Consider the following 113,640-nt stretch of genomic DNA (forward strand, 5'->3'; position numbering starts at 1 on the left):
CGCGCTCGCCTTCGACGCGCCGTGGAAGTCCGCCCAGGAGAAGGCCAACGCGCGCGTGGCGCTGGAACGCTTCCTGAAGTGGCACGTCATGGACCGCGCCGGGCGCGCCCCGGTGGCGAGTGAGCACGACTTCGACGTGACCCTGGAGGCGGGCGACTACGAGGTGCGCATCCGCGGCCAGATGGACCGCGTGGAGGCCGACGGCGACGGCCGCGCCTATGTCGTGGACTTCAAGACCGGCAAGCAGGCGCCCACGTCCTCGGAGGTGGCCCGGCACCCCCAGCTCGCCGTGTACCAGCTCGCCGTCCGCGAGGGCGCCGTCGACGAGGCCTTCGACGGCGTGCGTCCCGAACCGGGCGGCGCCGAGCTCGTCCACCTGCGCCAGGGCGCGCCCAAGCGGGACGGCGGCGAGACCCTGCCCAAGGTGCAGGCACAGGAGTCGCAGGACGGGCCGGAGGGCGAGTGGGTCGGGGACCTGCTGGCCACTGCCGCCGGCAAGGTCCTCGACGAACGGTTCACCCCGACCGCGGGCCAACACTGCGCCCACTGCTCGTTCCGCGCGTCGTGCAGCGCTCGCCCCGAGGGGCGGCACGTCGTGGAGTGAGCGACGGGACGGGTGACCGGGGCGTGCGGCCGGACCGGAGCCACCGCGGCCGGGGGCTGGTGTGACACGTCGCACCACAGGCGCTGACCTGCGCTTCCCCTGCGCCGAGAGGACATCGGGCCCCCGGCTGTCAGTGGCCGCAGCTAGCCTCTCTGACGTGCCCGCCCACATCACCGATCCCGAGCAGCTCAAGGAGCTCCTCGGCATCCCCTTCACCCCCGAGCAGACGGCCTGCATCATCGCGCCGCCCGCGCCGCAGGTGATCGTGGCCGGAGCCGGGTCCGGCAAGACGACGGTGATGGCGGCACGCGTGGTGTGGCTCGTCGGCACCGGCCAGGTCGCCCCGGAGCAGGTCCTCGGGCTCACCTTCACCAACAAGGCCGCCGGCGAACTCGCCGAACGCGTCCGTACGGCCCTGATCAGGGCGGGCGTGACCGACCCGGACGTGATCGACCCGGACCACCCGCCGGGTGAGCCCGCGATCTCGACGTACCACGCCTTCGCGGGCCGCCTCCTGACCGACCACGGTCTGCGCCTCGGGCTGGAGCCGACCTCCCGCCTGCTCGCCGACGCCACCCGCTACCAGCTCGCCGCGAGGGTCCTGCGCGAGGCCCCCGGCCCCTACCCGGCGCTCACCCGGTCCTTCGCCGACCTGGTCAGCGACCTCCTCGCCCTCGACGGCGAACTGGCCGAGCACCTCGTACGCCCCGAAGACCTGCGCGCCTGGGACGCCGGCCTCCTGGACATCCTGGAGGGCGTCCGGCTCAGCAACGCCGACCTGCGCAAGGTCCCCGAAGCCGCCGCCGCCCGCCGTGAACTGGCCGACCTGGTGATCCGCTACCGGGCCGCCAAACGCCGGCAGGACCTGCTCGACTTCGGCGACCAGATCGCCCTGTCCGCGCAGCTCGCCGGACTCCCCGAGGTGGGCCGCGTCCTGCGCGACGACTACCGGGTCGTGCTGCTGGACGAGTACCAGGACACCTCCGTGGCCCAGCGCATCCTCCTGGCAGGCCTGTTCGGCGGCGGCACCGGCCATCCCGTGACCGCCGTGGGCGACCCCTGCCAGGCGATCTACGGCTGGCGCGGCGCCTCCGTCGCCAACCTCGACGACTTCCCCGAACACTTCGCCCACGCGGACGGACGGCCCGCGGTCCGCCAGGCGCTCAGCGAGAACCGCCGCAGCGGCGGCCGCCTCCTCGACCTCGCCAACGGCCTCGCCGAGCCCCTGCGCGCCATGCACGCGGGCGTGGAGGCCCTGCGGCCCGCCCCGGGCGCCGAACGCGACGGAATGGTCCGCTGCGCCCTGTTGCGCACCCACGCCGAGGAGATCGACTGGATCGCCGACTCCGTCGCCCACCTCGTGCGCACCGGCAAGGCGCCCGGTGAGATCGCCGTCCTGTGCCGCACGGCGACCGACTTCGCCGAGATCCAGGGCGCGCTGGTGGCCCGTGACGTTCCCGTGGAGGTCGTCGGACTGTCCGGGCTGCTGCACCTGCCCGAGGTGGCCGACCTGGTCGCCGTCTGCGAAGTCCTCCAGGACCCGGGCGCCAACGCCTCCCTGGTCCGGCTGCTCTCCGGCCCGCGCTGGCGCATCGGCCCGCGCGACCTGGCCCTCCTGGGCCGCCGCGCCCGGCTGCTGGTGAGCCACGCGCGCGTGGAGGGCGACGACGACCCCGACCGGAGGCTCGCCGAGGCCGTCGAGGGGGTCGACCCGTCCGAGGTGATATCGCTCGCGGACGCCCTCGACACCTTCCTGGAGACGCCGCTGGACGGCACCGGGGACGATGACGGGCTGCCCTTCTCGGCGGACGCGCGCGTGCGGTTCGCCCGGCTCGCCACCGAACTGCGCGAGCTGCGCCGAGCCCTGTCCGACCCGCTCATGGACGTCCTGCACCGCGTCCTCGCCGTCACCGGCCTGGAGGTCGAGCTGTCGGCGTCCCCGCACGCCCTGGCGGCCCGCCGCCGCGAGACCCTGTCGAACTTCCTCGACGTCGCCGCGTCTTTCGCCGCGGGCGACGGCGAGGCCACGCTCCTCGCCTTCCTGGGCTTCCTGCGCACCGCCGCGCAGTACGAGAAGGGCCTGGACAACGCGCTGCCCGGCGGCGAGAACACCGTCAAGGTGCTCACCGCGCACAAGTCCAAGGGCCTCGAGTGGGACGTCGTCGCCGTGCCCGGCCTCGTCACCGGCACCTTCCCCAGCGGTCAGGGCCGGGAGAAGTGGACCGCCCAGGGCAAGGTGCTGCCGCACGGCCTGCGCGGCGACGCCGAGACCCTGCCCGACGTCGCCTCCTGGGACGCCCGCGGTCTGAAGGCCTTCCACGAGGCCATGAAGGACCACCAGCACACCGAGGAGCTCCGCCTCGGCTACGTCACCTTCACCCGCCCCCGCTCCCTGCTCCTCGGCTCCGGCCACTGGTGGGGGCCCAGCCAGAAGAAGCCCCGGGGGCCGTCCGACTTCCTCACGGCCCTGTACGAGCACTGCGCGGCCGGACACGGCGAGATCGAGATCTGGGCGGACGAACCGGCGGAGGACGAGCAGAACCCCGCCCTGCACCGGGCGACCGCCGACCAGGTCTGGCCCCTGCCCCTGGACGACGCGGCACTCGCCCGACGCCGGGCCGCCGCCGAGACGGTCCTTGCCCACCTGGACAGACTCGCCCCCCAGGACGACGGTCTCCCCTCCGTTCCCGCCGCCCACGACGACCCGGACTGGCCGCCGCCCCCGGAGGACGACGAGGTAATCCCGGAGGAAGCGGATCCCGGCTGGGCCGGGGACCCCGCCGACTGGGACACGTGGACCACGGACCGCCCCGCCGCCCCGGGGGAGGCCCGCACCGCGCAGGAGAGCCCCACCGCCCCGCAGGACCGCGCCACCGTCCCGCAGGACCGCACCGCCGCCCGGCAGGACCGCACCACCGTCCCGCACCAGGCGCCGCCCCCCGAACAGCCGCGAGGCACCGCACCCGCACCCGTCCCCGCTCGCCTCACGCCGGAGGAGGCCCGCGCCGTCGCCTCCTGGGACCGCGACCTCGACGCGCTCGCAGGAGAGCTCCTGCGCGCCCGCGAGAGCGTCACCGAAGTGCCCCTTCCGGCGTCGCTGACCGCCTCCCAGCTGTTGAGTCTGGCCGCCGACCCGGACGGCTTCGCCCAGGAGCTGGCCCGCCCCATGCCCCGGCCGCCCCAGCCCGCCGCCCGCCGCGGCACGCGATTCCACGCCTGGGTGGAGGCCCGGTTCGAACCGCTGACCCTGCCCCTGCTCGAACCGGAGGAGTTGCCCGGCGGCGACGCCGAGATCGCCGACGACCACGATCTGGAGTTCCTGAAGGACGCCTTCGAGCGCACCGAGTACGCCCGCCGCACACCGTTCCGTGTCGAGGCGCCGTTCCAGCTCTCACTGGCCGGGCGGGTCGTACGCGGCCGCATGGACGCCGTCTACAAGGAGGGCGACGGCGACACGGCGACGTACGAGATCGTCGACTGGAAGACCAACCGCGCCGCCACCGCCGACCCGCTCCAGCTCGCGCTCTACCGCGTCGCCTGGGCCGAACAGCAGGATGTACCGCTCGCCTCGGTGACGGCCGCCTTCCTGTACGTACGCACCGGCGAGGTCGTGCGGCCCGAGGGGCTGCCGGACCGCGCGGCGCTCGAGAAGCTGCTGCTGGCCGAGCCGGTCGGTGACGAACCGCACGACCGGGGTGTCCGCGCGGGCCGATAGGCTCGTAAGCATGAGCCACCCCGTTGACAATGCTGTCAGCGCTGTCCGCACGTACATCGAGCACCACCGCGCCGCCTTCCTCGACGACCTCGTCGAATGGCTGCGCATCCCGTCCGTGTCGGCCCAGCCCGACCACGCGACCGATGTGCGCCGCAGCGCCGACTGGCTCGCCGCCAAGCTGAAGGAGACCGGCTTCCCGACCGCGGAGGTCTGGCCGACCCAGGGCGCCCCCGCGGTGTTCGCCGAGTGGCCCTCCGGGGACCCGCAGGCACCGACGGTCCTCGTCTACGGCCACCACGACGTACAGCCCGCCACCCGCGAGGACGGCTGGAACAGCGACCCCTTCGACCCCGTCGTCCGCGAGAACCGCCTCTACGCGCGCGGGGCGGCCGACGACAAGGGGCAGGTGTTCTTCCACACACTCGGTGTCCGCGCCCACCTCGCCGCCACCGGCCGCACCGCTCCCGCGGTGAACCTCAAACTGCTGATCGAGGGCGAGGAGGAATCCGGCTCCCCGCACTTCCGTGCCCTCGTCGAGGAGCGCGCCGAGCGGCTCACGGCCGACGCGGTCGTCGTCTCCGACACCGGCATGTGGTCCGAGGACACCCCCACCGTCTGCACCGGCATGCGGGGCCTCGCCGAGTGCGAGATCCGGCTGCACGGCCCCGACCAGGACATCCACTCGGGGTCCTTCGGCGGCGCCGTCCCCAACCCGGCCACCGCCGTCGCCCGCCTCGTGGCCGCCCTGCACGACGAGCACGCGCGCGTGGCGATACCCGGCTTCTACGACGGAGTGGCCGACCTCACCGACCGGGAGCGCGAGCTCTTCGCCGAGCTGCCCTTCGACGAGCGGCAGTGGCTGCGCACGGCCAAGTCGTACGCCGCCCACGGTGAAGCCGGACACACCACCCTGGAGCGCATCTGGGCCCGCCCCACCGCCGAGGTCAACGGCATCGGCGGCGGCTACCAGGGCCCCGGCAGCAAGACGATCATTCCGTCGTCCGCCATGGTGAAGCTCTCCTTCCGCCTCGTCGCGGGCCAGGATCCGGACCACGTGGAGAAGGCCGTCCGCGCCTGGGCCGCCGAGCAGGTGCCCGCGGGCATCCGCTGCGAGGTCACCTTCGGCTCCGCCACCCGCCCGTGCCTGACGCCGCTGGACCACCCGGCGCTGCGGTCCGTCGTCCGCGCGATGGGACGGGCCTTCGACAAACCGGTCCGCTTCACCCGCGAGGGCGGCTCAGGACCGGCCGCCGACCTCCAGGAGGTCCTCGGCGCCCCGGTGCTGTTCCTCGGCATCTCCGTCCCGTCCGACGGCTGGCACGCCCCCGACGAGAAGGTGGAACTGGATCTGCTCCTCAAGGGCGTCGAAACCTCCGCCCACCTCTGGGGCGACCTGGGGGAGTACTGGCGTCACGCGCCCTGAGCGCCGGGCACGGTCCGGGGACCGACCGGCATCGCGCGCGGCACACTGGAGAGGCCGCCGCGCACCGCCGAGCCCCCGGACCGGGTCACCACCCGCCGTACGAACCGCTGAAACCGCCTGCCGAACCGAACCGCTCACCGGGGGAGTTGGAAGCACCCGTGACCACCTGGACCGACCACACCGCCGACCGTCCCATCTCGCTCACCGCCCCCAGCGGCATCGACCGCGCCGCCCACCACCGCCTCGACGAGGCCTGGCTCGCGGCGGCGTGGAGTCACCCCTCGACGCGCTGCTTCGTGGTCTCCGGCGGCCAGGTCCTCATCGACGAGACGCCCGACGGGGCCACCGAACTCGTCATGACCCCCTCGTTCGAGGCCCCGCTCACCGAGGCACACCGCTACTTCCTGGGCACCGACGAGGACGGGACCAGCTATTTCGCCCTCCAGAAGGACTCCCTGCCCGGACGCATGGACCAGTCCGCGCGCCCGGCGGGCCTGCGCGAGGCCGGCCTGCTCCTGTCCCCCCGCGACGCCGGGCTGATGGCCCACGCGGTCGCCCTGGAGAACTGGCAGCGCCTGCACCGGTTCTGCTCCCGCTGTGGAGAACGCACCGTCATCGCCGCGGCCGGCCACATCCGCCGATGCCCCGCCTGCGGCGCCGAGCACTACCCGCGCACCGACCCCGCGGTGATCATGGCGGTCACGGACGGTGAGGACCGCATCCTGCTCGGCCGCCAGGTGCACTGGCCCGAGGGCCGCTTCTCGACCCTCGCCGGTTTCGTGGAGCCCGGCGAGTCCATCGAGCAGTCGGTGCGCCGCGAGGTCCAGGAGGAGGTCGGTGTCACCGTCGGCCCGGTCGAGTACGTCGCGAGCCAGCCGTGGCCCTTCCCGTCCAGCCTGATGCTCGGCTTCATGGCCCACGCCACCTCGACCGCGATCAACGTCGACGGCGACGAGATCCACGAGGCCCGCTGGTTCTCCCGCGAGGAGCTGGGCGCCGCCTTCGAGTCCGGCGAGGTCCTGCCGCCCTACGGCATCTCGATCGCGGCCCGCCTCATCGAGCTCTGGTACGGCAGGCCACTGCCGACGCGCGGCGCCTTCTGAGCCACCACGCCGTAGACGCCACGAGAGGGGCGGCCGTCCCCGTCGGGGGAGGGCCGCCCCTCTCGTCGTGCTGTCCGCCGACCGGCTACGCGCCGGGTGGCCTTGTTCCGTTCGGACGCCGAGCGGTGAAGGGCGACGCGGGCTTCACCCTCGAACTCGACCCCGAGTACGGCCCGACGCTGATCGAGATGATCCGGCGCTTCATCGAGAAGCCGAGGTTCTCGGCCGTTGCCGACTGTTGAACGAGCAAGGCGTACCCACCGCTCAGGACATCGCTCGCGTCCGCGCGTCCAGGACGAACGCATGGACGCCGCCGTCCCAGGCGACGCGAACGAAGCCGGCCAAACGATCACGCTCCCAGGCACAGCCCCAGCCGAGGCTGTGCCGCTGAAGCCTTGCACACCAGGCCGTCTGTCCGACCGGATGATCGCACCGTTCGGCATGCAGCTTGCTGAGAGCCGAGGTGTCGACGTCGCCCCGGCACCCATACGTGATTGTCGTGATCCAAACCTAGCTAGCGGGTCAGCGTCTCGAAGCCGACATCTTCGCAGTACTGCACAACGCGGCCCTCCGCCTCGGAATCACCGTTGTTCATCGCTGCCACCGTCGCCTCCGCCAAGGTGCGGCCTCCGCCAACGGTCTCATCCCGGAGCGGTCGCATCGCGAGGAAGGCACCCTGAGCGACGGCCCCGACCTCGTCGTACCCTGACGGTTCCGGCGTGTCCGTGCCCGCGGCGTTCCGCGCCTTCTGCCACGTCCCCAGCTGCGTGCAGTAGTTCTTCCGCTGCGCGGTCAGCCACTGCTCGTCCCCGCCCTCGGACGAGGAACACCCGGCCGTCACCGCCACCAGGGCGAGGACCGGAAGTACCGCCTTAAGCACGCGCACCACGTTGCCCCCGACTGAAACTGAGTCCGCTCGTACCTGTCACCTGCAACTCCCGCAGCAGGATACCCGCGTGGGACCCCTTGGCCGCCGAAGCGGTCGCTAACTCAGCGGCGCAGCGCCCGGCCGTCACCGTCACCCCGCCTCTCACTCCCGGCCGCCGTCAAATCCGCTGAACAACGAACGCGCCGAAGATCGGTAAGTGCTGCCCAAACTCATCGACAACCGCTGTCGCAACAAACGAACGCAGCCACTCCCGACCATCGAGGAGCATGGTCAAGAACCAGAGCTTTCCGGAACAGGAAATCCGTCGGCCGAGGTTTTCTCGACTTGTGGGGAGCCTCACCGAGATGATGCGGATGTTGTGATCATCGAGTTCTCGGCGGTCGACGGCCGGAGCGGAGGCAGCGGCGTGCAGGTATACATCAGCGCTGACATGGAGGGCGTCACCGGATTGGTGGGCGCACAGGATGTCCAGGCCGGAGGGCAGGACTACCAGCACGGTCGGGTCATGATGACCGAGGACGTGAACGCTGCCGTGCGTGGCGCGCTCGCGGCTGGTGCCACGCGGGTTCTGGTGAATGACGCCCACAGCTCCATGCGGAACCTGCTCGCGGATCAGATGCACCCCGAGGCGGAGTTGGTCAGGGGCAAGCCCAAGCGGATGGGCATGCTCGAAGGCCTGGACGGTGACTTCGATGCGGTGCTGTGTGTCGGCTACCACTCACGTGCCGGCGCCCTGGGCGTGCTCAGCCACAGCTACATGGGCCACGAGATCGAGGACATGTGGTTGGACGGCCAGCCCATGGGAGAGATCGGATTCGCGCATGCCACGGCCGCTGCACTGGGGGTGCCCGTGGTGATGCTTTCCGGCGACGACGCGGCCTGCGATGAGGTGACAGCCTGGGACGCGCAGGTCGTCACGGCTCCCGTGAAGTACGCCAGGGATCGCTTCAGCGCTCGCCTGAGGCCTGCGATCGAAGCGCGCAAGGCAATCGAGGAGGCCGCCGCCGAGGGGGTGCGTCGCGCAGAACCTCGCTCAGGGCTGCCCGGCACGGAAGACGCAGCGACCTTGGCGGTGCGGTGGCAGTCGGCCACCGTTGCCAGCCAACTCGAAGCGATTCCCGGAGTCAGCCTGCGAGACTCGCGCACCGTCGAAGTGACCGGGCCTGTTCACCAGCTCTACCGACTCTTTGGTGTCTTCATGCGAGTAGCGGCGTCACTGACCGACCAGCAGCCGTACTGCTGAGGCGGTCGTACGACGACGAGACCCCGCCCATGATCCCTGGGCGGGGTCTCGTATGCCTACTCCCTGGTCAGACGCCGAGCGCCTGCTTCACCTGGGCAAGGCTCGGGTTCGTCATCACGACCTCAGGGCCACCACTGGAGGGAACTACCTGAACGGTGGGCACCGTCTGGTTTCCGCCATTCGCCTTCTCCACGAACGCGGCGGACTCCGGGTCCTGCTCGATGTTGACCTCGGTGTACGCGATGCCCTCGCGGTCCATCTGGCTCTTCAGCCGACGGCAGTAGCCGCACCACGTGGTGCTGTACATCGTCACGGTGCCCGACATGTCTTTCGTGCTCCTTCGGCGACTCGGGGAAGTGGCGGCTCTGGGATGAGGTCGCAGGAGGTGAACGTCCGCGGCGGCGTGAGCATTCCCGTCGCGCGGTGCCACCGCGCGACACCTGTCGCATTGATACGACTATCGGTGCGTGCCTGTGGACAACCGGCTCATCCGTCTCGCGAGACCTGGCAGCATGGCGGTGTGACAGCAGCAACGCACTCCACCCTCTTCCCGCAGGTACCGGAATCGGCCGACGCGGTGCTCGAAGGGCTCGACCCCGAGCAGCGCGAGGTGGCGACCGCCCTGCGCGGCCCGGTGTGCGTGCTGGCGGGAGCCGGTACGGGCAAGACCCGGGCGATCACCCACCGCATCGCCTATGGGGTGCGCGCCGGGATACTCCAGCCCTCCACCGTGCTCGCCGTCACCTTCACCAACCGTGCGGCCGGCGAGATGCGCGGTCGGCTGCGCCAGCTCGGTGCCTCCGGTGTGCAGGCCCGCACCTTCCACTCGGCGGCGCTGCGGCAGCTCCAGTACTTCTGGCCGAAAGCGGTCGGCGGCTCCCTGCCCAGGCTCGTCGACCGCAAGATCCAGCTCGTCGCCGACGCGGCCGCCGCCTGCCGCATCCGCCTCGACCGGGGTGAGCTGCGCGACGTCACCGCGGAGATCGAGTGGTCCAAGGTCACCCAGACGGTGCCCGCCGACTACGCCCCGGCGGCTGCCAAGGCCGGCCGTGCGGCGCCCCGCGACCCGGCGGAGATCGCGCAGCTGTACGCCGCCTACGAGGACCTCAAGCGTGCGCGCTCCGTCATCGACTTCGAGGACGTGCTGCTGCTGACGGTGGCCGTCCTCCAGGACCGGCACGATGTCGCCGAGCAGGTCCGCGCCCAGTACCAGCACTTCGTGGTCGACGAGTACCAGGACGTCAGCCCGCTCCAGCAGCGTCTGCTGGAGCTGTGGCTCGGGGACCGCGACGACCTGTGCGTGGTCGGCGACGCCAGTCAGACGATCTATTCGTTCACGGGAGCAACCCCCGACCATCTGCTCGACTTCCGCGGCCGCCACCCCGGCGCCACCGTCGTCAAGCTGGTCCGCGACTACCGTTCCACTCCCCAGGTCGTCCACCTGGCCAACGGCCTGCTCGCCCAGGCCCGGGGCCGGGCCGCCGATCACCGTCTGGAGCTGGTCTCCCAGCGGCCCGCGGGCTCCGAGCCCGTCTACGCCGAGTACGCCGACGAACCGGCCGAGGCCGAGGGCGCGGCCCGCCGCATCCGCGAGCTCATCGACTCGGGAGTCCCGGCCGCCGAGATCGCGGTCCTGTTCCGTACCAATTCCCAGTCGGAGACCTTTGAGCAGGCGCTCGCCGACGCCGGGGTCCCGTACCAGTTGAGGGGCGCGGAGCGCTTCTTCGACCGGCCCGAGGTGCGCAAGGCCGGCAGTGCCCTGCGGGCCGCCGCACGCTTCGGCGGCAACGACTCCCTCCTCGACGACGTCGTCGACCTGCCGTCGCAGGTGCGCGCCGTGCTGTCCGGGGAGGGCTGGACGACCGAGCCCCCGGCCGGGTCGGGCGCCGTCCGGGAGCGCTGGGAGTCGCTGGCCGCCCTGGTCGGCCTGGCCCAGGACTTCGCCGCCGCCAGAGCGGGAGCCACGCTGAGCGACCTCATCGTGGAACTCGACGAGCGAGCGGGCGCCCAGCACGCCCCGACGGTGCAGGGCGTCACCCTCGCCTCACTGCACTCTGCCAAGGGCCTGGAGTGGGACGTCGTGTTCCTGGTCGGCGTCGCCGAGGGCATGATGCCGATCACCTACGCAAAGACCGACGAACAGATCGAGGAGGAGCGCCGCCTTCTCTACGTCGGTGTCACCCGCGCGCGCGAACGCCTGCACCTGTCCTGGGCGCTGGCCCGGTCCCCCGGCAGTCGGCCGAACCGCAGGCCCAGCCGGTTTCTGAAGGGGCTGCGGCCCGGTTCGGGCACGGCGGGCGGGCAGACGGCCGCCGGCGGAGCCGGGGGCGTGGAGCGCGGGTTCCGCAGCGGCAGTGGTGGTGGCGTCGTGGCCGCCGCGCCGAGACGGGCCCAGCGGACGCCGGCCCGCTGCCGGGTCTGCGGACGCACGCTCACCGACGCCGGTGAGATGAAGCTGATGCGCTGCGAGGGATGCCCGTCGGACATGGACGAGGGCGTCTACGAGCGGTTGCGCGAGTGGCGGGCGGTGCAGGCGGGACGCAGCGGACAGCCCGCGTTCTGCGTCTTCACCGACAAGACCCTGATGGCGATCGCCGAGTCCGTCCCGGAGGACGAGCGGGAGCTGGCCCGGATCCCGGGGGTCGGGATGCGCAAGCTCCATCGCTACGGGGCCGACGTCCTGGCCATCTGCGCAGGCCAGGAAGGTGTGGGGCTTGACGGGGACGACTGATACAAACTCGTCGAAAAAATAGTTTGCGCATGCCCCGGGAATCCCCATAGGTTCTTGGTCACGGGAACAGCGGCCTTCCCGGAGGCCCTGAATCCGTGTTGTACTTGCATATCCGCGGACTGGTTCGTCCCAGTCCCCCGAGACGCCGAGAGGAGGCGAGTCCAGTGATCAGCATCAACAGCAGCTTCATCGTCAGCTCCACCGCCAAAATGACCGATCGCTCGGCCGTCTCCCTGTGCACGCTCGGCGCTTCTCACTCGGGCACCGGTCTGTCCGGCATTCGTGCCGTGCGTCCGGCTGCCGCCACTGCCGCTCCCGCGGGCCTTCCCGTCCGGGAGCGCAATGAGCGACCGACCAAGGCACTGGAAGCAGCAGTAGCGGCACAGGCGCAGGCCTATGCCTTTACCGCGACCGGTGCCGGATTCCGGAAGCAGACGACGCAGCACCACCTGATGTGGGCCTTCCGTGGGCCAGAACCCTGGAGTGATCCAGCCTGATCGCCGATCAGGCCGGCGCCTTCAGGGCCGCGGAACCCCACCCGGGATCCGCGGCCCTTCTGTTTGTCCCCGAACGGGGGCGACAGCACGAAGGAGCCTCGGGACAAGAAAAGAACCCGGTACCAAGCCGCTACCCGGTCAACCGGCCGGAACGAACAGACGAGGAAGACCACCCGTGCAACTCGAAGCGCACGCCCCGTCCGTACCGCCTTCCGACACGATCCCCAAGCCCTGTTCCACGGAGGACTCCACCTTGACCCCGCTCACCGCGCTCACCGCGCTCGACGACGCCATCGAGAACCTCGGCGTACCCGTCCCCTGCCGCTCCTACGACCCGGAGGTCTTCTTCGCCGAGTCGCCCGCGGACGTGGAGTACGCCAAGTCCCTCTGCCGCACCTGCCCGCTGATCGAGGCCTGCCTCGCCGGTGCCAAGGAGCGGCGTGAGCCCTGGGGCGTCTGGGGTGGCGAGCTGTTCGTCCAGGGTGTCGTCGTCGCCCGGAAGCGGCCCCGTGGTCGCCCGCGCAAGAACCCGGTTTCGGCATGAACACCGCAGGAACGATCGACCGCCCCCTCACGTACGACCCCCAGAAGCAGGCCCCGATGAAGCCGTCCACCCACGACATCGCAGGCACCACGCCTGAAGACTTCACCACCAGTGACGCGAAGGACTCGCGTCAGAACAGGACCCGTGAAATGCAACTCATCCCAGAAGCCCTGGCACGTGCGCATATGCACGACCGCCTGCACGAGGCCGAGCAGGAACGCCGGGCGCTGCGCCTGGCGACCGCTCGCCGGATGCAGCGACGGGCGGAGCGCGCCTCGATGCGTGCCCGGCGTGCGCTGGCCATGGCGGTCATGCAGTAACCGACACACCTGAAGCAACGGTCTCCCGTCGGGAGACCGTTGCTCCGCCCGTGGGGGCCGGTCCGTCCGAACGGACCGGCCCCCACGCCGCGTTCGGCTCCGGTGGATCAGTGGATCGGTGGATCAGTGGATCGGTGGACCAGCGGATCGGTGGACCAGCGGATCGGTGGATCAGGCCTCTGCGGCCGTCCCCTCCACCTCGTACACGTCCTCGCCCGTTTCTTCCGATTCTTCGGCTTCCTCGGCCTCGTCCTCGGCGACGAACCCGACCAGCCACTCCTCCAGCTCGTCGCGCAGCCGGACCGTGGCCCCCAGCTGGCAGAGCACACCGATGGTGCTCAGGGTCACGCGGTGGATCAGGAGATACGCCGGCGGCAGGTTGAGCTGCTTGGCCAGCTGGTACGCGGGGGAGCGGGGGTCACCGATGCGGGCTGCCTGGCTCCGCATCCAGCCGCGGGTGAAGGTGAACGCGTCGACCCTGGCCGGCTCGATGATCGGCAGCAGGTAGTCGAGAACGGCGTCGGGGTCCAGCTCTATCGATTCCTTGACGAAGCCCTCCGCGCAGAGCATCTCGTAGACGGCCTCCGCCTCGCCGTCCAGCGTCATGCGCAGGGCCTCGCCGATGGGCTCGGGCAGACCACCCGGAAGGCGGTCGACGGTGCCGAAGTCCAGGACGCCGAGGCGCCAGTCGTCCTCGCCCTGAGGCCCGCCGGGCAGCAGACGGAAGTTGCCGGGGTGCGGGTCGGCGTGCAGGAGCCCGGTGCGCGCGGGACCGGAGAACAGGAAGTGGGCCAGCAGCTGACCCGCCCGGTCGCGCTGCTCCTGCGTGCCGTTCGAGATGATCTCCGACATCGGGATGCCGTCGATCCACTCGGTGATCAGCACCTGTTCGCACTGGTGGACGACGTCCGGCACCACGATGTCCGGGTCGTCGTCGAAGATCTCGGCATGCGTCCGCTGGGCCTGCGCCTCCAGGTCGTAGTCCAGCTCCTCCGAGACCCGGTCCTTCAGCTCTGTGATCAGCGGCTTGATGTCCATGCCGGGGACCAGCGGGCCGAGCAGGCGGGCGAAGCGGCTGAGTTGGTTCAGGTCGGACAGCAGTGCCTCGCCTGCGCCCGGATACTGCACCTTGACCGCCACCTCGCGGCCGTCGTGCCACACCCCCCGGTGCACCTGGCCGATCGAGGCGGCCGCAGCTGGCCTGTCCTCGAACTCCAGGAACAGGTCCGGCCAGTCCTCACCGAGCCGCTCCGCCAGCACGGAGTGCACGGTGCGCGTCGGCATCGGCGGTGCCGCCTCCTGCAGCTTGGTCAGCGCCGCACGATAGGGGCCGGCGACCTCCTCGGGCAGGGCCGACTCGAAGACGGACAGGGCCTGCCCGAACTTCATCGCCCCGCCCTTGAGCTCGCCCAGCACCTTGAACAGCTGCTCCGCGGTGCGCTGCTGAAGCTGCTGGCCGACGATCTCCGCGGACTCGCCGACGATTCGCTTGCCCAGCCCCCAGGTGGCCCGCCCGGCGAAGCCGAGCGGGAGCGCGGCGAGCTTGGCGGTCCGGGTGACCGCCTTGCGCGGAAGATCAGACATGCGCCCTCCAAGTCCCAGCCGGCCGCTCCGGTTCCGCCTCGTGGCGTACTTCCGCTGACGGCCCTTGCCCAGCCATTGTCGCGCGCCACCCCCTGTCCTCGGGGATGTGTTCCTGCTTACCTTTCCGGTCCGCCCCGCAGGGACATGCGGGGTGCGGCAGGACCGGCCGCACCCTCCATCGCAGGGCGGGCAACGAGACCTCCCAGCGTGCCCCGGTGCTGGAGGGCGTCCGGCCGTCCAGGAAGGCGAGCGCCTGGGCAGCCGCGAACCCGGCGACGGTCGTCGCGAGGGCGAGGTCGCACGGCGGTACCCGACGCTGCCGGCCGGAGCGCCACTGTGCCACCAGCCGTGGCCAAGCAGGGTCCCGGTCCGTGCGGTCCGCCTGCAGGCAGCCGGCGCACCCCGTCTCACCGGGCAGGACGAGGGGGCCGACGACACCGGTGCCCTCCACGACACCGGCGTAGAGGTGGGGTGTGCCGGAGGCCATCAGGGATTCCGCGGCGGTGGGGTCGGGCGCGTGCACCGCGACGTCGTCGCGCGGGGCGACGACCACCAGGGAGAGGACCGGGGCGCTCTCCTCCGGAGGTGTCGTGGGGCCTCGGCGGGGAGGCCGGTCGGGGGCGGCCCGGCGCACGAGGCGGCGGGCCGTCTCGTCCCGGCGGTCGCCGACCGACTCGGCGGGCAGGCCGCCCGGAGCGACGTCCCACAGCTCGACGCGCCCGCCGTCGCGCACGTCGATCCCGCCGACGCCCGCACCCGACAGCAGGCCGGCCAGCACCGCGCCCACGCGTCCGGCGCCCCTCACACCCACCCGTAGGGCGCGTCGGGCGGCCAGGTGTCTGATCGCGTCGCCCGGTTCCGAAGTCGTCAGGGACAGCGAGGCCAGGTCGGGGCGGAGCCGGTCGAGGACCTCCTTCTTCGCCCGCAGGGCGTCGGCGTCCGGCCCGCCGCCCCGCGAGTCGTCGAGCAGACCGGCCCGCGCCAGACGCTCCACGACCCGGTCGACATGCCCGTCCGGCAGGTCCATGCGTTGCCCCGCCTCGCGCAGGAGTGCCGGGCCACGGGTGCCGTTGAGCAGCTCAAGGAAGCTGCCCGTCGCCGTGTCCACCGGTGCCAGTGTCAGCGCGTGCGCCGGTGTCATTCCGAACTGCACGGTGTTCAGATCGCGCCAGCCGCGCCTGAGCGCGGGCTTCACCATCGGATGCATGCCAGGTCCCCCGTATGTCTTGCCGTGTGCGTGTGCGTGTGCGTGTGCGTGTGCGCCCGCCGTCGGTCGCGAATCCGCCGGCGAGTGCCAGCATGCCCGGATGCGCGGAGAGGCGTCGAAAGTTGTCCACAGGTGGTGGATATTCGTCGTACGAATCAGCCGCCCGTCTCCCAGGACGAGTGGCGGATCGGCACCGATGCGTCCCGGAGCCGGGACTTCCCCGTGTGCAGCGGGTAACGTCGTGGCGTGTCCGCCGACCCACTGCACCGCGCCGGGGCACCCCCGCGCACACCGACGAATCCACTGCCGAGCGGCCCGGGGACGAGCGCGATCGAGGTGCGCAGAAGCACCCGGCGGCGCCGGACGGTCTCCGCGTACCGGGAGGGCGATCGCACCGTCGTGCTGATCCCCGCCCGGATGTCCGAGGCCGAGGAGCAACGCTGGGTGAGCGTCATGCTGGACAAGCTGGCCGCCCAGGAGAGCAAGCGCGTCCTGGGCGACGCGGAGCTGGCCGAGCGCGCCGAGCGCCTGTCGGGACAGTACTTCGAGGGCCGGGCCCGGCCCACCTCGGTCCGCTGGGTCACCAACCAGAACACCCGCTGGGGCTCGTGCACCCCGTCCGAGGGAAGCATCCGGCTGTCGCACCGCCTCCAGGGCATGCCCGAGTACGTCGTCGACTACGTCCTCCTGCACGAGCTGGCGCACCTGCTGGTCCCCGGGCACGGGCCCCGGTTCTGGCGGCTCCTGGAGGCGTATCCGCGGACCGAGCGCGCCCGGGGCTACCTGGAGGGTGTGGTCGCCGCGGACCGGCTGCCGCACGTGCCCGGGGCCCGCAGCGAGTAGCCCTGGCGCCCCCGACGGGGGTCCGACACGGTCGCGCACGGGTTTCGTACCGGGTCTGTACCGACTTCCTCCGGTGTCGGTGTTTGCCGTTAGCCTGTCGCGACGCACTCACATTCGGATGGGGGACGGTCGTAACGCATGGCCAGGGAATTTCAACGCGGCCACAAGGCCAGGATCAGTGACCTCACCTCGGGCACGGATCTGTACGTAGGTGTGCAGATCTCCGGCCCCGGGCTGAGCTTCGACATCAGCTGCTTCGGTCTCGACGCCGACGAGCGGTTGTCGGACGACCGGTACTTCGTGTTCTTCAACCAACCGAAGACCCCCGAGGAGTCCATCCAGCTCCTGGGTGCGCAGGCGGGTGACACCGAGTCCTTCCGGGTCACCCTCGACAGGATCCCGCAGCAGATCCAGAAGCTGTCCTTCACCGCGACGATCGACGGCGCGGGACAGATGTCGCAGGTGGGGCCCGGGTACGTCCGGATCGTCGCGGGCGGCGAGGAGGTGGCCCGGTACCCGTTCAGCGGTTCGGAGTTCTCCACCGAGCGCGCCGTGATGCTGGGCGACTTCTACCTGAAGGACGTGTGGCGGTTCGCCGCCGTCGGGCAGGGCTTCGACGGCGGTCTCGACGCGCTGCTGAGGAACTTCGGCGGCGAGGTGGCCGAGGACGAGGCGCCCGCCCCGCAGCAGGCGCAGCAGCCGCAGACGGGTGCCGCCCCGGGCTTCGCCCCGCCCGCCCAGGCCGCGGCGCCGCCGGCCTTCGGTGCGCCCGCCGCACCGGCTCCCGCGGCACCCGCGCCGGCACCCGTGCCGCAGCCCGCCCCGCAGGGCTTCGCCCCGCCGCCACCGGCTCCCGCCCCGGCGCCCGGGCCGGACGTGCACGCCGCGCAGACCATCGTCGCGCCCATGAACACACCGCCCGGCGGTGCCCCGGTGCCGCCCCCCGCCCCGGCGCCCGCGCCGTACGGCCAGCCGGGCCAGCCCGGTCAGCAGCCGCCCTACGGCCAGGTCCCCGGCCAGACCGCCCCGCCGCCCCCCGGCTACGGCCAGCCCCAGGCCCCCCAGGCCCCGGCCCCGCCGCCCGGTTACGGGCAGCCGACCGCACCTCCCGGCTACGGGCAGCAGCCCGGCCCGCCCGCGGGCTACGGCCAGCCGACGCCTCCGCCCGGCTACGGCCAACAGCCTCCCCAGGGCATGCCTCAGGGCATGCCCCAGGCCGCGCCCCAGGGTGCCGGTGTGACCGCGGCGCTCCAGCAGTTCCGGGAGACCCCGACCGGCCAGCGCTGGACCCAGCAGAACAAGAAGCTGGTCCGCGTCGACCTCGGCGCGGAGGGCCAGCCCGTCCTCGCCCGGCAGGGCAGCATGGTGCTCTACCAGGGCAAGGTCGACTTCAGCTACAAGGGCGCCGGATTCGCCGGGCGGGTCGTGGGCAACGCGACCGGCCAGGAGATGCAGCTGATGCGCTGCACCGGCAAGGGACAGGTGTTCCTCGCGGAGAACTCCGCGATGCTGCACCCCATCGAGCTCCAGGGCGACGCCGTGTGCGTCTCCGCGGAGAACGTCCTGGCCTTCGACGAGAGCCTCCAGTACGAGGTCCGCCGCATCGAGGGCCACGGCATCCCGGGCGGGGCACTGTTCACCATGCAGTTCCAGGGCACCGGCACGATCGTCGTGAAGACGCGCGGTGTGCCCGTGGTGCTGCCGGTCACGCCCACGACCTTCGCCGACTGCAACGCCGTGGTCGCCTGGTCCGCCGCCGCCCAGGTGGTCGTCTCCAGCCAGGTGCGGATGCGCCGCAACTCCTACGCGGGCGACACGGGCGAAAGCGTCAACCTGCAGTTCCGGGCCGCGCCCGGCAGCTTCGTCGTCGTCCAGCCGTACGAGATCTGAGGGAGAGCCCGACATGAACCAGCCGCTCGCGGGCTACGCTCCCGCTCCTGCCGGCGCCCGCATGGAGAACCACGGCAACCACATGCTGAAGGTCGCCATGCAGACCGGAAACGACCTCCTCGCGCGCGTGGGCTCGATGACCGCCTACGAGGGCTTCGTCCAGTACGAGCCGAACCCGCCGGCCGTCCGCCAGATCGCCAAGGACTGGATGACCGGGGAGGGCGCGCCCCTGATGAAGTGCTCCGGCGACGGGCTGCTCTACCTCGCCGACTACGGTGCCAACGTCGTCGTGATCAACCTCAACGGCGACGGAATCTCCGTCAACGCCACCAACCTGCTCGCCTTCGACGCCCACCTGACGTGGGGCGTGGAGCGGGTCAAGGGCCTGGCGAAATTCGCCGGGCAGGGCCTGTGGAACACGAAGATCTCCGGGCAGGGCTGGGTCGCGCTCACCTCCCGGGGCAAGCCGATCGTGGTCGACTGCGGCGGCGGCGAGGACGAGACCTACGTCGACCCCGACGCGCTCGTGGCCTGGTCCCCGAACCTCAAGGTGAAGGGCAAGCGCAGCTTCAAGGCGCAGTCGCTGATCGGCCGCGGCAGCGGCGAGGCCTTCCAGATGGCCTTCTCCGGTCAGGGCATCGTCGTCGTCCAGCCCAGCGAGGACAGCACCGACCGCCTCCGGGTCCGGGGCTGAGGGGGAGCCAGAACATCATGCAGAGCCCGATTTTCGCCTACAACGACCAGCAGACCCAGGAAGCCTGGAGCCTGCAGAACAAGCACATGCTCCGTGTCGCCCTGACGGGCCACGACGACGTGCTCGCCCGCAAGGGCACGATGGTCGCCTACCAGGGGCTCGTCGAGTTCGACGCCGAGTACCAGAGCAACAACCAGTCGCGCGCGCGTGCACACACCGGCGAGGGACTGGAGCTGATGCGCTGCCACGGGCAGGGCACGGTCTACTTCTCCAACCTCGCCCAGTGCGTCCACGTCGTGGACGTCGACCAGGACGGCCTCACCGTCGACAGCAGCTACGTGCTCGCGATGGACTCGAACCTCCACCACGAGGTCATCGCGGTGGACAGCCTCTACGGCATCTCCGGCTCGGGGAAGTACCAGCTCAACATCACCGGCCGCGGCAAGGTCGCCCTGATGACCTCGGGCTCCCCGCTGTTCATGCAGGTGACACCCGACAAGTACGTCAACTGCGACGCCGACGCGATCGTCGCCTGGTCCACCGGCCTGCGCGTGCAGATGCAGGCCCAGACGCACTCCTCCGGAGTGTGGCGGCGCCGCGGCAACACCGGAGAGGGCTGGGAGCTGAGCTTCATGGGCAGCGGCTTCGCGCTCGTCCAGCCCAGCGAGCTGCTGCCGCCGCAGAACGCCCAGGTCGGGCAGGGCCTCGCCGCGCAGTACGGCATGGGCCAGCACGGAGCCCGCGGCCAGAACCAGGGCAACGTCTGGAGCTGAGCCGCCCGGCTGCCGCTGTCCGGTAAGGGGTGATCGCCGCGGCGGTCACCCCTTACCGGTCACAGGCGATCGCGGGTCGCCTCCAGCAGGCGTACGACCGAGTCGTCGGCCACGTCCGCGACCTCGGCGTACGGGAACCAGCGCAGATCCAGCGACTCGTCGCTGATCGCCTCCACGGCACCCTCCGGGGCCAGGGCCGCGTACTGGACGTCCAGGTGCCAGGCGCAGGGCGTGTGGTGCCGGTCCAGCCGCACGGGGCCACCGGACAGCAGGGTCAGTCTGGCGATGCCCGACTCCTCCGCCCCCTCGCGCAGCGCGGCTCGGGCCAGCGTCTCGTCGACCGGCTCGCAGTGACCGCCCATCTGCAGCCACATGCGCATCTTCTTGTGCAGGGTGAGCAGGACCCGCTCGCGCGAGGGATCGATCACCAAGGCGCTCGCCGTGACGTGCCCGTCCCCGCAGGCCTTCCACATCCCGTCCGGGTGCGTCGCGAGATGGTCCAGGTAGACCTGTCGCAGCTCGTCCTGGCCCTCGTACGCCTTCAGGACCAGCACGGCGTCGTCGTGGAGGCTCACTCGTCGTCGTCGCCCTTGGGCTTGTCCCGGTCGTCGGCCCGGTTCTCGCCCCGGGCGCCCTCGTCCTTCTTCTTCGGATCGGGCTTCCTCAGATCGGGCTTGCCCGCCGCCTCGCCGAGCATCTTGTCCAGCTCGGAGAAGTCGAGCTGCTCCCGGTGCACGAAGCCGTCCGGGTCGTCCAGGTCGGTCGCGGTCGGCAGCATGTCCGGGTGGGCCCACAGCCCGTCCCGGCCGTCGACCCCGTGCGCGTCCGTCAGGGACGCCCACAGGCGGGAGGCGTCGCGCAGCCGGCGCGGACGCAGCTCCAGACCGATCAGCGTCGCGAACGTCTGCTCCGCGGGACCGCCCGAGGCGCGACGGCGGCGCAGCGTCTCGCGCAGCGCGTCGGCGGAGGACAGGCGCGGCTTCGCGGCGGTGTGCACCACCGCGTCCACCCAGCCCTCGACGAGCGCGAGAGCGGTCTCCAGGCGGGCCAGGGCCGCCTTCTGCTCCGGCGTGTCCTCCGGCTGGAACATGCCCTGCTGGAGAGCCTCCTGCAGCTGCTCGGGGTTCTGCGGATCGAACTGGCCGACCACGTCCTCCAGCTTGGCCGTGTCGACCTTGATCCCACGGGCGTAGCCGTCGACGGCACCGAACAGGTGCGAGCGCAGCCACGGCACGTGCGCGAAGAGGCGCTGGTGGGCGGCCTCGCGCAGCGCCAGGTACAGCCGCACCTCCTCCTGCGGCACGCCGAGGTCCTTGCCGAACGACTCGATGTTCGCCGGCAGCAGCGCGGCCTTGCCGGCCGGGCCGAGCGGCAGACCCACGTCGGTCGAGCCGACGACCTCGCCGGCGAGCACGCCGACGGCCTGCCCGATCTGCGTGCCGAACATGGCGCCGCCCATCGACCGCATCATGCCGATCAGCGGGCCGGCCATGGCCTGCATCTCCTCCGGCAGCACGTCGCCCATGGCGTTGCCGACGCGCTCGGCGACCGGGTCGACCAGCTCGCGCCACGTGGGCAGGGTCGCCTCGACCCACTCCGCGCGGCTCCAGGCCACGGCGGTGCCCGCGCCCGAAGGCAGGGCCGTCGCGTCGTCCAGCCACAGGTCGGCCAGGCGCACCGCCTCCTGCACGGCATTGCGCTCGGCGGGACCGACGCTGGCGTCCTTGCGGCCGTCCGGCGTGCCCTGGGAGACCGTCTGGCGGGCGATCTGCTTGGCCATGTCCCAGTTCACCGGGCCGCCCTCGTAGGAGAGCATCTGGCCCAGCTGCTGGAACGCGGCACCCAGGTCGTTGGGGTTCATGGAACCGAACATGGCAGCGAACGGGTTGTCCGCACCGGGGCCGCCCAGGCCTCCGGCTCCGGACATCCCGAAACCGAACGGGTTGGCCGGTCCCTGACCACCGCCGCTCTGCTGGTCCTTCTTCTTGCCCTCGTCGCCGTCGTCCGGCTCCTCCGGCGGAAGGCCGAATCCGAATGGGGTGTCACTCACGGGGTTCCTCGGCTGGTAGGGCCGCCGGTTCTTTCCGGCGGCACGGCTGCCCGACTTCACCACCCAGCGTAGACACCCGAAGCCGATCGGGCCTCGGTGCTTCGCCGACTGACGGCCTGCGGCAGGATGGATGCCACCTGGTACGCACGCGTCGCTCGCGCTCGTACTGAAGACAACCTCTGGAGACGCCCGGTGAGTTCCCCAGATCCGCAGGTTCGCGCAGCGCGAAACCAGTCAACCAGCTCCGCCCGCCCCGGCGCGCGCGGACCCGTCGTCGCGGTCACCGGTGCCGCGTCCGGGGTAGGGGCGCTGCTCACCGCGCGGCTCGCCGCGTCCGACGAGGTCAGACAGGTTGTGGCCATCGACGAGCGGCGCGGCGGCTGCGAGGCGGCGCAGTGGCAGATCCTGGACGTCCGGGACCCCGCCATCGCCGAGAAACTGCGTGGTGCGGACGTTGTGGTGCACCTGGCGCTCGACCTCGACCTGGAGACCGACGCGGCCGCCCGGACGGCTTACAACGTCCGGGGGACACAGACCGTCCTGACCGCCGCGGCGGCGGCCGGCGTGCACAGGGTGGTGCTGTGCACCTCCGCGATGGTCTACGGCGCGCTCCCGGACAACGAGCTGCCGCTGTCCGAGGATGCCGAGCTGCGCGCCACGGCCGAGGCCACGGGCGTCGGGGACCTGCTGGAGATCGAGCGGCTCGCGCGGCGCGCACCCCGGGCGCATCCCGGCCTGAACGTGACCGTGGTGCGGCCCGCCGTGCTGGTCGGCGGCATGGACACCGCGCTGACCAGGTACTTCGAGTCGCCCCGGCTGCTCGTCGTGGCCGGATCGCGGCCCGCCTGGCAGTTCTGCCACGTCGACGACCTGTGCAGTGCCCTGGAGTACGCCGTCCTGGAGAAGGCCGACGGAGAGCTGGCCGTCGGATGCGACGGCTGGCTGGAGCAGGAGGAGGTCGAGGAGCTCAGCGGCATCCGGCGCATGGAGCTGCCCTCCGCGGTCGCGCTCGGCGCCGCGGCCCGGCTGCACCGGATCGGACTGACCCCCTCCCCGGCCGGGGACCTGGCGTACACGATGTACCCCTGGGTCGTCAGCGGCAGCCGCCTGCACGATGCCGGATGGCGTCCGAAACACACGAACGAGGAGGTCCTGGCGGAGCTGCTCGAGGAGGTCTCGGGGCGGCACACGGTCGCCGGCCGGCGCCTCGGGCGCAAGGACGCGACGGCGGCTGGGGCCGCGGGCGCGACGGTGGCGCTGCTCGGCGCGGCCGCGGTGGTGCGTCGTGCGCGCAAGGCCCGGCGCCGCATCTGAGGTGCCTCTCCTTCGCCCAGGACCCCTCGGCGCGACCCCGTGCCTGTAGGAGACTCCAACGCCTCACGCGCGCGTGCCGGGCGATCACGCTATTCCGCGCCGTCCGTGGCGTGGGGCACGATAGAGGTATGGCAACCACGAACGACCACCCCGGTGAGCTGGCCGCGGCCGACCCGGTCAAGCTGATCGGCATCCGGGAGACGCCCCTGTCCGTGGACGAGGTCTTCGGCGCGGTCGGGGACGACGCGTCGGGCGGCACCGCGCTGTTCGTGGGGACCGTGCGCAACCACGACGGGGGCACCGACGTCGACCGGCTCGGGTACTCGTGCCACCCGAACGCCGAGGCGGAGATGCGCCGGATCGCCGAGAAGGTCGTCGCGGAGTACCCCGTACGGGCACTCGCGGCGCTGCACCGTGTGGGTGACCTGGAGGTCGGGGACCTCGCGGTGGTCGTCGCCGTGTCCTGCCCGCACCGGGGCGAGGCCTTCGACGCCTGCCGGAAGCTGATCGACGACCTCAAGCACGAGGTGCCCATCTGGAAGCACCAGACGTTCTCCGACGGCACCGAGGAGTGGGTGGGCGCGTAGTTCCGTGCCCGCACCTCCGGTTGCGTAACCCGCCCCCCGGCGTGAGCGTTGTCACTGCGAATGGTTAATCTGCTGATCAGTCAGTCGCGGACGCTCATGGGGTTGGGAGGTCGGCATGGGAGCGCTTGCCTGGTTGCTGATTCCGCTGGTGGCCGCCGTCGGTGCGGGCCTGTGGGGAAGCTGGGCCAACCGAACCCGCAGGGCACGGAGCGACGGTCCCGAGCTGGACGGGTACGCCCGGTTCCGTGAGGCCATGGAGAAGCCCCGCACGGGTGCCTGACGGCCGCCCCGACGGCCGATTGGCGACCGCCGCCCTGACGGTGTTCCGACAGCCGCGTCCCGTACTGTCGTGCCATGCCACGCCGCACCGCGACGATGCTCGCCTCCACCCTGATGCTGATCGCGCTCCTGTGCGCGGGTGTTTTCATCCCCGTGCCGTACTCGGAGATGTCTCCCGGGCCGACGGTGAACACCCTCGGGGACCACGACGGCGAGCCGGTGCTCCAGATCTCCGGTCACAAGACCTACGAGGCGAGCGGTCATCTGAACATGACCACCGTCCGGGTCACCAGCGCCGAGTACCGGATGAACCTCGTGGAGGCGGTCTACGGCTGGCTGGCGCACGACAACAGCGTGGTGCCGCACGACACCCTCTACCCGGACGGCAAGACCGAGGAAGAGGCCACCCAGGAAAACGCGGAGGAGTTCAGCCAGTCCCAGGAGAGCGCGAAGGTCGCCGCCCTGAAGGCGCTCGACATCCCGGTGAAGTCCTGGGTGGTCGTCTCCGCCGTCGTCAAGGACTCCCCGTCGCAGGGCAGACTGCACGCCGGTGACGTGATCAAGGCCGTGGACGGCACGACCGTCAAGAAGCCCGGGGACGTCGCCGAGCTGGTGACCAAGCACGAGCCGGGGCAGGACACCGTCTTCACGATCGTGCCCGCCAAGGAGCAGGCCGCCGCGGAGAAGGAGGGCCGGACGGCGACGAAGACCCAGAAGGTCACCATCACGACCGAGACCTCCCAAGACGCGGGTGCGAAACGCGCCGTCGTCGGGATCTCCGCCGGAACCGATCACACGTTCCCGTTCGAGGTCGACATCAAGCTGGCCGACGTCGGCGGCCCGAGCGCCGGTCTGATGTTCGCCCTCGGCATCTACGACAAGCTCACCCCCGGTGACCTCACCGGCGGCAAGTTCGTCGCCGGCACCGGGACGATCGACGACAACGGCAAGGTCGGCCCGATCGGCGGCATCGGCATGAAGACCATCGGCGCGCACGACAAGGGCGCCCAGTACTTCCTGACGCCCGCGGACAACTGCGCGGCGGCCGCCGAGGACACCCCCGACGGGCTCACCCTCGTGAAGGTCGACACCATCGACGACGCCCTCGGCGCGCTCGACGACATCCGTTCCGGAAAGACCGCCGACCTGCCGAAGTGCACGGAGGGGTAGCCCCTCCGCACAGCAGTCCCGGCGGCCGGCGGCCGGCGGGCCTACTCCTCGAAGGTCGCGGTCAGCGCCGCGGCCAGACCCGGCACCAGATCGGAACCCGTGAGGACCTCCGTGGCCGCGTCCTTCTCACGCAGCCGCAGGGCCGAGTCACGGCTGCCGTCCCGCAGGACCGCGACCGTCATGCGGACCTCCTGACGGTCCGGGTGCTCCGCCACCCACTGCGCGAGCTTCTTCTCGTTGAGGCCCGAAGGCACCTGGGCCTCGGCCGAGGGCGGCAGCATCAGGCGCTCCACGGCGAGCGCGCAGCCGACCACGGCGTCGGGCCAGGCGATGGTGCCCAGGAACTCGTCGAGCGCCTGGTCCGTTGGAATTTCGTCCTGCTCGATCGGGGTGAGGCCGGAGGTCGCCGGTTCCTCCTGCAGACCGAGCCGGTCCGCGAGCGAGGGCTGGTCGGCCCGCAGCCGTGCGGTGTCGACAAGTGCAAAGAGGCGTGCGGGCTGGTCCCAGCCGAGGCCGGAGACGTACTCGTCGATCTCGAGTACGGCCCGGGTGAGGGGGCTCGCTGCCATGGGGGTGTTGGACATGGTCACAATCCTGCCTCGTTCATGGCCGGAATCGGGAACCGAGTAAACGATGAGTAAGTTGCATAAGTGTGGGCCCACGATCACGGGGGCGCACGGGGGGCCCGCGAACCCGAGGGCCTGACGGATCAACAGCGAACTTCGAGGTGCGCACCTTGGCTTTCCAGATGCCGGACCGCGGCGGAGGCCCCCCGACGGGGCCGCGGATCAGAGTGGGCCGCCCGTCCCGGCGTGTCCGAACCCTGCTGCTGACACTTGGTGTCCTCGCCGTGCTCGCCATGGCGTTCACCATGTTCGCGGGATTCTGGACGGACTGGCTCTGGTACCGGTCGGTCCACTACTCGTCGGTGTTCACGACGACCCTGTGGACCAAGATCGGCCTCTTCTTCGTCTTCGGCCTGCTGATGGCGCTCGCCGTCGGGTTCAACATCTGGTTGGCCCACCGCCTGCGCCCGCCGCTGAGCGCCATGTCGATGGAGCAGCAGAACCTCGACCGGTACCGGATGGGCATCGCCCCGTACAAGAAGTGGCTGCTGCTCGGCATCACCGCCCTGGTCGGCCTGATCGCCGGCGCCTCGGCGTCCGGCCAGTGGCGGACCTGGCTGATGTGGGTCAACGGCGTGCCCTTCGGACAGAAGGACCCCCAGTTCAAGCTGGACGTCTCCTTCTACGCCTTCGACCTGCCCTGGTACCGGTTCCTGCTCGGCTTCGGCTTCGCAGCCGTGATCATCTCGGTGATCGCCGCCGCGCTCACCCACTACCTGTACGGCGGGCTCCGCGTCACCAGCCCGGGCGCGCGCGCCACGGCCGCGGCCACCGGGCACCTCTCGGTGCTCATCGGAGTCTTCGTCGCCCTCAAGGCGGTCGCCTACTGGCTCGACCGGTACGGCCTCGCGGTGAAGTCCAGCGACTTCAAGGCGACCGACAACTGGACGGGCCTCAGGTACGTCGACGCCAACGCCTACCTGCCGGCCAAGACGATCCTCTTCTGCATCGCGGTCATCTGCGCCCTGCTGTTCTTCGCCACCCTGTGGCGGCGCACCTGGCAGCTGCCCGTGATCGGCTTCGGCCTGATGGTGCTCTCCGCGATCCTCATCGGCGGCCTGTACCCGGCGCTGGTCCAGAAGTTCCAGGTCCAGCCGAACGAGCAGGCCAAGGAAGCGCCCTACGTCGAGAAGAACCTCGCGGCCACGCGTGACGCGTACGGCATCGAGGGCACGCAGGTCAGCGAGTACCCGGGCAAGAGCGAGACCAAGGACAAGACCAAGCTCCGTGACGACGCGGACGCCGCGGCGTCCGTCCGGATCATGGACCCGAACATCATCTCGCCGACGTTCCAGCAGCTTCAGCAGATGCGTAACTACTACGCGTTCCCGACCAACCTGGACGTCGATCGCTACGCCAAGGACGGCAAGGACCAGGACACGGTCATCGGCCTGCGCGAGCTGAACCTGGCGGGCATCCCGAAGAAGAACTGGATCAACAACCATTTCCGCTACACCCACGGCTACGGCGTGGTCGCGGCGAAGGGCACCCAGGTCGACTCCGAGGGACGCCCGGTCTTCACCGAGTCCAACCTGCCGTCCGAGGGCGACCTCGGGGATTACGAGCAGCGGGTCTACTACGGCGAGAAGACCACCACCTACTCGATCGTCGGCGGTCCCCAGAAGGAGATCGACTACTCCGACGACACCGGGGAGAAGACGTTCAGCTACAAGGGCGACGGCGGCGTCGACCTGTCCAACCCGATCAACCGGGCGGCGTACGCGGCGGCGTTCAGCGAACCGCAGATCCTCTACTCCGGCGCGATCGGCGACGGTTCGCGGATTCTTTACAACCGCACGCCCAAGGAGCGCGTCGAGGCGGTCGCGCCCTGGCTGACCATCGACGGCGACGCCTATCCGGCGGTGGTGGACGGCCGCATCCAGTGGATCGTCGACGCCTACACGACGACGAACGGCTATCCGTACGCCTCCCGTACGACGCTCGGCGACACCACCGCGGACTCGCTGACCGCCAACAACAACTCGCGCGCGGTGGTGGCCCAGCAGAACCAGGTCAACTACATCCGCAACTCCGTGAAGGCGACCGTCGACGCGTACAGCGGTGACGTGAAGCTCTACCAGTGGGACACCCAGGATCCGATACTGAAGACCTGGATGAAGGCGTTCCCGGACACGGTGCAGGACAAGGGCGAGATCTCCAAGGAGCTGATGGCGCACCTGCGCTATCCGCAGGATCTGTTCAAGGTCCAGCGCGAGCTGCTCACGCGCTACCACGTGAAGGACGCCAACACGTTCCTCAGCGGCAGCGAGGTGTGGCAGGTGCCGGACGACCCGACCAACAAGTCGGGCGACGCGGTACCGCCGTACTACCTGAGCATGAAGATGCCCGACCAGAAGGCCCAGGCGTTCTCGCTGACGACGACGTTCACACCCAACGGGCGTGACAACCTCAGCGCCTTCATGGCGGTCGACGCCGAAGCCGGCACCAGTGACTACGGCAAGATCAGAATCCTGAAACTGCCGACGAGCACGACCGTCGACGGACCCAAACAGGTACAGAGCCAGTTCAACTCCGAACAGGACATCGCCGAGTCCATCAGGCTGCTGAGAGGCGGCGACTCGGAGGTGGAGTACGGCAACCTGCTGACGGTGCCGCTGGACGGCGGACTGCTGTACGTCGAGCCCGTCTACGTCCGCGGTGGCGACCTCAAGTACCCGTTGCTGCGCAAGGTCCTGGTGAGCTACGGGGGCAACACCGCCTTCGAGAACACACTCGACGCGGCCCTCAACAAGGTCTTCGGAGCGCAGGCCGCCGAGACCGAGCAGCCACCGGACGAGGGCGACGACACGACCGAGCCGCCGCCGACGTCCACCAACCCCACGGTCCGGGAAGCGCTGAGCGATGCGCAGAAGGCCTTCGACGCCGGGCAGAAGGCCCTGGAACAGAAGGACTTGGCCGCGTATGCCGAGGCGCAGAAGGACCTGGAGGAGGCACTCCAGCGGGCCGAGGACGCACAGGCCAAGGCGGACCAGAGCGCCGGCGGCAAGAACGGCGACGACAAGAGCAGTGGGGACAAGGCCGGGGGCGACAAGGCCGGTCCGGACGCGACGCCGACCGGTGATGCCGGTGGCGGAGCGGACACCGGCTGACCGTCCGGTCGCGTCGGTCCGGCTGTTCCAGCTGGTCAAAGCCCATCCCGCGCCGTGCTAGGGTTGTGAACACAACGGCGCGGGGTGGAGCAGCTCGGTAGCTCGCTGGGCTCATAACCCAGAGGTCGCAGGTTCAAATCCTGTCCCCGCTACTGAAGTCGTGAGCTGTGTGCGAACGACCATGAAGGCCCGGATTCCCACAAGGAATCCGGGCCTTCGTGATGTGCGAACGCATGTACCGGCGAACGCGACGGCCGCGCCGCCAAGGGGAGTTGGGCAGATCCGTGTTTGACTTGTCTCCCTGTGGGCATGTCGACAAAACGCTGAAGTGACCTCACTGACTGCGGTATACCGGATGTACCGAGGTTGCGGGTGGTGCGACGATGAACGTTATGGGGGACATGGCAAATCTGTTCGGGACAGGGCGTTTTGCGCAGCCGTCCGGTCAGCTTTCCGGTCAGGAGGAGGCCACGGACGAGGCTCAGGAAGCCGCCGACGAGGCCGCCGAGGAGGTGCGTCTGCGACTGGCCGTCGACGGTGGTGACGTGGAGGCGATGAGCGTGCTCGGCGCGATGCTGCTGCGCCGTGGCGACTTCGACGGAGCCGAGTCGCACCTGCGTGCCGCCACCGCGGCCGGCGACCGCGCCGCCGCCAACAACCTCGGCGTCCTGCTGCACCAGCGCGGATACGCCGAGGAGGCCGCCGGCTGGTGGCGCATCGCCGCCGTCGCCGGATCCGCCGCCGCCGCGCACGCGCTGGGCCGGCACTTCCGCGAACGCGGGGACGAGCCCGCCGCCGAGTACTGGCTGCGCCAGTCCGCGGAACAGGGCCATGTACTGGGCGCCTACGCGCTCGCCGACCTGCTGGAGCACCGCGGCGACGACACCGGTTCCGAGCGGTGGATGCGCGCCGCGGCCGAGCGCGGGCACCGGGAAGCGGCGTACCGGCTGGCCCGGACGCTGGACCGGCGGGCCGGGCAGGACGGCGACGACAAGGCCGCCGCACGCACCGCCGACGAGGCCGAGCAGTGGTTCCGGCAGGCCGCCGCGCGCGGTCACCGGCGGGGCGCGCTGCACCTCGGGACGATCCTGGAGAAGCGCGGCGAGCTCAAGGAGGCCGGCCGCTGGTACCTCACGTCCGCCAAGGACGGCGAGGCTCGCGCCGCCTGCGCGCTCGGCTTCCTGCTGCGGGATGCCGGGGACACCGAGAGCGCCGCCGTGTGGTGGCTGCGCGCAGCCCAGGACGGCGACGGCAACGCCGCCAACGCCCTGGGCGCGCTGCACGCCGAGCGCGGCGAGACCCAGACCGCGGAGCGCTGGTACCGGGCCGCGCTGGACGCCGGCGACGACAACGGGGCGTACAACCTCGGGCTGCTCTGTGCCGAGCAGGGGCGCACCACGCAGGCCGAGCAGTGGTACCGGAGGGCCGCGTACGCCGGACACCGGGAGGCGTCCAACGCGCTGGCCATCCTGCTGCTACGGGCCGGGGACGAGAGCGGCGCCGAGCCGTGGTTCTCCAAGGCCGCCGAGGCGGGCAGCGTCGACGCCGCCTTCAACCTCGGAATCCTGCACGCCGGGCGGAGCGAGGAGCGGGCGGCGCTGCGCTGGTACGAGCGGGCCGCCGCCGCCGGACACACCGAGGCGGCGCTCCAGGTCGGGATGGCACGGCTGCGCGGCGGGGACGAGCGCGAGGCGGAGCGGTTCCTGCGCTGTGCGGCGGGGGGCGGCAGCGCGGAGGCCGCGTACCGGCTGGCGACGGTGCTGGACGCGCGCCGGCCGCCGGCGCCCGCGCACGAGCTGGGCGAGCCGGCGCAGGAGAAGTCCGAGTGCGAGGAGTGGTACGAGCGGGCGGCCTCCCAGGGGCACCGGCGGGGCCAGGTGCGGGTCGGGATGCTCGCCGCGGCGCGGGGCGACGTGGTGGAGGCTGCGCGGTGGTACCGCGAGGCGGCCGAGGCCGGGTCCCGCAACGGCGCGTTCAACCTGGGGCTGCTGCTGGCCCGTGAGGGAAGCGAGCCCGAGGCCGTCGTGTGGTGGCGCAGGGCGGCCGACGCCGGGCACGGGCGGGCGGCGCTGCGGCTGGCGCTGGTGTGTGCGCGGCGGGGGGAGCTGGCGGAGGGGCAGCGGTGGGCGGACCTGGCGGTGTCGCTGGGGCCGCGGGAGGTGGGGGAGCGGGCGGCTCGGCTGCGGGACGCGTTGCGGCAGGAGCTGTCGGCGTAGCGCTGCGCTGAGCGTGGGCGCCTTGTGGAGGGGCCCGGGTTTTGGCTCGGCGGGAGTGGGAGACGCGGGCCGGCGCGTACCGGGTGCCTGCCCTCCCAGGTCCCCACCACCCACCCGTGCCGCCTCGGCAGCGCGATGGCCCGCACCCGGGCGGCGACGCACCTAGGGCCGGAATCCCATGGGATTCCGGCCCTAGGCCTTCAGTAGCGGGGACAGGATTTGAACCTGCGACCTCTGGGTTATGAGCCCAGCGAGCTACCGAGCTGCTCCACCCCGCGTCGATGAAGGGAACACTACGTCAACATGAAGACGAGAGGCAAATCCCTGCTCACGCCGCCGCGCAGTTCGGGCAGGTGCCGCGGTACGTCACCTCGACGTCCGACACCGTGAAACCGAAACGCTCCGAGTCGGGGAGGTCGGCCAGCGGGTTGCCGGTCGGGTGCACGTCGCGGATCGCGCCGCACCGCGCGCAGACCAGGTGGTGGTGCGGCCGGTGCGCGTTCGGGTCGTAGCGCTTGGCGCGCTTGTCCGTCGCGACCTCCAGCACCTCGCCGAGCGAGACCAGCTCACCCAGGGTGTTGTAGACCGTCGCCCGGGAGATCTCGGGGAGCTTGTCCACGGCCCGGGTGTGCACCTCGTCGGCCGTCAGGTGGACGTGCTCGCCGTCGAGGACCTCGGCCACGACGCGCCGCTGTGCGGTCATGCGCCAACCGCGCCCGCGCAGCCGTTCCAAAAGGTCACTCATACACATCAGCCTAACAGCAAGGGGGACCAGGTCCCGAATGGGTGTGACTTTGGAGTCCTGCTCGACTTAGACACTGTCCATTGTAGGAACCGGGGCGGCATTGGCCAAGAGGCACGGCTCGGGCGGGCCGGCGACCTGCGCCGGCCCGCACCTCGCTCCGTCTCGTCAGGCGGTCACCGCCGGGGCGTTGTGCGGGGAGCGCGCCGGTGCCCAGCGGCGGATGATGTCGCGCACCGAGACGATCCCGACGGGCTCGCCGCCCTCCAGGACGATGAGGTGGCGGAAGCCGCCGTGCGCCATCGCGCCCGCCGCCTCCTCCACGGTCCAGGTTGGGGCGGCGAAGACGACGTCGGTGGTGGTGTGGCCGTGGGCGCGCTCGGCGTCCGGGTCCTGGCCCCGGCCCACGGAGACGAGGACGTCGCGTTCGGTGAGGATCCCGATGCCGCCGGCGTCGGGGTCGTACACCACCGCCGCGCCGACGTGGCGTGCGGACATCAGGGCGGCGGCCTGGCGGAGTGTGTGGGCGGGACCGATGGTGAGGACGACCGTGCTCATGACTTCGCGGACGAGCATGGGTGGAGCCACCTCCTGCCGGTGATCCATGAGTTCGTTCATGGATTCACAAGTTCACAAGTGGGGGAGCTCTCAGAGTGGCAGGTAAAGCACGGGTCAACAAGGGGGCGCGGAGGGTGAGTCGGCGGGCGCTCAGTAGCGCTGGTTGAGATACCCGAGCAGCTCGTCGTGGAGCCGGCCGTTCGACGCCGCCGCGTTGCCGCTGTGCGGGCCGGGGCGGCCGTCGAGGCCGGTGAAGGTGCCGCCGGCCTCCGTGACGATGATCGCGTTCGCGGCCATGTCCCAGAGGGAGAGCTCCGGTTCGGCACAGATGTCCACCGAGCCCTCGGCGACCATCATGTACGGCCAGAAGTCCCCGTACGCGCGCGTGCGCCACACCTCACGGGTGAGGTCGAGGAAGCCGTCGAGCCGGCCCTGCTCCTCCCAGCCGCTCAGTGAGGAGTACGCGAAGGAGGCGTCGGAGAGCGTGGAGACCTGGGAGACGTGGAGCCGATGGGCTGAGGTCAGGCTGCGGCCGGTGAACGCGCCGTGGTCCTGCACCGCCCACCAGCGGCGGCCGAGGGCAGGTGCCGAGACGAGGCCCACGACGGGCTGGTAGCCGCCCTCCCTGGCCTCCATCAGGGAGATGAGGGTGGCCCAGACGGGGACACCGCGTACGTAGTTCTTGGTGCCGTCGATCGGGTCGATGACCCAGCGCCGCGGGCCGGTGCCCGCCACGCCGAACTCCTCGCCGTGGACCGAGTCGCGGGGGCGGGCGCGGGAGAGGTGGCCGCGGATGAGTTCCTCGGCGGCCTTGTCCGCCTCGCTCACCGGGGTCATGTCCGGCTTCGTCTCGACCTTCAGATCGAGGGCCTTGAAGCGGTCCATCGTCGCGGCGTCGGCGGCGTCGGCGAGTACGTGGGCGAGGCGGAGGTCGTCGAGGTAATCGGGCATGCCGTCACGCTATCTGTCGCGGGCGGGGCGGGGCTACCAGGGGTTTGGCGGGCGTGGCGGGGGCGGGAAGGCGGTGCGGGGGCGCTGCGCCGCGGGCGCGAGGACCCTTGACAGTGCTCCCATACCCGTCAAATCTGGCAGCAAGTCGCTCGGCCCATCCGGCAGCGTTCGCTCGGCCCGAGGGAGGCGAGGGTGCCTGCAGCCCGGGAGTCCCTGCTCGATGCCGCGTACACGGCGCTGGCGCGCAGGCCGTGGTCCGCCGTGCGGATGGTGGACGTGGCGGCTTCAGCCGGGGTGTCCCGGCAGACCCTCTACAACGAGTTCGGCAGCAAGGAGGGGCTCGCCCGGGCGCTCGTGCGGCGGGAGGCCGACGGCTATCTCGCCGGAGTGGAGCGCGCGCTCTCCGGGCCCAGCGACCCGCGCGAACGACTCACCGCCACCGCCGAGTGGATGATGTCGGCGGCCCACGACAACGCGCTGGTGAGGGCCATGCTCACGGGGTGCTGGAGCGAGCGGCTGCCCGCACCGGCCCTGACGGCGGTGCCCTCCTCCTCCGCCGTGCCGGCCCAGCGACGGGCCGACGGTCCGCTGCCCTCGCCCGGCGACTTCGTGGGTCTCGTCCGCGACCGGGCCGTGGCCGTCCTGGGCGGCGCCGGTCCCCTGCCGCCGCCGGACGCCGCCGAACTGGCCCGCTCCTGCGAACTGACCGTGCGCCTCGCCCTGTCCTGCGTCGCCGCGCCGCCCGCCGAGGGCGGGGTGGCGGACCTCGTACGCACCGCCCTGCCGCGCCGGCTGACGGCATGGCTGCCGGCAGTGCCGGCGCCGGACAGGCCCTAGTGTGCGGAGCCCGACAGCTGCAGCCCGATCACGCCGATGATGACGAAGCTGATCGAGACGATCTTCAGGGTCGAGACCAGGTCGCCGAGGAAGATCATGCCGTAGATGGCGGTGCCCGCCGCGCCGATGCCGGTCCACACCGCGTACGCGGGGCCGACGTCGAGCTTCTTCAGAGACATCGTCAGCAGGCCGAAACTGCCCAGCGCGAAGGCGCAGAAGGCGATGGTGGGCCAGAGCCGGGTGAAGCCGTGCGACAGCTTCAGACAGACGGCGAAGCCGGTTTCGAGCACTCCGGCCACTATGACCAGCAGCCACGCCATGTCTTGTCCTCCCGTGGTCCCTACCGTGACCGCTGTGTCGATGCCGATCAGTGGCCTCGTCCGACAACGACTTCGTCCGGCTTTGCTCGGGCTTGGTTCCGGCTTGGTGCGATTATGCACTTACCAACTGCACGGCACGCCAAACAACGCGACGGTCAGTCGCCTTCCTTGCGTTCCCGCGTCGACAGCAGCCGGCGCAGCGAGTACAGCCGGGCCGGGTCGGCGTGCCCCTCGGCGACCCAGGCGTCCAGCGCGCAGTCGGGCTCGTCGTGGCTGCACGCGCGCGGACAGCCCTCCGTGCCGGGCACCAGGTCGGGGAAGGCGTTGATCACCCGGGACGGGTCGATGTGCGCCAGCCCGAACGACCGTACGCCCGGGGTGTCGACGACCCAGCCGCCCTCCGCGGAGGACAGCGGCAGGGCGAGGGCCGAGGTCGTGGTGTGCCGGCCGCGGCCCGTCACCGCGTTCACATGACCCGTCACCCGGCGGCGGTCCTCGGGCACCAGCGTGTTGACCAGGGTCGTCTTGCCGACGCCGGAGTGGCCGACGAAGGCCGTGATCTTCCCGTCCAGGTGCTCGCGCACCAGGTCGGCGGCGGCGCCGTTCTCGAGCTCCTCCCGGCTGGTGACGACGTAGGGGATGTCCAACGCGCCGTACAGCTCGAGGAGTTCGTCCGGCGACGCCAGGTCCGACTTGGTCATCACCAGCAGCGGGGTGAGGCCGCCGTCGAACGCCGCGACCAGACAGCGGTCGATGAGGCGGGGCCGCGGCTCGGGGTCGGCGAGGGCGGTGACGATGGCGAGCTGGTCGGCGTTGGCGACGACCACCCGCTCGTAGGGGTCGTCGTCGTCGGCCGTGCGGCGCAGGACCGAGGTGCGCTCCTCGATGCGGACGATGCGCGCGAGCGTGTCCTTCTTGCCGGTGAGGTCGCCGACCAGGGCCACCCGGTCGCCGACGATCGCCGCCTTGCGGCCCAGTTCGCGGGCCTTCATCGCCATGACGATCCGGTCGTCGACGAGGCAGGTCAGCCGGCCGCGGTCCACGGTGAGGACCAGGCCCTCGGCGGCGTCCTCGTGCTTGGGCCGGATGTGGGTGCGCGGTCGGTTGCCCTTGCGGTTGGGGCGGGAGCGGATGTCGTCCTCGTCGGTGTGCTTGCCGTAGCGGCGCATGGCGATCCGTCCCTACGCCCCGAGCATCCCGGTCCACAGGTCGGGGAAGTCGGGCAGGGTCTTGGCGGTCGTCGCCACGTTCTCGATCTGCACACCCTCGACCGCGAGGCCGAGGACGGCGCCGGCGGTGGCCATGCGGTGGTCCTCGTAGGTGTGGAAGACGCCGCCGTGCAGCCGGCGCGGGCGGATGTGCAGACCGTCGGCGGTCTCGGTGACGTCACCGCCGAGTTCGTTGATCTCCTTGGTGAGTGCGGCCAGCCGGTCCGTCTCGTGCAGCCGCAGGTGGGCCACGCCGCGCAGGGTCGAAGGGGAGTCCGCGAGGGCGGCGACGGCCGCGATGCCCGGGGTCAGCTCGCCGACCTCGCTCAGGTCCACGTCGATGCCGTGGATCGCACCCGATCCGGTGAACACGAGTCCGAAGTCCGTCAGTTCGCAGGAACCGCCCATGTCGGTGAAGATCTCGCGCAGCCGGTCGCCGGGCTGGGTGGTGCGGGACGGCCAGTCCGGGATCACCACCTTGCCGCCGGTCACCAGCGCCGCCGCGAGGAAGGGCTGGGCGTTGGACAGGTCCGGCTCGATGGTCAGGTCCCGGCCGAGCAGTGCGCCCGGGGTGATGCGCCACACGTTCGGCTCGCCGCCGGACTCGGGGGTGTCGACCTGGGCGCCGACCGCGCGCAGCATGTCGACCGTCATGCGGATGTGCGGCATCGAGGGCAGCGCGGAACCGGTGTGGCGCACCTCGACGCCCTGGTTGAAGCGCGGCCCGGACAGCAGCAGGGCGCTGACGAACTGGGAGGAGGAGGACGCGTCGATCTCGACCGGGCCGCCCTCCAGGGCCCCGCCGCCGTGCACGGTCAACGGCAGCGCGCCGCGCCCGTCGTCGTCGACCCGGGCGCCCAGGACGCGCAGCGCGTCGATCACGCCGTGCAGCGGACGCTCGTACGACCGCGGGTCGCCGTCGAAACGGACGGGGCCGTCGGCCAGCGTGGCGACCGGCGGCAGGAAGCGCATGACCGTACCCGCGTTGCCGACGTCGACCGTGGCGGGGCCGCGCAGGCCCGCCGGGATGACCCGCCAGAACTCGCCGGTGCCCTCGGCGCCGACGCCCTCCTCGATCTCGACACCCATCGTGCGCAACGCCTCGGCCATCAGCAGGGTGTCGCGGGAGCGCAGCGGGCGGCGCAGCCAGCCGGGCTCGGAGGCGAGGGCGGCCAGCACCAGGGCGCGGTTGGTGACCGACTTGGATCCGGGCACGTGGACGGTCGCTTCGACGGCTCCGCTCGCATGCGGGGCGGGCCAGAGGGCGGTGTGCGCGGGGTTCACGGTCATGGGGCCCACTTTAATGGCTGAAGACGGTCGGAGATCTTGATCAAAAGCGCCGAAACCTGACCGAAAGCGCAACAGTGCACTTGCCATGCATATATGCGGAGCGTGAGAACGCCAGCGGGGGTCTCACAGCTCCAGCAGCCAGCGCCCCCCGCCGATCAGCGAGCACAGCGACACCGCGTGGAAGAGGAAGAACCACACTCCCGCCGGCGCGTGCGTCAGTCGCGCCAGCTGGTCCGCGTCCGAGTCGCCGGCGCCGCCCCGCGACCGCTTGGCCTGCAGCTCGAAGGCCGGGCGCACCCCGCCGAGCAGCAGGAACCACACCACGGCGTACGCGAACGCCGCCTGCACCTGGGGCCCGGCCAGCCACGACACCAGGACGAACGTGGCGCCGGTGACCACCACCGTCAGCACCCCGTAGGCGTTGCGGACCATCACCAGCAGCGCCACGAGCAGCGCCGTCGCCAGCCACAGCAGCAGGGTGATGCGCCCCGCCGCCAGCAGCGCGGCGCCGCCGAGGCCGAGCAGTGGGGGAGCGGTGTAACCGGCGACCGCGGTGAGGATCATGCCGACGCCGTGCGGTTTGCCCCGGCTGACGGTCAGACCGCTGGTGTCCGAGTGCAGGGTGATCCCGGTCAGGGTGCGGCCGGTCAGCAGGGCCACCAGGCCGTGGCCGCCCTCGTGGGCGATGGTGATCGCGTTGCGCGCCATCCGCCAGGACCCGCGCGTCGCGACGACGGCGAGCGCGGCCACCAGGGTCGCGATCACCACCCACAGGTCGGGGCCGGGCTGGGTGCCGGAGACCTCGTCCCACAGGGAGGTGAGCGAGGCCGATGCGAGGTGGTCCATGTTCGGGGCGGGCTCCTCGTAGTGACGGTCGAGCGGGTACGGCGCGCAGCGCCTCGTTGAGGGGTGGTGGCCGGGAGACGGGCGGGCCTGGCAGTCTGGCACGTATGTGCGGACGGTATGCGGCGAGTCGTCGACCCGAGGATCTCGCGGGAATCTTCGAGATCGAGAAGTGGGAGCCCAAGGAGAGCTTGGAACCCGACTACAACGTGGCCCCCACCAAGGAGGTCTACGCCGTCCTGGACCGTCCCCTGAAAGACGCCGAGGACCCGAAGCCGGTTCGCCAGCTGCGGAAGCTCAAGTGGGGCCTGGTCCCGTCCTGGTCCAAGACTCCCGAGGGCGGCGCCCGGATGATCAACGCCCGCGCGGAGACCGTCCACGAGAAGCCCTCCTACCGTCGCGCCTTCAGCACCCGGCGCTGCATCCTGCCCGCCGACGGCTACTACGAGTGGGTCACCGGCACGCAGGAGCGCGACCTGGAGGTCGAGGGACGCAAGAAGCGGCCCCGCAAGCAGCCGTACTTCGTGACCCCCGCCGACGGCTCCGTGTTCGCCATGGCCGGGCTCTACGAGTTCTGGCGGGACAAGACGCTGCCCGACGACCATCCCCAGGCCTGGTGGGTGACGTGCTCGGTGATCACCACCGAGGCAGAGACCGCGCCGCTCGCGGTCGCCCCGGCCGAGGGCCCGCACGCGCTGGCCGACATCCACCCGCGGATGCCCCTGATGCTGACGCCGGACCGCTGGGGCGACTGGCTCGACCCGGCGCGCACCGACCCCGACGAGCTGACCTCCCTGCTGGCACCCCCGCCCGCCGGGTTGATGCGGGCCTTCCCGGTCTCCACGGCCGTCAGCAACGTCCGCAACAACGGGCCGGAGCTGCTCAAGGAGCTGGAGGCACCCGAAGAGGGCACACTCTTCTGACGTGACGGATGCGACAGAAGTTGTGACAGAGGCGGTCGAGACGGATGCGGGCCCCGCCCGCATCACCTGGCACCGGGCGAAGCGCCCCCGACTCGTCCTCGCCGTGAGCCACGGCGCCGGCGGGGGCATCGAGGCGCGCGACCTGAAGGCACTGGCGGCCGTGCTCCCCGCCCACCGGGTGAGCGTGGCCCTCGTCGAGCAGCCCTGGCGGGTGGCGGGCAGGAAGCTGGCGCCCGCGCCGAAGACCCTGGACACCGGCTGGCGGGGCGTCTGGCCCGCGCTCGCCGCGCCCGGCCTGCCGGTGGTCTCGGGCGGCCGCAGCGCCGGCGCCCGCGTCGCCTGCCGCACGGCCCGCGAACTGGGCGCCCACGCCGTCCTCGCCCTCAGCTTCCCCCTGCACCCGCCGGGCAAGCCGGAGAAGTCCCGCGCCGACGAACTGCTCGGGGCCGGGGTGCCCACCCTGGTTGTCCAGGGCGGCAACGACCCCTTCGGCCGGCCCCAGGAGTTCCCGCAGGCGCCCGGGGAGACCTACGACCTGATCGAGGTGCCGTACGGCGACCACGGCTTCGCCGTGCCCAAGCGGGCGGAGATCGGCCAGGAGAGGGCGCTGGAGCTGATCACCGACGGTGTCCTGAAGTGGACCGGCTCACTCGGCTGAACGCCCGGGAATGCCCGGGAGGCGGCCACTGTTGTGCCGTGCGTATGTTGCTGGGAACCAGCACCGACGCCGTAGGAGAGGAAGTCCGCCGCATGGGTTCAGCCTTCTGCCCGAGCCGCAGCAGCCGGTCCGACCTGGACTGGACGGTGCTGCACGCGGCGAAGACCGCCCCCATTCGGGCGGCGGGCGGACCGGATCGTCGTCTATCCTCCGATTCGAGTGAGACCGGTCTCGGTTTCACGACAACAGCGGAGGAGGTGGGTCCGGTCACTGGGACCGACGCAGGGACCGAACACGGCCAGGCGGAGCAGCCCGAGGGCCGGGGTACGGACGCGGAGTCGACCGCGGAGCGCAGCGCGCGCTTCGAGCGGGACGCGCTGGAGTTCCTCGACCAGATGTACTCGGCCGCGCTGCGCATGACACGTAATCCGGCCGACGCCGAGGACCTGGTGCAGGAGACCTACGCCAAGGCGTACGCGTCCTTCCACCAGTTCCGCGAGGGCACCAACCTCAAGGCGTGGCTGTACCGCATCCTCACCAACACCTTCATCAACTCGTACCGCAAGAAGCAGCGCGAACCCCAGCGCAGCGCGGCCGAGGAGATCGAGGACTGGCAGCTCGCGCGTGCCGAGTCGCACATGTCGACGGGTCTGCGCTCCGCGGAGTCGCAGGCGCTCGACCACCTGCCCGACTCGGACGTGAAGCAGGCGCTCCAGGCGATCCCCGAGGAATTCCGTATCGCCGTGTATTTGGCGGACGTCGAGGGCTTTGCCTACAAGGAGATCGCGGACATCATGGGGACACCCATCGGTACGGTGATGTCCCGACTGCACCGTGGACGCCGTCAGCTGCGCGGCATGCTGGAGGACTACGCCCGCGACCGCGGCCTGGTCCCCGCCGGCGCCGGAGAGTCGAACGAAGCGAAAGGCTCGGGGTCATGAGCTGCGGAGAGCCGCACGAGACGGATTGCAGCGAAATCCTCGATCATCTCTACGAGTTTCTCGACAAAGAGATGCCGGACTCGGACTGCGTGAAGTTCGAGCACCACTTCGAGGAGTGCTCGCCCTGCCTGGAGAAGTACGGGCTGGAGCAGGCCGTGAAGAAGCTGGTCAAGCGGTGCTGCGGACAGGACGACGTGCCGGGTGACCTGCGGGCCAAGGTCATGGGACGGCTGGACCTGATCCGGACCGGGCAGTCCGTGCCCGAACACGACGTCACCGCCGCACCGTCGGCGGCTCCACGGGAGACCTGACCCGGCCTGAGCGTCCCGAGTCGTTCAGAAGTCACTCGTACGTGCTAATCCGCGGGTTATCTGCCCGCGGCCTCCCCGCTGTCGCCCTAGGCTCCGGAGCCTGACAGGCGTGGCCGGGGGAGGGGCTCATGGACGCGGTACCGGCGCGGGCACGTGCGTACGTGACCGTCGTCGCCCTCACCGCCCTGCTCTGCCTGCGGCCGCTGCCCGCGGTGCGCGCGCCCTGGTGGGCCGTGCTGCTGCTGGCGGGGCTGTACGCGGGGTCCGAGATGGTCGCGCGGTCCCGTTTCGTCGGGACCTGCTACCCCGTCCTGCTCGCCGGTGCCTTCCTGCTGCCGCCGCCCGCCGCCGCGCTCGTGGCACTGCCGGGAGCGCTGCTGTCCCCGGGGCCGCGACGCCCCCTCGGCCTGCGCCGCGTGTGGCGGGCCGCACAGCTGACGCTCGCCGTGTGGGCCGCGGCCTGTGTCCACTGGCGGCTCGGGGGCCGGGACGCGGTCGTCGAGCCCGCCTTCCCGTACGTCCTCGTGCCGGCCGGGGCCGCCGTGCTCGCCTTCTGCCTGGTCCTCGCCGTGCTGGACGGCGGGATCCTCACCCTCGCCGACCACGTGCCGCCGAGCCGGGCGTGGCGGGGTCTGCTCTCCCGGTCGCTCGCGCCGATCGCCGTGCACGGGCTCGCCGGGCTGATGATGGCCGTCCTGTGGCGCAGCCCGTACGGTCCGGTGGCCGCCCTGCTCGTGCTGCTGCCGATGTGCGTGGCGTGGTGGGCCTTCGCCCAGTACCACCGTGAGCGGGCCGCGCACCAGGCGACCATCCGGGCCCTGGTGCAGGCCGTCGACATCAAGGACGGCTACACGCGCGGCCACAGTGAACGCGTCGGCCAGGCCTCCATGATGATCGCCCGCGAGCTGGGCATGGACGACGAGCGCGTCGAGACCCTCCGCTTCGCCGGGATCCTGCACGACGTGGGCAAGCTCGGCGTGCCCACCCGGCTGCTGCGCAAGGACGGTCCGCTGACGCCCGAGGAGCGGCGGGTGATCGAACTGCACCCCGAGTACGGGCACGAGATGGTGCGCGGCATCCGCTTCCTGGGAGAGGCCCGCGCCGCGGTCCTCCACCACCACGAACGGCTGGACGGCAGCGGCTATCCCTACGGGCTGGCCGGCGACCGGATCCCCGAGTCGGCCCGGGTGGTGGCCGTCGCCGACGCCTTCGACGCGATGACGTCCACGCGCTCCTACAGCAGGGCCCGGCCCGTCGCGACGGCACTGGCGGAGCTCCAGCGGTGTGCCGGGGGTCAGTTCGACCCGCGGATGGTGCGGGCACTGGTCCAGGCCCTCGGCCGCCACGGCTGGCGCCCGTCCGTGACGGCGGACGGCCCGCCCGCCTTCCCCGCCGGACCGGCACCGGGCCGGGGCGAGGGCGCGCGGGACAGCGTCGGCAGGGGAGCACCGTGACGTCCTCGCAGCCGCCGGCCACGTCCCCGCCACCGGCGGCCGTTCTCCTCGTACCCGGCTGTGCCGGACTCCTCGCGCTCGGATGTCTCGCCTCCGTGCTGGGATCGGGGCCCGCGCAGCGGCCCGTCGCGCTGGCCTTCGGGGGGCTGGTCGTCCTCGGTGAGCTGACCCGGCGGGCCGGTGCCGAAGCCCGGGAGGCAGCGCCGCTCGGGGCCGCGGGCGCGCTGGCGTACGCGCTGCTCGGAGACGTCGCCGGGCAGCCCGCGCACCACGGTGTGGCCCAGACCGTCACCGTCGTGCTCGCCGCCTCGCTGCTCGGCAGCGTGCCCTACGTCGCGCGCGGCAGCGGCCCCGTCCTCGACCACCTGGCGCGGCGCGTGCTCACCGTCGGTTTCGCCGCCGTGTGCTTCCGGCCGCTGTCCAACCAGGGCGTCCTCGACGACTGGAGCGGCCCCGCCTACGCGCTGCTGCTGCTCGGGCTGCTCGCCCTGACCACGCTGTGCGACGCGGTACTCGCCGCGGCACCCGCGCACGCCCGCACCGGCTGGCCCTTCGGGCCACTGCTGCGCGAAGAGCTGCGCGGCATGGGCGGGATCACCTCCGCGGTGTGCGCGACCGGCGCCGTGATGGCGCTCGCGGTCAGCGTCGCGGGACTGTGGGCACTGCCCGTCTTCTCCGTTCCCCTGCTGCTCGCCCAGCTCTCCTACCGCAGATACGCGGCCGTGCGGGCCACCTACCGGCAGACCATCGCCTCCCTGGCCCGCGCCACGGAGATCGCCGGATACACCCCGGCCGGGCACGCCCGCCGCGTCGCCGGACTCGGGGTGGCCGTGGGCCGGGACCTGGGACTGTCGGGGGCCGAGCTGACCGTGCTGGAGTACGCGGCCCTCATGCACGACATCGGCCAGCTGAGCCTGGTCGACCCGGTCCCGTCGGGAGCCACCGCCGGCCTGCCCGTCACCGAACAGCGGCGGATCGCGCTGCTCGGCGGAGCCGTCGTCCGCCAGACCGGCGTCGACGCGGCGGTGGCGGTGGTGGTGGAGCGGCAGGCCGACCCCTGCCGGGAGCAGCCGGTCGCCGCGCGGATCGTACGTGTGGTGAACGCCTACGAGGAGAAGGCGCGGGACGCGGGGCCCGGGGGCGCCTTGACCGCGCTGGAGGAGCTGCGCCTGGCCACCGCGGGCGACTACGCTCCCGAGGTGGTGGAAGCCCTGGCCCGGGTCCTCTCCCGAGGCAGCCTTACCGAGCCCGCGGCTGGGTAACCCATGGGTAATGAGCGCCTCCGCAGCCGTACGTGGTTTGATGCCCAGGAGAGGGTGTCCGGGGGCGCGAAAAGGCACAGCCAGCCCACAGAACGGAACTGGCAGGCGGGAATCGTGAGGATCTTCGGCAAGGCACGGCACCGGCCCTCCGCCTCTTGGCGGCAGGCCACCGACCGCGCGTTCACGCTGATCGGAGACGGTCGCTACGAGGACGCGGGCGCGCTGCTGACACGGGCGGCCGACCTGGAGCCCTGGCTGTCGGAGTCCTGGTTCAACCTGGCGCTGCTGCACAAGTTCCGGCACGACTGGGAGCAGGCGAGGGCGGCCGGTCTGCGGGCCGTCGCGCTGCTCGACCGGGACATCGGCGCCCCCGACTGGTGGAACGTCGGCATCGCCGCGACCGCCCTGCAGGACTGGCCGCTGGCCCGTCGCGCCTGGCAGGCCTACGGGCTGCGCACCCCGGGGAGTGCCACGGACGCGGGTGAGCCGCTCGGCATGGACCTCGGCAGCGCGGCCGTACGGCTGTCCCCGGAGGGCGAGGCCGAGGTGGTGTGGGGGCGGAGGCTCGACCCCGCCCGTGTCGAGGTGCTGTCCATCCCGCTGCCGTCCTCCGGGCGGCGCTGGGGCGAGGTCGTCCTGCACGACGGCGTACCGCACGGGGAGCGCACGACCTCGGCCGGGCACTCCTACCCCGTCTTCGACGAGATCGAGCTGTGGGCGCCCTCGCCGGTGCCCACCTGGGTGGTCCTCCTGGAGGCCGCCACCGAGTCCGACCGCGACGCCCTGGAGCAGCTGGCCGCCGACGCCGGGTTCGCCGCCGAGGACTGGTCGTCCTCCGTCCGGCTGCTGTGCCGGATGTGCTCGGAGTCCCGGATGCCGTCCGACGAGGGCGAGGGCGAGCACCTCGACCCGCACGACCACAGCGAACCCGGACACCCCGGGCCCCTGGGGCACCGCACCGACGGGCAGCTGTGGGTGCCGGAGCGGGAGTGCGGGGTGGCCGCGCCGGCCGGGCTGGTGAAGGGGTTGCTGGACGGGTGGGTCGCGGACAGCCCGGACTCCCGGGACTGGCGGGACCTGGAAGAGGTCTGCTGAGCGGCCCCGTAGTCTTTGCCAGGACACTCCAGCAGCGTCAGCACCACCTTTGGTTGTACGAGGAAGGCATACGTCGGTCATGGCCCAGCAGGACACCGATCAGCAGCACCCGGGCGTGCTCCCCGTGGACGACGAGGGATTCGTCGTCGACAGCCAGGACTGCGAGGAGCGTGAGGCCGACTGGCGCGGGCGCGGCACCTCCCGCCCGATCACGGTGGTCGGCAACCCGGTGCTGCACAAGGAGTGCGAGGACGTCACCGACTTCGGCGAGGAGTTCCAGCAGCTGGTGGCCGACATGTTCGCCAGCCAGCGCACCGCCGAGGGCGTGGGCCTGGCCGCCAACCAGATCGGCGTCTCCAAGAAGGTCTTCGTCTACGACTGCCCCGACGACGAGGGCGTCCGCCACGTCGGCGTGGTCTGCAACCCGAGACTCGTCGAGCTGCCCGCCGACCGCCGTCGCCTGGACGACAGCAACGAGGGCTGCCTGTCCGTGCCGACGGCCTACGCACCGCTGGCCCGCCCCGACTACGCCGAGGTGACCGGGCAGGACGAGAAGGGCAACCCGGTCAAGGTGCGCGGCACGGGCTACTTCGCTCGGTGTTTGCAGCACGAGACGGACCACCTGTACGGGTACCTGTACATCGACCGGCTCTCCAAGCGCGAACGCAAGGACGCGCTGCGGCAGATGGCCGAGAACGAGCCGCGCTACCCCGTGGTCGCGAACGACTGACACCGCCTCACCCGCCCCACATCTCCGTTGCGCACGGCGCCTGTTCGGGTCTTCCCCCGAGCAGGCGCCGTTCGTCTGTGTTCGTCCGCGGAAAGCCGCCACACAACAGGAGAATTCCGGCATCGAGGGGTATCGAGGGGTAGTGAATGAAGCAAATCCGTTCCCAGAACGGTCAGTTGTGGTGCTGAATGGGAAGTGCGGGGATACGCAACGGCGCACGCCCCGCTCAGCGAGAGGGGTGCGCCACCGGCGGCTGAGAGGGGTTTGTTCGTGCATGCTTTCCCACACGGCACCACAGCGACACCGACCGCGATCGCAGTACCGTCATCGCTCCGTCTCCCGGTGATCGAGGCGGCATTTCCCCGGCAACTGCACCCGTATTGGCCGAAGCTCCAGGAGACAACCCGGACCTGGCTGCTCGAAAAGCGGCTCATGCCGGCGAACAAGGTCCAGGAATATGCCGATGGCCTGTGCTACACGGACCTCATGGCGGGGTACTACCTGGGCGCCCCCGACGAGGTCATGCAGGCGATAGCGGACTACAGCGCGTGGTTCTTCGTCTGGGACGACCGCCACGACCGTGACATCGTCCACGGCCGTGGCGGCGCCTGGCGGCGACTGCGCGGCCGGCTGCACACGGCACTCGACTCACCCGGGGACCACCTGCACCACGAGGACACCCTGGTGGCCGGGTTCGCCGACAGTGTGCGGCGGCTGTACGCCTTCCTGCCAGCCACGTGGAACGCCCGGTTCGCCCGGCACTTCCACGCGGTGATCGAGGCGTACGACCGTGAATTCCACAACCGCACGCGCGGAATCGTGCCCGGCGTGGAGGAGTACCTCGAACTGCGCCGGCTCACCTTCGCGCACTGGATCTGGACCGATCTGCTGGAGCCGAGTTCGGGCTGCGAACTCCCCGACGCCGTACGGAACCACCCGGCATATTTCCGGGCGGCGCTGCTGAGTCAGGAATTCGCCGCCTGGTACAACGACCTCTGCTCGCTGCCCAAGGAAATAGCGGGAGACGAGGTCCACAATCTTGGCATCAGTCTCATCACTCACCATTCACTCACCCTGGAAGAAGCCATCGGAGAAGTCCGGCATCGCGTCGAGGAATGCATCACGGAATTCCTCGCCGCGGAGCAGGACGCCTTACGGTTCGCCGACGAACTCGCCGACGGAACCGTACGCGGAAAGGAACTGAGCGGCGCCGTACGGGCCAACGTCGGCAATATGCGGAACTGGTTCAGTTCCGTCTACTGGTTCCACCACGAGTCCGGCCGGTACATGGTCGACAGCTGGGACGACCGGTCCACGCCCCCGTACGTCAACAACGAAGCGGCAGGTGAGAAATGACCGTCGAGTCCGTCAACCCCGAAACCCGCGCACCCGCGGCCCCGGGCGCACCGGAGCTGCGCGAGCCGCCCGTCGCGGGCGGCGGCGTGCCGCTGCTCGGCCACGGCTGGCGGCTGGCCCGTGACCCGCTGGCCTTCATGGCCCAGCTGCGCGACCACGGCGACATCGTGCGCATCAAGCTCGGCCCGAAGACCGTCTACGCGGTCACGAACCCGGAGCTGACCGGCGCCCTCGCCCTGAACCCCGACTACCACATAGCCGGTCCGCTGTGGGAGTCGCTGGAGGGCCTGCTCGGCAAGGAGGGCGTGGCGACCGCCAACGGCCCGCTCCACCGCCGTCAGCGGCGCACCATCCAGCCGGCGTTCCGGCTGGACGCCATCCCCGCCTACGGGCCGATCATGGAGGAGGAGGCGCACGCGCTCACCGAGCGCTGGCAGCCGGGCAAGACCGTCGACGCCACCTCGGAGTCCTTCCGGGTCGCCGTGCGGGTCGCGGCCCGCTGCCTGCTGCGCGGGCAGTACATGGACGAGCGGGCCGAGCGGCTGTGCGTCGCGCTCGCCACCGTCTTCCGTGGCATGTACCGGCGCATGGTGGTCCCGCTCGGACCGCTGTACCGGCTGCCGCTTCCGGCCAACCGCCGATTCAACGACGCGTTGGCCGATCTGCACCTGCTGGTCGACGAGATCATCGCCGAACGCCGCGCATCCGGTCAAAAGCCGGACGATTTGCTCACGGCATTGCTGGAGGCGAAGGACGACAATGGCGACCCGATCGGGGAACAGGAGATCCACGACCAGGTGGTCGCGATACTCACCCCGGGCAGTGAAACCATCGCGTCCACGATCATGTGGTTGCTCCAGGCACTTGCCGACCATCCGGAACATGCCGACCGCATACGCGACGAAGTCGAAGCGGTCACCGGCGGGCGTCCCGTGGCATTCGAGGACGTCCGGAAGCTCACGCACACCGGCAATGTCATCGTGGAGGCCATGCGTTTGCGTCCCGCCGTATGGGTATTGACGCGGCGCGCGGTGGCCGAGAGCGAACTCGGTGGCTATCGCATTCCGGCCGGTGCGGACATCATCTACAGTCCGTACGCAATCCAACGCGATCCGAAGTCGTACGACGACAACCTGGAGTTCGACCCCGACCGGTGGCTCCCGGAACGTGCGGCGAATGTGCCGAAATACGCCATGAAGCCGTTCAGTGCGGGCAAGCGGAAGTGCCCCAGTGACCACTTCTCGATGGCACAGCTCACCCTGATCACGGCCGCGCTCGCCACGAAGTACCGCTTCGAACAGGTGGCGGGCTCGAACGACGCCGTCCGGGTCGGCATCACGCTGCGCCCGCACGACCTGCTGGTCAGGCCCGTGGCCCGGTGACGACCCCGACGGCTCAGGCGGCGGCCTCCGGGCCCCGGAAGGTGCGCCGGTAGGCGTGCGGGGTGGTGCCCAGGGCCCTGGTGAACTGGTGCCTCAGGGCCGCCGCCGTGCCGAAACCGGCGCGCCAGGCGATCGCGTCCATCGTCTCGTCCGTCGCCTCGAGCAGCCGCTGGGCCAGCAGGACGCGCTGGCGCAGGATCCAGCGGTAGGGGGTCGTCCCCGTCTCCTGCTGGAAGCGGCGGGCGAACGTGCGCGGGGACATGTGCGCCCGGACCGCCAACTGCTCGACCGTGACCTCCTCGTCGAGGTGCTGCTCCATCCAGGCCAGCACCTCGCCGACGGTGTCGCAGGAGGAGCGCGGCAGCGGCCGTTCGATGTACTGTGCCTGCCCGCCGTCCCGGTGCGGGGGCACCACCATGCGCCGGGCGATCCGGTTGGCGACCTCCGGACCCTGCTCCTTGCGGACGATGTGCAGGCAGGCGTCGATGCCGGCGGCGGTCCCGGCCGAGGTGATCACCGGGTCCTCGTCGACGTAGAGCACGTCCGGTGCGACCCGGGCCCGCGGGTGCTGCCGGGCCAACTCGGCCGCGTGGTGCCAGTGCACCGCGCACCGCCGCCCGTCCAGCAGACCGGCGGCGCCCAGCACGAAGACGCCGGAGCACACGCTGAGCACGCGTGTGCCCCGGTCCGTCGCCCGGCGCAGGGCGTCCAGCAGCTCGGGCGGGTACTCCCGGCGGACGAAGTCGCTGCCGGCCGGCACCGCGATCAGGTCGGCCTCCTCCAGCCGCTCCAGGCCGTACGGCGTGGAGACGGTCAGCCCGCCGACGTGGGTGCCCAGCGTGGGGCCCTCCGCGGAGACCACCGCGAAGTCGTACCCCGGCAGGCCCTCGTCGCTCCGGTCGATGCCGAAGACCTCGCAGATCACGCCGAGTTCGAAGGGATGCGCACCGTCCAGCAGGACGGCCGCCACGTTCCGCAACATGCCGCCAGTGTGCCTCGCCGGTGGCAGGAAATCGAGGCCTTACGGCAGTCCTGCCACTGCCGGTAAGGAGTCTCCGGCGTGACAGTGGTGTCATGACCGGAAACCAGATCGAAGCCCTTGTCGGAATGCTCGCGACCTTCGGACTCCTCGTCCTCATGATCCTGCCCTCGGTGATCGGCATCGTGCGCGACCGGCGCATCGACCGCCAGATCCGGGAGGCCCGGGACGGCGGGGAGGCCCGGGCCCACCACGGGAAGGAGACCCAGGAGACTCAGAAGTCCTCGGACAGGTCGACCGTGCCCTCCACCGCCACCTGGTACGCCGAGGGGCGCCGCTCGAAGAAGTTGGTCAACTCCTGAACGCCCTGCAGCTCCATGAAGGAGAAGGGGTTCTCGGAGCCGTACACCGGGGCGAAGCCGAGCCGCGTCAGACGCTGGTCGGCCACGCACTCCAGGTACTGCCGCATCGAGTCGGTGTTCATGCCCGGGAGGCCGTCGCCGCACAGGTCGCGCGCGAACTGCAGCTCGGCCTCGACGGCCTCCCGCAGCATGTCGGTGACCTGCTCCCGGAGCTGGTCGTCGAAGAGCTCCGGCTCCTCCTTGCGCACGGTGTCGACGACGTCGAAGGCGAAGGACATGTGCATGGTCTCGTCCCGGAACACCCAGTTGGTGCCGGTGGCCAGGCCGTGCAGCAGCCCGCGGCTGCGGAACCAGTAGACGTAGGCGAAGGCGCCGTAGAAGAACAGGCCCTCGATGCAGGCCGCGAAGCAGATCAGGTTCAGCAGGAAGCGGCGCCGGTCGGACCTCGTCTCCAGCCGGTCGATCGACTCGACCGAGTCCATCCACCGGAAGCAGAACTCGGCCTTCTCCCGGATGGACGGGATGTTCTCCACGGCCGCGAAGGCGGCGGCGCGGTCCTCCGGGTCGGGCAGGTAGGTGTCCAGCAGCGTCAGATAGAACTGGACGTGGACGGCCTCCTCGAAGAGCTGGCGGGACAGGTACAGCCGCGCCTCGGGGGAGTTGATGTGCTTGTAGAGGGTCAGCACCAGGTTGTTCGCGACGATCGAGTCGCCGGTGGCGAAGAAGGCCACAAGGCGGCCGATCAGGTGCTGCTCCATGGGGCTGAGCTTCGCGAGGTCGGCGACGTCCGAGTGGAGGTCGACCTCCTCCACGTGCCAGGTGTTCTTGATGGCGTCCCGGTAGCGCTCGTAGAAGTCCGGGTAGCGCATGGGGCGCAGGGTCAGCTCGAAGCCGGGGTCGAGCAGGTTCTTCGTGGTGGGCTGCGCGGGGGTCTCGGTGGTCATTACTGGCAGGCCTCGCAGGACTCGGGGTTTTCCAGGGAGCAGGCGACCGCTTCGGGGTCCGGGGCGGCCTGCACGGGGACGGCGGTGGCGCGGGCCGCGGCGCGGGCGATCCGGGTCGCCGGACGCGAGCGCAGGTAGTACGTGGTCTTCAGGCCCTGCTTCCAGGCGTACGCGTACATCGAGGAGAGCTTCCCGATGGTCGGCGTCTCCAGGAACAGGTTCAGCGACTGGGCCTGGTCGAGGTACGGGGTGCGGGCGGCGGCCATGTCGATCAGGCCGCGCTGCGGGATCTCCCAGGCGGTGCGGTACAGCGCGCGCACGTCCTCGGGAATCCAGGTGAAGCCCTGCACCGAGCCGTTCGCCTCGCGCAGCGCCTCACGGGTGCGCGCGTCCCACACGCCGAGCCGCTGGAGGTCGTCGACCAGGTACGAGTTGACCTGGAGGAACTCGCCCGACAGCGTCTCGCGCTTGAACAGGTTGGACACCTGCGGCTCGATGCACTCGTAGACACCGGCGATGGAGGCGATGGTCGCCGTCGGCGCGATGGCCAGGAGCAGGGAGTTGCGCAGCCCGGTCGTCGCCATGCGCGCGCGCAGCGCGGCCCAGCGCTCCGGCCAGGCGGGCTCGACGCCGTAGTGGTCCGGGTGCAGCACCCCCTTGGCCGTACGGGTCTTCTCCCAGGCCGGCAGCGGGCCGTTGCGCTCGGCGAGGTCGGCGGAGGTCTCGTACGCGGCGAGCATGATCCGCTCGGCGATACGGGTGGACAGGGCCTTCGCCCCGGGGGAGTCGAAGGGCAGGCGCAGCCGGAAGAAGACGTCCTGCAGGCCCATCGCGCCGAGGCCGACCGGGCGCCAGCGGGCGTTGGAGCGGCCCGCCTGCTCGGTCGGGTAGAAGTTGATGTCGACGACCCGGTCCAGGAAGGTGACGGCGGTGCGGACGGTGGCGTCCAGGCGCTCCCAGTCCATGTCCCCGTGCTCCGTGTCGACGAACGCGCCGAGGTTGACCGAGCCCAGGTTGCAGACCGCCGTCTCCCCGTCGTCGGTGACCTCCAGGATCTCCGTGCAGAGGTTGGAGGAGTGGACGACGTGACCGGGGGTCGCGGTCTGGTTGGCCGTGCGGTTGGCGGTGTCCTTGAAGGTCATCCAGCCGTTGCCGGTCTGCGCGAGGGTGCGCATCATGCGGCCGTACAGCTCCCGGGCGGGCAGCGTCCTGCGGGCGAGCCCCGCCTCCTCCGCCCTGCGGTAGGCGGCGTCGAACTCCTCGCCCCACAGGTCGGTCAGCTCCGGCACGTCGGCGGGGGAGAACAGCGACCAGGTCCCGTCGGCGTCCACGCGGCGCATGAACTCGTCCGGCACCCAGTGCGCGAGGTTCAGGTTGTGCGTACGGCGGGCGTCCTCGCCGGTGTTGTCCCGCAGCTCCAGGAACTCCTCGACGTCCGCGTGCCAGGTCTCCAGGTAGACCGCCGCGGCGCCCTTGCGCCGGCCGCCCTGGTTCACGGCGGCGACCGAGGCGTCCAGCGTCTTCAGGAACGGGACGATGCCGTTGGAGTGCCCGTTGGTGCCGCGGATCAGCGAACCCCGGGCGCGGACGCGGGAGTAGGCGATGCCGATGCCGCCGGCGTGCTTGGACAGGCGGGCCACCTGATGGAGGCGGTCGTAGAGGGAGTCCAGCTCGTCCTTGGGGGAGTCCAGGAGGTAGCAGGACGACATCTGGGCGTGCCGGGTGCCGGAGTTGAAGAGGGTGGGGGAGGAGGGCAGGTAGTCCAGGCGGCTCATCAGGCCGTACAGGGCGGTGACCTCGTCCGCGGCGCGGACCGTGTCGTCCTCGGCGAGCCCGGCGGCGACCCGCAGCAGGAAGTGCTGGGGCGTCTCGACGGCCTTGCGGGTGATCGGGTGGCGGAGCAGGTAGCGGCTGTAGAGCGTACGCAGACCGAAGTAGCCGAAGCGGTCGTCGGCGGCCGGATCCACCAGCGCGTCCAGGCGGTCCGCGTGCAGCCGTACGAAGGCCGCGGTGCGGTCGGCGATCAGGCCCTCGCGGTGACCGGTGGCGACGGAGTCGGTGAAGGTCACGACGCCCTGGGAGGCGGCCTCGGCGCGGATGCCGATGGTCAGCAGGCGGGCGGCCAGCCGGGAGTAGACCGGGTCCTCGGAGATCAGACCGGCGGCCGCCTCGGTGGCCAGCTCGCGCAGCTCGGCCTCGTCGGCGCGGGCGGACCGGCCGCGCAGTGCGGCGGCGGCCACCCGGCCGGGGTCGGCGCCGGGGAGGCCGGCGGTCAGCCCGGTCAGGGTCCGCAGCAGGGCGGCACCGGGTCCGTCGGGTTCCCCGGTCGCCGTCACCGGGGTCGCTGAAGCCGGATCGGCTGGCGCGATGGTCACGTGGAGCACTCCCTCGCTCGGCACGGGGCCTGGCGGAGGGCAGGGGGCTCACGGGCGCGCACGGCGTCCGCGTCCACCGGCCCACTCCACGAGGCCCGGACGACATGGCACCCGGGCCAAGGCGGCCGGGCGCACCGTCGGCAGGTCCTCGGACTGGACAGGCGTGCGCGCACGTGCGAAGACGTACGGATGCACGCAAGTACACCGTTGCGGGACAGTTCCGGATTCGCACCGGATTCCCCTGCGGCGACAGCGAGCATGAGCATACATCTTGTGCCGGGGGGCGCGAGCACCCCCAGATGTTGTGTCCCGGCGGGGTGTTGTGACGGTGTGCGGCGGCCGCGTCAGAGCGTCAGTTCGTAGGTGAGCAGCGTGATGTCGTCCAGCTCCGGCAGCGGATTCCAGTCGCGGTCGGGCGTGCGGACGAAGCCCAGGCGCTCGTAGAGGCGGTGAGCGGTGCGCATGGTGCGCTGGGTCGACAGCACGACGCTCCGACAGCCCTCGACGGCCCGCGCGCGGTCGGCGCAGGCCCGCACGAGGGCCTCGCCCGCCCCGCGACCGCGTGCCTCGCGGGCGACGGCGAGCATGCGTATCTCGGCCTCGCCGGGGCGCGCGATGTCCGCCATGGGGCCGCCGGACGGCACGAAGGTCGCGCCGCCGAGCACCCGGCCGTCGGCCACGGCCACCAGCACCTCGGCGGCCGCCGCGCGCCTGGCCACGTCGCGCAGCTCGTCCAGATAGGAGTCGCTCTCCCCGAAGTCGAGGAGGCCGTCGCGCAGGTAGGCCTGCGCGGTGATCTCGCCGAGGGTGTCGTACTCCTCGGCCGTCGCCCGCCGGATCACGAAGTCCATGACGCCGAGTGTGCCCGACGGGTACGACAACGGGCCGCCGGATTTCTCCGGCGGCCCGCTGAACAGCGCCGCTAGTGCGAGCTGCCCGCCGTGGCCGGCGGCAGTTCCGCCTGGACGCCGGGGTCGCCGGCGTCCGCCGTGTAGTCGGACGGCTTGGTCTCGTCGATGCCGTCGGGCGCCTTGACCGCCCTCAGGACGAAGGTCAGGACCACGGTGACCAGGACGTTCAGCACGAAGGCGGTGAGACCGATGTAGCCGATCTCGCCGATTCCGGGGATCTCGTCGGAGGAGCCGCCGAAGTGCTTCTGCGTCGGCGAGGCCACGCCGTAGGCGGCGACCGTGCCGTAGATCATGCCGACCGCCCAGCCGCCGAGCAGCGCCCAGCGGTGGAACCAGCGCGTGAACAGGCCGCCGACCAGGGCCGGGAAGGTCTGCAGGATCCAGATGCCGCCCAGCAGCTGGAAGTTGATCGCGACGGTCTTGTCCATGCCCAGGACGAAGATCAGCGCGCCCACCTTCACCAGGAGCGACACCAGCTTGGAGACCTTGGTCTCCTGCTGCGGCGTGGCGTCCGGCTTGATGAAGTCCTTGTAGATGTTGCGGGTGAACAGGTTCGCGGCCGCGATCGACATGATCGCCGCCGGGACCAGGGCGCCGATGCCGATCGCCGCGAAGGCCACGCCCGCGAACCAGTCCGGGAACATGTTCTCGAACAGCTGCGGGATCGCCAGCTGGCCGTTGTCCACCTTGACCCCGGCCGCGATCGCCATGAAGCCGAGCAGCGCGAGCAGGCCCAGCATCAGCGAGTACAGCGGCAGGATCGTGGTGTTGCGGCGGATCACCTCACGGCTGCGCGAGGACAGCGTGGCGGTGATCGAGTGCGGGTACATGAAGAGCGCCAGGGCCGAGCCGAGCGCGAGGGTCGCGTACGTCCACTGGCCCCCCGCGTCCGGTACCACCCCGCCCTTGCCCGCCTCGGTGAACTTGTCGCTCGCCGACGCGAAGATGTCGTCGAACCCGCCCAGCTTGATCGGGATGTAGATGATCGCCACCGCGATGACGATGTAGATCAGCGTGTCCTTGACGAACGCGATCAGCGCGGGCGCGCGCAGCCCCGACGAGTACGTGTACGCCGCCAGCACACCGAAGGCGATCAGCAGCGGCAGGTCCTTGACGAACCAGTTGGTGTCCTCGCCGCCGCCGAGGCCCATCACGTCCAGCACGGCCTGGATGCCGACCAGCTGGAGCGCGATGTACGGCATGGTCGCCAGGATGCCGGTGACGGCCACCGCCAGCGACAGGCCCTTGGAGCCGAACCGTCCGCGCACGAAGTCCGAGGTCGTCACGTATCCGTGCTTGTGCGAGACCGACCACAGGCGGGGCAGGAAGGTGAAGATCAGCGGGTAGACCAGGATCGTGTACGGCACCGCGAAGAAGCCGGACGCGCCCGCCGCGTAGATCGCCGCCGGGACGGCCACGAAGGTGTACGCGGTGTACAGGTCGCCGCCCAGCAGGAACCAGGTGACCCAGGTGCCGAACGAGCGGCCGCCGAGGCCCCACTCGTCGAGGCTGTGCTCGTTCTCGGCCCGGCGCCAGCGGGCGGCCAGGAAGCCCATGGCGGTGACGAGGACGAAGAAGAAGATGAAGACGGCGAGTGCGACGCCGTTCACGCCGTCGTTCATCGCGACTCACCACCCTTCGGGGCGGAGGAGGCGGAGGAGGCGGAGGAGTGGGCGGCGCGCCCGCGCTGGTCGCGCTGCCACAGCTTGTACGCGGTCACCGTCAGCAGGGTGGAGATCAGCACCCAGGCCATCTGGTACCAGTAGAAGAACGGGATGCCGATGAAGGCCGGGTCCGTCTTGCTGTACGAACCGACCCACAGCATGGCGACGAACGGTGCGACAAGACAGAGCCCGATGACGACGCGCACCGGCGTCACCACCGGTTCTCTGCTCACTTCTGTGTCTTCTGACATGCGCGGCTCCGTCCCCTCGCTGATCACCTCGTGCAGTGCGCACGAAATGTAGGTGACGGTGTCAAGACAGCGGAAGACCTCGTCCGTATATCGGTCCTCAACCGCAACTTCGCGCCCGCGTGCGGGGGGATATGCCGGGTATGTACTAGTCCTGGGGTCGCTTGAGGCGGGCCACGAACTTGTAGCGGTCGCCCCGGTAGACCGACCGCACCCACTCCACCGGCTGACCGGTGCGGTCCTGCGAGTGCCGGGAGAGCATCAGCATGGGCAGGCCCACGTCGGTGCCGAGCAGGCCGGCCTCGCGCGGGGTGGCCAGGGAGGTCTCGATGGTCTCCTCGGCCTCGGCGAGATGGACGTCGTACACCTCGGCGAGCGCGGTGTAGAGGGACGTGTACTTCACCAGGGAGCGGCGCAGGGCGGGGAAGCGCTTCGCGCTGAGGTGGGTGGTCTCGATCGCCATCGGCTCGCCGTTGGCCATGCGCAGCCGCTCGATGCGCAGCACCCGGCCGCCGGCCGTGATGTCCAGCAGCCCGGCCAGCCGGTCGTCGGCGGTGATGTAGCCGATGTCCAGCAGCTGAGAGGTCGGTTCGAGACCCTGGGCCCGCATGTCCTCGGTGTACGAGGTGAGTTGCAGCGCCTGCGACACCTTGGGCTTGGCGACGAAGGTGCCCTTGCCCTGGATGCGCTCCAGGCGTCCCTCGACGACCAGCTCCTGCAGGGCCTGGCGCACGGTGGTGCGCGAGGTGTCGAACTCGGCGGCCAGGGTGCGCTCCGGCGGGACCGGTGTGCCCGGGGTCTGGGTCCGGGTCATGTCGAGCAGATGCCTCTTCAGACGGTAGTACTTGGGCACGCGCGCGGTACGGACGGTCGCCCCACCCTCGTTCTCCGCACTGCTGACGTCGGTGCTCATGCTCTGCCTTCCCGGCTCCGGGTGCCGAAGCGACCGCTATCCCTGTCGGCCACGGCTCACATCGTGGCACGGCTTCGTGCCGGGATGACCCCCGCACGCTCCGTGATCCCTTCTGTATACCCGCGGGAACACCCTTGGTCTAGTCCATAGCGGGGTCAGCCGTCGCTGGTACGCGCGTTCGGAGTCGTCGCGGCACGTCATTCGGTGGGGGGTGGTACACCCGGTCCCGGTCCGCCCGATCTGTCGCTTGCGCAATGAAAGGTCCCTGCATATCTCGGTCCCATCACGGAGGCAAGGACTGGGTTTGAACACCCTTGACAGGCCTATTGGTCTGGGCCAAGCTCCCCGTACTGGTCTACACCATTGGTCCAGGTCCCGGCCCCATGGGCGGTCCGCGTCGACGAGCAACCGCGGGGAGGCAGGGGGGTTGTGTGGCATCCCTGAGGAGGGTTGGCGTGAAGCGCAAGCTTATAGCCGCGATCGGTATCGCGGGCATGATGGTCTCGATCGCCGCGTGCGGGGGCGACAGCGGTGACGACGACAAGAAGGCCGGGGCCGACGGCTACGCCGGCGAGACGCTCACCGTCTGGGTGATGGACGGCTCCTCGCCCGACGACTGGCAGGCGGACCTCGCCAAGGAGTTCGAGGCGAAGACCAAGGCCAAGGTCAAGTTCGAGATCCAGAAGTGGAACGGCATCCAGCAGAAGCTGACCACCGCCCTCTCCGAGGAGAACCCGCCCGACGTCTTCGAGATCGGCAACACCCAGACCCCGGCCTACGCCAAGACCGGCGGCCTCTCCGACCTGAGCGACCTGAAGGGCGAGATCGGCACCGACTGGTCCGAGTCCCTCAACAAGTCCGCCGTGTTCGACGGCAAGCAGTACGCGGCCCCGTGGTTCGTGGTCAACCGCGTCGTCGTCTACAACAAGAAGATCTGGGCGGACGCGGGTATCAAGGAACTGCCCAAGACCCGCGACGAGTTCTACAACGACCTCAAGACGATCGGCGAGAAGACCGACGCCGAGCCGATCTACCTGCCCGGCCAGAACTGGTACCACTTCGTGGGCCTGGTCATCGGCGAGGGCGGCGAGCTGGTCAAGAAGGACGGCGACAAGTACGTCTCCAACCTGTCCGACCCGAAGGTCGCCGCCGCCACCGAGACCTACAAGAAGTTCCAGGCCCTCTCCAAGGCGCCCAAGGACAAGGACGAGGCCACCCCGCAGCAGGGTGAGATCTTCGCCAAGGGCAAGACCGGCTCCTTCATCGGCATGGGCTGGGAGGGCGCCACCGCGATCGCCACCAACCCGGCGATCGAGAAGGACCTCGGCTACTTCACCATCCCCGGCCCCACGGCGGACAAGCCCGAGGGCGTCTTCCTCGGCGGCTCCAACCTGGCCGTCGCCGCGGGCAGCAAGAAGCAGGACCTGGCCAAGGAGTTCCTGAAGCTCGCGCTCTCCGACAAGTACGAGGGCGGGCTGGCCAAGGCCAACGGCGTCATCCCGAACAAGGAGGCGCTGCAGAGCAACCTGAAGGGCAACGCCGCCGCCGAGGCCGCCGCGCCGGCCGCCGGTACCGGTGACACCACGCCGCTGATCCCGGAGTGGGCCGCCGTCGAGAACGACCCGAACCCGATCAAGACGTACCTGACGGCCGTCATGAAGGGGAAGTCCCCGGCCGAGGCCGCCAAGCAGGTCGAGGGCGAGTTCAACAAGCGCCTGGCGCAGCAGCAGTAGCACCGGGTGAGCCGGGGCGGGGGCTGACACACGACGGCCCCCGCCCCGGCGTCGAGGTGAACAGGTCGAGAAGAGAGAGACCGCGAGCATGACCGTGCAGACCGAACGGCCGCCCTCAGGCCCGTCGGACGTCCGCAAGGCGGACGGTGGGGGAACCGGCGGGCCCAGAGCGAGAGCCGCGTCGCGCGCCGGGGCGCTGGCCCCGTATCTGCTGCTGCTGCCCGCCGCCGCGGCCACCGTGCTGCTGCTCGGCTGGCCGCTGGTGAAGGACGGCCTGCTGTCCTTCCAGAACCTCAACATGGCGCAGCTGATCCAGCACGTCACCGAGTGGACCGGCTTCGACAACTACAAGGAGGTCCTCACCGGCGAGGACTTCTGGCGCGTCACCCTCCGTTCCATCATCTTCACCGCGGTCAACGTCGTCCTCACCATGGTGGTGGGCGGTCTGATCGGACTGCTGCTCGCCCGCCTCGGCAGGCTGATGCGGTTCGTGCTGATGATCGGCCTGGTACTCGCGTGGGCCATGCCCGTGGTCGCCGCGACCACCGTCTACCAGTGGCTCTTCGCCCAGCGCTTCGGCGTCGTCAACTGGGTGCTCGACAAGCTCGGCTGGCACTCCATGGCCGACTTCAGCTGGACCGGCAGCCAGTTCTCGACCTTCTTCGTCGTCACCGTGCTGATCGTCTGGATGTCCGTCCCGTTCGTCGCGATCAACCTGTACGCGGCGACCACCACCATCCCCGACGAGCTGTACGAGGCCGCCGCCCTCGACGGGGCCGGCATGTGGCGCAGCTTCACCTCGGTCACCCTGCCGTTCCTGCGCCCGTTCCTCTACGCGACGACGTTCCTCGAAGTCATCTGGATCTTCAAGGCGTTCGTGCAGGTCTACACGTTCAACGGCGGCGGACCGGACCGTCTCACCGAGATCCTGCCCGTCTACGCCTACATCGAGGGCGTCGGCAACCAGCACTACGGCATGGGCGCGGCGATCGCGGTCCTGACCATCCTGATCCTGCTCGGCCTGACCGCGTACTACCTCAGGATCGTGCTCAAGCAAGAGGAGGACGAGCTGTGAAGCGCTCGCTCTTCGGCCGCGTGTGGCCCAACGTCACGGCCGTCGTCCTGTTCATCGGCCTCGTCTTCCCCGTCTACTGGATGTTCGCCACGGCCTTCAAGCCGACCGGTGACATCATCTCGGAGGACCCGGTCTGGTTCCCGACCGACGTCACCTTCGAGCACTTCAAGACCGCGATCGAGGCCGACCACTTCTGGACGTACGTGAGCAACTCGCTCATCGTCACTGTCTGCGCGGTCGTCTTCTCGCTGGTCATCGCGCTGGCCGGGTCCTTCGCCCTGGCGCGGATGCGGTTCAAGGGGCGGCGGGGCTTCATCGTCGGCTTCATGCTCGCCCAGATGGCGCCCTGGGAAGTCATGGTCATCGCGATCTACATGATCGTGCGCGACGCGTCGATGCTGAACAGCCTGGTGCCGCTCACGCTCTTCTACATGATGATGATCCTGCCCTTCACCATCCTGACACTGCGCGGCTTCGTCGCCGCCGTGCCGAAGGAGCTGGAGGAGTCGGCGATGGTCGACGGCTGCACCCGGGCCCAGGCCTTCCGCCGCGTCATCCTGCCGCTGCTCGCGCCGGGCCTGATGTCCACCTCGATGTTCGGCTTCATCACCGCCTGGAACGAGCTGCCGCTCGTCCTGGTCGTCAACAAGGAGGCGGAGTCCCAGACCCTGCCGCTGTGGCTGACCAGCTTCCAGACCGTCTTCGGCGACAACTGGGGCGCGACCATGGCCGCCTCCTCCCTGTTCGCCATCCCGATCCTGATCCTCTTCGTCTACCTCCAGCGCAAGGCCGTCAGTGGCCTGACCGCCGGCGCCGTGAAGGGATAGCACCACCGATGACGACCCTCGCCAGGGCCACCGACACCCTCACGCGCGACGCGCTCACCGTCCTCCAGCCCGGCTTCGCCGGCACCACCGCCCCCGACTGGCTGCTGCGCCGCATCGGCGAAGGGCTGGCGTCCGTCGCCCTGTTCGGGCGCAACGTCACCTCGCCCGAGCAGGTGGCCGCCCTGACCGCACAGTTGCGCGCCGAGCGCGAGGACCTGCTGGTCGCGATCGACGAGGAGGGCGGCGACGTCACCCGCCTCGAGGTGCGCACCGGCTCCTCCTTCCCCGGCAACCACGCCCTCGGCGCGGTGGACGACGTCGGGCTCACCCGGGCGGTGGCCGCGGAACTGGGCCGCCGGCTCGCCGCCTCGGGCGTCAACTTCAACTGGGCGCCGTCCGCCGACGTGAACTCCAACCCGGACAACCCGGTGATCGGGGTGCGCGCCTTCGGCTCCGACACCGACCTGGTCGCCCGGCACACCGCCGCCTACATCACGGGGATGCAGTCCGCGGGCGTGGCCACCTCCGCCAAGCACTTCCCGGGCCACGGCGACACGGGCATCGACTCCCACCACGCCATGCCGCGCATCGACGTGGGCGCCGACGTGCTGGCCGCACGCGACCTGGTCCCCTTCCGCGCCGCCATCGCCGCCGGCAGCCGCGCGGTGATGAGCGCCCACATCCTGGTCCCGGCCCTGGACCCGGAGCTCCCGGCAACGTTGTCCCGGCGCATCCTGACCGACCTGCTCCGCGGCGAACTGGGCTACGACGGGCTCATCGTCACCGACGGCATCGAGATGAAGGCCATCGCCGGCACCTACGGCATCGAACGCGGCACCGTCATGGCCATCGCCGCCGGTGCCGACGCGATCTGCGTGGGCGGCGGCCTGCACGACGAGGGCACCGTACGGCGGCTGAGCGACGCGCTGGTCGAGGCCGTCCGCGCGGGCGAACTGCCCGAGGAGCGCCTGGCCGACGCCGCCGAACGCGTCCGCTCCCTGTCCCGGTGGGCCGCGGAGAACCGTCCCGCCGACGGGGCTTCGGACGCCGCGGACGGTGACGTGGGCCTGCGCGCGGCCCGCCGCGCGCTGCGCGTCACCGCCGCCGGGGAGTCCGCCCCGCTCACCGAGGCGCCGTACGTCGCCGCGCTCACCCCGGTGGCGAACATCGCGGTCGGCGACGAGACCCCGTGGGGCGTGGCCGCCGAGCTGGGCCGTCTGCTTCCGGGCACGGAGACCGGCAGCTTCAACGGGGCCGACGCCGGCCGCGAGGCACTGGCCGCGGCGGGCTCCCGGCGCATCGTCGCCGTCGTCCGCGACGAGCACCGTCACCCCTGGATGGCGGCGGCCCTCGACGTCCTGCTGGCGGCCCGTCCCGACACGATCGTCGTCGAGATGGGCGTCCCGCGTGCGGAGCCCCGCGGCGCCCTCCACCTGGCCACCCACGGCGCGGCCCGCGTCTGCGGCCGAGCGGCGGCGGAGGCCGTCGCGGGCGTCTGACGAACACCCCGTCGCCACACCGAAGGCGCCGGTCCCTTGGCGGGACCGGCGCCTTCGCGCGCGGACGCTCGCCCGGCGCCGGGTGTTCATCGGGCCCCCGGGCGGGCGTGCCCGGACGAGAGCGCGGCAGACCGTCGCGGGTGCGGGTGCGGGTGCGGGTGCGGACGGTGGGCCGGGTGCGCGGGCGGGTGCGAGTGCGGACGGTGGGCCGGGCGCGCGTGGGTACGACTACGGCGCAGGGTCCCCTTCCGACGGGATCCGGCGCCGTTCGCGCGTGGTGTCCGCTCCGCGGGCGCGGACCGGGAGGGTCAGATGCCCTGCCAGTCCGGCTTGTGGGCGAAGGTGTGCCGGAAGTAGTCGGCGAGCTTCAGCTTGGACGCGGCGGCCTCGTCGACGACGACCGTGGCGTGCGGGTGCAGCTGCAGGGCGGAGGCCGGGCACACGGCCGCGACCGGACCCTCGACGCTCGCGGCGACCGCGTCGGCCTTGCCCTCGCCGGTGGCGAGCAGCACCACGTGCCGCGCCTCCAGGATGGTGCCGATGCCCTGGGTGATCACGTGGTGCGGCACCTGCTCGATGTCACCGTCGAAGAAGCGCGCGTTGTCGACCCGGGTCTGCTCGGTCAGGGTCTTGATCCGCGTCCGCGAGGCGAGCGAGGAACACGGCTCGTTGAAGCCGATGTGCCCGTCGGTGCCGATGCCCAGCAGCTGGAGGTCGACCCCGCCGGTCCCACCCAGCGCCGCGTCATAGGCCTCGCACGCCGCCTGCACGTCCGCGGCCGTACCGTCGGGGCCCATGAACGCGTCCATACCGATGCCCAGTGGTTCGAGCACCTGACGCCGCAGCACCGAGCGGTAGGACTCCGGGTGCTCCGCGGGCAGCCCCACGTACTCGTCGAGCTGGGCGATCCGCGCCCGCGCGGTGTCCACGGCACCCGAGCGCACCTTGGCCGCCAGCGCCTCGTACACGGGCAGCGGCGTCGAACCGGTGGCCACTCCGAGCAGGGCGTCGGGCTTGCGCCGGAGCAGCTGTGCCATGGCTTCGGCTATGAGTTCGCCGCCCGCCTTGGCATCGGGAACGATGACAACTTCCACGCTGGCCTGCCGTTTCGAAGAGAGGACTCACCCGGGGCCCGGGACTGGCTATGTGGTTTAGACCAATCTAACAGAGCGGCACCGCGCGGTCGCGCTGAAACGGTCAGCCGGGTGGCGTTGTTCCGGCCGTGGTGTCAGGTCAGTGAACCTCCCGTGGCGTCCACCCAGCTTCCCGTGACCCAGCGGCCCCCGTGCGAGGCGAGGAACGCGACCACGTCGGCCACCTCGGCCGGCGCCCCCACCCCGCCCAGCGCGGAGAACGCCGCCGCCCGCTCCCAGCCGCCCTCGCTCCCGTGCAGCATCCCGGCCGTGTTGTCCGTGTCGATGATGCCGGGCGCCACCGAGTTCACCGTGATGCCCCGGGTGCCCAGCACCTTGGAGAGGTCGCGGGAGAACACGTCCAGCGCGCCCTTCGTCATCGCGTACGCCATGTTGTCCGGCATCACCGCCGTGCGGGCCAGGCCCGACGAGATGTTGATGACCCGGCCGCCGTCGCGCAGCCGCCCCATGCCGTGCTTGAGGATGAAGAACGGCGCCTTCACATTGACCGTGAAGACCGCGTCGTACTCCGCCTCCCCTATCTCGCCTATGGGGCGGGTGCTGCCGATCCCCGCGTTGTTCACCAGCACGTCCAAACCTTCGACGTGTCTGTCGAACTGCTCCCACAGGGCCTCGGCGGCACCCGGAGCGCCCAGGTCGGCCTTGACCGTGAACGCCGAGCCGCCCCCCGCCTCGATCGCGGCGACCGTCTCCTTCGCCGCCGCCTCGTTCCTCCCGTAGTGCACCGCGACCCGGGCGCCGTCGCGGCCCAGCCGCTCCGCGATGCCACGCCCGATGCCCCTGCTCGCCCCCGTGACGAGTGCCGTCCTGCCCGCAAGCACGCCCATCCCGACGCCCCCTTATTTCGCTAGTGGTCGCTACAGAAATGACAGTACAACGGGGCGGCGACTTTTTTCTAGTGGTCGCTATAAAATGCACTCCATGGTGAGCGGTGAGAAGAGTGAACGGTCCGGGGCGCCTGCGCCGTCGCCCGGTCGAAGGGGCGCGGCCAGGACCCGCGGCCGCCCGCGCTCCTTCGACCGGGCGACGGCACTGGAGGCCGCGTTGCTGGCGTTCTGGGAGCACGGGTACGAGGCCACGTCCGTCTCCGACCTGACGCGGGTCATGGACATCGGGGCTCCGAGCCTCTATGCCGCCTTCGGCGACAAGCGTTCGCTCTTCGAGGAGGTCGTCCAGGTGTACGGGGTGCGGTACGGCTCGTTCGGCGAGCGCGCTCTCGCCGAGGAGCCGACCGCGCGTGCGGGCATAGAGAGGATGCTGCGCGAGGCCGCCGCCGAGTACACGGCCCCCGGCCGGCCGCACGGCTGCCTCGTCATCCACGCGGCCGCCAACTGCTCGACCGCCGAGGTGGAGGAGTCCCTGCGGGAGCGGCGCAACGCGAACATCGCCGCCATCGAGAGCCGGATCGGTGCCGACGTCGACGAGGGCGTACTGCCGCCGGACACGGACGCCGCCGCCCTCGCCCGGTACACCGGCGCGATGATCCAGGGCATGTCCCAGCAGGCGCGCGACGGCGCGAGCCGGGCGGAGCTGGAGGCGCTCGCGGAAATTGCCCTGGCGGTCTGGCCCCGAGGCTGAGCCAACAGGGTTAGGCTTCTGGCGGCTGCCCGGACGGTGGTGCGGTCGGCACGAGTCACCAACAACAAACGACGTCCACCGCATGGACACGGTTAGTGGTCTAGTCCACAATGGTTGCTGAGGAACTGACCGTGTCGCTCACGCAAGGTGATCGTCAGACTTCCGCCCTCCCCGCACAGGAGGGCGGACCGAGGAACCGGCGCTCTCTGCCCTGACTGCTCCGGCTCCTCATCCTTCGGCCGACCGGGACCGCACACCCCACGGCCGATGTTGCTCCGGGCTGCGGTGCCGAGAGGGCTGAGGGTCCCTCTCAGGCGCCGCGGCCCGCGGGTGTTTCCGGGGGTCCGGCCGGCCACGTCGAGGGCGGGGGCGCAGGGGAGAGTGGCTGGTTTCGGGCGCTGTCCGTACCGCCAGGTACGCTCAGCTCCGTGCCCTCCATGAACGAACTCGTACGCCAGCACACCGCGCTCGACGACTCCGACCTCGAGTGGCTCCATCTGCTGGTCTCGGAGTGGCAGCTTCTCTCCGACCTCTCCTTCGCCGACCTGGTCCTGTGGGTTCCCACCCGCGACGGCACCCGCTACGTCTCCGTGGCTCAGATGCGGCCCAACACCGGACCCACCTCGTACCAGGACGACATGGTCGGCCACCTCGTCCCGCGCGGGCGGCGCCCCATGCTGGACGCCGCCCTGGACGAGGGCCGCATCGTGCGCGAGGGCGACCCGGAGTGGCGCGAGGAGGTCCCGGTCCGCGTCGAGTCCATCCCCGTACGCCGCCAGGGACGCGTCCTCGGAGTCATCGCCCGCAACACCAACCTGCTCACGGTGCGCACGCCGAGCCGGCTGGAGCTCACCTACCTGCAGAGCGCCTCCGACCTCGCCCAGATGATCGCGGCCGGCGCCTTCCCGTTCGAGAACCAGCAGGTCGACATGGACGCCTCGCCCCGCGTCGGCGACGGCCTGATCCGGGTGGACGGCGACGGCATCGTCCAGTACGCCTCCCCGAACGCGCTGTCGGCCTACCACCGCATGGGCCTGGCCGCCGACCTGGTGGGGCATCACCTCGGCCGCACCACCGCCGAGCTCGCCCCCTCCCGCGGACCGGTGGACGAGGCGCTCGCCAAGGTGGCCAGCGGCTGGGCGCCGCGCGAGTTCGAGATCGAGGCGCACGACGGCGTGATCCAGTTCCGCGCGATCCCGCTCAAACCCAAGGGCACCCGCATCGGTTCGCTGGTCCTCCTGCGCGACGTGACGGAACTGCGCCGCCGGGAACGCGAATTGATGACCAAGGACGCCACCATCCGGGAGATCCACCACCGGGTGAAGAACAACCTCCAGACGGTGGCGGCCCTGCTGCGCCTGCAGGCCCGGCGCATCGAGTCCGACCGGGGCCGCGAGGCGCTGGAGGAGGCCGTGCGCCGGGTCGGCTCGATCGCGATCGTGCACGAGACGCTCTCCCAGAACCTGGATGAGCGCGTGGAGTTCGACGAGATCGCCGACCGCGTGCTGGCGATGGTGGCGGAGATCTCGCCGGGGAAGGTCACCGGCCGGCGCACCGGACGCTTCGGCATCCTCGACGCCGAGGTCGCCACCCCGCTCTCCATGGTCCTGACCGAGGTGCTGCAGAACGCCCTGGAGCACGGCTTCCGGGACGGCGACACCGGCACGGTCGAGGTCTCCGCGGTGCGCGGCGGTACGACCAAGGAGGCCCGGCTGCTGGTCACCGTCCAGGACGACGGGGTCGGCCTGCCCGAGGACTTCGATCCGCACCGCTCCGGCAACCTCGGCCTGCAGATCGTCCGCACCCTGGTGGAGGGCGAACTGGGCGGCGCCTTCGACATGGTCCAGGCCGCGGAGCGCGGGTGCCGCGTGATCCTCGACATCCCGGTACCCGCAGAGAAGTAGCACGGGAAGCCGCACGAGAGAACGAGGAGCAGCGCGAGCCGAACGGGGGAGCGGAACGGGCGAGGGGAATGGGCGAGGGGAATGGGCGAGGGGAACGGGCGAGGGGAACGGGGGAGGGGCGCCGGAAGCGGGCACAGCAAAAAGCCCCGGACCGGTGAAGGTCCGAGGCCAGTGCTCGTGCGATACATCGTCCGATGCGCATCGGGGGTACTGCGCGCTGCGGCTCGGGAGCGGGGGATGCGTACTCGCTGTACGCGCCGCCAAGCTGAGGCTGTCAGTAGGGGTGGGTTGTCAGGCGGAGGCCTGACGAGCCCGGTTGCGGGCGGCACGGCGCTTCATTGCGCGGCGCTCGTCCTCGCTGAGACCACCCCAGACGCCGGAGTCCTGGCCGGACTCGAGCGCCCACTGCAGGCACTGCTCCATGACGGGGCAGCGACGGCAGACGGCCTTGGCTTCCTCGATCTGCAGCAGCGCGGGACCGGTGTTGCCGATGGGGAAGAAGAGCTCGGGGTCTTCCTCGCGGCAAACGGCGCGGTGACGCCAGTCCATGGCTGCTACCTCTCCTTGGTATTACATGCTGGGATGCTTGTGAATGTGAACGCTTTCACGAATCCCTCAACAAGGGAAGGGCCTACCGCCAGGTTCCCTGGCGTGGTCCTGTGGTTTGAAGAGGGGTTCCGGTGATCTGTGGATGCCGGTCCTGCGGGCTGTCCCGATCGCCAAGAAGAGACTCGCAAACCTCGGCGGCGGATACAACCCCTTCCGGAAAGTTTTTTTTGATTCTTCGGTGTCGACTAGGTCACAGCCGTACTTCCATGGGGTGGATCCTGGTCTAAACGTTCGAGTGAAAGGACTTTCGCCCCTTCTGCTCACACAATCACACGCAGTGCACGGCGTACGCCTGTGAACGTCACGCTGGTCCGCAACCCCAGGTGGTCACCGTCCATCTGAAGGGGCAGGGGCACCTTCGAATGCAAGGTGAAGTCGGTCAGATCGTGCAGGGAGACCGCATGGCGGCCCCGCGGCCCGCGCTCGGGGGACGAAGTGAGCAACTGGGTGCCATACCGGGCAACCGCGGCCGTCGACAGCCGGCTGAGGCCGAACACGTCGAGGGCGGTGTCGAACGACGCCTCGGGAGAGGCGTAGATCGGGCGATTCCCGAGGAACGTCCAGGGGCAGGTGTTCGAAACTATGGACAGGACCAGATCGGTGACCGGGTCCTCGCCCGCACGCTCCAGAGTGATCGTCCCGCTGCGGCGGTGCGGCTCGCCGATGAGCTGACGCACCACCTGGCGGACGTAGAGGGCGTGCGTCGACTTCTTGCCGCGCTCGCGGTGCTGCTCGACACGGCCGACCACGCCGGCGTCGAAGCCCAGACCGGCGTTGAAGGTGAACCACCGGGCCGGAACCGCCTCGTCCTCCGAGCCCGGCGTGCCTGACGCCAGGCCCAGCCCGACGGTCCGCTCGCTGCCCTCGCGCAGGGCGTCCAGGAGGGCTCCGGTGGCCTCCACCGCGTGGTTGGGCAGGCCGAGGGCGCGGGCGAAGACGTTGGTGGAACCGCCCGGGACCACCGCGAGACCGGGCAGGTGGTCCGGGTCGGGGCCCGCGTGCAGCAGACCATTGACGACCTCGTTCACCGTGCCGTCGCCACCGAGGGCCACCACCAGGTCGATGTCGTCGCTCCGTGCCGCCTGCCGGCCGAGGTCGCGCGCGTGGCCGCGGTACTCGGTGGTGACCGCCTCCAGCTTCATCTCGCTCGCGAGCGCGTGGATCAGCACGTCGCGCGTGCGCGCGCTCGTGGTGGTTGCCGCCGGATTGACCACGAGGAGTGCACGCATGGTGTGCAGGGTACCTACTGGGTGGTACTCGGCCCAGACCGAGGTGAGGATGGTCACCGGCGGACGGCACGCGTGATGCGTGGGACACCGCGGAGGACGCGGGTGCGCCGAGGGCTACCCTTTCGGGGTGAGCAGTGAGCAGACCCCCACCCCCGCCTCCGCAGCCGCCGAAGAGGCGGGCCCCCGCCCCGGCCGGCTGACCGCCGCGGCCGCGATCGCCGCACTGGAGGGGCTGGCGCTCGTCGTCGGCGGCGGCTGGATGCTCGTGGAGGGCCTCACCGGACACCCCGACGACCGGACCTCGGCCGTCACCGGCGGAGTCACCCTGATCGTCCTCGCCCTGCTGCCGCTGCTCGCCGCCCGCGGACTGATCGCCCGACGCGGCTGGAGCCGGGGGCCCGCCGTGATCACGCAGATCATGGCGCTGCCCGTCGCCTACAACATGGTGCGGGCCGACAGCCTGGCCATTCCGGCGGGCATCGTGCTCGGTGTCGTGGCCGTCACCGCGCTGGTGCTGCTCGTCAATCCGACGACCACCCAGGCCCTCGGTATCCGGGGGCCCGGCAACGCCGGAAAGCAGCCGTAGGGCGCCAGCGGACCGGCGGCTACTCCTCGACCAGCAGCTTCTCCCGCAGCTGTGCCAGCGTGCGGGCCAGCAGCCGCGACACGTGCATCTGGGAGATGCCGACCTCCTGCGCGATCTGGGACTGGGTCATGTTGCCGAAGAAGCGCAGCAGCAGGATGCGCTTCTCCCGCGGTGGCAGGTCCTCGAGAAGCGGCTTGAGCGACTCCCGGTACTCGACGCCCTCCAGGGCCTCGTCCTCGGCGCCGAGCGTGTCGGCGACCGCCGGGGACTCGTCGTCGGTGTCCGGGACGTCCAGGGACAGCGTGGAGTACGCGTTGGCCGACTCCAGGCCCTCCAGGACCTCCTCCTCCGAGATCGCCAGCTTCTCGGCCAGCTCGTGGACCGTGGGGGAGCGGCCGTGCAGCTGGGACAGCTCCGCCGTGGCCGTCGTCAGGGCCAGCCGCAGCTCCTGGAGCCGGCGCGGGACGCGCACCGCCCAGCCCTTGTCCCGGAAGTGCCGCTTGATCTCGCCGACGACCGTGGGGGTCGCGTACGTGGAGAACTCCACTCCGCGGTCCGGGTCGAAGCGGTCCACCGACTTGATCAGGCCGATGGTGGCGACCTGGGTCAGGTCGTCCAGGGGCTCGCCGCGATTGCGGAAGCGGCGCGCGAGGTGCTCGACCAGCGGCAGGTGCATGCGGACCAGCCGATTGCGCAGCTCCGCGTACTCCGTGCTGTCCTTCGTCAGCGTGCGCAGCTCGGCGAACAGGAGGCGCGCGCCGCTGCGGTCCTGCGGGTCGTGCCGTGTGCCCTGCGTGCCCCGTGCACCCGGCGCGTGGCCCTCGGAGTGTCGCTCGTGCTCGCTCATCGTCCCGCCCGTTGCCCTTTCCCGAGCCCTCGCCTCCGCTCGGACGGGCCGGACCGGGGTCTCCCCGGTCCGCTGCCCGTCGCCCGGAAGGACGGCCTCGGGCGAGGTCTCGTCCTCCGGATGCGGCCGGGCCTGCTCGGGGATGCCGTCGATGCCGTCCGCCGTGCGTCGCGCCTCGTTCGGAGGACGTGTGCCCTCGGCCGGCAGCTCCCGTGTACCGCGCTCTTCGTCCCGCACCGGCCCGTCCCCGTCCCCGTCCCTCACGTCGGCCCGGGTCCCGCGCCGCGCTGTTTGTAGAGGCTGATCGAAACGGTTTTGTCCTCGTCCACGGCGGAGGAGACCTTGCCCGCGAGGGCGGAGAGCACCGTCCAGGCGAAGGTGTCCCGCGACGGCGCGTGGCCGTCCGTGGTCGGGGCCGAGACGGTGACCTCGAGCGAGTCGTCGACGAGGCGGAAGACGCAACTGAGCACCGAGCCGGGCACGGCCTGCTGCAGCAGGATCGCGCAGGCCTCGTCGACTGCGATGCGCAGGTCCTCGATCTCGTCGAGGGTGAAGTCCAAACGAGCTGCGAGGCCGGCCGTCGCCGTACGCAGCACCGACAGGTAGGCACCCGCGGCCGGCAGCCGGACTTCGACGAAGTCCTGGGTCGCGGGCTCGCCTGCGATCTGGGACACCCTCACCTCCAAGGTGGTACAAGCGTTACAGGGCCGAGGGACACCCTCGGGTAACGCGATACGTGGTTCAGCGGTGACGTTATCGCGCTCCGAAGTTTCCTGTCCCCGAGACCCCAACCCCGTGCTGTCACTCATAGTAAACACGCGAACACGCACAGTGGCTAGGGGGTCGGCGGGCCCAAATCGGAAGAGCGCGCGCCGGGTTGACGTACCCAGACGTCAGACGGTCGAACCGTCCCGGGCAGAGGTCACACCAGGACGTGATCGACGAAGCACCAGCGCCAGCTCTCCCCGGGTTCGAAGGTCCGCATCACGGGGTGGCCGCTCTCCTTGTAATGCGCCGTCGCGTGCCGGTTCGGCGAGGAGTCGCAGCAGCCGACATGACCGCAGATGAGACACAGCCTCAGCTGCACCGGGTCCGTGCCCTCGGCCAGACACTCCGGACAGGTCTCGCCGCACGGCTCGGGTTCCGGGTGCGGCAGCGCGTCGGCGTGCGTGCACTGTTTCATGATTGCCAGGTTACGACGGCTGTGCGGATGACCGCGCGGAAAACGAGGGCGGGCGAGGACGATGGACGTGATGCCGCTGCTGTTGCTGGTGGCGGGCAGCGCCGTGGTCGCCGCGGCGGGACGACGCGTACCCGTGCCGGTGCCGCTGCTCCTGGTCGCGGTGGGCCTGGCGGTGAGCTACGTGCCCGGTGTGCCCGACTACACCCTCGACCCGCACATCGTCCTGCCCCTGCTGCTGCCCCCGCTGCTCTACACGGCGGCCACCGACAGCTCCTACCTGGACCTGCGGGCGCAGGCCCGGCCCGTCGCGCTGCTGTCCGTGGGCTACGTCCTGTTCGCCACCTTCGTCGTCGGCTGCGCCGCGTACCTCATCGTGCCGGGGCTGCCGCTGACCGCGGCCCTGGTGCTCGGGGCGGTCGTGGCGCCCCCGGACGCCGTCGCGGCCACCGCGGTCGCCCGCCGCGTGGGGCTGCCCTCCCGGATCACCACGATCCTCCAGGGCGAGTCCCTGGTGAACGACGCCACCGCGATCACCGCCTTCAAGGTGGCGCTCGCCGCCGCCGTCGGCGAGGGGGCGACCTGGGCCGGCGGGATCGGCGAGTTCCTCATCGCGGCGGTGGGCGGCGTCGGCGTCGGGCTGGTCCTGATGGTGCCGCTGCACTGGCTGCGCACCCACCTGACGGAGGCGCTGCTGCAGAACACGCTCTCCCTGCTGATCCCGTTCGTCGCCTACGCGGTCGCCGAGCAGGTGCACGCCTCCGGGGTGCTCGCCGTGGTCGTCGTCGCGCTCTACCTCGGCCACCGCGCGTGGGAGGTCGACTTCGCCACCCGTCTCCAGGAGGAGGCGGTGTGGAAGATGGTCGCGTTCGTCCTGGAGTCGGCCGTGTTCGCCCTCATCGGACTCCAGCTGCCCGTCGTCCTCAAGGGCCTGGGGGAGTACGAGGGGGCCGACGCCGCCTGGTACGCCCTCGCCGTCTTCCTGGTGGTCGCCGTGGCGAGGTTCGTGTGGGTGTACCCGGCGACGTTCCTGCCCCGGCTGTCGGCACGGGTACGCGCGCGCGAGGGCGACCTCTCCTGGAAGGGGCCGTTCGTGATCGGCTGGGCCGGGATGCGGGGCGTGGTCTCCCTGGCCATCGCGTTCTCCATCCCGCTCACCGTGCACGGAGGCGAGCCCTTCCCCGAGCGCAACCTCATCCTGTTCCTCACCTTCACCACGGTCATCGGCACACTGGTCGTCCAGGGCGTCAGCCTGCCGCCGCTGATCCGCCTGCTGGATTTTCCGGCGCACGACGTGCAGGCGGAGACGCTGGCGGAGGCCAACGCCCAGGCGCAGGCCTCGCGGGTCGCGGAACTGCGCCTGGACGACCTGCTCGCCGACGAGCGCAACACCCTGCCGGCGCCGCTCGCCGACCGCCTCCGCATGGTCCTGGAGCGGCGCCGAAACGCCGTCTGGGAACGGCTCGGCCAGGTCAATCCCGTCACCGGCGAAACGGTCGACGACACCTACCGACGGCTCTCCAGGGAGATGATCAGCGCCGAGCGCGAGGTCTTCGTCCGGCTGCGGGACGGCCGCTACATCGACGACGAGATGCTCCGGACCCTGCTGCGCCGGCTGGACCTGGAGGAGGCCGCCGCGTACCGGGAAGCGACCTGAGCGGGCGCAGGGGTGCCCGGGCGGGTCGGGCGGCGGGGGTCCTGATCCGCTCAGGGGAAGGGCCGGCCGGTGACGACCGCCGCCAGGGTCGTCCCCCGCGGGAAGGCGCCCTCCTCGGTGAGGGCGAGCAGGGCGTACAGCATCTTGGCGACATAGACACGCTCCACGGGGAGGCCGTGGCGGTGTTCGAAGTCCTCGGCGAAGGCGTCCAGCCCGGGCGTCGTGCGGGCGTACCCGCCGTGGTGGAAGCGGTCCTCCAGGCTCCAGTCGCCGCGCGGCCCGCCGAACGCGCGCTCCTGGAGCCGCCGTATGTCACTCTCCAGGAAGCCGCCCTTGAGAACGGGTATCCCGAGGGCCCGCCGCCCCCGGCCGAGCCCCGCGGCCAGCCCGGCGAGCGTGCCGCCGGTGCCGCAGGCGACGGCGGCCACGTCGGCGTGCGCGCCCAGCTCCTCGCCCAGCGCGCGGCAGCCGCGGACCGCCTCCGCGTTGCTGCCGCCCTCGGGGACGACGACGGCGCCCTCGGCGCCCACCGCGCGCAGGAGGGCCGTCAGGGTCTCGGGTTCGGACTTGCGCCGGTACGTCGCGCGGTCGACGAAGTGCAGCCGCATCCCGTCGGCGGCGCACCGGGCCAGTGAGGGGTTGAGCGGCAGCCCGGCCAGCTCCTGACCGCGGACCACGCCCACGGTGGGCAGCCCGAGCAGCCGGCCGGCCGCGGCCGCGGCCCGCAGGTGGTTGGAGTAGGCGCCGCCGAACGTGACGACGGTGCGCCCGCGGGCCGTGGCGAGATTCGGCGCCAGCTTGCGCCATTTGTTGCCGACCAGCTCGGGGTGGATCAGATCGTCCCGCTTGAGCAGCAGCCGGACCCCGTGTCGCTCGAACCGTCCGTCGGCCGCCTCGTGCAGCGGAGAGGGCAGACGGGGCCGCAGGGCGGCGAGCTCACGGGTATCGGTGCCGGTCACCCCGTCATTGTCGCGCCACCAAGCGCCCCGGCCACCTCACCCCGGCCGCTCCCGGCTCACGCGACCGCTCTCCCGGGGCACGGCGACCGGTCCCAGAGCATCTCCGCTGGTTCCGCCACCCCGGTCGGTCCGGGTCACTTCAGGCGGTCCCGGATTCGGTCCCGCATCGACGCCATCGTGAATCCGCGCGGGTCCACCTTGCCCGGCTGCCACTCCAGGTGGCCGATGACGGACCGCTCGTTCCAGCCGTGGTGGCGGCACACGGCCGCGGCGGCCCGCTCGATCGCCTCCAGCTGCGCCGCCGGCCAGGGGTCGTCCCCGTCGCCCAGGTTCTCGCACTCGAAGCCGTAGAAGTGCCGGTTGCCGTCGGTGTTCGCCTCGTTGTCCCGGGGCAGCGCCTTCTCCGCGATCACCGCGCGCAGGACGTCGTCGTCGCCGAGGCCGGCGTGGTTGGCCCTGCCGTACCCGACCAGGTGGACCTTGCCGTCCTTGGTGACGACCCCGTGGCACAGCGGGCCCGGCAGACCCTCGTAGCCCTTGCGGCAGATGTCCACCGTCCGCGCGCTGCCCTTGGTGACCGTGTGGTGGATCATCACTCCGTGCACGGGGCCCCACGGGCCCTTGTGGTTGCGGTTGTGGTCCGGCCAGTCGCCGACCTGGACGACGGTGAGGCCCTCCGCCTTCAGTGCCTTGAGGAAACTGCTCGCGGACATGGGTGAGGCCACGGCCGACTCCTTCCCGCTGCGCGACGACCGCCCGACGCGACCGCCTCGTACGGAGCTTGTACCGAAACGGAGCAACTCCTATTACTTGTTCGGTCCGTGTGCGAGTCGTTTCGGACAATCTCATCCCGGCCAGGCGGTGCCGAAGTCGAAACAAGCCCCCATATCTGCCCCGGCCGCGAGTGATCCATTCCCGCTCTTTCGTGTAATAGCACCGGCACGCTCCGTGAGGAAGGCTGGTCCACGCACATCGATGCCGGGCCCAGTCGTCCGGCATGACCGGGAGGGCAATTCCTTATGTCGGTAGGCGAAGAGGTCCGCACCGAGCAGACCAGGCCGCAGCAGAGCCTCGGCACGGCGGCCGCGCGGAACCTGGCCACCACCACCAAGTCCGTTCCTCAGATGCAGGAGATCAGCTCGCGCTGGCTGCTGCGCTCGCTCCCCTGGGTGGACATCCAGGGCGGCACGTACCGGGTCAACCGGCGTCTGACCTTCGCCGTCGGCGACGGCCGCGTGACGTTCGTGAAGACCGGCGACCGCGTCGAGGTCATTCCCGCGGAGCTGGGCGAGCTGCCGGCCCTGCGGTCGTACGAGGACGACGAGGTCCTGTCGGAACTTGCTCAGCGCTGCGAGCAGCGGGAGTTCGGCCCCGGCGAGGTGATCGCCTCGTTCGGCGCGCGGGCGGACGAGGTCTACCTGCTGGCGCACGGCAGGATCGAGAAGATCGGCACCGGTCCCTACGGCGACGACGCGGTGCTCGGCGTCCTCGCCGACGGCGCCTACTTCGGCGACCAGGCCCTCCTCGACGGGGACGCCATCTGGGAGTACAGCGCCCGCACGGTCACCGCCTGCACGGTGCTCGTGCTGCCCCGGCAGGAGGTGGACCAGGTCGCGGAGCGTGCCGACTCCCTGCGCGACCACCTGGAGCAGCAGCGCGCGATCCCGGAGCAGCGCACCAACAGGCACGGTGAGAAGGAGATCGACCTCTCGGCCGGCCACAGCGGCGAGCCGGACATCCCGCACACCTTCGTCGACTACGAGGCCCGGCCCCGTGAGTACGAACTGAGCGTCGCCCAGACCGTGCTGCGCATCCACTCGCGCGTGGCCGACCTGTACAACCAGCCGATGAACCAGACCGAGCAGCAGATCCGCCTGACGGTCGAGGCGCTGAAGGAGCGCCAGGAGCACGAACTCATCAACAACCGCGAGTTCGGCCTGCTGCACAACTGCGAGTACGACCAGCGCATCCAGCCGCACGACGGCGTGCCCGGTCCTGACGACCTCGACGAACTGCTGAGCCGCCGGCGCGGCACCAAGCTGCTCCTCGCCCACCCGCGCGCCATCGCCGCCATCGGCCGCGAGCTCAACAAGCGCGGTCTCGTCCCCGAGACCATCGACGTCGCCGGGAACCGCATCCCGACCTGGCGCGGTGTGCCCATCTACCCGTGCAACAAGATCCCGGTCACCGAAGCCCGTACGTCCTCGATCATCGCGATGCGTACCGGCGAGCAGGACCAGGGCGTCATCGGCCTGCGCGCCACCGGCATCCCGGACGAGATCGAGCCGAGTCTGTCGGTGCGCTTCATGGGGATCAACGAGCAGGCGGTCATCAAGTACCTGGTCACCGCCTACTACTCGGCCGCGGTCCTCGTGCCGGACGCGCTCGGCGTGCTGGAGAACGTCGAGATCGGCCGCTGGCGGTGACGTCGCTGTTTCGAACGCCGTGTTCCCGCCCTCCTGGGCGGGTACACCCCCGAGGTACGGACGGGCCCAGGGGGAAGGTGAGTCCATGACGGAGACCCGGCGCGGCGCCACCGCGACGTGCCGTCCCACGGGGACGCCGGAAAGGCAAGGACCCATCGGCACACAGCGCGAGAAGGAGCCGGCGGAGTCGTCCGACGGACAGGGGCAGGCGGTGGTCGAAGGGCACGAGGCGGCCGTGCTCCTGAGTGAGTCACGAGCGTCGGTCGATCCCGCACTGCGGTCCGCCATCGCGACGCTGCCCGAGTCGATGCGGCGGATCGCGCTCTACCACTTCGGTTGGCAGCACGCGGACGGCACACCCGCGGCAGGCAACGCGGGCAAGGCGATCCGCCCCGCGCTCGTCCTCACCGCGGCCGCCGCGCTCGGCGGCCCGGCGGCCCGCGCGGCGGCGGTCCGGGCCGCGGCGGCGGTGGAACTGGTCCACAACTTCACCCTGCTGCACGACGACGTGATGGACCGCGACGCCACCCGGCGTCACCGGCCGACCGTGTGGACCGTGTTCGGCGACGCCGACGCGATCCTCGCCGGGGACGCACTTCAGGCGCTTGCCCTGCGGCTGCTCGCCGCGGACCCGCATCCGGCGTCCGCCGCGGCGGCCACCCGGCTCGCCGACTGCGTCATGGAGCTGTGCGAGGGCCAGCACGCGGACACGGCGATGGAGCGGCGCCCGCCGGGCGAGGTGACCCTCGACGAGACGCTCGCCATGGCCGAGGCCAAGACGGGTGCCCTGCTGGGCTGCGCCTGTGCCGTCGGCGCGCTGTACGCGGGTGCCGCCACGGATGACGTCGAGGCCCTGGACGCCTTCGGCCGTGAGGCAGGGATGGCCTTCCAGCTCATCGACGACGTCATCGGCATATGGGGCGACCCGCGCCACACCGGCAAGCCGGCACGTGCGGATCTGGCCGCCCGCAAGAAGTCACTGCCGGTGGTCGCCGCCCTCACCTCCGGCACCCCGGCCGCCGCCGAACTGGCCGAGCTGTACACCGGCCCGTACGACGAGGACAAGGAGGACCTGGAGCGCACCGCCCTGGCCGTGGAGCGGGCCGGCGGCCGGGACTGGGCGCAGACCCAGGCGGCCGACCGGATGGCGAGGGCCATGCAGGAGCTGGCGCGTGTCGTGCCCGAGCCGGAAGCGGCCGGCGGCCTGCTCGCGCTGGCCGAGTTCGTGACCCGGCGCAGTACCTGAGCGCCGGCCCGGCCCCCTCGCCCGGCCCGGCGTCGTGGACCGCCGGGCCGGCCACGCAAGACCCCGGAGCCCGTGCAGGGCCGTACGGCACCTGACCGACGTACGGCCGCACCGCCGACGGCTCCGGTCCGGCGGGTCCCGCACTTCCCCACGGTGTGCGGGGCCCGCCTCTCTGTCTCTCCCCATGGGGCTCAGGCCCAGCCGCTAGGCTCAACCGCCGTACGCGCAAGCAGTGTTGAGTCGAAGGGGCGAGGCATGGGTGTGGTGATCCGCACGGCGGGGGAGGGTGACCGGGATCTGGTCGTCCGACTGCTGGACGAGGCCTTCCAGGACGATCCGGTGAGCAGTTGGGTCTTTCCCGGCGCGGAGTACCGTCGCCGGACGCACCATCGGCTCATGGCCGCGTTCGCCGACGCCGTCTTCGCGGACGGACGTGTCGACCTCACCGAGGACGGCGCCGCCTGCGCGCTGTGGCTGCCCGTCCCGGCGGACGAGCACGAGGGCGCCGAGGGCGGCCCCGCCCTGATCCGTGAGGCCGTCGACCCGGAGAACGAGCGCGTGGAGCTGATAGCCCGGCTCACGGACGGGATCCACCCCTCCGGCCGGGCTCACGCGTACCTGTGGATGATCGGCGTGGTCCCGGGGCGGCAGGGCGAGGGCCTGGGCACCGCGCTGATCGAGAGCGTCCTCGACCGCTGCGACCGCGAAGGGCTGCCCGCCTATCTCGAGGCGAGCAGTGCCCGCGGGAAGGCGCTCTACGAACGTCTGGGTTTCGAGTTCACCGGCCGGGCCCTGGATCTGCCGGACGGTCCCCGTATGTGGCCGATGTGGCGCGAGCCGCGGACTCCGTGATCGCGTCATCCCCTCCCCTGACAACTACACATGGAGTACTGTGCCCGTAGTGGTCAACATGAAGGGGAGACCGGTTTGCGCAAACTCACGTACTTCATCGCCTGTTCGATCGACGGCTTCATCGGCGGTCCGGACGGCGACGCGTCGTTCATGATCCCGTTCGTCGACGAGGAGTTCTTCGAGTTCCTGAAGTCGGAGTATCCGGAGACACTGCCGACCCACGGCCGTCGTCCGCTGGGCATCGACGACCTGCCGAACAAGCGGTTCGACACGATCGTGCAGGGACGCGCCAGTTACGACCTGGCCCTCAAGGAGGGCGTCACCAGCCCCTATGCCCACCTGCGCGAATACGTCGCCTCGCGCACGCTCACGGAGTCGCCCGACCCGAACGTCGAGATCATCTCGACGGATCTGGTCGGCAGGGTCCGGGAGCTGAAGGCCGAGGACAGCGCCTTCGGCATCTATCTGTGCGGCGGATCGGCCGTGGCCGGTGAGCTGGTCGATGAGGTGGACGAACTGGTCGTCAAGACCTACCCCCTGGTGCTCGGCACCGGCATGCCGATGTTCGGCTCGGGCTTCGAGGTCTCCGCATTCGCGCCGGACTCGGTGCGGACCTTCGGCAACGGCGTCGTGGTGCGTACATACCACCGCAAGCGCTGAGCGGCCGGCCGCTTTAACCTGGAGGTATGGACAGCGACACGTACGCCTGTCCCGTGTGCGGACAGCCAGTCGAAGCGGTCGTCCGGCGCCACAAGACGCTGGGCATATGGGTACCGGAATGGGCCCCGGGCCCGTGCGGCAACCCGGAGTGCGAGGCGGGTCCCGGGAAGAACGCCAGGGCCCCCGAAGCCGAGGCACGGCCCGGGAGGCCGGAGCACTCCCGGGAGTCGGTCACCGAGAACCCCTGACCACGACAACGCCGAAGGGGCCCGGCCAGGATGGCGCCGGGCCCCTTCGGGCTGCCCTGCGGCCTGCGATGGTGCACCGATCGCCGGCCCCGGGATGCTGACGTCCGTCAGGCCTTCTTGGTCTCCCAGAAGATCTTGTCGATCTGGGCGATGTAGTCCAGGGCCTTCTGGCCGGTCGCCGGGTCCTTCGAGCCCTTGGCGGCCGAGAGGGCCTTGAGGGTGTCGTTGACCAGCTGGTGCAGCTCCGGGTACTTCTCGAAGTGCGGGGGCTTGAAGTAGTCGCTCCACAGCACGGAGACGTGGTGCTTCGCGAGCTCGGCGCGCTGCTCCTTGATGACCGTGGCGCGCGTCTGGAAGTGCGGGTCGTCGTTGCCGGCCATCTTCTCCTGGACGGCCTTCACCGACTCCGCCTCGATGCGGGCCTGGGCAGGGTCGTACACGCCGCAGGGCAGGTCGCAGTGGGCGCTGACCGTGACCTTGGGGGCAAACAGGCGGGAAAGCATGAAGCGTTCCTTCCTCGTGATCGTCTTCTCAGGGGGGACATTACTCCCTGGGAGACCTGATTTCGCGGGTGCCCCCGTGGGCTTAGGACAAAAGTCCGGGGTGAGACTGAGACTGGTGGAGGAAAGACCGGGGAGGTGCCGGGTGATGCCGGAGCAACTGTCGCAGGAGACCGAGCGCTCGAGAGGGGCGTTGCCCTTCGGGCCGGCCGAGGTGACCGGGCCGTCGATGGTGCCCACGCTGCACCACGGGGATGTGCTGCTCGTGCACTGGGGGGCCCGGGTCCGGCCGGGTGACGTGGTCGTGCTGCGGCACCCCTTCCAGCAGGACCTGCTCGTGGTCAAGCGGGCGGCCGAACGGCGCGGGGCCGGCTGGTGGGTGCTCGGGGACAACGCGTTCGCGGGCGGGGACAGCACCGACTACGGGGTGGTCCCGCAGGACCTCGTGCTGGGCCGGGTCCGGTTCCGGTACCGGCCGCCGCGGGCGGGTCAGCGTTCGCCGCTCGCCGTGGTCCGCTGGGCGCTGTCGGCGGTCAGGCCGGTGCTGGCCGACCGGTCCGCCTCCAGGCGCTTGCGGGCGCGGTAGGCCGCCACGTTGGCGCGGGTGGCGCAGCGGTCGGAGCAGTAGCGGCGGGAGCGGTTGGTGGAGGTGTCCAGGTAGGCGTTGCGGCAGGGGGCCGCCTCGCACAGGCCCAGCCGGTCGACCCCGTACTCGGTGAGGTGGAAGGCCAGGCCCATCGCCGCGATGGCCGCGAAACCGGCCGTCGCGTTGGAGGGGTGGTCCGCCAGATGCATGTGCCACAGCGGGCTGCCGTCCTCCGCGCGGTGGTCGTGGCCGGAGATCTGCGGGCTCACCGGGAACTCCAGGAGCAGTGAGTTCAGCAGGTCCACGGCGAGGGTCTCGTCGCCGCCGTCGGCCGCCTCGAAGACCGCGCGCAGCCGCCCCCGGACCGAGCGGAAGCGCGTCACGTCGGCGTCGGACGCGCGCCGGGCCGCCGACTGGTTGGCCCCGAAGAGCTCACGGACGGCCTCCACCGAGGTCAGGGAGTCCTGTCCCCGCGACGGTTCCTCGGTGTTGACGAGACGTACGGCATAGTCCGAGTAATAGGCCAGTTCCACTTGTAGTCCTTACGACGGGGCTCTAGGGTCGTGCCTGCGGTCAGGTAACAGCTGACCGTGCTTCCAGGGTATTACGCGACGCAGTACGGAGGGGCCCGATGACGAACGCGGACACGACCACGGCCACCACGGCGACCACTACGACCACCGGGGCGGGTGCCGACTGGCAGGCCTGGCAGCAGAGCTGGGACCGGCAGCAGGAGTGGTACATGCCGGACCGCGAGGAACGGTTCCGGATCATGCTCGACATGGTCGAGGCGCTCGTCGGCCCCGCGCCGCGCGTGCTGGACCTGGCCTGCGGCACCGGCACCATCACGGCCCGGCTGCTCGACCGCTTCCCGGACGCCACGAGCACCGGCGTGGACCTCGACCCGGCCCTCCTCGCCATCGCCGAGGGCACCTTCGCGGGCGACGAGCGGGTCTCCTTCGTCGCCGCCGACCTCAAGGACCCCGACTGGCCGTCGAAGCTGCCGTACGACGCGTACGACGCCGTGCTGACCGCGACGGCCCTGCACTGGTTCCACGCCGAACCCCTCGCGGATCTCTACGGCCGGGTCGCGGAGCTGGTCCGCGACGGTGGTCTCTTCATGAACGCGGACCACATGATCGACGACACCACGCCCCGGATCAACGCGGCCGAGCGCGCGCAGCGGCACGCGCGGATGGACGCCGCCAAGGGTGAGGGCGCGCTGGACTGGTCCGAGTGGTGGCAGCTCGCCGCCAAGGACCCGGTGCTCGCCGGGCCCACCGCCCGCCGTTTCGAGATCTACGGCGAGCACGCCGACGGCGAGATGCCCTCGGCGGCGTGGCACGCGCGTGTGCTGCGCGAGAAGGGCTTCGGCGAGGCCCGGCCGGTGTGGTGCTCGCCGTCGGACACCCTGCTGCTGGCGCTCAAGTAGGACCACACGCCGAGGGGCGGTACGGATCTCCGTACCGCCCCTCGGCGTGGTCGTGCGGACAATCAGAGGACCTTGGACAGGAACGCCTTCGTCCGGTCGTGCTGCGGATCGGTCAGGACGTCGCGCGGGTTGCCCGACTCGACGACCACGCCGTCGTCCATGAAGACGAGGCTGTCGCCGACCTCGCGGGCGAAGCCCATCTCGTGGGTGACGACGACCATCGTCATGCCGGACTCGGCGAGGTCGCGCATGACGTCGAGGACGTCGCCCACCAGTTCGGGGTCGAGCGCCGAGGTCGGCTCGTCGAACAGCATCAGCTTCGGGTCCATCGCCAGGGCCCGCGCGATGGCCACACGCTGCTGCTGGCCGCCGGAGAGCTGCGAGGGGTAGTTGCCGGCCTTGTCGCCCAGGCCCACGCGCTCCAGAAGCCCGCGCGCGCGTTCCCTGGCCTGGCTCCTGCTCGTGCCCTTGACCTGGACCGGTGCCTCCATGACGTTCTCCACGGCCGTCATGTGCGGGAACAGGTTGAAGCGCTGGAAGACCATGCCGATGTCCCGGCGCTTGAGGGCGACCTCACTGTCCTTCAGCTCGTAGAGCTTGTCACCCTTCTGGCGGTAGCCGACCAGCTCGCCGTCGACGTACAGACGCCCGGCGTTGATCTTCTCCAGGTGGTTGATGCAGCGCAGGAACGTCGACTTGCCGGAGCCGGAGGGGCCGATGAGGCAGAACACCTCGCCCTGCTCGACCTCCAGGTCGATGCCCTTCAGAACCTCGACGGCACCGAAGGACTTGTGGACGCCTTCTGCCCTGACCATGGCGGTCATGCCGCACCTCCGGTCGTGCTGGAGCGGTTCGACAGGGAGAACAGGTTCGCCCTGATCTTCTGCATCGGGGTCGGCGGCAGAGTCCGGCTGGAACCGCGGGCGTAGTGCCGCTCCAGGTAGTACTGCCCGATGCTGAAGAGCGAGGTCAGCAGCAGGTACCAGGCCGCCGCAAGGAACAGCATCTCGGCCGGGGCACCGGACGTCTGGCCGATGTCCTGGGCCGCCCGGAGCAGCTCGGGATACTGCACCACCGAGACCAGCGAGGTCGTCTTCAGCATGTTGATGACCTCGTTGCCCGTCGGCGGCACGATCACGCGCATCGCCTGCGGGACCACGATCCGGCGCAGCGTCTTGGTGTGGCTCATGCCGAGCGCGTGCGCCGCCTCGGTCTGGCCCTCGTCGACCGCGAGCAGACCGGCGCGGCAGATCTCCGCCATGTACGCCGCCTCGTTCAGACCGAGGCCGAGCAGCGCCGTCAGGAACGGCGTCATGAAGTCGGACCACTCGTCGCGGTAGAACGGGCCGAGGTTGATGTACTCGAAGACCAGGCCCAGGTTGAACCAGACGATCAGCTGCACCAGGACCGGCGTGCCGCGGAAGAACCAGATGTAGAACCACGCGATGGACGAGGTCACCGGGTTCTTCGACAACCGCATCACGGCGAGCAGGATGCCGCCGACGATGCCGACCAGCATGGCCAGAAGCGTCAGCAGCAGCGTCTTGCCCATGCCGGACAGGATGCGGTCGTCGAAGAAGTAGTCCGGGATCGCACCCCAGTTGATCTTGCCCTGGGAGAACGCGTACACGACCGCGACCAGCAGCGCGATCGCGACCACCGCGGAGACGTACCGCCCGTAGTGCCGGACCGGGACGGCCTTGATGGCCTCCGGCGGGGTCGGCGGGGTGCCGGCCGGGCCGCCCGCCGTCTTGTCGATGTCAACAGTCACGGATGTTGCCTTTCAGCGCCCGCCGCGCGGTCACTTGCCGCCGTTGACGGCGGCCTCGGTGATGGCGCCTTCCGTGACGCCCCACTTTTCCATGATCTTCTTGTACTCGCCGTTGGCGATCACCGCGTCCAGCGCCGCCTTGAGGGCGTCGCGCAGCTGCGTGTTGTCCTTGGCGACCGCGATGCCGTACGGCGCGGCCTCGACCTGCTCGCCGACGATCTGGAAGTCCTTGCCGCCGCCGGAGGTCTTCACCGCGTAGGCCGCGACCGGGAAGTCGGAGGAACCGGCGTCCGCACCGCCCGCGCGCAGGCGGGTCTGGGCCTGCTGGTCGTTGTCGAAGCGCTCCATGGAGATCTTCTTGCCGGCCGGGCACTTCTCGTTCTCGGCCTTGGCGAGGTCCTCGGAGACCGTGCCGCGCTGGAGCACGAGCTTCTTGCCGCACAGGTCGGACCAGGTCTTGATGCCCTGGTCGTCGCCCTTCTTGGTGTAGATCGAGACACCGGCGGTGAAGTAGTCGACGAAGTCGACACCCTGGCCGACCTTCTTGCCGGTGTCGGCGTCGATGCCCTCCTGGCGGTCCTTGGTGTCGGTCATCGCGGACATGGCGATGTCGTACCGCTTGGAGCGCAGGCCGGTGATCAGGGTGTCGAAGGTGCCGTTCTCGAACTCGAACGTCACACCGAGCTGCTTGCCCAGGGCGTCCGCGAGGTCCGGGTCGATACCGACCGTCTTGCCGGAGTCGTCCTTGAACTCGACGGGCGCGTAGGCGATGTCCGAGCCGACCTTGATGGTGCCCTTGTCGCGGATCGACTGCGGCAGCTTGTCGGCCAGCGGAGCACCGCTGGAGGACTGGTTGTCGCTGCTGCCGGAGTCGCCGTTCTCGGTCTGGTCACCGCATCCGGTGAGCAGCAGGGCGCCGGCGACCGCGATCGCACCGACCGCTGCTAGCCGGGAGTGCGCGGCGGTCGTACGACGGGTGGAGCGTGCGGTCATGGTGGTTCCTCCGGCGGATGAGGGAGTAGCCGATGGGGACGGTGGAGTTCCGGTGGGACGGACGCCGGCCGGGGGCCGGACGGCGCCGCGGGTCGTCGCGAGCACACACCTTCGAGTGCCGCGACCTCGTGCGATTACGGCATCTTGCCATTCGGACTCGGCCATTCAGGGGGGACGCCATGTCAAAATCGGATAACGGGTCACCCCCCGAACCGCACCAGGTCGGTACATCACGACCGAACCTTTGCGGGAATCTGCCCTTCCGGCCGCAAGATCTGCGGAATTTCTCGTTATCCGGCCATGGATCGCGGGTGAGCAGGGCTGTTGAAGATGCCGTTTGCGGGTCTGTCAAGGGGTCCGGAGAGGTTGTCCGGAACCCCGGCTATGAGCCATGTCACCGACATGCGGCGTTCGGGGTCCGGCATGTGAGCTTGCGCTTATCGGACTCGTCGCGGGGGCCGTCCGTCGGGTAAGAAGGTTCTTTACACCCCTCATCAGGGGCTCAGGGCGCGTGTGCGGCGCGCCCGTCGCGCAGGGTGCTCGTGGCCCAGACAGTCATCTCCCTGTGCGGTGCCCGCCCATTCCTCACCAGGAGTGGACAAACCCTCAAACCATGAACTCTTAAGGGGTAAGACAAAGTGGCAGCGGAGATCGTCAATCCTCGCAGCGACAGCGAAGCCGGTGCGGAGCAGGGGGCGGGCGCCGAGCCGCTCGACTCCTTCGACCCCGCGTTCGCGCTGCACCGCGGTGGCAAGATGGCCGTGCAGGCCACCGTGCCGATCCGCGACAAGGAAGACCTGTCCCTGGCGTACACGCCCGGCGTCGCGAAAGTGTGCAGCGCGATCGCCGAGCAGCCCGACCTCGTCCACGACTACACCTGGAAGTCGTCGGTCGTCGCGGTCGTGACGGACGGTACGGCGGTGCTGGGACTCGGTGACATCGGGCCCGAGGCGTCCCTCCCGGTGATGGAGGGGAAGGCCATCCTCTTCAAGCAGTTCGGCGGCGTGGACGCGGTCCCGATCGCCCTGGACTGCACGGACGCCGACGAGATCGTCGAGACCGTGGTCCGGCTCGCGCCCTCCTTCGGCGGCGTCAACCTGGAGGACATCTCGGCGCCGCGGTGCTTCGAGATCGAGCGCAAGCTCCAGGAGCGCCTGGACATCCCGGTCTTCCACGACGACCAGCACGGCACGGCCGTCGTGACGCTGGCCGCCCTGCGGAACGCGGCGCGGCTGAGCGGGCGGACGCTCGGCGAGCTGCGGGCGGTGATCTCGGGCGCGGGCGCGGCGGGTGTCGCCATCGCCAAGATGCTGGTCGAGGCCGGCATCGGGGACGTCGCGGTCGCCGACCGCAAGGGTGTCGTCTCGGCCGACCGGGAGGACCTGACCCCGGTGAAGCAGGAGTTGGCCTCCTTCACCAACAAGGCCGGGCTCTCCGGTCCGCTGGAGGCCGCGCTCGCGGGTGCCGACGTCTTCATCGGCGTCTCCGGCGGTACGGTGCCCGAGCCGGCGGTGGCCTCGATGGCCGAGGGCGCCTTCGTCTTCGCGATGGCCAACCCGAACCCCGAGGTGCATCCGGAGGTCGCCCACAAGTACGCGGCCGTCGTCGCGACGGGGCGCTCGGACTTCCCGAACCAGATCAACAACGTGCTGGCGTTCCCGGGCATCTTCGCGGGTGCTCTCCAGGTGCGGGCGTCGCGGATCACCGAGGGCATGAAGCTCGCGGCGGCCGAGGCGCTGGCCTCCGTGGTGGGGGACGACCTCGCCGCGGACTATGTCATTCCGTCCCCGTTCGACGAGCGGGTCGCGCCGGCCGTGACGGCGGCGGTGGCCGCGGCGGCCCGGGCGGAGGGGGTTGCGCGCCGGTGACGGTGTGACGCCTGCGGTGTGATCCCCGCGGTGCGGTGAGCGGCCTCGTCCTTGGTGGGCGGGGCCGCTTGTTTTTGGTGCGGGTGCGGGTGCGGGGTGGGGGGGAGGGGATGGGGGGCGCTGACCGGCGCTGGGCGGGTGCCGCTGCGCCCACCCGTGCCGCCCCAGCGGCACGACTGCCCGCAGCTGGGGGGAGGGGGGCTGGCAAGAGGGGGTGTGTCACACGGGGCTGTGGTTCCGGTTGGGCGGTGGGGAACCTATCGTCAAGGTCATGTTCGCTGTCTACGCCGCCCGAATCGACCGCGACCAGCCGTTGGCCGGCCTGGAGTCGGGAGAGCTTCCGGCTCCCGAGGCCCGGCCGGGCTGGAGTGTCGTCGATGTCAGGGCCGCCTCCCTCAACCACCACGACCTGTGGTCCCTGCGCGGCGTCGGCCTCCCCGAGGACCGGCTGCCGATGATCCTCGGCTGCGACGCCGCCGGGATCGACGCGGACGGCAACGAGGTCGTCCTGCACTCCGTGATCGGCCAGACCGGCCACGGGGTCGGCCCCAAGGAGCCCCGCTCGATCCTCACCGAGCGCTACCCGGGGACCTTCGCCGAGCAGGTCGCCGTGCCGACCTGGAACATCCTGCCCAAGCCCAAGGAGCTCTCCTTCGAGGAGGCCGCCTGTCTGCCCACCGCCTGGCTGACGGCGTACCGGATGCTGTTCACCAACGCCGGGGTGCGTCCCGGTGACTCGGTGCTGGTGCAGGGCGCCGGCGGCGGGGTCGCCACGGCCGCGATCGTGCTCGGCAAGGCGGCGGGTCTGCGGGTCTTCGCCACCAGCCGGGACGAGGCCAAGCGCAAGCGGGCGCTGGAGCTCGGGGCGGTGGAGGCCGTCGAGACCGGTGCGCGGCTGCCGCAGCGGGTCGACGCCGTGATCGAGACCGTGGGCGCCGCCACCTGGTCGCACTCCATCAAGTCACTGCGGCCCGGCGGCACGCTGGTCATCTCCGGCGCCACCAGCGGTGACCGGCCCTCCCACGCCGAACTGACCCGGATCTTCTTCCTCGAGCTCAAGGTCGTCGGCTCCACGATGGGCTCCAAGGACGAGCTGGAGGACCTGCTGTCCTTCTGTGCCGCGACCGGTGTGCGCCCCGTCATCGACGAGGTGCTCCCGATGGACCAGGCCCGTACGGGGTTCGAGCGGATGGCTTCCGGCGGGCAGTTCGGCAAGATCGTGCTCCGCAACTCCTGACGCGTTCCCCCACATACGGCGGGTCCGGTTCTCCGGGCCCGCCGTTCGCGTACCTCGGAGAATCACCGCCCCCGCCGTACGTCAACCGGGGTTGACATGCGAGGCATGTCAACCTAGGTTGACTGTATGAGTGAAGCAACGGATCTCGCCACGCGTGCGGGTGACCGCGACCCCCGGGTCGGGCTGCGAGCCGTCGCCGCCCTGCGCAAGCTGGTGGAGCAGCTGGAGGCCGTACAGGTGCGCAGCGCGCGGCAGCAGGGGTGGTCGTGGCAGGAGGTCGCCACGGAGCTCGGGGTCAGCAGGCAGGCCGTGCACAAGAAGTACGGGAGGCATTGATGTTCGAGCGATTCACGAAGGATGCCCGGGCGGTCGTGCAGGGGGCGGTCGAACACGCCGAGCGGGCGCGGGCGGAGACCGTGGAGCCCGAGCACCTGCTGCTCGCGCTGCTGGACCGGGAGGGCAGCCGCGCCTCCTTCGCGCTGGCGGCGCTCGGCGTCGGCGAGCACCGGGACGCGGTCCGCCAGGCACTGCGGGAGGCCCGGCGCCGTGCCGGTCTGTCGCAGTCCGAGACGGAGGCCCTCGCCGGGCTGGGGATCGATGTCATGGAGATCGTCGCCCGGGTGGAGGAGGCGCATGGCGTCGGGGCGATGTCCGCCGACGAACGGACGGGCAGGCGCCGGTGGTCCGGCCACCGGAGCTTCGGCCGGGGCGCCAAGGAGGTCCTGGAGAAGGCGCTGCGGGTCGCCGTAGCCCGGCACGACCGGCACATCGGGGACGAGCATCTGCTCCTCGCCCTGGCTCTGCGCCCCGGTGTACCCGCCGAGGTGCTCGCCGATCACGGAGTGACCCACGCGTCGCTGACCAGGGTGCTGGGTGGCGGGGCCGGAGAGGCCTGCGCCTGACCGGTGCTCCTTCCGCTGCGCTCCACCGGCGCGTGGCGCTCCACCGGCGCGCGGCGCCCCTGCGGGAGCAGCGGGGCGCCGCGCACTGTTGTCGTACTGGCTCAGCCCTTCGGTGTCCGCAGGACGGCCCCGATGTGGGCCGCGGCCTCCGACAGCCGGCGGCGGGTGTCGCGCAACTGGTCGGACGTCACTCCGTGGTCCCGGGCGGCGTCGCGGATGTCGTCCCGGAAGCGGTCGAGCAGCCGGTCCAGGTCGCGGGCCGGGTCACCGGTGGATTCCGCGGCGTCCTCGTGAGCCCAGCTCGGCGCGTATCCGGCCGGGAAGTCCTCGGGAGTGACGGAGTACTCGGGGTCCGGCGAACGGTCCGCGCGCGCCGTGGAGCTCCCGGTGTCGGTGCGCCCGAAGCCCCAGTCCTTGCCGAACTCCTTCCCGAAGTCCTTTCCGAAGTCGCCGACCTCCTTGGCCAGTTCGCTCAGGCCCTCACGCAGTCCCGTCGGCCAGTCGCCCCGCGAGAAGTGGTCCTGCACCTGCTCCTGCACGCGCTGGGCGATGCGCTGGACCTCCTCCTGCGCCTGGGCCCGGGCCCGCTCCTGGGCCTCCTTGGCCTGGCGCCGGGCCCGCTGGGCCTCGTCGCGGGCGCGGCGGCTCTCGTCCTTGGCCCGGCGGGCCTGCTCCTTCCACTCCTGCTTGACCCGCCGCATCTCCTCCTTGGCGGCCCGCCAGGCCTCCTTCTCGTCGGCTTCCCCGGCACCGGCGGCGAAGCCGCCCCCCTCGTCGTGCGCCCCGGGGGTGCCCCGGCGGGCCGCGGTGGCCGCGGCCCGCATCTCCCGCCGCAGATCGCCGGCCGCGCCCCGTACGTCGGCCCGGATCTCGGCGGCCAGCTCGGCGACCGACTCGCGGATCTCCAGCTCCAGGTCGGCCAGCTCACCGCTGCGGTCGGCCAGCTCGGCGCGACCGGCGTCCGTGATGGCGTACACCTTGCGGCCGCCCTCGGTGGTGTGGGTGACCAGGCCCTCCGCCTCCAGCTTGGCCAGGCGCGGGTACACCGTGCCCGCGGACGGGGCGTACAGGCCCTGGAAGCGCTCCTCGAGGAGCCGGATCACCTCGTAACCGTGGCGCGGGGCCTCGTCCAGGAGCTTGAGGAGGTAGAGGCGGAGGCGGCCGTGGGCGAAGACGGGGGGCATGTCAGAGCACCTTCTTGTCGGTCGTGCCGTCGGAAGGGGCGTCGGTGGCGCCCTGGTCCCGGACGGAAGCGGAATTGTCCCCCGAGTCGCCGCGCGCGGTACCCGTCGGGCCGGAATCCTCCGGCTCCCGCTCCCACGGCGTGTCCTCCGTCGCCGGACGGCGGAGCAGGGCGATCGAGCCGGAGACCGTGGTGGCCTTCAGCCGGCCGTTGCCCGCGCCGAGCCGTCCGGTGATGCGCTTGGCCCCCCACTGGCCGCCCACCCGGAGGTCCTCGAAGGCGCTGCTGACCATGCCGCTGGCCGTGTTCGCCTCGACCTGGGCGTCGGCCGGCTGGGGCAGCCGGATGGCGATCTCGCCCGAGACGCTGTTCAGGCTGATGTCGGTGGGGCCGACGGCCGGGTCCAGGTCGACGATCATCGAACCGCTGACCGAGTCGGCCCGCACGGAAGAGCCCGCCTCCACCACCGTCAGGTCGCCGGAGACGGAGTTGAAGCGCAGGTCGCCGGTGAGGGCCTGCGCCTCCACGTTCCCCGAGACGGTGTCGGCGCGGACGGGGCCCGCGAGGCTCACCAGAGTGGTGTCCCCGGACACGCCCTTGACCTCGGCGGTTCCGTCGAGACCGGAGACCACGGCCGCGGCGCTGACCGCCCCCACCTCCACACGGGTGCCGGTCGGCACCGCCAGGGACACCACCGCACTGCGCCGCCAGCCCTTGCGGTCCAGCCACTTCAGGAAACCCTTCCAGGGCAGGTCCTCGTAGGCCACCGTGAGCACGCCGTCCCGGTGGGTCACGATCAGAGGCGGTCCCTCGATCTCGGAGACCTCCAGGCGGGCGGAACCTTCGTCCGTGCCCACCACGTTCACCGTTCCGCCGACGATGCGTACGTGCAGTCGGCTCACGGACTCGTCGAAGGTGAGCTTCCTGGGCTCCGCGACGGACCACTCGGACATGGTGAAGACCTCCTCGACCGAACGCGCCATATCGCGTCCTCCGCAATTCACGATATATCGCGGACACGGAAAGTCAAGACACCCGTTCTGGTGATCAATGATCGGCCGGGCGTGCCGATGTGTCCTAGCTTGTCAATATGTCGACGGAAGAGTCCGTGTCCGCTCCCACTCCCGGCGCCCTGCTGCTCTGCCGGGCCGAACCGGACTCCGTCGCCGTGGTCGCCCCGCTGCTGGGCGAACGGATGCCGCTGGTCCGGGCCGGTGAGCAGTGGAGCGCGCTGGTGCCAAAGGGCGGGCCCTGGCGGGACGGGGGCGAACCGGTCGACCGGGTGGTCGCCGGCTGGGCCGCCGCGCTCGCCGTCGGCGCCCCCTGGCCCGTACTGGCCCTGTGGTGGGACGCCGACCGGGCCGGATACGTCCTCGCGTCCGGATTCCGCCGCCCGGTGGGCTACGTGTGGCTCGCGAACGGCACACCGGCCGGTGAGGACGAGGCGATGCGCACCTTCGCCGCCCGGCTCGGCCTCGACCCGGTCCTGGACGTGCAGTCGCTGGACCGGCTGACGAGGCCCGACCCCGAGACCGGCGCCCGCGCGAGGATGCGCGGTCTGCTCGCGGTCCTCACGCGCGCGGGAGTCGCGCTCCCGGCCGGACTCGACCCGGGCGCACCCGCCGACCGCCTCCGCGAGCGCGCCCGCGCCCTGCCCGACGCCCGGTGGACCGCCGGGGCGGCGCGCACCCGCGACGCCGCCCGCCTCGCCGTCCGGCCGCCCGGCGGGCACGGCCCGGCCGGCCGGGCCCTCGCCCTGGCCGAGGTGGCGGCCGGGGCCCCGCTCCTGGCCTGGGGCGCGCGGCACCGCAGCGGTGGCTGGACCACGGTGGGTGCCTTGCTGGCCGTGCACGGCACGTCGCTCCTGGTCCGCACCCGCACCCGCGCGGCGCCGTTTGCATAGTCTTGGGGGCGGACTCGGAACACGGACGCACGCAGGAGAACACCACATGTACTTCACCGACCGCGGCATCGAGGAACTGGAGAAGCGGCGCGGCGAGGAAGAGGTCACCTTCGAGTGGCTCGCCGAACAGCTGCGTACGTTCGTCGACCTCAACCCGGACTTCGAGGTGCCCGTCGAACGCCTCGCCACCTGGCTCGCCCGGCTCGACGACGAGGACGAGGACGAGGAGTAGAACCACCTGGCACGGCCAGGGGTTTAGCCTGCTCCCCCCGGTGGGGTAAGAGACCTCCACAGCAGCGGGGGAGCCGGAAGCGAACGGACGGGGGCGCCGTGGCCGGTGGGATCGAACAGATACGGCTCGACGACGGGACGGTCGTCTGGGCCAGAGTGAGCGCGTCCGACGACGCGGCGACCGGGGACGGCTTCGAGGACACCGGCGTACGGGACCGCGTCATCGACATGGCGGGGGGCCTCGCCGACACGGTCGGTGGCGTCGTGCGCTCCCTGCGCGCCGGACTGGACACCCAGGAATCCGTCGAGGTCTCCGTCGGCTTCGGAATCGAGCTGTCGGCGCAGGCGGGCAGCGTGGTGGGCGCCATCGCGGGGGGAGGTGGCAACGCCTCGCTGACCGTGTCGTTGACCTGGACCGAACCAGGCCGCCGGGACGGCGCACCGCGACCCGGACCGGAGGGCGGCGCCGTTCCGCCGTCGGGACCTCCGGCGTCCGGCGTCGTATGAGCGCCCTGGAAGAGCTGGTGCGCCCCTCGCTGGCGCGCATCGTCGCACCGGGTGACGGGTATGCACCGGAGCGTGGCGAGTACTGGGGATCGGGATTCTTCATAGCGCCGGGCTGGCTGTTGACCTGTGCCCACGTCGTGGGGAAGGGGGGAGCGGAGGTGTGGCGGAGTCGGAGCCCCGTGGGGATCACCTGGCAGGGCGGCACCACCACGGGTGAGGTGGTGCTCGCCAAACCGCGGCCCGAGCCGGCGCACGCGGGCCGCGGGCGCTGGGAGTTCCCGGACATCGCGCTCGTCCGGGTGCACGGCGCGGACGACGCCCGTTGCGTCTGGCTGAGCGATCGCGCCCCGACCATCCCCGCCCCGGTCTCGCTGCACGGCTGGTCGCGGCAGACCGGCGCCCTCGGCCTGAGGCACGGCGTCGGTGAGGCGAGCGGCCGGGACGGCAAGGCCCTGCTGCTCGCCGGCGCCCTGCCGGTCGAGGGCCTGTCCGGCGGGCCCGTGGTCGACCTGCGCCACGGCTCCGTCATCGCCATGAACAAGGGCGTCCGGCAGACCGAAGGGGCCGCCGTCCCCGTCACCGCGCTGCGCGAGCTGCACGACGTACGCGGGGGCGACATCCTGCACACCGTCATGCGCGAGCACGACCTGCACCACCTCGCCCGCTTCAACCGGTCCGGGGCGGACACCGACTGGACGCGCGTCCAGACCGGGCTGCGCGATCCCGGCGCCCCCGGCCTCACCCCCGCCCAGCGCCTCCACCTGTACGGCCACCTCGCGCAGTTGCCGCCGCCCAGCGGTCCGGGCGAGATCGCGGACCTCGTGCAGGAGGCCAAGTCCCGCGTGGTGCAGTCGGACTTCCGCTCCCCGTTCCCCGAGGACCTGCGCACCTGGCGGGAGGGCGCGGCCCTGCTGCACGGGCTGCGCGACCTCGGGGACAAGGGGGGCAGGCCCGAACTCGACCTGGACGCCGTACTGCTGTACGCGGCCAGGGTGGCCCGGCACACCGTGCTGGAGCGCCCGGGGGACACCGACCCGGAGCGGCTGCGGGACTTCACCCGGTGGATCGGGGAGCAGGCGGTTCTGTACGCCCAGCCGGTGATCCGCGAGGACATCGACCGGCTGCTCCGCGATGTGCGCGAGCCGGACGCCGCCCGGTCCGCCCGGTCCGCCCGGTCCGATCCGTCCGCCCGTTCCGTCCTCACGTCCGAGACCTCGTCCCGCACCGGAGCCGACGTCCTCGTCGACATCGGAGAGCCGGTCTACGGGGAGCGCTACCCGCTGAGCGTGCGACTCCTGTACGACGGCCGCGACGTCACCCCCCTCTACAGCAACGACCTCGGCGTACGACGCCACGAACTCCAGGAGCACCTGAGGGAGCCGCTGGCCGAGGCGCTGCGGCTGGGCGACCGCGGTGAACACCTGGCGGTGGTCGAGGCGTTCCTGCCCCGCGCCCTGCTCGACGAGCCGATAGACGAGTGGCGGCTCGTCCCCGAGGGCGGTGCGGACGGCGCCGCCGGCGAGGGGGGCGAGTACGAGGAGACCGACTTCTTCGACGAGCAGTCCATGCCGCTCGGACTGCGCCGCACCGTTCTGCTCCGCGACCGCCGCCGCAACGCCAAGCCACCCATCCCGGAATGGCGCCGGCGCTGGACGGCCACGGCACGCGGGCCCCTCTCCGGCATCCCGCTGCGCGGCGAGTCGACGGACACCGGGCACCCGTCCGGCGCGCGCCGGGAGAGCAGGTACGGCACCCTCCGCCGGCTGTCGGGTGGCGGCGACGGCTGCGTCCCGGTCTTCTGCGGACCCGTCGGAAGCGGCGCCGGGCGGGAGGCCATGGACGTTGCCCTCGCCGCCGGACACCCACTGGTGCTGTGGCGCAGGGACGGCCACGACCACGAGGAGTGCCGGACGTTCCACCGCAGCGCCGCCCGGCTGCTGTCCCTCGCCGGCCGGGCCGAGGGCCTGCACGCGCATGTGCGCGACCTGCGCATCGGTGCCTCGGACCCCGATATCGCCCTGAGCGAGGGACTCACGGGCCGGATCGCCGTCCTCTACGACCCGCCGGACCGTCCGCCGTACGGCACGGAAACGATGCGGCCGCCGCCGCTCGCCGGACCCCAGGGCTTCTGATGCTCCATCAGGCGACGTCGATCCGCCGGTGTGCGGGTATCAGGCAAGCAGGAGGGTCCGGGAGTCTCGGCAGGCCCGGGGGCCGGACGGTAACGTCGTACTCGAACGGCCCGGACCGCTGCAAGATCACCAGAGCCGGAAGGAGCCCATGGTGAACGACTGGCGGATCTACCGCGGAGTGGGTCAGCCGCACGACGGCGTACGGCGGTTACCGGAGCCGCCCCCCTGGCGCGACTTCACGCGCCCGCAGGACGGCGCGCAGACCGGGTCGGAGGACCCCAGCGGCGCCCGCCGGCTCGGCGTCCGCCGCCGCCGTGCGGAGAACTACGCGCCCCGCCCCGCCGAGGTCGACGCCGTCAACGCGGCCCTGTACCTGCGCCGCCCGCTCCTCGTCACCGGCAACCCGGGCACCGGGAAGTCCACCCTCGCCTACGCCGTCGCCCATGAGCTGAAACTGGGCCGGGTGCTGCGCTGGCCGATCGTCAGCCGGACCACCCTGCAGGACGGTCTGTACCGCTACGACGCGATCGGACGGCTCCAGGACGTCCAGTTGGAGCGGGCCCGCGGCGCCGGCCGCAACGGGAGCGACCCGGGCGACGGCCACGACGCGGCCGGCGGGAGCGACGCGGGTGAAGGGGCCGACGCGGGCGAAGGGGCCGACGCGGCCGACGGTGCGGACCGGGATCCCGGCATCGGGGCGTACATCCGGCTGGGACCGCTGGGCACCGCGCTGCTGCCCTCCGAACTGCCCCGGGTGCTGCTCATCGATGAACTCGACAAGAGCGACCTCGACCTGCCCAACGACCTCCTGAACACCTTGGAGGAGGGCGAGTTCGCCATCCCGGAGCTGGAACGCGTCGCCGACCGGCAGCCCGTGGTCGAGGTGCTGTCGCACGACAGCGGCCGGGTGGCGGTGCACGGCGGACGGATCGCCTGCACCAACTTCCCGCTGATCGTCCTGACCTCCAACGGCGAGCGGGACTTCCCGGCGCCGCTGCTCAGGCGCTGCGTCCAGCTGGAGTTGGAGCCGCCGGGGGAGGAGCAGCTCACCGCCATGGTCGAGGCGCACCTCGGCGAGGAGGGGGTCGCCGCCGGACAGGACCTGATCGGCAGGTTCCTCGACCGGGAACCGGGCGAGGTGATGGCCGCGGACCAGCTCCTCAACGCCCTCTTCCTCACCCAGCACACGCCCCAGGCGGAACGGCTCACCCGCGAGCGCATCGCGGACCTGCTCATGCAACGGCTCGACCGGTCGAGGTGAGGGCCCGATGCAGGCGGCGCCGCTGGAGGAGCTGATCGGCCGACTGCGCCGCGCCGGCCTCGACGTCACCGCCGAGGACGTCGCGGACGCCGTCTGGCTCGCCCGACGGCTCGGCACGGCACCGCCCCCCGGCGCCGTTGGCCGGCCCGGCCCCACCACGGACCCGGAGCCCGGCTCCGGCCCCGGTGCCGGCTCGCACACCGAGCCGGCCGGTACGTCGGAGAGCCGATCCGGGACCCGGCCGACGTCGCCCGACCGCTCCGACCCCTCCGCCGCGGAGGGCGCGGACGGCGCGGACGGCGCGGCACGGCCCGGCCGCCCGGACCCCATCGCCCCCGGAACGAGGGCGTCCACCCCGGTACCGCTGCGTACCGCGGGCGCCGCCACCGGCCGGGCGGACGGCGGCGGCACCCACGCCACCTTCCCGGTGCGCGCCCCCGCAGCCTCCGCGCTGCCCGGCCTCCTCGGCCTGGAGAAGGCCCTGCGCACCCTGGGCCGTTACCGGGTCGCGAGCACCGACTACACCGACGGCGGCATCGACGAGGAGGCGACCGCCGAGCGCGCCGCCGTGACCGGCTTCGTCCTGCCCGTGGCGCGGCCGGGTCGCAGCAGGCGGTCCGACATCCGACTCCTGGTCGACACCGGACCCGCGATGGCCGTGTGGGGACAGCTGGTCGAGGAGCTGCGCCAGGCCTGCCAGCAGTCGGGAGCGTTCGCCGCCGTCCGGGTCCACCACCTGCACGCCGACGCCGCCGGGAGAGCGGCGATCGGTCCCGCCGCCGAGCCCGGCCACCCGCCGCGGCTGCGCTCGCCGGACGAGCTCCACGACTCCTCGGGCCGCTCCGTCACCCTGCTGATCAGCGACTGCGTGGGCACCCTGTGGCAGAGCGGCGGTGCGCAACGGCTGCTGCGCCAGTGGCCGCGTTCCTCGCCCCTGGCCATCGTCCAGCCGCTGCCGCCGCGCCTGTGGGGCCGTACGGCCCTGCCCGCGGAGCCCGGACTGCTGGTCCGGGCTGCCGAGTTCGGCGGGCGTCTCACCTTCCACCCGGACGACGAGCCGTGGGACGAACCCGCCGCGCCCGCCACCGCCGTACCGGTGCTCCAGCCGACACCCGAGGCGTTCGAGACCTGGGCGCGTCTGCTGGCCGGCACCGGTCCCACCAGCGAGCGGGCCTGGGCCGCCCGGACGGCGCACCACCCCGCGCCGGCGGCTCCGGCGGGCACGGTCGCGCGCGGCGACGAGGAACTCGTCCGCGCGTTCCGGGCGACCGCCTCGCCGGGGGCGCTGCGCCTCGCCGTGTACCTGGCCGCCGCCCCGCTCACCCTGCCCGTCATGCAACTCGTGCAGCGCGCCATGCTCCCCGACACCGGCCCCATGGAACTGGCGGAGGTCCTGCTGGGCGGGCTGCTGCGCCGGTTGCCCGGCACCGGGGACCAACCGTGCTTCACCTACCCGGGCCGGGTGCAGGACCTGCTGCTCTCCACCCTCGACCAGGACACCGCCGGGCTCGTCCTCAAGCACTGCTCGGACTACGTGGAGCGCCGCTTCGGCAAGGGCACCCGCAACTTCGCCGCGCTGGCCGCGGTCCGCCTCGCCGGGCGCGACGCCGGGCCCGCCGACGCCGGACCCCGCACGGACGACGACTTCGGGCCGAACGCCGGAGACAGCGCCGAGGCCGAGCTGTTCGCCCGCGTCCCCGCCCGGGTGCTGCGCTTCTACCTGCCCGACCTGGTCACGCCCGAGCCCCTGACGGAGGCCGAGCGGCTGCTCGGCCAGTGGCGGATGCTGGCCGACCCGGACGTGCTGCACCGGGCCCGGGAGCACGCCGAGGCCGCGGTGCGGGCCGCCACCAGAGCCGCCGCCGACGCCGCCACGGCACCCGACGCCGCCACGGCACCCGACGAGGCCGACGGCGTACGGGCCCGGCTGGTCCTCGGCCGTGTGCTGCGCGCCGAGGCCGACACGGTGGCGGGCCGCGCGCCGGAGCGCCGGGCGGACCTCCTCACCGCCGCCACCGAGGGACTGGCCGCGGCGCACCGCGCGGCGCCCGACCACAGCCCCGCGCAGGCGGAGTCCGCGCTCGAACTCGCCGCCGGGCTGCACGCGCTGTGGCGCGTCACCGGCGACCCGGACCGCCTCATGGCCGCCCTCGACGTCCTGGCCCCCGACACCGCCCCCTGGCCCGCGGCCGTCCGCCGCGCCACCGAGCCCGCCGAGGCCGGGTCCGCCGCGGACCGCCACCGCACCGAGACCTGGCTCGCCGTCCACCGGGCCCGGCTGCTGCGCCGCGGCCGGCTCCTGCTGGACCTGGGGCACCATGGCGAGGCCGCCGCCGACCTGCGCCCGGCCTGCGCCCTGCTCGACGAGTCCGACGCCCCCGGCCCCGTACGCAGCCGGGCCCTGCTCGACCTGGCGCGGGCGCTGCGCGGCGCCCCGGCGGACGAGGAGGCGACCCGGGAGGCGCTGCTGCGGGCGGAGCGGGCCGCCGGTGACGACCCTGCCCTGCGGCTGCCCTGCCTCGCCGCCCGCGCCGCGTTCCACGACACGGTGGGCGAGGCCCGGGAGGCCGACGAGGCGTACGAGTCGGCCGTGCTGCTCGCACCGCCGGAGAGCGTCGTACGCTGCGGGCTCCTCACCACCTGGGGCGAGTCGCTGCTGCGCAGGGCGTCCCGAGGGGACGGCGCGGGTCTCGTGGACCGTGCGGAGTCCGTGCTGAGGGAGGCCCTCAAGGACCTGCCGGCCCGCTCCGCGCAGCGGGGCAGGCTGCAGGCGCTCGTGGGCAGCGCGCTCGCCCAGCGCTTCCGGCATCTGGGTTTCCTGCCGGACCTGTTCGAGAGCCGGCACCTGCTGGGGCAGGCCGTGCGGGCGGCGGCCGACGTGGGCGTCCGGGCCGAGGCCTGGCTCCAGCTCGGCAGGGTGCGGCTCGAAGGGTGGTACCGGGCCGGCGCACCCGTGCTGTTCGAGGCGCTGCACGCGTACGAGAACGCCGAGCGCGAGGCGCAGGAGGCGTACCCGGACGGGCCGGGGTCGGTGACGGTGGCGCGGGCCCGGCACGGGCGCGGAGCGGTGCTGGTGCTGCTGGGCCGGCCGAGCGCGGCCGGTGCGGCCTACCGGGCGGCGCGGGAGCAGTGGCAGCGGCTCACGGGGTCCCTGCGCGAGGTCGACTGGGACGACGTGGAGCTGACCCGACGCGCGGGAGACGACCTGGCGGCGGAACGGACGCCCGCGGCCGCGTCCCGGGCCATGCCCGAGGAGGAGTGGAGGCGGCTCTCACCGCCTTGGCACCCTTGGGAGGAGCGATCCAACGAGGCCGAGTTTGCGCGCAGTTGATCCGTAAGGGGTTTCCGTCTCCGGCCGGTCGGGAAGAACTGGGCAACCATCGCGAGGGGACGGGGCGGGACGTGGGCAGGGAGGAGCCGAGGGTGGCGGAGCAGGGGATGGGAACGCCCGGTCGTGGCGGGGGCGCCGGACCGACCGTGCTACTGCCCGGGCTCACCGATGCCGACCTGCGGACATTGCGTGCCATGGACGATCCGGAACTCATCGCGGCCGTCGACCGGGTACTGGCCGGCTCCGACGAGTTCCAGCAGGTCTGGCATTCCGGTGACAGCGAGCGGCTGATGCCGGACGGCTCCGGGGAGTGCACGTTTTCGGCCCCACTCGCCGAGTCCCCGCCGACTCGGGTGTCCGGGGGATGATTCCGGCCTCCGTACCGCCCGACGTCTTCGTCGCCCTCGCCCGGACCCGCCCCCTGCCCGCCGCGACCGCGGCACTGCGTGCCGCGATCCACGCGCGTCGCATGCTGCTCCTCAAGGCACTCCTGGTCCGGGTCGAACGGCAGGGTTCCTCGCTGTCGCCCGCCGCGCACCGGGACTTCGAGGACGACTGGGCGCTGCTGGAGCGCGCCGAGCGGGCCGACGGCGCGGCGGTGCGCGAGGTCCTCGACTACCCCACGGTCGGCTCCTGGCTCACAGAAGCCCTCGCCGCGCGGCCGGGAACCGCCTTCGAGGCTCATCTGCCCCACCTGCGGGGCGTCGCCGTCGCCGCCGCCGTCCGGTCCGGCCGGGCGCCGTCCGGCAGGCTGGCGGCCCCTTCGGGCCTGCTGGCGCTGCCCGGCCTGGGCCTGCTGCGCAGCCCTTCGGGGTGGGCACGGGCGAGCGGCGGTGCGGGGCCGCCGCGGCTCACCGCGGAGGCCGGCCCCGACGCGGCGGACCGGCGCTCCGGCCGGACGTGGCCGGCGGCCGGAGCACGGGGACCGGAAGAGGACGGAACCGGTTGGTCCGCGCTGCGGAAGCTGCCGGGCGGTGACACGGTCCTCGACGACCTCGACCCCTACCGCGTGCCGTCCCGGGGCATCGGCAGCGCGGCCGCGCCCGCGGCCGACAGCGCCCGCACCGAGTACCGCACGTGGGCGGGGCGGTGGCGCCGGGCCCGCGCGCTGCTGTCGGCGACCGACCCGGGGCGGGTCACCGAGACGGACGCGCTGGTGCGCTCCTTGGTGCCGCTCGCCGCCGGGCGCGGCGCGGGTATCCCGAGTGGCGCGACACTCCGTGCCGCCCCGGGCGCCGTGCTGACGCAGATGCCGGCCGACGCGCCGGAACTGGCGGAGACGCTGGTGCACGAGACCCACCACAGCAAGCTGGCGGCCCTCGGCGAGGCCGTGGCCCTGTGCCGTCCCGGCGGCGCCCTGCACCGGGTGGCGTGGCGGCCGGACCCCCGCCCCGTCCCTTCGGTGCTCCAGGGCGCCTACGCCCATCTCGCGCTGCTCGATCTGTGGTCGCGGGCGGAGCGCGCCGTCGCCGTGCCCGAGGAGTGGCGACAGCGGGCCGCCGAGCGTTTCGCACGGTACCGGGAACAGGTCGGAGCTGCCCTGGCCGTACTGGGCGAATCCGATGAACTGACCTGCGCGGGACGGAGTTTCGTGCGGGAGATGCACGGGCACCACGAGAGTCTCGGCGTGGCCGCCCGAAACTCGACATGACGGAGCGCACGAGTGTGAGCGCGTTGCGTTAGCGTGTGCGCGAGCGCGGCGGACGCGGCGGGACAGGGAGCGGTGATGGCGGAACAGCGGCGGTCCGGCGGGGGCGGTGCGACGGCCTCCGAGCACATTCTTGTGGTCTTCCCCGGCTATCACCGCTCATGGGCGGCGTGGATCGAGCAGTGCCTGGAACGCCACGGCCACCGGGCCACACTCCACCGCTGGGACCCGCCGCGGGAGATCCCGCTGGAGGACTCCCTCGGTGACCTGCTGCTGTCCAGCGGACGCGTGCTCCTCGTCCTCAACGACTGGTTCTTCGAACTCGGTCCGCGCCCGGCGGGGGAGTGGAACGACGCGCTGCGCGGCTTCGTCGCCGCGCACGCCGACCGCTTCGCCGCCGTCAACCTCACCAACCGCCCGCTGCTGCCCGCCACGGCCGTGCTGGAACCGGCCAGCTTGTGGGGGCTGAGTGAGGAAGCCGTCGAGGAGCGGCTGCTCGCCCGGCTGGGCCTGGCGCCGCTGACCACGCCGCGGACCCCGGTCACCCGGGTCCGCTTCCCCGACACGCGATGCGACGTCTGGGGAGAGGTGCCGCGCCGCAACCCGCGCTTCACCGGCCGCGACGACCTGCTCACCACCATCCACCAGCGCCTCGCGGACGCCGAACGCGGCGCGGCCGCCTGCACGCTGCTGGGCATGTCGGGCATCGGCAAGACCCAGCTCGCCGCCGAGTACGCACACCGCTTCAGCACCGACTACGACGTGGTCTGGTGGGTCAACTCCGACGACCGCAACATCCAGCGCGACCGCCTCGGTGAACTAGCCGTCGAACTCGGCCTGCGCAGCGGCAGCGAACCCGGCGAACGCATCCGCGCGGTCCGCAACGCCCTGCGCCGCGGCGACCCGCACCAGAAGTGGCTGGTGATCTTCGACGGCTGGGACGACACCGACGGGGCCGACGCCCTGCTCCCGCAGGGGCCCGGCCACGTCCTGATCACGTCCCGCAACCGGGCGTGGAGCGAGCGGACGGACGCGGTCGAGGTCCCCGGCTTCGTGCGCGCCGAGTCCGTCGCCTACCTGATGCGCAGGGCCGGCCACATCAGCGCCGCCGAGGCGGAGGAGGTCGCCGCCGAGTTCGGTGACGTACCGCTGCCGCTGGTCCAGGCGGCCTCCTGGCTCGGCGAGTCCGGCATGGAGGTGTCCGAGTACCTGCGGATGGTGCGCGAGCGCCGGCTCTCCACCGTCGACGAGCCCGTCACCGGTGACGGCTTCCCCCAGTCCTCCATGACCTCCTGGTCGATACTGCTCAACCGGTTCCGCCGGGCCCAGCCGCAGGCCATCGACGTGCTGGGACTGTGCACCTCCTTCGCCCCCGGGCGCATCCCGCTCGGACTGATCCGCGCCTACCCGCACGCCGACCTCCCCGAGAACCTGCGCTGGATGACGGCGGACCTGCCCGCCTGGTCCCGGGCCCTGGACACCCTGGTGAAGTACTCCGTCCTCACCCGCGAGACCCGGGGCCCGGCCGGCCTGGAGATGGGCCCGCACCAGGAGTCGGTGCACATGCACCGCCTCGTCCACGACATCGTCTCCAAGCTGACCGGCGACGACCAGCGCGACAGCCACCGCAGGGCGGTCCGCACCCTGCTGGCCGAAGCGGACCCCGGCAACCCCCTCGACAGCCGGAACTGGCCCCGGTACGCCGAGCTGCTGCCGCACCTGGAGCCCTCGGGCGCGCTCGACAGCACCCGGCCCCGGGTCCAGGAGACCGTGCTGAACTGCCTGCGCTACTGCAACCGCAGCGGTGAGTACACCACCGGTCTGAACCTGGCCCGGCGGACCCGTGAGCGCTGGGCCGGATTCCTGCCCCCGCTGTCCCCGCAGATGCTGGACCTGACGCGGGAGGAGAGCACCATGGTGCGGGTCAGCGGCCGGTTCCGGGAGGCGTACGACCTCGACCGCGACGTCCTGGAGCGGCTGCGGGCGGCGCCCGGCACCAACCCGCTGGCGGAGCTGACCACCCAGGGCGCGATGGCCAGCTGCCTGCGCCACCTGGGACGCTACGACGAGGCGTACGCCTTGCAGCACGAGGTCCTGGAGGGCACCGGCCGCCTGCTCGGCCCGAACGAGACCGCCACGACGGTCGCCCGGCACAACCTCGGTGTCAGCCTGCGCCTGCTCGGCCGGTTCGCCGAGGCGTACGAACTCGACCTGGAGAACTACGCCATCCGCGAGAGCGTCCTGCGGGCCAGGCACATCAGCACGCTCAACTCCTCGAGCGCCGTCACGCACGACCTGCGGCTGCTCGGCCGCTACCGGGACGCGCTGGCACGCCAGGAACCGGCGGTCCGCCTGCATGTGCAGGTGCTGGGTCCGCAGCATCCGCAGACCCTGGGAGCACGCACCCAGCTGGTGATGAGCCGCCGTCGAGGGGGCGGCCCCACGCAGGACATCGGCCCCGAGATGGCGAGCCTGCTGGACGAGCTGGCCCAGGTCCACGGCCGGGAGCACTACCGCACCCTCGCCTTCCTCACCAACTACGGCAACTACCTGCGCGAACACGGCGACCTCAGTCACGCCCGCGAGCTCATCGCGGAGGCCGAGGCCGGGTACCGGGCGCTGCTCGGACCCGCCCACCCCGTCGCCACCGGCATGCTCGCCAACACCGGCCTGATCATGCAGGCGGCCGGCGAGCGGGCCGAGGCCATGTCGATGTTCGAGGCGGCCCTGGCCGGGCTCACCGCCACCCTGGGCCCCGACCATCCCTGGGTGCTCGGCTGCGCCCTGTGCGCCACCGGCGCGCGCAACTTCAACGGGCGGATCGCCGACGCGGTGGAACTCGGCCGGGAGACGGTGCGCCGGGCCCAGCGCACGCTGGGCGGGGAGCATCCGCTGACCCTGTCCTGCCAGGTGGCCCTGGCCGCCGATCTGCGGGCCGCCCGGGAGCACGAGGAGGCCGGGAAGCTGGAGGAGGACGGGCTGCTGGGCCTGACCCGGACGCTCGGCGCCCAGCATCCGCACACCCTCTCCGCCCGGCAGCGCACCCGCCCGTACTGGGACTTCGAGCCCTACCTCGGCTGAGGGCGGCAGGCGAGCACCCACGCGAGGAGGCCGGCCCCGGGGAACGGGGCCGGCCTCCTCGGTCGGTCGGGTGGTGCGGGGCTCAGGCCTCGAACACCTCACGCATCAGCTGCTCCTGCTCGGCCTGGTGCCGCTTGGCGGAACCGACGGCCGGGGACGAGCCGTGCGGCCGCGAGATGCGGCGCAGGCGCTCGCCGTGCGGGACGTCGGCGCCGACCGCCAGGTCCAGGTGGTCGATCAGGTTGAGCGCGATGAACGGCCAGAAGCCCTGGTTCGCCGGCTCCTCCTGGGTCCACAGGTACTTCTCGGCGTTCGGGTACTTGGCGATCTCCGCCTGGAGCTCGGCACCCGGCAGCGGGTACAGGCGCTCGATGCGGATGATGGCCGTGTCCGTCGCGCCGCGCTTCTTCCGCTCGGCGTCGAGGTCGTAGTAGACCTTGCCGGAGCAGAAGACGACCTTCTTGACGGCGGCCGGGTCGACCGAGTCGTCGCCGATGACCGGGCGGAACTGGCCCGTCGTGAACTCCTCCGCCTTCGAGGCCGCCGCCTTCAGGCGCAGCATCGACTTCGGGGTGAAGACCACCAGCGGCTTGTGGTGCGGGTTGTGCACCTGCCACCGCAGGAGGTGGAAGTAGTTCGACGGCAGGGTCGGCATCGCGACCGTCATGTTGTTCTGCGCGCACAGCTGGAGGAACCGCTCCGGGCGGGCCGAGGAGTGGTCCGGGCCCTGACCCTCGTAGCCGTGCGGCAGCAGGAGCGTGACGCCGGAGGTCTGGTTCCACTTCTGCTCGGCCGAGGAGATGAACTCGTCCACGACCGTCTGCGCGCCGTTGACGAAGTCGCCGAACTGCGCCTCCCACATCACCAGCGCGTCCGGGCGGGCCAGCGAGTAGCCGTACTCGAAGCCCATCACCGCGTACTCGGAGAGCAGGGAGTTGTAGACGTTGTACCGGGACTGGTCCTCGGACAGGTAGAGCAGCGGCGTGAACTCGTCGCCGGTCTCACGGTCGATGACGACCGCGTGGCGCTGGCCGAAGGTGCCGCGCTGCGAGTCCTGGCCGGTGAGCCGGACCGGCACGCCGTCCAGGAGGAGTGAGCCGACGGCGAGGGTCTCGCCCATGCCCCAGTCGATCGTGCCGTCCTCGACCATCGCCGCGCGGCGCTGCAGCTGCGGCAGCAGGCGCGGGTGCACGGTGATGTGGTCGGGGATGTTGACCTGGGACTCGGCGATGCGCTTGACGGTCTCCGCGCTGATCGCGGTGTTCACGGCGACCGGGAACTCCGCCTGCGGCTCCGAGGGCTCCGCGGACGCCGGCTGCGAGACGGCCTCGCGGACCTCGGTGAAGACCTTCTCCAGCTGGCCCTGGTAGTCCTGCAGCGCCTGCTCGGCCTCTTCCAGGGTGATGTCGCCGCGACCGATGAGGGACTCGGTGTACAGCTTGCGCACCGAGCGCTTCTTGTCGATCAGGTCGTACATCAGCGGCTGGGTGAAGGCCGGGTTGTCGGTCTCGTTGTGACCGCGGCGGCGGTAGCAGATGAGGTCGATCACCACGTCCTTGTTGAACGCCTGGCGGAACTCGAAGGCGAGCCGCGCCACGCGGACGCAGGCCTCCGGGTCGTCGCCGTTCACGTGGAAGATCGGGGCCTCGATCATGCGGGCCACGTCGGTGGCGTACATCGAGGAGCGCGAGGACTCCGGGGCGGCGGTGAAGCCGACCTGGTTGTTGATGACGACGTGGACCGTGCCGCCGGTGCGGTAGCCGCGCAGCTGCGACATGTTCAGGGTCTCGGCCACCACGCCCTGGCCCGCGAAGGCCGCGTCGCCGTGGATCGCCACCGGCAGGACGGTGAAGTCCGTGCCGCCCTTGTTGATGATGTCCTGCTTGGCGCGCGAGACACCCTCCAGGACCGGGTCCACCGCCTCCAGGTGCGAGGGGTTGGCGACCAGCGAGACCGCGATCTGCTCGCCGTCCAGGCCGGTGAAGGTGCCCTCGGCGCCCAGGTGGTACTTCACGTCGCCGGAGCCGTGCATCGACTTCGGGTCGAGATTGCCCTCGAACTCGCGGAAGATCTGCGCGTACGACTTGCCGACCACGTTGGCCAGCACGTTCAGCCGGCCGCGGTGGGCCATGCCGATGACGACCTCGTCCAGGCGGGACTCGGCCGCCGAGTCGATGACCGCGTCGAGCAGCGGGATGACGGACTCGCCGCCCTCCAGGGAGAACCGCTTCTGGCCGACGTACTTGGTCTGGAGGAACGTCTCGAACGCCTCGGCGGCGTTCAGCCGGCGCAGGATGCGCAGCTGCTCCTCGCGCTCCGGCTTGGTGTGCGAGCGCTCGATGCGGTCCTGGATCCACTTGCGCTGCTTGGGGTCCTGGATGTGCATGAACTCGACGCCGGTGGTGCGGCAGTACGAGTCGCGCAGCACGCCGAGGATGTCGCGCAGCTTCATCAGGGACTTGCCGGCGAAGCCGCCGACCGCGAACTCGCGCTCCAGGTCCCACAGGGTGAGCCCGTGCTCGGTGATGTCCAGGTCGGGGTGCTTGCGCTGCTGGTACTCCAGCGGGTCGGTGTCGGCCATGACGTGGCCGCGGACCCGGTAGGAGTGGATCAGCTCGAAGACGCGGGCGGCCTTGGTGACGTCGTCGTCGTGCGAGGCGTCGATGTCCTTGAGCCAGCGGACCGGCTCGTAGGGGATGCGCAGCGCCTTGAAGATCTCGTCGTAGAAGCCGTTCTCGCCGAGCAGCAGGTTGGCGACCTGGCGCAGGAACTCGCCGGAGGCGGCGCCCTGGATGACCCGGTGGTCGTAGGTCGACGTGAGCGTCATGACCTTCGAGATGCCGAGCTTGTTCAGGGTGTCCTGGCTGGTGCCCTGGAACTCCGCCGGGTAGTCCATGGAGCCGACGCCCAGGATGACCGACTGGCCGGGCATCAGGCGCGGCACGGAGTGGACGGTGCCGAGGCCGCCGGGGTTGGTCAGGGAGACCGTGACGCCGGTGAAGTCGTCCATCGTCAGCTTGTTGTCGCGGGCGCGACGGACGATGTCCTCGTAGGCCTGCCAGAACTCGAAGAAGTTCAGCGTCTCGGCCTTCTTGATCGCCGCGACGACCAGCTGGCGGTCGCCGTTGGGCTTGACCAGGTCGATGGCGAGGCCGAGGTTGATGTGGGCCGGCTTGACCAGGGTCGGCTTGCCGTCCTTCTCGCCGAACGAGTGGTTCATCGTCGGCATGGCCTTGATGGCCTGCACCATCGCGTAGCCGATCAGGTGCGTGAAGGAGATCTTCCCGCCCCGGGCGCGCTTGAGGTGGTTGTTGATGACGATGCGGTTGTCGAACAGCAGCTTGACCGGGACCGCGCGCACGGACGTGGCCGTGGGCAGCTCCAGCGAGGCGTTCATGTTCTTCGCGACCGCGGCGGCCGGGCCGCGCAGGGTCACCAGCTCGGGGCCCTCGGGGGCGGCGCCGGCGTCCTTGGCGGGCGCGGCGGCCTTCGCCTGCGGCTTGGCGGCGGGCTTGGCCGGCGCGGCAGCGGGCTTGGCGGCCGGAGCGGCCGGAGCCGCGGGGGCGGCAGCGGCGGGCTTCGCGGGAGCGGGGGCCGGAGCCGCGGGGGCGGCAGCCTTCGGCTGCGCCGGGGCGGGGGCCTGCGCCTGCGGGGCGGGGGCGGCCGGTGGCGTGCTGCCGGCGTCCGTGGTCACGGGGCCGGCGGCGGTCGGGGTGGCCGCCGCGCCGGGCTTGTAGTCGGCGAAGAAGTCCCACCAGGCTCGGTCCACGGAGTTCGGGTCCTGGAGGTACTGCTGATAGATCTCGTCGACGAGCCACTCATTGGCACCGAACGCGGCCGCGGGGTTCTTTCCCGCGGTGCCCGCTTGGTCGGTGTCGGTCGAGATGCTCGAGTTACTGGGGGACTGTGGCGACACGGCGAGAACCGCCCTCTTCCGCTTCTTCACAAGATGGTGGACAGCGGGAATCAAGGCTACGCCTACCGACCCCGGAAGGTCAGACCGGGCCCGTTCATCGTCGCGTAAGTCACATCGCAGACCGCGTTTCGGCGCTGGAAATGGCGGGAAACAAGCGAGGTTCTGCCGCGTGAGGGATCGGGAGGCCGGGACCCGGCGCCTCTCAAACGCGGGCCTGTGCCTGATCACACGTGTCCGCCAGCGCGGATGCAGTGGATCTTGACGCTCCGCTTCGAACCCTACGTCAACCGGACGTCGACGGCAGGCCCGGAAGAGTGATGAGGATCCGGCAGCCCCGCTCGGATTCGGCCACCCCGATCCGGCCGCCGTGCAGATCCACCGCCCAGCGCGCGATCGCGAGGCCCAGACCGGTGCCGCCGTCGCTGCCCGGACCGTGCGGCCGCGACACCGAACCCCGGTTGAACCGCTCGAACACCCGGCGCCACTCCGAGCGCGGAATGCCGGGTCCTTCGTCGAGAACCTCCAGCTCGAGCGATTCCGGCAGCTCGCCGCGGCGCGCCCGGACCGTCACCCGGCCGTGCGGCGGGCTGTGCTTGACGGCGTTGTCGATGAGGTTGGCGACGACCTGGTGGATGCGCTCGGGATCGGCGTGCGCGGTCAGCTCCGGCGGGAAGACGTCCAGCGCCAGGTGCACGTCGGTGCGGGTGTGGCTGCCGGACCCCGAGGCGATGCCCGCGCGCGCCGAGGCGATCATGTTGGCCTCCTTCAGCACGCCCGACAGGTACGGCCACACCTCGAAGCGCCGCTTGCGCAGCGGTATGACGCCGTTGTCCAGGCGGGAGAGGTCAAGGAGCGTCTCCACCAGCCGGCCGAGCCGCTCGGTCTGCCCGAGCGCCGTGCGCATGGTCTCCGGGTCGGCCTCGGTGATGCCGTCGACGATGTTCTCCAGCACCGCGCGCAGGCCCGCGATCGGGGTACGCAGCTCGTGCGAGACGTTCGCCACCAGCTCCTTGCGCTGGAGGTCCTGGGCCTCCAGGTCGTCGGCCATGCGGTTGATCGTGACGGCCAGGGCGCCCAGCTCGTCGCGGCGGTTCTCGCGCACCCGGCGGGTGTAGTCGCCGTGCGAGATGGACCGGGCCACCGCGTTCATCTCGTCCAGCGGCGCGGTCAGCGAGTGCGCCACGAACTGCGTGATCAGCAGCGTGGCGATCATCGAGAAGACCGTGATGAACCGCAGCTCCGTCTTGGTGTGCACCGCTATCACCGACAGGCCGGTGGTGATCAGCACCGACGTCACGACCAGCGCGCCGAGCTTGGTCTTGACCGAGAACGGGCGCACGCCGCCCCAGGACTCCCCGGCGGTCCGGGGGCCGGGGCTCCTCCGTGCGGCTTCCCGTCCTCCGCTGCTCATGGCGTCGGTGTCTCCAGGGCGTAGCCCACGCCGTGCACGGTACGGATGCGCTCGGCGCCGATCTTCCGGCGCAGCGCCTTGATGTGGCTGTCCACGGTCCGGGTGCCCGAGGCGTCGGCCCAGTCCCACACCTCGGCGAGCAGCTGCTCGCGGGAGAGCACCGCGCGCGGCGTGTTCGCCAGGCAGACCAGCAGGTCGAACTCGGTGGGGGTGAGGTGGACGTCCTCGCTGCGCACCCGCACCCGGCGCTGCGCGTGGTCGATCTCCAGCTCGCCCAGGCGCAGGATGCCGCTGCGCGGTGTCGAGGCGGCCACCACGGCCCGCTCGACCCGCCGCAGCAGCACGTGCACGCGGGCGGCCAGCTCGCGCATCGAGAACGGCTTGGTCATGTAGTCGTCGGCGCCCACGCCGAGGCCGACCAGCATGTCCGTCTCGTCGTCGCGCGCGGTGAGCATCAGCACCGGCACCGGCCGCTGGGCCTGCACGCGCCGGCAGACCTCCAGGCCGTCGAAGCCGGGCAGCATGATGTCGAGGATCAGCAGGTCGGGCTGCCAAGCCTCGGCCGTGTCGACGGCGGACGGACCGTCGCCCGCCGTTTGCACCAGGAACCCCTCGGCGCGCAGACGGGTCGCGATGGCGTCCACGATCGTCTGATCGTCCTCGACCACCAGCACCCGGCGCTGGGCGCCCTGGGTGGCCGTGCCGTTGTGGGAGGTCTGTGTCTGCTCCATCGCCCGCCCCTGAGGTGTGCTTTCCGGAATCCGTGGGGTGATCCCATGACTGCGCTTGACGCTTGAATGATCCGCGTCAGGAAGGCAGCGTACGGGGAGTCACCGCGCCTTTGCTATCCAGGCCCGACGCCGATGTGAACGACGTCCGGAACGCCCCGGGCAACCGGGATCTCTTCGGTACGCACCTGTTGGAAACCGGCATTACGCAAGGTTTCTTCGAATTCCGGTGAGGGCTGCGCGGACCATACGGCGAGCACCCCGCCGGGCCTCAACAGCCGTGCGCAGCCCGCCAGTCCGGACGGCGCGTACAGCCCGTCGTTGCCCTCGGTGACGGTCCAGCCGGGGCCGTTGTCGATGTCCAGGCACAGGGCGTCGTACGTGTCGGATGTCTCATTGACGTATTCGACCAGGTCCGCCTCGACGATCTTCACGCGCGGATCGGCCAGCGCCTCGGCGGAGAGCGCGGCCAGCGGTCCGGCGCGGTGCCATTCGATGATGGCGGCCTCGCGCTCGACGACCGCGATCCCGCCCCAGCGGGGGTCGGCGGCCGCGTGTGCGAGGGAGAAGCCGACCCCGAGGCCGCCGATGAGCAGGTGCGGAGCGGTCCGTCCGGCGGAGGCGGCCAGCGCGTCGGCCGCCGCGTCGACCAGGCGCCGCTCCGAACGCCCGTCGGAGGTGTCCATCAGGAAGCAGCCGTTCGCGATGATCTGCAGCAACGTCCCGTGCCGGCGCAGGACCACCTCGCCGTACGGACCCTCGCGGCGGTCCAGCACCTCGGGCGCGTCGGGGAAGTCGTGGGTAGTGAGGGGCATCGGCCCATCCTGGCACCGTCCCGGCGGAGGAATGCCCGCCGGTACGACGGTGCTGTCCCCGGAGGCGGGACGTACCCCTCGGAGCTTGATCGCTCAGAGCGAACAGGCCGGGGGGAACAATCCGGAGCTCCCTTTCATTGAGTCGATGTAACTCAACTTGACTGCCGAAGGGGAGATCATGGCTGCTGAGTCCGCCGCCTTCACACCGCTCACCCTGCCCGTGCTGCCGCTCGACGACGAAGTGGTCCTGCCCGGCATGGTCGTCCCCCTGGACCTGAGCGACGCCGAGGTACGGGCCGCGGTGGAGGCCGCCCAGGCCGCCGCCAGGTCCGAGCCCGGCAAGCCCCGCGTCCTCCTCGTCCCGCGCATCGACGGCACCCACGCCGCCACCGGAGTGCTCGGTACGGTCGAGCAGGTCGGCCGCCTGGCCGACGGCGACCCCGGCGCCCTGATCCGCGGCCGGGGCCGGGTGCGCGTCGGTGCCGGTACGACCGGTCCCGGCGCCGCGCTCTGGGTCGAGGGCACCCGGGTCGACGAGACCGTCCCCGACCCGCTGCCCGGCCAGGTCACCGAGCTGGTGAAGGAGTACAAGGCGCTCGCCACCGCGTGGCTGCGCAAGCGCGGCGCCTGGCAGGTGGTCGACCGCGTCCAGGCCATCGACGACGTGTCCGCGCTCGCCGACAACTCCGGCTACTCGCCGTTCCTGACCACTGAGCAGAAGGTCGAGCTGCTGGAGACCACGGACCCGGTCGCCCGTCTGAAGCTCGCCACCCAGCAGCTGCGCGACCACCTCGCCGAGCAGGACGTCGCCGAGACCATCGCCAAGGACGTCCAGGAGGGCGTCGACAAGCAGCAGCGGGAGTTCCTGCTGCGCCGCCAGCTCGAAGCGGTGCGCAAGGAGCTGCGCGAGATCAACGGTGAGCAGGACGGCGAGGAGTCCGACGACTACCGCGCCCGGGTCGAGGCCGCCGACCTGCCGGAGAAGGTCCGCGAGGCCGCGCTCAAGGAGGTCGACAAGCTGGAGCGGTCCTCCGACCAGTCGCCCGAGGGCTCCTGGATCCGCACCTGGCTCGACACGGTCCTGGAGGTGCCGTGGAGCGAGCGCACCGAGGACGCCTACGACATCCAGGGCGCCCAGGCCGTGCTCGACGCCGAGCACGCGGGCCTTGAGGACGTGAAGGAGCGCATCACCGAGTACCTGGCCGTGCGCAAGCGGCGCGGCGACCGGGGCCTCGGCGTGGTCGGCGGCCGGCGCGGCGGTGCCGTACTGGCCTTGGTGGGCCCGCCCGGCGTCGGCAAGACCAGTCTCGGCGAGTCCGTCGCCCACGCGATGGGCCGCAAGTTCGTCCGCGTCGCCCTCGGCGGCGTCCGCGACGAGGCCGAGATCCGCGGCCACCGGCGTACGTACGTCGGCGCGCTGCCCGGCCGGATCGTGCGGGCGATCAAGGAGGCGGGGTCCATGAACCCGGTCGTCCTGCTCGACGAGATCGACAAGGTGGGCTCCGACTTCCGGGGCGACCCGGCCGCGGCCCTGCTGGAGGTCCTCGACCCGGCCCAGAACCACACCTTCCGGGACCACTACCTGGAGGTGGAGCTGGACCTGTCCGACGTGGTCTTCCTGGCCACCGCCAACGTCCTGGAGGCCATCCCGGAGGCCCTGCTCGACCGCATGGAGCTGGTCCGGCTGGACGGCTACACGGAGGACGAGAAGGTCGTCATCGCCCGTGACCACCTGCTCCCGCGCCAGCTGGAGCGGGCCGGACTGGACGCGGACGAGGTCACCGTCGACGAGGGCGCGCTGCGCAAGCTGGCGGGCGAGTACACCCGCGAGGCGGGCGTACGCACCCTGGAGCGGTCCATCGCGCGGCTGCTGCGCAAGGTGGCGGCCCAGCACGAACTGGGCGAGCGGGAGCTGCCGTTCACCGTCACCGACGCGGACCTGCGCTCTCTGATCGGCCGGCCGCACCACGTGCCCGAGTCCGCCCAGGACCCGGCCGAGCGGCGCACCGCGGTGCCCGGCGTGGCCACCGGCCTCGCGGTCACCGGCGCGGGCGGCGACGTCCTGTACGTCGAGGCCTCGCTGGCCGACCCGGAGACCGGCGCGGCGGGACTGACCCTGACCGGACAGCTGGGCGACGTGATGAAGGAGTCGGCGCAGATCGCGCTGAGCTTCCTGCGCAGCCACGGCGCCGAGCTGGAGCTGCCGGTGGGCGACCTCAAGGACCGGGGAGCGCACATCCACTTCCCGGCGGGCGCGGTCCCCAAGGACGGCCCGAGCGCCGGCGTCACCATGACCACGGCCCTCGCCTCGCTCCTGTCGGGCCGGCTGGTGCGCACCGACGTGGCGATGACCGGCGAGGTCTCGCTGACCGGGCGCGTGCTGCCGATCGGCGGGGTCAAGCAGAAGCTGCTCGCCGCGCACCGGGCGGGGATCACCACGGTGATCATCCCCAAGCGCAACGAGCCCGACCTGGACGACGTCCCGGCCCAGGTGCTGGACAAGCTCGACGTCCACGCCGTCACCGACGTCCGCCAGGTGCTGGAACTGGCGCTCGCACCGGCGACCAACGGTGCGGAGCGCGAGGTTCCGGTCGCGGCGTGACGGACGTGGCCGGATGACGAAGGCCCGGGCCCTGTGAGGGAGCCCGGGCCTTCGCCCTGTGCCGGTGGGCCCGTCAGCCGTTCGCGAGCGCCTGGACACGGTCCAGCGCGCCGTTGAACTTGTTGTGGTCGCCGACCGTCGGACCGGACGACGTGTACTGCCACATCGTGTAGTAGCCCCAGCCGGCCGGCAGGGTGCCCACCGTCGAGGCGTACCGGGCGATCCACAGCGGGTTGTTGGCGGCGAAGCCGCCGTAGTTGCCGGTGCACTGCGTCCACCAGCTGGTGGCCGTGTAGATCACGGCGTCCCGGCCGGTGCGGGCCTTGTACGTGTTCAGGAAGTCGCGGATCCAGGAGACCATCCCGCTCTGCGACTTGCCGTAGCAGGTGGCACCGTACGGGTTCCACTCGATGTCGAGCGCGCCCGGCAGCGTCTTGCCGTCCCTGGACCAGCCGCCGCCGTGGTCGACGAAGTAGTTGGCCTGGGTGGCGCCGCTCGTCGTGTCCGGGGTGGCGAAGTGGTAGGCGCCCCGGATCATGCCGACGTTGTAGGAGCCGTTGTACTGCTGGGCGAAGTAGGGGTTGGTGTAGTACGTCCCCTCGGTGGCCTTGGCGTAGGCCCACTTGACGCCGCTGTTCCACAGGGTCGACCAGGCGACGTTGCC

Annotated in this window: 102 protein-coding genes, 2 tRNA genes, 1 pseudogene and 1 riboswitch (2 of these 106 running past the window's edge); of the genes and pseudogenes, 61 read left to right on the forward strand and 44 right to left on the reverse strand. The window is 71.4% G+C overall.

What is annotated here, in order from left to right; translation table 11 throughout:
* The 4 genes from C4J65_RS22980 to nudC all read left to right on the forward strand — a co-directional run.
* On the forward strand, window positions 1-604 hold the 3' end of the coding sequence (locus C4J65_RS22980; RefSeq protein WP_115744092.1) for an ATP-dependent DNA helicase. The gene continues 2,879 nt to the left of window position 1, outside the view; the window shows 604 of its 3,483 coding nt (coding positions 2,880-3,483); the start codon falls outside the window, past its left edge; the stop codon is at window positions 602-604.
* 157 nt (window positions 605-761) lie between these two features.
* Entirely contained in the window at window positions 762-4,319 is a 3,558-nt protein-coding gene (locus C4J65_RS22985) for an ATP-dependent DNA helicase (protein WP_162833300.1), read from the forward strand.
* A gap of 10 nt (window positions 4,320-4,329) precedes the next feature.
* Window positions 4,330-5,742 carry a dipeptidase gene (locus C4J65_RS22990; RefSeq protein ID WP_115744094.1) on the forward strand — a complete coding sequence of 471 codons (1,413 nt, stop codon included), beginning with the start codon at window positions 4,330-4,332 and terminating at the stop codon, window positions 5,740-5,742.
* Between the two features lie 158 nt (window positions 5,743-5,900).
* Window positions 5,901-6,845: an NAD(+) diphosphatase gene (gene nudC / locus C4J65_RS22995; protein ID WP_162833301.1), complete on the forward strand. Its 945-nt coding sequence runs from the start codon at window positions 5,901-5,903 to the stop codon at window positions 6,843-6,845.
* Window positions 6,846-7,133: 288 nt separating this feature from the next.
* Here the strand turns inward: nudC and C4J65_RS36780 are convergent.
* Window positions 7,134-7,349: pseudogene (locus tag C4J65_RS36780) on the reverse strand (GNAT family N-acetyltransferase); the annotation flags it as partial.
* 10 nt (window positions 7,350-7,359) lie between these two features.
* Complete coding sequence (locus C4J65_RS23005; RefSeq protein WP_240330495.1) at window positions 7,360-7,725, reverse strand: hypothetical protein; 366 nt, start codon at window positions 7,723-7,725, stop codon at window positions 7,360-7,362.
* A gap of 415 nt (window positions 7,726-8,140) precedes the next feature.
* Between C4J65_RS23005 and C4J65_RS23010 the strand changes: the two genes are divergently transcribed.
* The gene (locus tag C4J65_RS23010; protein ID WP_115746590.1) at window positions 8,141-8,977 is read left to right on the forward strand and encodes a M55 family metallopeptidase; all 837 of its coding nucleotides are present in this window, start codon (window positions 8,141-8,143) and stop codon (window positions 8,975-8,977) included.
* A gap of 67 nt (window positions 8,978-9,044) precedes the next feature.
* On the opposite strand, the gene C4J65_RS23015 is transcribed toward C4J65_RS23010, so the two are convergent.
* Entirely contained in the window at window positions 9,045-9,302 is a 258-nt protein-coding gene (locus C4J65_RS23015) for a mycoredoxin (protein WP_115744095.1), read from the reverse strand.
* A gap of 195 nt (window positions 9,303-9,497) precedes the next feature.
* On the opposite strand from C4J65_RS23015, the gene C4J65_RS23020 reads away from it, so the two are divergent.
* From C4J65_RS23020 to C4J65_RS23035, 4 genes are all read left to right on the forward strand, one after another.
* On the forward strand, window positions 9,498-11,708 hold the full coding sequence (locus tag C4J65_RS23020) for an ATP-dependent DNA helicase UvrD2 (protein WP_205351052.1): 2,211 nt from the start codon (window positions 9,498-9,500) through the stop codon (window positions 11,706-11,708).
* 164 nt (window positions 11,709-11,872) lie between these two features.
* A complete protein-coding gene (locus tag C4J65_RS23025; protein WP_162833303.1) occupies window positions 11,873-12,205 on the forward strand; it encodes a hypothetical protein in 333 nt (110 codons plus the stop codon).
* Window positions 12,206-12,380: 175 nt separating this feature from the next.
* Entirely contained in the window at window positions 12,381-12,749 is a 369-nt protein-coding gene (locus C4J65_RS23030) for a WhiB family transcriptional regulator (RefSeq protein WP_003973786.1), read from the forward strand.
* Window positions 12,746-13,069: a hypothetical protein gene (locus C4J65_RS23035; protein ID WP_115744098.1), complete on the forward strand. Its 324-nt coding sequence runs from the start codon at window positions 12,746-12,748 to the stop codon at window positions 13,067-13,069. The genes C4J65_RS23030 and C4J65_RS23035 overlap by 4 nt, the downstream gene beginning before the upstream one ends.
* A 171-nt stretch (window positions 13,070-13,240) precedes the next feature.
* Here the strand turns inward: C4J65_RS23035 and C4J65_RS23040 are convergent, their stop codons facing one another.
* Window positions 13,241-14,653: an AarF/ABC1/UbiB kinase family protein gene (locus C4J65_RS23040; RefSeq protein WP_115744099.1), complete on the reverse strand. Its 1,413-nt coding sequence runs from the start codon at window positions 14,651-14,653 to the stop codon at window positions 13,241-13,243.
* Window positions 14,646-15,860, reverse strand: a complete 1,215-nt coding sequence (locus C4J65_RS23045; protein WP_115744100.1) for a TOMM precursor leader peptide-binding protein — start codon at window positions 15,858-15,860, stop codon at window positions 14,646-14,648. The genes C4J65_RS23040 and C4J65_RS23045 overlap by 8 nt, the downstream gene beginning before the upstream one ends.
* A 246-nt stretch (window positions 15,861-16,106) precedes the next feature.
* Here C4J65_RS23045 and C4J65_RS23050 point away from each other — a divergent pair, with 246 nt between their 5' ends.
* The 4 genes from C4J65_RS23050 (at window position 16,107) to C4J65_RS23065 (ending at window position 20,060) form a co-directional block, all read left to right on the forward strand.
* The gene (locus tag C4J65_RS23050) at window positions 16,107-16,703 is read left to right on the forward strand and encodes a M48 family metallopeptidase (protein WP_162833304.1); all 597 of its coding nucleotides are present in this window, start codon (window positions 16,107-16,109) and stop codon (window positions 16,701-16,703) included.
* A gap of 138 nt (window positions 16,704-16,841) precedes the next feature.
* Window positions 16,842-18,593 carry a TerD family protein gene (locus C4J65_RS23055; protein WP_115744102.1) on the forward strand — a complete coding sequence of 584 codons (1,752 nt, stop codon included), beginning with the start codon at window positions 16,842-16,844 and terminating at the stop codon, window positions 18,591-18,593.
* A gap of 13 nt (window positions 18,594-18,606) precedes the next feature.
* Complete coding sequence (locus tag C4J65_RS23060) at window positions 18,607-19,287, forward strand: AIM24 family protein (protein WP_003973780.1); 681 nt, start codon at window positions 18,607-18,609, stop codon at window positions 19,285-19,287.
* A gap of 17 nt (window positions 19,288-19,304) precedes the next feature.
* Window positions 19,305-20,060, forward strand: coding sequence for an AIM24 family protein (locus C4J65_RS23065; protein WP_115744103.1), 756 nt, complete (start codon window positions 19,305-19,307; stop codon window positions 20,058-20,060).
* 59 nt (window positions 20,061-20,119) lie between these two features.
* Here C4J65_RS23065 and C4J65_RS23070 read toward each other — a convergent pair whose 3' ends face one another.
* Together C4J65_RS23070 and C4J65_RS23075 are read right to left on the reverse strand one after the other, a co-directional pair.
* Window positions 20,120-20,635: an NUDIX hydrolase gene (locus C4J65_RS23070; protein WP_115744104.1), complete on the reverse strand. Its 516-nt coding sequence runs from the start codon at window positions 20,633-20,635 to the stop codon at window positions 20,120-20,122.
* Complete coding sequence (locus C4J65_RS23075; protein ID WP_115744105.1) at window positions 20,632-22,110, reverse strand: zinc-dependent metalloprotease; 1,479 nt, start codon at window positions 22,108-22,110, stop codon at window positions 20,632-20,634. Before C4J65_RS23075 ends, C4J65_RS23070 begins: the two co-directional genes overlap by 4 nt.
* 192 nt (window positions 22,111-22,302) lie before the next feature.
* Between C4J65_RS23075 and C4J65_RS23080 the strand changes: the two genes are divergently transcribed.
* The 4 genes from C4J65_RS23080 to C4J65_RS23090 all read left to right on the forward strand — a co-directional run bounded on the left by C4J65_RS23080 (window position 22,303) and on the right by C4J65_RS23090 (window position 25,460).
* Complete coding sequence (locus C4J65_RS23080; RefSeq protein ID WP_003973776.1) at window positions 22,303-23,424, forward strand: SDR family oxidoreductase; 1,122 nt, start codon at window positions 22,303-22,305, stop codon at window positions 23,422-23,424.
* 128 nt (window positions 23,425-23,552) lie between these two features.
* A complete protein-coding gene (locus C4J65_RS23085; protein WP_115744106.1) occupies window positions 23,553-24,011 on the forward strand; it encodes a molybdenum cofactor biosynthesis protein MoaE in 459 nt (152 codons plus the stop codon).
* Window positions 24,012-24,126: 115 nt separating this feature from the next.
* Window positions 24,127-24,291 (forward strand): hypothetical protein, encoded by a 165-nt coding sequence (locus tag C4J65_RS36390; RefSeq protein ID WP_003973774.1) that lies wholly within the window; start codon window positions 24,127-24,129, stop codon window positions 24,289-24,291.
* 74 nt (window positions 24,292-24,365) lie between these two features.
* The gene (locus C4J65_RS23090) at window positions 24,366-25,460 is read left to right on the forward strand and encodes a PDZ domain-containing protein (RefSeq protein ID WP_115744107.1); all 1,095 of its coding nucleotides are present in this window, start codon (window positions 24,366-24,368) and stop codon (window positions 25,458-25,460) included.
* A 41-nt stretch (window positions 25,461-25,501) separates the two neighbouring features.
* On the opposite strand, the gene C4J65_RS23095 is transcribed toward C4J65_RS23090, so the two are convergent.
* The gene (locus tag C4J65_RS23095; RefSeq protein WP_162833305.1) at window positions 25,502-26,044 is read right to left on the reverse strand and encodes a PPA1309 family protein; all 543 of its coding nucleotides are present in this window, start codon (window positions 26,042-26,044) and stop codon (window positions 25,502-25,504) included.
* 164 nt (window positions 26,045-26,208) lie between these two features.
* Between C4J65_RS23095 and C4J65_RS23100 the strand changes: the two genes are divergently transcribed.
* From C4J65_RS23100 to C4J65_RS23110, 3 genes are all read left to right on the forward strand, one after another.
* Window positions 26,209-29,196, forward strand: a complete 2,988-nt coding sequence (locus tag C4J65_RS23100; protein ID WP_115744109.1) for a UPF0182 family protein — start codon at window positions 26,209-26,211, stop codon at window positions 29,194-29,196.
* A gap of 78 nt (window positions 29,197-29,274) precedes the next feature.
* A tRNA-Met gene (locus C4J65_RS23105) sits at window positions 29,275-29,348 on the forward strand.
* 240 nt (window positions 29,349-29,588) lie between these two features.
* On the forward strand, window positions 29,589-31,412 hold the full coding sequence (locus C4J65_RS23110; RefSeq protein ID WP_115744110.1) for a tetratricopeptide repeat protein: 1,824 nt from the start codon (window positions 29,589-29,591) through the stop codon (window positions 31,410-31,412).
* Window positions 31,413-31,616: 204 nt separating this feature from the next.
* On the opposite strand, the gene C4J65_RS23115 is transcribed toward C4J65_RS23110, so the two are convergent.
* The 4 genes from C4J65_RS23115 to hisN form a co-directional block, all read right to left on the reverse strand.
* Window positions 31,617-31,690, reverse strand: a tRNA-Met gene (locus C4J65_RS23115).
* Window positions 31,691-31,740: 50 nt separating this feature from the next.
* Window positions 31,741-32,157, reverse strand: coding sequence for a Fur family transcriptional regulator (locus tag C4J65_RS23120; protein ID WP_115744111.1), 417 nt, complete (start codon window positions 32,155-32,157; stop codon window positions 31,741-31,743).
* A gap of 165 nt (window positions 32,158-32,322) precedes the next feature.
* Window positions 32,323-32,730: a CBS domain-containing protein gene (locus tag C4J65_RS23125; RefSeq protein ID WP_162833306.1), complete on the reverse strand. Its 408-nt coding sequence runs from the start codon at window positions 32,728-32,730 to the stop codon at window positions 32,323-32,325.
* A gap of 132 nt (window positions 32,731-32,862) precedes the next feature.
* Window positions 32,863-33,663 carry a histidinol-phosphatase gene (gene hisN / locus C4J65_RS23130; RefSeq protein WP_115744112.1) on the reverse strand — a complete coding sequence of 267 codons (801 nt, stop codon included), beginning with the start codon at window positions 33,661-33,663 and terminating at the stop codon, window positions 32,863-32,865.
* A gap of 192 nt (window positions 33,664-33,855) precedes the next feature.
* Here hisN and C4J65_RS23135 point away from each other — a divergent pair, with 192 nt between their 5' ends.
* Window positions 33,856-34,500 carry a TetR/AcrR family transcriptional regulator gene (locus C4J65_RS23135; protein ID WP_115744113.1) on the forward strand — a complete coding sequence of 215 codons (645 nt, stop codon included), beginning with the start codon at window positions 33,856-33,858 and terminating at the stop codon, window positions 34,498-34,500.
* Here C4J65_RS23135 and C4J65_RS23140 read toward each other — a convergent pair.
* The 4 genes from C4J65_RS23140 to C4J65_RS23155 form a co-directional block, all read right to left on the reverse strand.
* Window positions 34,497-34,820: a multidrug efflux SMR transporter gene (locus C4J65_RS23140; protein WP_003973762.1), complete on the reverse strand. Its 324-nt coding sequence runs from the start codon at window positions 34,818-34,820 to the stop codon at window positions 34,497-34,499. The two genes, C4J65_RS23135 and C4J65_RS23140, sit on opposite strands and share 4 nt — an antisense overlap.
* Before the next feature lie 155 nt (window positions 34,821-34,975).
* Window positions 34,976-35,989 (reverse strand): ribosome small subunit-dependent GTPase A, encoded by a 1,014-nt coding sequence (gene rsgA / locus C4J65_RS23145; protein ID WP_115744114.1) that lies wholly within the window; start codon window positions 35,987-35,989, stop codon window positions 34,976-34,978.
* Window positions 35,990-36,001: 12 nt separating this feature from the next.
* Complete coding sequence (gene aroA / locus C4J65_RS23150) at window positions 36,002-37,318, reverse strand: 3-phosphoshikimate 1-carboxyvinyltransferase (RefSeq protein ID WP_115744115.1); 1,317 nt, start codon at window positions 37,316-37,318, stop codon at window positions 36,002-36,004.
* 123 nt (window positions 37,319-37,441) lie between these two features.
* A complete protein-coding gene (locus C4J65_RS23155; protein ID WP_115744116.1) occupies window positions 37,442-38,164 on the reverse strand; it encodes a M50 family metallopeptidase in 723 nt (240 codons plus the stop codon).
* Between the two features lie 104 nt (window positions 38,165-38,268).
* Here C4J65_RS23155 and C4J65_RS23160 point away from each other — a divergent pair, with 104 nt between their 5' ends.
* From C4J65_RS23160 to C4J65_RS23205, 10 genes are all read left to right on the forward strand, one after another.
* Window positions 38,269-39,084, forward strand: a complete 816-nt coding sequence (locus C4J65_RS23160; protein WP_115744117.1) for an SOS response-associated peptidase — start codon at window positions 38,269-38,271, stop codon at window positions 39,082-39,084.
* 22 nt (window positions 39,085-39,106) lie between these two features.
* Window positions 39,107-39,742 carry an alpha/beta family hydrolase gene (locus tag C4J65_RS23165; RefSeq protein ID WP_115744118.1) on the forward strand — a complete coding sequence of 212 codons (636 nt, stop codon included), beginning with the start codon at window positions 39,107-39,109 and terminating at the stop codon, window positions 39,740-39,742.
* 257 nt (window positions 39,743-39,999) lie between these two features.
* The gene (sigR, locus tag C4J65_RS23170) at window positions 40,000-40,683 is read left to right on the forward strand and encodes an RNA polymerase sigma factor SigR (protein WP_087807317.1); all 684 of its coding nucleotides are present in this window, start codon (window positions 40,000-40,002) and stop codon (window positions 40,681-40,683) included.
* A complete protein-coding gene (gene rsrA, locus C4J65_RS23175) occupies window positions 40,680-40,994 on the forward strand; it encodes a mycothiol system anti-sigma-R factor (protein ID WP_115744119.1) in 315 nt (104 codons plus the stop codon). The genes sigR and rsrA overlap by 4 nt, the downstream gene beginning before the upstream one ends.
* Window positions 40,995-41,122: 128 nt before the next feature.
* Window positions 41,123-42,448: an HD-GYP domain-containing protein gene (locus C4J65_RS23180; protein WP_115744120.1), complete on the forward strand. Its 1,326-nt coding sequence runs from the start codon at window positions 41,123-41,125 to the stop codon at window positions 42,446-42,448.
* Window positions 42,445-43,710 carry a metal-dependent phosphohydrolase gene (locus C4J65_RS23185; RefSeq protein WP_115744121.1) on the forward strand — a complete coding sequence of 422 codons (1,266 nt, stop codon included), beginning with the start codon at window positions 42,445-42,447 and terminating at the stop codon, window positions 43,708-43,710. Before C4J65_RS23180 ends, C4J65_RS23185 begins: the two co-directional genes overlap by 4 nt.
* Window positions 43,711-43,824: 114 nt before the next feature.
* A complete protein-coding gene (locus C4J65_RS23190) occupies window positions 43,825-44,805 on the forward strand; it encodes a hypothetical protein (protein WP_115744122.1) in 981 nt (326 codons plus the stop codon).
* A gap of 79 nt (window positions 44,806-44,884) precedes the next feature.
* A complete protein-coding gene (gene def / locus C4J65_RS23195; protein WP_003973751.1) occupies window positions 44,885-45,535 on the forward strand; it encodes a peptide deformylase in 651 nt (216 codons plus the stop codon).
* 270 nt (window positions 45,536-45,805) lie between these two features.
* Complete coding sequence (gene cyc1 / locus C4J65_RS23200; RefSeq protein ID WP_115746592.1) at window positions 45,806-46,891, forward strand: epi-isozizaene synthase; 1,086 nt, start codon at window positions 45,806-45,808, stop codon at window positions 46,889-46,891.
* Complete coding sequence (locus tag C4J65_RS23205; RefSeq protein ID WP_115744123.1) at window positions 46,888-48,273, forward strand: cytochrome P450; 1,386 nt, start codon at window positions 46,888-46,890, stop codon at window positions 48,271-48,273. Before cyc1 ends, C4J65_RS23205 begins: the two co-directional genes overlap by 4 nt.
* Before the next feature lie 13 nt (window positions 48,274-48,286).
* Here the strand turns inward: C4J65_RS23205 and C4J65_RS23210 are convergent, their stop codons facing one another.
* Entirely contained in the window at window positions 48,287-49,255 is a 969-nt protein-coding gene (locus C4J65_RS23210) for a helix-turn-helix domain-containing protein (RefSeq protein WP_115744124.1), read from the reverse strand.
* A 92-nt stretch (window positions 49,256-49,347) separates the two neighbouring features.
* Between C4J65_RS23210 and C4J65_RS23215 the strand changes: the two genes are divergently transcribed.
* Window positions 49,348-49,614 carry a hypothetical protein gene (locus tag C4J65_RS23215; protein WP_115744125.1) on the forward strand — a complete coding sequence of 89 codons (267 nt, stop codon included), beginning with the start codon at window positions 49,348-49,350 and terminating at the stop codon, window positions 49,612-49,614.
* Here C4J65_RS23215 and C4J65_RS23220 read toward each other — a convergent pair.
* From C4J65_RS23220 to C4J65_RS23245, 6 genes are all read right to left on the reverse strand, one after another.
* Window positions 49,527-50,558: a ribonucleotide-diphosphate reductase subunit beta gene (locus tag C4J65_RS23220; RefSeq protein ID WP_115744126.1), complete on the reverse strand. Its 1,032-nt coding sequence runs from the start codon at window positions 50,556-50,558 to the stop codon at window positions 49,527-49,529. The two genes, C4J65_RS23215 and C4J65_RS23220, sit on opposite strands and share 88 nt — an antisense overlap.
* On the reverse strand, window positions 50,558-52,933 hold the full coding sequence (locus C4J65_RS23225) for a ribonucleoside-diphosphate reductase subunit alpha (protein ID WP_115744127.1): 2,376 nt from the start codon (window positions 52,931-52,933) through the stop codon (window positions 50,558-50,560). Before C4J65_RS23225 ends, C4J65_RS23220 begins: the two co-directional genes overlap by 1 nt.
* Window positions 52,934-53,076: 143 nt before the next feature.
* Window positions 53,077-53,174: riboswitch (cobalamin riboswitch) on the reverse strand.
* 103 nt (window positions 53,175-53,277) lie between these two features.
* Window positions 53,278-53,784, reverse strand: coding sequence for a GNAT family N-acetyltransferase (locus tag C4J65_RS23230; RefSeq protein WP_115746593.1), 507 nt, complete (start codon window positions 53,782-53,784; stop codon window positions 53,278-53,280).
* 71 nt (window positions 53,785-53,855) lie between these two features.
* Window positions 53,856-55,466 carry a sodium:solute symporter family protein gene (locus C4J65_RS23235; RefSeq protein WP_115744128.1) on the reverse strand — a complete coding sequence of 537 codons (1,611 nt, stop codon included), beginning with the start codon at window positions 55,464-55,466 and terminating at the stop codon, window positions 53,856-53,858.
* Window positions 55,463-55,759 carry a DUF3311 domain-containing protein gene (locus C4J65_RS23240; protein WP_162833308.1) on the reverse strand — a complete coding sequence of 99 codons (297 nt, stop codon included), beginning with the start codon at window positions 55,757-55,759 and terminating at the stop codon, window positions 55,463-55,465. Before C4J65_RS23240 ends, C4J65_RS23235 begins: the two co-directional genes overlap by 4 nt.
* 145 nt (window positions 55,760-55,904) lie before the next feature.
* Entirely contained in the window at window positions 55,905-56,669 is a 765-nt protein-coding gene (locus C4J65_RS23245) for a GntR family transcriptional regulator (RefSeq protein WP_115744130.1), read from the reverse strand.
* A gap of 455 nt (window positions 56,670-57,124) precedes the next feature.
* Here C4J65_RS23245 and dasA point away from each other — a divergent pair, with 455 nt between their 5' ends.
* From dasA to C4J65_RS23265, 4 genes are all read left to right on the forward strand, one after another.
* Window positions 57,125-58,402: a N,N'-diacetylchitobiose ABC transporter substrate-binding protein DasA gene (dasA, locus tag C4J65_RS23250; RefSeq protein WP_115744131.1), complete on the forward strand. Its 1,278-nt coding sequence runs from the start codon at window positions 57,125-57,127 to the stop codon at window positions 58,400-58,402.
* Window positions 58,403-58,490: 88 nt separating this feature from the next.
* On the forward strand, window positions 58,491-59,477 hold the full coding sequence (locus C4J65_RS23255; RefSeq protein WP_115744132.1) for a sugar ABC transporter permease: 987 nt from the start codon (window positions 58,491-58,493) through the stop codon (window positions 59,475-59,477).
* Window positions 59,474-60,304, forward strand: coding sequence for a carbohydrate ABC transporter permease (locus C4J65_RS23260; protein WP_115744133.1), 831 nt, complete (start codon window positions 59,474-59,476; stop codon window positions 60,302-60,304). The genes C4J65_RS23255 and C4J65_RS23260 overlap by 4 nt, the downstream gene beginning before the upstream one ends.
* Before the next feature lie 8 nt (window positions 60,305-60,312).
* Window positions 60,313-61,803, forward strand: coding sequence for a glycoside hydrolase family 3 protein (locus C4J65_RS23265; protein ID WP_115744134.1), 1,491 nt, complete (start codon window positions 60,313-60,315; stop codon window positions 61,801-61,803).
* 308 nt (window positions 61,804-62,111) lie between these two features.
* Here C4J65_RS23265 and nagB read toward each other — a convergent pair whose 3' ends face one another.
* Entirely contained in the window at window positions 62,112-62,897 is a 786-nt protein-coding gene (nagB, locus tag C4J65_RS23270; RefSeq protein WP_115744135.1) for a glucosamine-6-phosphate deaminase, read from the reverse strand.
* 134 nt (window positions 62,898-63,031) lie between these two features.
* The gene (locus tag C4J65_RS23275; RefSeq protein WP_115744136.1) at window positions 63,032-63,784 is read right to left on the reverse strand and encodes an SDR family oxidoreductase; all 753 of its coding nucleotides are present in this window, start codon (window positions 63,782-63,784) and stop codon (window positions 63,032-63,034) included.
* A gap of 94 nt (window positions 63,785-63,878) precedes the next feature.
* On the opposite strand from C4J65_RS23275, the gene C4J65_RS23280 reads away from it, so the two are divergent.
* Both C4J65_RS23280 and C4J65_RS23285 read left to right on the forward strand, forming a co-directional pair.
* Window positions 63,879-64,535 carry a TetR/AcrR family transcriptional regulator gene (locus C4J65_RS23280; RefSeq protein ID WP_115746594.1) on the forward strand — a complete coding sequence of 219 codons (657 nt, stop codon included), beginning with the start codon at window positions 63,879-63,881 and terminating at the stop codon, window positions 64,533-64,535.
* A 428-nt stretch (window positions 64,536-64,963) separates the two neighbouring features.
* A complete protein-coding gene (locus C4J65_RS23285; protein ID WP_115744137.1) occupies window positions 64,964-66,439 on the forward strand; it encodes a PAS domain-containing sensor histidine kinase in 1,476 nt (491 codons plus the stop codon).
* Window positions 66,440-66,730: 291 nt separating this feature from the next.
* Here C4J65_RS23285 and C4J65_RS23290 read toward each other — a convergent pair whose 3' ends face one another.
* Together C4J65_RS23290 and C4J65_RS23295 are read right to left on the reverse strand one after the other, a co-directional pair.
* Window positions 66,731-66,988, reverse strand: coding sequence for a WhiB family transcriptional regulator (locus C4J65_RS23290; RefSeq protein WP_003973730.1), 258 nt, complete (start codon window positions 66,986-66,988; stop codon window positions 66,731-66,733).
* A 320-nt stretch (window positions 66,989-67,308) separates the two neighbouring features.
* On the reverse strand, window positions 67,309-68,277 hold the full coding sequence (locus C4J65_RS23295) for a diacylglycerol kinase family protein (protein ID WP_115746595.1): 969 nt from the start codon (window positions 68,275-68,277) through the stop codon (window positions 67,309-67,311).
* 127 nt (window positions 68,278-68,404) lie between these two features.
* Between C4J65_RS23295 and C4J65_RS23300 the strand changes: the two genes are divergently transcribed.
* Window positions 68,405-68,863 (forward strand): hypothetical protein, encoded by a 459-nt coding sequence (locus C4J65_RS23300; RefSeq protein ID WP_115744138.1) that lies wholly within the window; start codon window positions 68,405-68,407, stop codon window positions 68,861-68,863.
* Window positions 68,864-68,882: 19 nt separating this feature from the next.
* On the opposite strand, the gene C4J65_RS23305 is transcribed toward C4J65_RS23300, so the two are convergent.
* The 3 genes from C4J65_RS23305 to C4J65_RS23315 all read right to left on the reverse strand — a co-directional run bounded on the left by C4J65_RS23305 (window position 68,883) and on the right by C4J65_RS23315 (window position 70,893).
* Window positions 68,883-69,947, reverse strand: coding sequence for an RNA polymerase sigma factor SigF (locus tag C4J65_RS23305; RefSeq protein WP_162833309.1), 1,065 nt, complete (start codon window positions 69,945-69,947; stop codon window positions 68,883-68,885).
* 23 nt (window positions 69,948-69,970) lie between these two features.
* Window positions 69,971-70,384 carry an anti-sigma regulatory factor gene (locus tag C4J65_RS23310; protein ID WP_003973726.1) on the reverse strand — a complete coding sequence of 138 codons (414 nt, stop codon included), beginning with the start codon at window positions 70,382-70,384 and terminating at the stop codon, window positions 69,971-69,973.
* A 248-nt stretch (window positions 70,385-70,632) separates the two neighbouring features.
* Complete coding sequence (locus tag C4J65_RS23315) at window positions 70,633-70,893, reverse strand: UBP-type zinc finger domain-containing protein (RefSeq protein WP_109033359.1); 261 nt, start codon at window positions 70,891-70,893, stop codon at window positions 70,633-70,635.
* A gap of 61 nt (window positions 70,894-70,954) precedes the next feature.
* Between C4J65_RS23315 and C4J65_RS23320 the strand changes: the two genes are divergently transcribed.
* Window positions 70,955-72,547 carry a Na+/H+ antiporter gene (locus tag C4J65_RS23320; protein ID WP_115744140.1) on the forward strand — a complete coding sequence of 531 codons (1,593 nt, stop codon included), beginning with the start codon at window positions 70,955-70,957 and terminating at the stop codon, window positions 72,545-72,547.
* A 50-nt stretch (window positions 72,548-72,597) separates the two neighbouring features.
* Here the strand turns inward: C4J65_RS23320 and C4J65_RS23325 are convergent, their stop codons facing one another.
* Together C4J65_RS23325 and C4J65_RS23330 are read right to left on the reverse strand one after the other, a co-directional pair.
* Window positions 72,598-73,506: a pyridoxal-phosphate dependent enzyme gene (locus C4J65_RS23325; protein WP_115744141.1), complete on the reverse strand. Its 909-nt coding sequence runs from the start codon at window positions 73,504-73,506 to the stop codon at window positions 72,598-72,600.
* Window positions 73,507-73,640: 134 nt separating this feature from the next.
* Window positions 73,641-74,219: an N-acetylmuramoyl-L-alanine amidase gene (locus C4J65_RS23330; RefSeq protein ID WP_115744142.1), complete on the reverse strand. Its 579-nt coding sequence runs from the start codon at window positions 74,217-74,219 to the stop codon at window positions 73,641-73,643.
* Window positions 74,220-74,525: 306 nt separating this feature from the next.
* On the opposite strand from C4J65_RS23330, the gene C4J65_RS23335 reads away from it, so the two are divergent.
* The 5 genes from C4J65_RS23335 (at window position 74,526) to C4J65_RS36785 (ending at window position 78,938) form a co-directional block, all read left to right on the forward strand.
* A complete protein-coding gene (locus C4J65_RS23335; protein ID WP_115744143.1) occupies window positions 74,526-75,932 on the forward strand; it encodes a family 2B encapsulin nanocompartment shell protein in 1,407 nt (468 codons plus the stop codon).
* Window positions 75,933-76,017: 85 nt separating this feature from the next.
* Complete coding sequence (locus C4J65_RS23340; protein WP_115744144.1) at window positions 76,018-77,178, forward strand: family 2 encapsulin nanocompartment cargo protein polyprenyl transferase; 1,161 nt, start codon at window positions 76,018-76,020, stop codon at window positions 77,176-77,178.
* Window positions 77,179-77,433: 255 nt separating this feature from the next.
* Window positions 77,434-78,030, forward strand: a complete 597-nt coding sequence (locus tag C4J65_RS23345) for a GNAT family N-acetyltransferase (protein ID WP_115744145.1) — start codon at window positions 77,434-77,436, stop codon at window positions 78,028-78,030.
* 75 nt (window positions 78,031-78,105) lie between these two features.
* Window positions 78,106-78,690, forward strand: a complete 585-nt coding sequence (locus C4J65_RS23350; RefSeq protein WP_115744146.1) for a dihydrofolate reductase family protein — start codon at window positions 78,106-78,108, stop codon at window positions 78,688-78,690.
* Between the two features lie 26 nt (window positions 78,691-78,716).
* Window positions 78,717-78,938, forward strand: a complete 222-nt coding sequence (locus C4J65_RS36785; RefSeq protein WP_115744147.1) for a hypothetical protein — start codon at window positions 78,717-78,719, stop codon at window positions 78,936-78,938.
* Window positions 78,939-79,045: 107 nt separating this feature from the next.
* Here C4J65_RS36785 and sodN read toward each other — a convergent pair whose 3' ends face one another.
* The gene (gene sodN / locus C4J65_RS23360; RefSeq protein ID WP_003973716.1) at window positions 79,046-79,441 is read right to left on the reverse strand and encodes a superoxide dismutase, Ni; all 396 of its coding nucleotides are present in this window, start codon (window positions 79,439-79,441) and stop codon (window positions 79,046-79,048) included.
* Between the two features lie 145 nt (window positions 79,442-79,586).
* Between sodN and sodX the strand changes: the two genes are divergently transcribed.
* Window positions 79,587-80,024: a nickel-type superoxide dismutase maturation protease gene (gene sodX / locus C4J65_RS23365; protein ID WP_162833310.1), complete on the forward strand. Its 438-nt coding sequence runs from the start codon at window positions 79,587-79,589 to the stop codon at window positions 80,022-80,024.
* Here the strand turns inward: sodX and C4J65_RS23370 are convergent.
* Window positions 79,928-80,557, reverse strand: a complete 630-nt coding sequence (locus C4J65_RS23370; protein ID WP_052840746.1) for a CGNR zinc finger domain-containing protein — start codon at window positions 80,555-80,557, stop codon at window positions 79,928-79,930. The genes sodX and C4J65_RS23370 overlap by 97 nt on opposite strands.
* Window positions 80,558-80,655: 98 nt before the next feature.
* On the opposite strand from C4J65_RS23370, the gene C4J65_RS23375 reads away from it, so the two are divergent.
* Window positions 80,656-81,456, forward strand: a complete 801-nt coding sequence (locus C4J65_RS23375) for a class I SAM-dependent methyltransferase (RefSeq protein ID WP_115744149.1) — start codon at window positions 80,656-80,658, stop codon at window positions 81,454-81,456.
* Between the two features lie 62 nt (window positions 81,457-81,518).
* Here C4J65_RS23375 and C4J65_RS23380 read toward each other — a convergent pair whose 3' ends face one another.
* Genes C4J65_RS23380 through C4J65_RS23390 form a run of 3 tightly spaced genes read right to left on the reverse strand, consistent with a single transcriptional unit; the run spans window position 81,519 to window position 84,220 of the window.
* Window positions 81,519-82,280: an amino acid ABC transporter ATP-binding protein gene (locus C4J65_RS23380; RefSeq protein ID WP_115744150.1), complete on the reverse strand. Its 762-nt coding sequence runs from the start codon at window positions 82,278-82,280 to the stop codon at window positions 81,519-81,521.
* A complete protein-coding gene (locus C4J65_RS23385; protein ID WP_115744151.1) occupies window positions 82,277-83,227 on the reverse strand; it encodes an amino acid ABC transporter permease in 951 nt (316 codons plus the stop codon). The genes C4J65_RS23380 and C4J65_RS23385 overlap by 4 nt, the downstream gene beginning before the upstream one ends.
* Before the next feature lie 30 nt (window positions 83,228-83,257).
* Complete coding sequence (locus C4J65_RS23390) at window positions 83,258-84,220, reverse strand: ABC transporter substrate-binding protein (RefSeq protein WP_115744152.1); 963 nt, start codon at window positions 84,218-84,220, stop codon at window positions 83,258-83,260.
* A 638-nt stretch (window positions 84,221-84,858) separates the two neighbouring features.
* Between C4J65_RS23390 and C4J65_RS23395 the strand changes: the two genes are divergently transcribed.
* The 4 genes from C4J65_RS23395 (at window position 84,859) to C4J65_RS23410 (ending at window position 88,227) form a co-directional block, all read left to right on the forward strand.
* Window positions 84,859-86,088 carry an NADP-dependent malic enzyme gene (locus C4J65_RS23395; RefSeq protein ID WP_115744153.1) on the forward strand — a complete coding sequence of 410 codons (1,230 nt, stop codon included), beginning with the start codon at window positions 84,859-84,861 and terminating at the stop codon, window positions 86,086-86,088.
* Between the two features lie 271 nt (window positions 86,089-86,359).
* A complete protein-coding gene (locus C4J65_RS23400) occupies window positions 86,360-87,325 on the forward strand; it encodes a zinc-binding dehydrogenase (RefSeq protein WP_115744154.1) in 966 nt (321 codons plus the stop codon).
* A 126-nt stretch (window positions 87,326-87,451) separates the two neighbouring features.
* Complete coding sequence (locus C4J65_RS23405) at window positions 87,452-87,661, forward strand: helix-turn-helix domain-containing protein (RefSeq protein WP_115744155.1); 210 nt, start codon at window positions 87,452-87,454, stop codon at window positions 87,659-87,661.
* Entirely contained in the window at window positions 87,661-88,227 is a 567-nt protein-coding gene (locus tag C4J65_RS23410; RefSeq protein ID WP_115744156.1) for a Clp protease N-terminal domain-containing protein, read from the forward strand. Before C4J65_RS23405 ends, C4J65_RS23410 begins: the two co-directional genes overlap by 1 nt.
* A gap of 101 nt (window positions 88,228-88,328) precedes the next feature.
* Here C4J65_RS23410 and C4J65_RS23415 read toward each other — a convergent pair whose 3' ends face one another.
* Complete coding sequence (locus C4J65_RS23415; RefSeq protein ID WP_115744157.1) at window positions 88,329-89,411, reverse strand: PadR family transcriptional regulator; 1,083 nt, start codon at window positions 89,409-89,411, stop codon at window positions 88,329-88,331.
* A gap of 1 nt (window position 89,412) precedes the next feature.
* A complete protein-coding gene (locus C4J65_RS23420; RefSeq protein ID WP_162833619.1) occupies window positions 89,413-90,363 on the reverse strand; it encodes a DUF4097 family beta strand repeat-containing protein in 951 nt (316 codons plus the stop codon).
* Between the two features lie 137 nt (window positions 90,364-90,500).
* Between C4J65_RS23420 and C4J65_RS23425 the strand changes: the two genes are divergently transcribed.
* The 9 genes from C4J65_RS23425 (at window position 90,501) to fxsT (ending at window position 103,504) form a co-directional block, all read left to right on the forward strand.
* Window positions 90,501-91,313: a hypothetical protein gene (locus tag C4J65_RS23425; RefSeq protein WP_115744159.1), complete on the forward strand. Its 813-nt coding sequence runs from the start codon at window positions 90,501-90,503 to the stop codon at window positions 91,311-91,313.
* A 46-nt stretch (window positions 91,314-91,359) separates the two neighbouring features.
* Entirely contained in the window at window positions 91,360-91,545 is a 186-nt protein-coding gene (locus C4J65_RS23430) for a DUF6104 family protein (RefSeq protein WP_030190019.1), read from the forward strand.
* 98 nt (window positions 91,546-91,643) lie between these two features.
* Window positions 91,644-92,051 (forward strand): CU044_2847 family protein, encoded by a 408-nt coding sequence (locus C4J65_RS23435; protein ID WP_240330496.1) that lies wholly within the window; start codon window positions 91,644-91,646, stop codon window positions 92,049-92,051.
* Window positions 92,048-94,183: a trypsin-like peptidase domain-containing protein gene (locus tag C4J65_RS23440; protein ID WP_115744160.1), complete on the forward strand. Its 2,136-nt coding sequence runs from the start codon at window positions 92,048-92,050 to the stop codon at window positions 94,181-94,183. The genes C4J65_RS23435 and C4J65_RS23440 overlap by 4 nt, the downstream gene beginning before the upstream one ends.
* 151 nt (window positions 94,184-94,334) lie before the next feature.
* A complete protein-coding gene (locus tag C4J65_RS23445; protein ID WP_115746596.1) occupies window positions 94,335-95,444 on the forward strand; it encodes an AAA family ATPase in 1,110 nt (369 codons plus the stop codon).
* Window positions 95,445-95,451: 7 nt separating this feature from the next.
* Window positions 95,452-98,775: a tetratricopeptide repeat protein gene (locus tag C4J65_RS23450; RefSeq protein ID WP_115744161.1), complete on the forward strand. Its 3,324-nt coding sequence runs from the start codon at window positions 95,452-95,454 to the stop codon at window positions 98,773-98,775.
* Between the two features lie 194 nt (window positions 98,776-98,969).
* Entirely contained in the window at window positions 98,970-99,143 is a 174-nt protein-coding gene (locus C4J65_RS36145; protein WP_162833311.1) for a hypothetical protein, read from the forward strand.
* Window positions 99,140-100,426 (forward strand): HEXXH motif-containing putative peptide modification protein, encoded by a 1,287-nt coding sequence (locus tag C4J65_RS23460; protein ID WP_115744163.1) that lies wholly within the window; start codon window positions 99,140-99,142, stop codon window positions 100,424-100,426. The genes C4J65_RS36145 and C4J65_RS23460 overlap by 4 nt, the downstream gene beginning before the upstream one ends.
* A 75-nt stretch (window positions 100,427-100,501) precedes the next feature.
* Complete coding sequence (gene fxsT / locus C4J65_RS23465; protein ID WP_115744164.1) at window positions 100,502-103,504, forward strand: FxSxx-COOH system tetratricopeptide repeat protein; 3,003 nt, start codon at window positions 100,502-100,504, stop codon at window positions 103,502-103,504.
* Between the two features lie 82 nt (window positions 103,505-103,586).
* On the opposite strand, the gene C4J65_RS23470 is transcribed toward fxsT, so the two are convergent.
* The 4 genes from C4J65_RS23470 to C4J65_RS23485 all read right to left on the reverse strand — a co-directional run bounded on the left by C4J65_RS23470 (window position 103,587) and on the right by C4J65_RS23485 (window position 110,374).
* Window positions 103,587-107,420: a multifunctional oxoglutarate decarboxylase/oxoglutarate dehydrogenase thiamine pyrophosphate-binding subunit/dihydrolipoyllysine-residue succinyltransferase subunit gene (locus C4J65_RS23470; RefSeq protein ID WP_115744165.1), complete on the reverse strand. Its 3,834-nt coding sequence runs from the start codon at window positions 107,418-107,420 to the stop codon at window positions 103,587-103,589.
* Between the two features lie 283 nt (window positions 107,421-107,703).
* Entirely contained in the window at window positions 107,704-108,831 is a 1,128-nt protein-coding gene (locus C4J65_RS23475; protein WP_115744166.1) for an ATP-binding protein, read from the reverse strand.
* Complete coding sequence (locus tag C4J65_RS23480) at window positions 108,828-109,562, reverse strand: response regulator transcription factor (RefSeq protein ID WP_003973686.1); 735 nt, start codon at window positions 109,560-109,562, stop codon at window positions 108,828-108,830. The genes C4J65_RS23475 and C4J65_RS23480 overlap by 4 nt, the downstream gene beginning before the upstream one ends.
* Window positions 109,563-109,675: 113 nt before the next feature.
* Window positions 109,676-110,374, reverse strand: coding sequence for a spermidine synthase (locus tag C4J65_RS23485; protein ID WP_115744167.1), 699 nt, complete (start codon window positions 110,372-110,374; stop codon window positions 109,676-109,678).
* 178 nt (window positions 110,375-110,552) lie between these two features.
* Here C4J65_RS23485 and lon point away from each other — a divergent pair, with 178 nt between their 5' ends.
* Entirely contained in the window at window positions 110,553-112,976 is a 2,424-nt protein-coding gene (gene lon, locus C4J65_RS23490) for an endopeptidase La (protein ID WP_115744168.1), read from the forward strand.
* A 73-nt stretch (window positions 112,977-113,049) separates the two neighbouring features.
* On the opposite strand, the gene C4J65_RS23495 is transcribed toward lon, so the two are convergent.
* On the reverse strand, window positions 113,050-113,640 hold the 3' portion of the coding sequence (locus tag C4J65_RS23495; protein ID WP_115744169.1) for a lysozyme. 237 nt of this gene lie beyond the right edge of the window; 591 of the gene's 828 nt are visible here — the last part of the coding sequence; the start codon falls outside the window, past its right edge; the stop codon is at window positions 113,050-113,052.

The sequence above is a fragment of the Streptomyces sp. CB09001 genome, assembly GCF_003369795.1.
Classification (GTDB): domain Bacteria; phylum Actinomycetota; class Actinomycetes; order Streptomycetales; family Streptomycetaceae; genus Streptomyces.

Excerpts from the sequence above, each read along its gene's own strand:
- C4J65_RS22990 (WP_115744094.1), top strand. The coding sequence starts at position 4,330 with ATGAGCCACCCCGTTGACAATGCTGTCAGCGCTGTCCGCACGTACATC.
- C4J65_RS23015 (WP_115744095.1), bottom strand. The coding sequence starts at position 9,302 with ATGTCGGGCACCGTGACGATGTACAGCACCACGTGGTGCGGCTACTGC.
- C4J65_RS23035 (WP_115744098.1), top strand. The coding sequence starts at position 12,746 with ATGAACACCGCAGGAACGATCGACCGCCCCCTCACGTACGACCCCCAG.
- C4J65_RS23040 (WP_115744099.1), bottom strand. The coding sequence starts at position 14,653 with ATGTCTGATCTTCCGCGCAAGGCGGTCACCCGGACCGCCAAGCTCGCC.
- C4J65_RS23045 (WP_115744100.1), bottom strand. The coding sequence starts at position 15,860 with ATGCATCCGATGGTGAAGCCCGCGCTCAGGCGCGGCTGGCGCGATCTG.
- C4J65_RS23055 (WP_115744102.1), top strand. The coding sequence starts at position 16,842 with ATGGCCAGGGAATTTCAACGCGGCCACAAGGCCAGGATCAGTGACCTC.
- C4J65_RS23060 (WP_003973780.1), top strand. The coding sequence starts at position 18,607 with ATGAACCAGCCGCTCGCGGGCTACGCTCCCGCTCCTGCCGGCGCCCGC.
- C4J65_RS23065 (WP_115744103.1), top strand. The coding sequence starts at position 19,305 with ATGCAGAGCCCGATTTTCGCCTACAACGACCAGCAGACCCAGGAAGCC.
- C4J65_RS23085 (WP_115744106.1), top strand. The coding sequence starts at position 23,553 with ATGGCAACCACGAACGACCACCCCGGTGAGCTGGCCGCGGCCGACCCG.
- C4J65_RS36390 (WP_003973774.1), top strand. The coding sequence starts at position 24,127 with ATGGGAGCGCTTGCCTGGTTGCTGATTCCGCTGGTGGCCGCCGTCGGT.
- C4J65_RS23090 (WP_115744107.1), top strand. The coding sequence starts at position 24,366 with ATGCCACGCCGCACCGCGACGATGCTCGCCTCCACCCTGATGCTGATC.
- C4J65_RS23095 (WP_162833305.1), bottom strand. The coding sequence starts at position 26,044 with ATGTCCAACACCCCCATGGCAGCGAGCCCCCTCACCCGGGCCGTACTC.
- C4J65_RS23100 (WP_115744109.1), top strand. The coding sequence starts at position 26,209 with ATGCCGGACCGCGGCGGAGGCCCCCCGACGGGGCCGCGGATCAGAGTG.
- C4J65_RS23110 (WP_115744110.1), top strand. The coding sequence starts at position 29,589 with ATGGGGGACATGGCAAATCTGTTCGGGACAGGGCGTTTTGCGCAGCCG.
- C4J65_RS23120 (WP_115744111.1), bottom strand. The coding sequence starts at position 32,157 with ATGAGTGACCTTTTGGAACGGCTGCGCGGGCGCGGTTGGCGCATGACC.
- C4J65_RS23125 (WP_162833306.1), bottom strand. The coding sequence starts at position 32,730 with ATGCTCGTCCGCGAAGTCATGAGCACGGTCGTCCTCACCATCGGTCCC.
- hisN (WP_115744112.1), bottom strand. The coding sequence starts at position 33,663 with ATGCCCGATTACCTCGACGACCTCCGCCTCGCCCACGTACTCGCCGAC.
- C4J65_RS23140 (WP_003973762.1), bottom strand. The coding sequence starts at position 34,820 with ATGGCGTGGCTGCTGGTCATAGTGGCCGGAGTGCTCGAAACCGGCTTC.
- rsgA (WP_115744114.1), bottom strand. The coding sequence starts at position 35,989 with ATGCGCCGCTACGGCAAGCACACCGACGAGGACGACATCCGCTCCCGC.
- aroA (WP_115744115.1), bottom strand. The coding sequence starts at position 37,318 with ATGACCGTGAACCCCGCGCACACCGCCCTCTGGCCCGCCCCGCATGCG.
- C4J65_RS23155 (WP_115744116.1), bottom strand. The coding sequence starts at position 38,164 with ATGGACCACCTCGCATCGGCCTCGCTCACCTCCCTGTGGGACGAGGTC.
- C4J65_RS23160 (WP_115744117.1), top strand. The coding sequence starts at position 38,269 with ATGTGCGGACGGTATGCGGCGAGTCGTCGACCCGAGGATCTCGCGGGA.
- rsrA (WP_115744119.1), top strand. The coding sequence starts at position 40,680 with ATGAGCTGCGGAGAGCCGCACGAGACGGATTGCAGCGAAATCCTCGAT.
- C4J65_RS23180 (WP_115744120.1), top strand. The coding sequence starts at position 41,123 with ATGGACGCGGTACCGGCGCGGGCACGTGCGTACGTGACCGTCGTCGCC.
- def (WP_003973751.1), top strand. The coding sequence starts at position 44,885 with ATGGCCCAGCAGGACACCGATCAGCAGCACCCGGGCGTGCTCCCCGTG.
- C4J65_RS23205 (WP_115744123.1), top strand. The coding sequence starts at position 46,888 with ATGACCGTCGAGTCCGTCAACCCCGAAACCCGCGCACCCGCGGCCCCG.
- C4J65_RS23210 (WP_115744124.1), bottom strand. The coding sequence starts at position 49,255 with ATGTTGCGGAACGTGGCGGCCGTCCTGCTGGACGGTGCGCATCCCTTC.
- C4J65_RS23215 (WP_115744125.1), top strand. The coding sequence starts at position 49,348 with ATGACCGGAAACCAGATCGAAGCCCTTGTCGGAATGCTCGCGACCTTC.
- C4J65_RS23220 (WP_115744126.1), bottom strand. The coding sequence starts at position 50,558 with ATGACCACCGAGACCCCCGCGCAGCCCACCACGAAGAACCTGCTCGAC.
- C4J65_RS23230 (WP_115746593.1), bottom strand. The coding sequence starts at position 53,784 with ATGGACTTCGTGATCCGGCGGGCGACGGCCGAGGAGTACGACACCCTC.
- C4J65_RS23235 (WP_115744128.1), bottom strand. The coding sequence starts at position 55,466 with ATGAACGACGGCGTGAACGGCGTCGCACTCGCCGTCTTCATCTTCTTC.
- C4J65_RS23240 (WP_162833308.1), bottom strand. The coding sequence starts at position 55,759 with ATGTCAGAAGACACAGAAGTGAGCAGAGAACCGGTGGTGACGCCGGTG.
- C4J65_RS23245 (WP_115744130.1), bottom strand. The coding sequence starts at position 56,669 with ATGAGCACCGACGTCAGCAGTGCGGAGAACGAGGGTGGGGCGACCGTC.
- C4J65_RS23255 (WP_115744132.1), top strand. The coding sequence starts at position 58,491 with ATGACCGTGCAGACCGAACGGCCGCCCTCAGGCCCGTCGGACGTCCGC.
- C4J65_RS23265 (WP_115744134.1), top strand. The coding sequence starts at position 60,313 with ATGACGACCCTCGCCAGGGCCACCGACACCCTCACGCGCGACGCGCTC.
- C4J65_RS23275 (WP_115744136.1), bottom strand. The coding sequence starts at position 63,784 with ATGGGCGTGCTTGCGGGCAGGACGGCACTCGTCACGGGGGCGAGCAGG.
- C4J65_RS23280 (WP_115746594.1), top strand. The coding sequence starts at position 63,879 with ATGGTGAGCGGTGAGAAGAGTGAACGGTCCGGGGCGCCTGCGCCGTCG.
- C4J65_RS23290 (WP_003973730.1), bottom strand. The coding sequence starts at position 66,988 with ATGGACTGGCGTCACCGCGCCGTTTGCCGCGAGGAAGACCCCGAGCTC.
- C4J65_RS23295 (WP_115746595.1), bottom strand. The coding sequence starts at position 68,277 with ATGCGTGCACTCCTCGTGGTCAATCCGGCGGCAACCACCACGAGCGCG.
- C4J65_RS23315 (WP_109033359.1), bottom strand. The coding sequence starts at position 70,893 with ATGAAACAGTGCACGCACGCCGACGCGCTGCCGCACCCGGAACCCGAG.
- C4J65_RS23320 (WP_115744140.1), top strand. The coding sequence starts at position 70,955 with ATGGACGTGATGCCGCTGCTGTTGCTGGTGGCGGGCAGCGCCGTGGTC.
- C4J65_RS23330 (WP_115744142.1), bottom strand. The coding sequence starts at position 74,219 with ATGTCCGCGAGCAGTTTCCTCAAGGCACTGAAGGCGGAGGGCCTCACC.
- C4J65_RS23335 (WP_115744143.1), top strand. The coding sequence starts at position 74,526 with ATGTCGGTAGGCGAAGAGGTCCGCACCGAGCAGACCAGGCCGCAGCAG.
- C4J65_RS23340 (WP_115744144.1), top strand. The coding sequence starts at position 76,018 with ATGACGGAGACCCGGCGCGGCGCCACCGCGACGTGCCGTCCCACGGGG.
- C4J65_RS23345 (WP_115744145.1), top strand. The coding sequence starts at position 77,434 with ATGGGTGTGGTGATCCGCACGGCGGGGGAGGGTGACCGGGATCTGGTC.
- C4J65_RS36785 (WP_115744147.1), top strand. The coding sequence starts at position 78,717 with ATGGACAGCGACACGTACGCCTGTCCCGTGTGCGGACAGCCAGTCGAA.
- sodN (WP_003973716.1), bottom strand. The coding sequence starts at position 79,441 with ATGCTTTCCCGCCTGTTTGCCCCCAAGGTCACGGTCAGCGCCCACTGC.
- sodX (WP_162833310.1), top strand. The coding sequence starts at position 79,587 with ATGCCGGAGCAACTGTCGCAGGAGACCGAGCGCTCGAGAGGGGCGTTG.
- C4J65_RS23375 (WP_115744149.1), top strand. The coding sequence starts at position 80,656 with ATGACGAACGCGGACACGACCACGGCCACCACGGCGACCACTACGACC.
- C4J65_RS23380 (WP_115744150.1), bottom strand. The coding sequence starts at position 82,280 with ATGACCGCCATGGTCAGGGCAGAAGGCGTCCACAAGTCCTTCGGTGCC.
- C4J65_RS23390 (WP_115744152.1), bottom strand. The coding sequence starts at position 84,220 with ATGACCGCACGCTCCACCCGTCGTACGACCGCCGCGCACTCCCGGCTA.
- C4J65_RS23400 (WP_115744154.1), top strand. The coding sequence starts at position 86,360 with ATGTTCGCTGTCTACGCCGCCCGAATCGACCGCGACCAGCCGTTGGCC.
- C4J65_RS23405 (WP_115744155.1), top strand. The coding sequence starts at position 87,452 with ATGAGTGAAGCAACGGATCTCGCCACGCGTGCGGGTGACCGCGACCCC.
- C4J65_RS23410 (WP_115744156.1), top strand. The coding sequence starts at position 87,661 with ATGTTCGAGCGATTCACGAAGGATGCCCGGGCGGTCGTGCAGGGGGCG.
- C4J65_RS23415 (WP_115744157.1), bottom strand. The coding sequence starts at position 89,411 with ATGCCCCCCGTCTTCGCCCACGGCCGCCTCCGCCTCTACCTCCTCAAG.
- C4J65_RS23420 (WP_162833619.1), bottom strand. The coding sequence starts at position 90,363 with ATGTCCGAGTGGTCCGTCGCGGAGCCCAGGAAGCTCACCTTCGACGAG.
- C4J65_RS23425 (WP_115744159.1), top strand. The coding sequence starts at position 90,501 with ATGTCGACGGAAGAGTCCGTGTCCGCTCCCACTCCCGGCGCCCTGCTG.
- C4J65_RS23430 (WP_030190019.1), top strand. The coding sequence starts at position 91,360 with ATGTACTTCACCGACCGCGGCATCGAGGAACTGGAGAAGCGGCGCGGC.
- C4J65_RS23440 (WP_115744160.1), top strand. The coding sequence starts at position 92,048 with ATGAGCGCCCTGGAAGAGCTGGTGCGCCCCTCGCTGGCGCGCATCGTC.
- C4J65_RS23450 (WP_115744161.1), top strand. The coding sequence starts at position 95,452 with ATGCAGGCGGCGCCGCTGGAGGAGCTGATCGGCCGACTGCGCCGCGCC.
- C4J65_RS36145 (WP_162833311.1), top strand. The coding sequence starts at position 98,970 with ATGGACGATCCGGAACTCATCGCGGCCGTCGACCGGGTACTGGCCGGC.
- C4J65_RS23460 (WP_115744163.1), top strand. The coding sequence starts at position 99,140 with ATGATTCCGGCCTCCGTACCGCCCGACGTCTTCGTCGCCCTCGCCCGG.
- fxsT (WP_115744164.1), top strand. The coding sequence starts at position 100,502 with ATGGCGGAACAGCGGCGGTCCGGCGGGGGCGGTGCGACGGCCTCCGAG.
- C4J65_RS23475 (WP_115744166.1), bottom strand. The coding sequence starts at position 108,831 with ATGAGCAGCGGAGGACGGGAAGCCGCACGGAGGAGCCCCGGCCCCCGG.
- C4J65_RS23480 (WP_003973686.1), bottom strand. The coding sequence starts at position 109,562 with ATGGAGCAGACACAGACCTCCCACAACGGCACGGCCACCCAGGGCGCC.
- C4J65_RS23485 (WP_115744167.1), bottom strand. The coding sequence starts at position 110,374 with ATGCCCCTCACTACCCACGACTTCCCCGACGCGCCCGAGGTGCTGGAC.
- lon (WP_115744168.1), top strand. The coding sequence starts at position 110,553 with ATGGCTGCTGAGTCCGCCGCCTTCACACCGCTCACCCTGCCCGTGCTG.